Consider the following 115343-nt stretch of genomic DNA (forward strand, 5'->3'; position numbering starts at 1 on the left):
AAGTGGGAATGCTACAGCTAGGTGGCCATGCATTATTTTTGAGCAGTAATGACTTGCAAATCGGACGTGGAGAACCCATTTCCGATACGGCAAAAGTCCTTTCCGAGTACATTGATGGTATCATGATTCGTACTTTCGGGCATGAAAAAATCATGGAATTGGCTGATCATGCAACCATTCCCGTTATTAATGGGTTGACTGACCTTGCACATCCTAGCCAAGTGATGGCGGACTTCCTGACCATCATAGAATTGAAAGGGAAATTGAAAGGATTAAAAATGAGTTACATTGGCGACGGGAATAATGTAGCCAACTCATTGATGGTCGGTTGCGCTAAAATGGGCATGAATTTCTCGATTGGATGTCCGGAGGGGTATAAGCCTGACGAAGAAATCGTTGCCTACGCGAAGGAAGTAGCAGCTGAAAACAATTGTGAAGTAACTGTTACGACCTCAGCGGTTGAAGCCATTAAGGACGCAGATATCGTATATTCGGATGTATGGACCTCCATGGGGCAAGAAATTGAGAATAGCATCCGTTTAGAAGCGTTTAAGGGCTATCAAATCAACGGTGAACTTGTTAAACATGCAAAGAATGATTATCTATTCATGCATTGCTTACCTGCTCATAGAGAAGAAGAGGTGACTGCAGAAGTCATCGATGGGCCGAATTCGGTCGTATTCCATCAAGCGGGGAACCGTCTACATGCCCAAAAGGCGGTTCTCGTAGATTTACTATCATAATAAATTTAAGCGTCTGCTCTATAGCAGGCGCTTTTTACTTTTGCCACCATCCTCTTTTCCCCTTTGAAATTTTCGGTCATGAAAGAAAAAAAGGTGGCAATAATAATAGGGAAAGCATGTAAAGGGGTGAAATACATGGGGCAAAATCGTCAATTTAAGCCAGGGCAAAAAGCACCTAATAATGGGGCATACGTAGAAATCGGTGAAACAGGAAGTATGGTAGTCAATCCGAAAATGGTCAAGCTCGAAGCAGGGGACACCTTTCCTGAGACTTCGAATCATAACCGGCTATGGACCTATCAAAGAAAGCCATAATGAAATGGAAAAGCAGGAAAAGGATGATCATTCCCTTTCCTGCTTTTTTTGTAGAAAAGAAAACCCTAGGCTAGGCCTACGGTTCTAAAAAGCTTTCAGCGTGGTATTAAAAAAACTCTCCCATGGTGCTAAAATATTTTTGGTTCGCCAACCAAAATATCAGCATCACGGAGGAGTTTTATGTCAAAAGACACTAATAGTTTAGCACACACTACCTGGAATTGTAAGTATCATATCGTATTTGCACCGAAGTACAGAAGACAAGTGATTTACAAGAAAGATAAAAAAGGATATCGGTCGGCGCACGCTATGTGAAAGGAAAGGAGTGGAAATCATTGAAGCAACGGCATGTAAAGACCATGTACATATGCTCGTGAGCATCCCACCAAAAATAAGTGTAACTTCATTTGTGGGTTATTTAAAGGGAAAAGTAGTTTGAATATATTTGACCGTCATACGAATTTGAAATACAGGTATGGAAACCGAAAGTTTTGGTGTACGGGATTGTAGATACAGTTGGACGAAACAAAAAGGTATAGAAGAATACATACGGAACCAGATACAAGATGATATAGTCGCAGATCCGTTCACAGGTGAAGAGATACAGAAAAAGAAAAGGAAGTGAGTGGAAGGCCTTTTAAGGTCTGGCCAGTAAAAGTAGTACGATCAGGGGCCCTTTAGGGCCTGGTCAGTAATAAAGGCTTTCAGCCGCAGAGAAAACCACCCATTATCACGGGTGGACGTTATTATTGGAACATTATTCTTGAGTATATCCGAAAATATTCGAGATTTCTAAAAAACTCTTCCGCAAATATTTACTTAAAGGCTTTTCGGGATGATTTGGCCTTTCTTCTTGATTGAAGAGAGGTTTTTTGCTTTTAACTTTTAACTTTTAGAGTAAGCAGATTGTATAAACCCTCTGGTAGGATGGGTTGTAAAGGGTTAATAGCAGAAATTATCAATGTCCCATATAACTTTTCTTTACAAGGGAATAATAAGCAGTATAATTAAAATATAAAGGTCAAAGTTGGTCAAACATCATAAGCATTCTTTTGGAAACAATGAATGGGAGGTTTTAAGATGGATTTTAATACGATGACGGAAAGAACCCAGCAGGCATTTATAAGTGGGCAGGAGCTGGCCAAGGATAGGGAAAACCCGGAACTTACCGAGCTTCATCTATTAAAAGCCCTGATGACACAAGATGAAAGCCTACTCATTAGAATTTTGTCGGAAACGAATCAATCGCTCAGTCATTTCGATACGGAGCTGAATAAAGAAATAAATAAGTTGCCTCAAGTGAGCGGAAGCACCTCTCAAGTTTATATGTCGAATTCCCTTCAGAATGTGCTGTCGGCAGCTGAAAAGGAAATGAAGAGCTGGGAGGATGAGTATCTATCAGTTGAGCATATTTTGCTTGCTTTGTTAAAAGAAGATAAACCGAACATAAGAAAGCTATTTGCGGACTATGGGATTGACTATGGGAAAGCAAAGCAAATTATCCAAACGATAAGGGGGAATCAGAGAGTGACTAGTCAAAATCCGGAAAACACATATGAAGTTTTAAAAAAATATGGAAGAGATCTTGTTGCTGAAGTGAAGGCGGGGAATGTGGATCCTGTCATTGGCCGTGATACGGAGATCCGGAATGTCATCCGTATTTTGTCACGTAAGACAAAAAATAACCCCGTATTGATTGGGGAACCTGGTGTTGGTAAAACGGCCATTGTCGAAGGCCTGGCCCAACGAATTGTCCGAAAAGATGTACCGGAAGGGCTTAAAGATAAAACGGTGTTTTCGCTTGATATGAGTGCGTTGGTTGCCGGGGCTAAGTTTCGCGGTGAATTTGAGGAACGACTGAAAGCGGTTCTGAATGAAGTGAAAAAGAGCGATGGGAACATCCTATTATTCATCGATGAATTGCATACCATTGTCGGTGCTGGTAAAACGGAAGGGGCAATGGATGCCGGAAATATGCTGAAGCCAATGTTAGCGCGTGGTGAATTGCATTGCATTGGTGCAACCACACTTGACGAATATCGTAAGTATATTGAGAAGGATCCCGCTCTTGAACGGCGTTTCCAGCAAGTGCTCGTTCCAGAGCCAGACGTAGAAGATACCATTTCCATTTTGCGTGGTCTGAAGGAAAGGTTCGAGGTCCATCATGGGGTCAGAATACATGATCGATCCATTGTGGCAGCAGCTGTTCTATCAAATCGCTATATCACGGAACGCTTCTTACCGGATAAAGCAATAGACCTTGTGGATGAGGCTTGTGCAATGATCCGGATGGAAATCGACTCGATGCCAGCGGAACTTGATGCGATTACGCGGAAAGTCATGACGTTGGAGATAGAGGAAGCCGCCCTTAAAAACGAAGAGGATGCTCAAAGCAAAGCAAGATTCGAGGTACTCCAAAAAGAACTTTCGGAATTGCAGGATCAGGCTACCAGTATGAAAGCCAAATGGCAAATGGAGAAATCGTCCCTTCAAAAAGTCCAGGATCAGAGGGAAGAACTTGAAAAGTTAAAGCATGAGCTGGAACAGGCGGAAAATGACTATGACCTGAACCGTGCAGCTGAACTTCGACATGGGAAGATTCCACAGCTTCAAAAGGATTTGGAGGCCATGGAAGAAGAGGTGGAAAATGGGAAGCAGGAATCCCGTTTGCTCCGCCAAGAAGTGACCGAGGAAGAAATTGCCTCAATCGTTGCTAGATGGACGGGTATTCCGGTAAGTAAGTTAGTGGAAAGCGAAAGGGATAAATTGCTTCGTCTTTCGGATATTCTTCATGAACGGGTAATCGGTCAAGGGGAAGCGGTGGAACTTGTATCGGATGCTGTTTTACGGGCTAGAGCCGGGATCAAGGATCCAAACAGACCAATAGGTTCCTTTATTTTCCTTGGACCGACAGGGGTCGGTAAAACAGAATTGGTCAAAGCGTTGGCAGAGACGCTATTCGATAGTGATGAACATATGATACGGATTGATATGTCTGAGTACATGGAGAAACATTCCGTTTCCCGTTTGGTCGGGGCGCCTCCCGGATATGTAGGGTTTGAGGAAGGCGGTCAGTTGACGGAAGCGATTAGGCGAAATCCGTACTCGGTCGTGTTACTTGATGAAATCGAAAAGGCTCACCCGGAAGTCTTCAATATTTTATTGCAAATGCTCGACGATGGCAGGATCACGGACTCTCAAGGTAGAACGATCAACTGTAAAAACACGGTGATCATTATGACTTCCAATATCGGTTCACATTTCTTGCTTCAGTCCAATCGAGAAGATGGAGCCATTGAAGAAGGAATAAAAGAGCAGGTCTTCACGGAGTTAAGAGGACATTTCCGTCCTGAATTTCTAAATCGTGTGGATGATATCGTTCTGTTCAAGCCACTCACAAAACAAGAGATTGTCGGTATTGTTGAAAAGATGATTCAACAGTTGCAAGTAAGGTTGACTGAACAAGATATCACGCTTGGTGTGACGGATGCCGCTAAGGAATTTATTGCTGAACAAGGGTATGACCCAGTATACGGAGCAAGGCCATTGAAACGTTTTATCCAAAAGCATCTGGAAACGATGATTGCCCGTAAAATTATATCGGGTACGATTGGTGATCATGGAAGTATGACGATAGATTATGACCAAGAGGGATTGGTTTTGAGGTAAATGTAAGCAGTTAGTTTAGAAAATAGCTGAAAACGGTATATGAAAGAGGACATCCTAAAAGGATGTCCTCTTTTGCTTCTTAATGTTGATGTGAGTCTTTTGATGGCCCTTCAGGCATAACAGCAGGGATGATACAAACTAGAACAGCCGTAATAAGTCCTAAAATTGTTCCCTGTGTAGCATCGTATGAAACTCCGATCATGGAAGAAACAACATATACAAGCATATGCACTAATACGAATGTCCAAAGAATTGTCCAAGCATAACGCATCGAATTTCACCTCATTCCACTACAGTCTTTTTTATCTTACCATAATTAATATACAGTTAAAACGGCTTTTTCATAATAACTGATAAATAATTCATCGTTGCCCTTTCATGTCTTTTGAACGACGGGCGATATCAGTCACGAATCCAGCAGGCATGATTCCTGAAAATTAATGGAGAAAAGTAATTTAAGACTCGAAGATAGGCGTCCCCCCTTACCCTTTTGATATCTCGACATAAATTAACTAATAGTAATATTCCTAAAAGGAGTTAGTTTAGATGGAACAGAGAACTTTTCAAATCGAAGACCAATGGAATATCGTCTATTATCCAGAACAACCCAGTGGATTTTCCGTCATGGTAATTGGGGACCGAAGTTCTTTTGTAGATAAGGACAGTAGCTTTTGGCTTCAGCATCCGGGTAGGTTACGTATATTAGAATATTTGAAACAAACCGGTTACACCCTTTTTTCCTCGAATTTTTACGGGGCGAACTGGGGGAGCCCCAAAGCTCTTGATCTTTCGTTGAAGTTATATATCCTCTTTATGAAAAATGAAATAGTCAATCGGAAAATCCATGTTCTTGCAGAGGGGACAGGAGCCCTGCTGGCATTGAGACTAATGAAAGAGATGGGAAGCCAAATCCGTTCGGTTGTCCTCATTGACCCGATTTTATCTTTGAAGGTTCAAATGGAAAAAGAAAAGGATAATAAGTTCTTTTATAAAAAGTGGCTATCGGAAATAGCCGCAGCATATGAGGTAGATCCAGCTGATATGGAGAAAGAAATTTTGGATTCCAATGTGCAGGCATTCACGGAGCATATACCGGTGAAGGTGATTCTTGTTTTCGGCAGTTTTCGAAAAGAACAAGCCTCATTTTATCGGAGGATTCAGAGAACCAGGAAAGACCATTTGCAGTTAACCTATTTGCTAGCAGAAAAACGGTATAAAATCCCTTATCAAATCCAGAAGTTTTTTCATGAAAATGAAGAGTCTTTATGAGAATGGATATATTTTCTCGGTACTTTGCATACGATACAGCATCCGAAAAAACTTGCGGTGACGGATAAGCGAGCCATTGCATAAGGGGAGGCTGTATTTATGGGGACATATATTGTTGTTGGGGCTTATCAATTTGTAGGTTTTCATGTGACACAATATTTGTTGGGGCAGGGGGAAGAGGTAATCGGAATTGATTGGGAGGATACAAAGACCAATCAATATATTATAGAAGAAAAGGAGCTAGAAATAGGGCGTAACGCCAACTTTACTTATCTGCCAATTAATAAACTTCGGTTATTGGATGTTTCCGAGCCATTCACCATTCTATTATCTTTTTATGATAGTAGAAGAGGGAAAACGGCTTTAAAGGATCTTCATATAAATGATATTGTTTCTTTTCTTGAAAAATGCAAGAAAAACGGTCATGGTAATAGCCTGAAAATTGTGGTGCTCCTTCCAATCGATGCTGATACGGAAGGATTTCAGACTGTATTAAACGCTTGTGAAGGCTTCTATTCAGTCAAAACAGTATATTTACCGACGATATATGGTCCTTGGCAACCAGCAACCATGGGATTTGAAGCGGGTATCAGCCAACTAGAGCAATCAACTATCCAAGCTACACTCGCTTCAGAATACAGGGAGGATGCGCTTTTTATAGCCGATTTCATCGAGGGTCTTGAACAGCTCCTTTCTTCCACTGATAGAAGCCTTCACCTCAAAAGCAGCATTGACGACCACTGGAATACATGTGCCAAGCTCATTTTTAAACAAGAGGTGATCGACTCACTTCCCCCACAATCTCCAATCAAGGCAACGAAAGGAACCGTATATGAAGTGCCTAATAAAACGAGTCCAGAGGAAGGCATCACCTTGCAAATCGAGCAAAATAAACGGTTAAACCTCCTTACAAAGTGGAGGATGCGCGATAAGAAGGACTAAACATTATCCAGGAGTGCCCAATGTGTGGAATTAATCAAGAAAGTCATAAAGTGAAGGGGGAACTCATACCTTAGTACCTGGGAATTGTTCTGTACTTTCAAGATGGCATATAGCATGAAGAATATTCATTCAGGCAAGTTTCGGCTTTACGAATGGACTTTGGGGAATTATGATAAGAATGAACCTGATTTTTGGTTTATGGGATACCCATTTGTAGAATCATGTTCCAAGTGTCATCAAAGGATACTAATGGTGCATTCAAAATGACCAAGTATGGTAAGGAGGCAAAAAAATGAGTTCAGATAAAACCCTTGAATTTATGGGGATTGCTATGAAGTACTTCCCGGAAGCAAAAGCAAAGTTAGAGGCAAGCGGGATTCCATTTTCAATGGACATGGCAGAGCCATTCATGGATTTATTTAAGAAAGTGATGCAAGAAGCTTATGACCTTGGCAAACAAGATGCCCAACGTTAAGTAAGAGAAGGCTGTCCGGATAATCGGGCAGCCTTCTGTTTATTCTTCTTTTTTCAGCATCTTTGAAATGATGGGGTTCACTTTCTGGATGGTAGGCTTAAATTGATCGTACAAACCCACTAATGTCTCTACGCTTGCCATCAATTGCATATAATCAATCTGGGTCTCTTCTTTCTCAGGTTCTTCTTCGGGCTCGTTGTTACGCGTGCCAAACATCATTTTGGAAAAGGGATCGTCCTGGTTCCTTCGATTGTTGCGATTAAAAATATCCATTGTGATTCCTCCCTTCTTTTACTATAATGTATGCACGCTTGCGTCCTTGGATTAGGCCCTTGTCCGACTTAAGATGCAGATTAATTAGACTTTCAAACTGATAGCTCTTGCAAGAAAGCGTATTTTTCTATAAAATTAGTACCAGGTAATAATAGATGATAATAATAACTCATAAAAATATAAGGGGTTGGCTGAAATGAATGCTGGTATATTAGGGCTTGGTCGTTACTTACCCGAGAAAATCGTCACAAATGCGGACTTAGAGAAAGTCATGGATACGTCGGACGAGTGGATTCGTACTCGGACAGGTATCGAACAAAGAAGAATAGCCAATGATGAAACAGAAACTTCCGATATGGCTTATGGCGCAGCAAAAGCTGCTTTAGATAATGCAGGCATTTCAGCTGAGGATATAGATTTAATCCTTGTCGCAACTGTTACACCCGATCGGCCTTTTCCTTCCATCGCTTGTATGATCCAGGAAATGTTGGGTGCGAAGAAAGCAGCTGCAATGGATGTTAGTGCAGCATGTGCTGGCTTCATGTATGCTATGATTACGGCGCAGCAATTTATTAAGACAGGTGCTTACAAGCATGTATTGATTGTTGGGGTTGAGAAACTATCCAAGATCACTAACTGGGATGATCGCAATACCGCTGTCCTTTTTGGGGATGGAGCTGGGGCTGCTGTCGTGGGACCTGTATCAGAAGGCAGGGGAATTCTTTCTTTTGAATTAGGTGCAGATGGATCTGGTGCTAAGCATCTATTCCAAGATGGGGAATTCATCACGATGAATGGACGAGAAGTATTTAAATTTGCTGTCCGTCAAATGGGAGAATCCAGCCTGAATGTATTGGATAAAGCAGGATTGACCAAAGAGGATGTGGATTTACTAATCCCACATCAAGCCAATATTCGAATTATGGAGGCTTCAAGAGAACGTTTGGGCCTACCCGTTGAAAAAATGACAAAGACCGTTCATAAATATGGGAATACTTCATCAGCTTCCATACCAATTGCTCTTGTGGAAGAAATGGAAGCAGGTAGAATCAAAGAAGATGACTTGCTCGTCATGGTTGGTTTTGGTGGAGGACTCACGTGGGGAGCTATTGCCCTTAGATGGGGAAAATGAAAATAAAAGAAATATTTGAGTAAAGGAAGGAGCCATTGTAATGACGAATCGTCGTGTTGTTGTAACAGGGATTGGAGCTATTTCTCCAGTTGGAAATGATGCAGAAACTGGATGGAAGAATATAATTGAGGGGAAATCAGGGATTGGGCCATTAACTCGTCTTAATGCTGATGATTTTCCTGCTAAAGTGGCTGCAGAAATAAAGGACTTTGATATCGAAACATATATTAATCGTAAAGAAGCACGCAAAATGGATCGTTTTACGCATTATGCGATTGCAGCTTCAGTCATGGCTTTAAATGACAGTAAATTAGAAATAACGGATGAAAATGCAACGCGGGTAGGAGTCTGGATCGGTTCTGGAATCGGTGGGCTTGAGACACTTGAAACCCAGCACGAAAATTTCTTGAACAGGGGCTATAAGCGGGTTAGTCCATTTTTCGTACCCATGATGATACCAGATATGGCAGCGGGCCAGGTATCCATTTTACTGGGCGCTAAAGGGATCAACTCTTGCACCGTGACGGCTTGTGCAACGGGAACGAATTCCATCGGTGATGCATTTAAGGCCATTCAGCGTGGAGATGCCGATGCCATGATTACTGGTGGTGCAGAAGCGCCGATTACAAAAATGGCAGTTGCAGGATTCTGTGCGAACACAGCTCTATCCACCAATCCAGATCCTAATACGGCGAGCCGCCCATTTGATGCTAACCGTGATGGATTTGTCATCGGGGAAGGAGCAGGCGTGATCATTCTTGAGGAGTTAGAACATGCGTTAAACCGCGGAGCGTATATTTATGCTGAAATAGCTGGATACGGAACGACCGGAGATGCTTTTCATATTACGGCTCCAGCGCCTGGTGGAGAAGGTGGGGCAAGGGCAATGAAAATTGCGATTGAAGATGCAGGGTTAACACCGGAAGACATCCAATATGTTAATGCCCATGGTACAAGCACACCTTACAATGATAAATATGAAACGATGGCGGTCAAAGAAGTATTTGGGGAGCATGCTTCTAAACTAGCATTAAGCTCTACCAAATCAATGACAGGCCATATGCTGGGTGCAGCAGGTGGTATAGAGGCCATCTTTACGATTCAAGCAATCAGGGATAGCATCTTGCCCCCTACCATCAATATAGAAACACCGGATCCTGAGTGTGACTTGGACTATGTGCCAAATCAAGCAAGGGAATGTGAAATTAAGGCAGCTATCAGTAATTCATTAGGATTTGGCGGTCATAACGCCACTATCCTATTCAAGAAATATCAATAATCAAGAGTAATGAAGAGGAAGAGCAAATCTTGGGATTTGCTCTTTTTATGTTGGGAATAAGTAATGGGAATGATGTATCACTAAGCATTTTTGGAACATACAATAAAAGAGGATGAAGTAGTGGGGGCGAAACGGATGGGAGTTATTTCAACTAATGAGTGGATGGAAAAGGATTTTGACCATCCGGTTAAGATGATGGAGAAGTTGAAAGGGGAATTCTATGAACAGGTTAAAGAAGACATGATCTACCGCCATTTACAAAACCATGGAATGTACCTGCCCAATCCAAAAACGAAAAAAACCTTCGATGAACTGAAACAAAAAAATGTATGGGTCAAAACACAAAGTTTATTTACAACTTATAAGAAATTATGGGGGGGACCCGATATCCCCATTTATATCTTTCCTCTCGTAGCCTCTGGAAGGAAGCAACCGAATGAGAGTAAATCAGGATTGGCCTTTAAAGATAAATTATTTCTTTTTTACGATATCGATATAACCGAAAAAGAGATGGAAGCAGTGCTGATTCACGAATACCATCACGTCTGCCGTTTGCACCATTTAAAAAAGGCGGAAGAAAACTATACCCTACTCGATACAATGATCATGGAAGGACTCGCCGAGAGGACAGTCGGTAAGTATTTAGGAACGAAATACCTGGCAAAATGGACACAATTATATTCAGAAGAAAAGCTTCAGCATTTTTGGGACAGCTATCTAGTAGAAAACCTGAACAAGAAACGCACGGATCCGCTACATGATGCCCTTCTTCTGGGAAAAAAAGGGTATCCGGAGATGTTGGGGTATTGCAGTGGTTTTCATTTAGTGAAACAATTCAAAAATTTCTCCGTCAAAAAATCCTTTGCTATCCAATCTGAAGAATTCATAACAGAAAAGAGTTAATTTATACGTGGTTTATTTCAAAATCTGTTTTCTGAAATAGGAATAAATTGTATGGTTCCTGCCTATACTGATTGACAAACAGAAATTTGTTTAAGTGAGGGATGGATAATGTTATATCTTCATGATGTATGGGTTAACTGGTTTGAAGGAGAGGAAAATGGTTATAATATTTGTCATTTTCATGAATGGAGGAAGGATGATGGCATTGAACTGCTAGATCAAGTTCCTCTGATGAAAGTTTCAACAACTTTGTTTCACTACATAGAAAATGACCTATCTGAATTACCGAAGGCATTACTGAACGATGTCTACCAAAAAGCATATGCAAGGAAAAATCATGAACGCATTCAGCTTGACTACTGTTTTGTCGTGACCGATGGACATGGAATACTTGCTGTGGATACAATAGGCTACCATATTCCCATCCGGAAAAGCAGAATTATTCCTCGGCAGGAACAAATTGTTTATGACATGATCGAAAATCACGAAGAGATGGATTATACTTTTACGGAAAATCCTGAAAGCGAGAAAGAATATCATATTCTGTCTCCATCGCCCTTATTTATGAATGGATTGACAAGAAAAGAAAGGCAATTGAAACAGCTCCTTTTCATGGCCATGGATCAGTTATTCACAGCAAAGAATACGGCTGAAATTCGATACTGGTATACTGAATGGGCTCCTGAGAAATATGAGAGCATTCAGGATATGGACTTTCAGATAGCGTGGCTTGAGTTATATGAGGAAATGAAAACAGGTTGGTCTGAAAAACACCTTCAGCTATGTGAAAATTTAGTGAAAGGGCAACCCTTTTTCGAAAAACTTTGGCAAGTAGAAGCCGGCGATAGTCCATCCATATTATAGGTTCACAAAAAAAGACGATCCGTTGCGGATCGTCTTTTTCCATTATCTTTTTCTTCCAAGTCCCATGCCGTTGTACATTTTTCTAATCATCTTATTGGCTTCGATATTCGCCTTCTCTGCCCCACGATCTAAAATTTCATCAAGTTCAGGGGAATCGATCAAGCTATAGTAACGCTCTTGAATGGGTAGAATCTCTCCTAGTACCACTTGAGCTAAATCACCTTTAAAGTCGCCATATCCTTTTCCTGCATACATCTCTTCAATTTCAGCGTATGTTTTTCCACTGAAGATGGAGTAGATGGACATTAAGTTCGATACGCCCGCTTTATTTTCTTTATCATAACGAACGATGCCTTCAGAATCAGTTACTGCACTCTTAATGTTTTTCTCGATTTGTTTAGGATCGTCAAGTAGAGCAATCGTAGCTTTTTTATTAGGGTCGGATTTACTCATTTTCTTAGTCGGTTCTTGAAGCGACATTATTCGCGCTCCTGCCTTTGGAAGGCTGATTTCTGGTATTTTAAAGATATCGTTGTACCTATTATTGAATCGCTCAGCTAAATCTCGCGTTAATTCCAAGTGTTGTCTTTGATCTTCCCCAACAGGAACAACATCTGTATTGTACAGGAGAATATCTGCAGCCATCAGTGGCGGGTAGGTAAGAAGTGCAGAAGAAACGCCTTCCTTGCCGGCTGATTTATCTTTAAATTGGGTCATTCTCTCAAGTTCGCCAATATAAGCGATGCTTTGCAAAATCCAGCCTGCCTGGGCATGCGCGGGAACCTCTGATTGAATGAAGATCGTATTCTTTTCAGGGTCAATGCCGATTGCCAAATATAAGGCAGCGAGTGTTTTAATGTTTTTTCTTAATTTAAGTCGATCCTGCGGAACTGTAATTGCATGTTGGTCAACGATACAAAAGAAACAGTCATATTCATCCTGTAAGTTAACAAATTGCTTCATTGCTCCGATATAATTTCCTAATGTAACAGAACCAGATGGCTGAATGCCAGAGAAAATCCTTTTCAACTGCTAGTCACTCCTCTAAATACGTTTAATTAACTAATTGGATATTCGCTCTTCATTATTGTAAGGATAAATAGGGAAGTAATCCACTTCCTGTACAGCAAGTGTAAGAGAGCTCATTTATGTCTTGCAAGGCAGTACTCGCCAGGGAATGTCTACCTAGAGATACGAATTTTCCATTATACCTGTATTTTAGCATTTATTCTTAAGAAATGTAATCCAAACAGCATGCCCTTATTACAACTAATATATACGATGGGGTAAAAAAAGAAGGATTCGTAACTTATTGATTTTTAACCATCAATGGGGAATCGATTTTAGGGTAGGATAATGATATAGGAGATTGTTACACACCATTTTTTTTAAAAAAGTTTATTTTATAGGAATAAAGTTTTGCTGTTGTGGTATTAAACAAAAGAGTCTGTTGTAGATTTGAAGGGCGAATGAGGTGAAGATGTGAAATCGTTAAGTAAATGTATAGTGGCAGGAATGTGTTTGTTTTTGGTTCAGCAACCGGTCCATGCTGAGGATTTGGAACAAGCAAGAACTGTGGCGCTTGAGCAGAAAGAACTACCAAAGTTGGCCCCTAGATTCGTATATGATTCTGGATTGAAGTTTGATTATCCTGATGCAGTACGAGGGCTTTATGTTACAGGGCATGTAGCTGGTGGAAACAAGTTAAATGAACTCATACAATATGTAGACGAAACCGATTTGAATGCAATGGTCATCGATATTAAGGATGACAGGGGGAATGTTACCTATAAACCGGAAGACAAGGATTCCCCTTATTCGAATATTGGAAAGGATTACATAAGGAAACCGGTGGACATGTTAAAAAAGCTTGAGGATAAGAAGATTTATCCGATTGCCCGTGTCGTCGTTTTCAAGGATACCCTTCTTGCAAAGGAAAAACCACAATGGTCGTTTAAAGATGGCGATAAGGTCTGGAAGAATGGACGTGGTGAATCTTTCGTGAATCCATTCCTGAAAGAGGTATGGGATTATAACGTGGGGATTGCCATAGAAGCTGCGAAGATGGGATTCAAAGAAATTCAATTCGACTATGTCCGTTTTCCTGAAGGGTTCGAGAATAAAGAGGATGACCTAAAATATGATATGGGAGAGTATGAAAAAGGCAATAAGACCCATACTGAAAAACGGGTACAGGCCGTAACCGACTTTGTGGCCTACGCAAAAAAACAATTAGAGCCATATGGTGTGGAAGTATCAGTCGATATTTTCGGCTATGCCGCTACATTACCTGAAGCTCCTGGTATTGGGCAAAATTTCTCCAAGATTTCTGAAAATGTAGATGTCATCTCTTCGATGATTTATCCAAGTCACTGGACATCCTATTTCGGAATCGAAAAGCCGGATTTAAAACCGTATGAACTTGTTCGGGAATATGCAAAATTGGAGAACAAGAAATTGAAGGAACTAGAAACGCCGCCTACCTCTAGACCGTGGATTCAGGACTTCACTGCTTCATACTTGGGTGAGGGGAATTATCAAAAGTATGGTAAGGAACAAGTGGAAGCCCAAATTAAAGCGTTAAATGATAACGGAATTGATGAATATCTATTATGGAATGCTGCAAACCGCTATACAAAAGGGGTAGACTACACCCCATAAACCATCAGATGACCGATATGTACACAAGCGGTCATCTGGACTCCCGAAGAATCATCGCTTATGTTTCTTCCCGCCGACTTGATTCCATCCCGACTGAATTCGTTTCGATTGATTGAAAATGTGGGAATGAGTTTTACCACCAAACCACTTTTCCCCAATGGCATTCGTCAGGACACCATTTATGGCTGTGATCCCAATTACGCAGACAGCAACTAAAATTAAATCTATAAGGTAAGTAAGCATGGATACCCCCTCAATAATTTCAATTTATTTACAGTCTATTGTAAACGATAAGCAAAAGCGTGGAAAGATAAAATTTGAAGAGGAGATGAAATCGTGAATTGGTATGATAAACTAAATCAATATTTTCCAATTGAAGAAATGAAGTCAAAAGAACATATAGAAATTTTATTGAAGGATAAACAAGACATCTATAAAAAGGATGAAGGGCCTGACCATGTTCTACTATATGTGGAAGGTAAGGAATTTATTTTCGTCGATTATTTATTCGTCGGCAAAAATGCCCGGGGTCAAGGCCTTGGAAAGAAATTGATTCATCAATTGCAAGAAAAACAAAAGACCATTTTCCTTGAAGTCGAGCCAGTGCAGGAAAATGACGTGGACACGTCAAAACGATTAAGATTTTATCAAAGAGAAGGCTTTTTACATGCTTCTTCTATCGCCTATAATAGAAAATCGTTGGCTACTGAAGAAGATACGCCGATGGAAATCCTTTATTGGCCGGCACATGATGCTGTTAAAGAAGAAGATGTATTCAATTATATGAAAAAGATTTACTCTGAAATTCATACGCATAAAGATAAGCATCTATATGGAAAATCGTATCAATCAGTAGACGAAGTATTGAATATAGAAACAGAAGTGGAAAGTGATAGGGTTTAAAAAGATATGAAATGACACAGGAGCCGACTAAATTCGTCGGCTCTTTTATATCGTGGTGCGGAATGCATATTTATTTTCCGTCCCTGTAAATGATGATTTGTATGGAGCATGCATTTAATTTAATTGATTTAAGCAGTCAAAAGGAGGGTTTTTAAGAAGGAAGAAGGAATTAAAGGATACTTAAAGAAATTATAAATGATAATCACTAGTTTATAGCTAAAAAAAGGGGGTAAATAAAAAGTAATGAGCAAATGAAAAAAATAAAGGGAAAATGAGGGGCAATTTGCAACTTAAATGAGAATAATAGGTGCATATTTTCAATTAGAAAATAGCGTTGTAATGTATTACATAAAAAAACGAAGTGCCTATAGTACAGATGAAATAGGAAGTTATAAAGGATAGTTTCAATTTTGAAAAAGGGTATTCATTTTAAATGAATTAGTGTATAATTAATTAAAAGAAATGCTTATTTAAAATTATTTCAAATTAGAATCGTAGTTGTGAATGATAATAGATTTCCCCTCATAGATCACCGATTCTATATTTAGGGAGTGTGGGTAAACATGGTAACATTATATACATCCCCAAGTTGTACGTCATGCAGAAAAGCAAAAGCATGGTTAGAGGAACATGAGATTGGTTATACAGAAAGAAATATTTTCTCGGAACCTCTTTCAATAGAGGAAATCAAAGAAATTCTACGTATGACGGAAGATGGTACGGATGAAATCATCTCAACCAGATCAAAAACGTTTCAAAAGTTAAATGTTAACTTAGAGAGCTTGCCTCTACAAGAGTTATATAAATTGATTAAAGAAAACCCTGGTTTGCTAAGACGCCCGATTATCCTTGATGAGAAGCGTCTTCAAGTTGGGTATAACGAAGATGAGATTCGTCGTTTCTTACCACGGAAAGTACGTACGTTCCAATTGCTAGAAGCACAACGTATGGTAAATTAATGAATAAGTGTTTTCCAAGCTCTGCTGAGAATAGTGCAGAGCTTTTTGTTTATACATATATCTTTTTCTTGGGGCGACAAGGCTCTTGTGACAATGGTCAGGGCGGGATTGGATAAATAAAGCATGTAAATAACCATTAACTGTATACAATATAGAATATGAATGAAATACGGCACCGTCTTCGTGAAAGTTGCATATGAACGATTTTTTTTATAAAATGAATGGAATATTAGGCAAACAATTGTTTTTATGATATTGATGTTTTTTATTTCCCTTCTTCAAGGTTTTGTCATAAAATGAGGTAAAATAGTCTGTTTTAATGTAGCATGATTTACAGTATGAACTTTTGGGTAAAGAGCTTTTAAGAGCAATTTTCGCTTGGGGGTTATTATCCCTTCAAAATGAGAAAGGAAGGGAGAGGGGAATCATGGAAATCGAACGTATTAATGATGATACAGTAAAATTTTATATATCCTATATAGATATCGAGGAAAGAGGCTTCGACCGGGAAGAAATTTGGTATAGCCGTGAGAGAAGTGAAGAACTTTTTTGGGAAATGATGGATGAAGTGCATCAGGAAGAGGAATTCATGATTGAAGGTCCGTTATGGATTCAAGTTCAAGCATTGGAAAAAGGCTTGGAAGTCTTGGTCACAAAAGCCCAACTTGCCAAAGATGGTCAGAAACTTGAGTTGCCTCTATCGGATGATAAGTTAAAAGAGTTAAGTGTAACAGACAAAGTAGATACGCTTCTTGATCAACACTTTGAAGGTAAAGATGAAGAGAGCACCATGACATTTGAAGATGGGATGATTGAATTCATCACAATATTCGAGGATTTTGAAGATGTCATTTCTTTAAGCAAGCGTTCTGGTTTGGATACCTGGACAACGAAGCTTTATGCTTATCAAAATAAATATTATCTATATATTGAATTTTCCGAAGCTGAAATTGACGAGGAAGAAATTGATAATGTCTTAAGTCTATTGTTGGAATACAGCGAGGAATCCCCAATAACGGTACACATGCTTGATGAATACGGAAAAGTAGTCATAGAAAATGATGTACTCTCCACAGTAGATAAATATTTCGCATAATATTTTTAGGCCGATTTCTTAGAAATCGGTTTTTTTTACCCTTGATAAGTCATGCACCTCAACAGAAGCTTTTACGTGCACCTGCGTTTTGTAATTGGAGGTAGTCATAAATGAACGGGAAGGTTGGTTTAAGTTTTCTAGTACTTGTACTCATGTTAGGTAGCCCATGGTATCTCCTACTGGAAGAAGTGGGGGTTAGGGGGTATCTAAGTCTGTTGTTGGCCCTTTCGTTGGTGATCATTGGATTTAATATTTTTATCGAAAATCGTCATCCCATTCAAACGATCACATGGATCATTGCATTTGGGGCTTTTCCTGTTATCGGGTTCATCTTTTATTTGTTGTTTGGCGGGAATTTTCGAAAAGAGAGAAAGTTTCGTAGGAAGTATTTTTTGGATAAGCATGAGTTCCTTAAACGCGGCACGGAAGTAGATACCTGGGAAAAACGGGGAGTGAAGTTGCGTCATCGAAGGTTATTTTCCCTCGCTGAAAAGCTTGGAAACAGTTCCATTTCGTTTGCATCGAAAACCCGAATACTAACAAATGGAAAAGAGACGTATGCTAGTATCCTGAAGCAACTGAGGAAAGCTAAACACCATATTCATTTGGAATATTATATTGTACGGGATGATGACAGTGGTTGCACTTTGAAGGATATCTTGATCCAAAAGGCAAAAGAAGGGGTGCGGGTACGCTTTTTATATGATGCGGTGGGATGTTGGTCCCTGGCCCGCCCTTATATTGATGAAATGAGGGATTCAGGCGTAGAGATTGTTCCCTTTGGACCCATCCATCTTCCTTTCATAAATAGTACGTTCAATTTTCGGAATCATCGAAAAATGATTATTGTCGATGGGACCATTGGTTTTATCGGTGGCCTTAATATTGGCGATGAATATTTGGGGCTAAATGTGAATTACGGGGCTTGGCGTGATACTCACCTTTTGGTAGAAGGTGAAGCGGTCCGAACGCTACAGCTCATCTTTTCACAGGATTGGTACTATAGTACAAACCAAAGCTATTTGTCGGATGCCTATATTGGTACAAGTCAGCCAGTTTTGCAGGACCTTGGTGGCGTACAAATGATAGCCGGTGGTCCTGATTGTGAATGGACGGTTATTAAGAACCTTTTTTTCAGCATGATAAATTCGGCGGAAAAGTCCATCTGGATTGCATCTCCCTATTTCGTCCCTGATGAGGATATTTTTCAGGCATTGAAGGTGGCGGGCCTGAGTGGATTGGATGTGCGAATACTGGTCCCGAGGAACCCAGATAAGTGGATTGTATTCCATGCTTCAAGAACGTACTTTTCTGAGCTCTTGGAAGCAGGGGTCAGGATATTTCAATATAATGAGGGCTTCATGCATAGCAAGATTGTCATAGTGGATAACGAATTGGCTTCAATTGGCAGCGCTAATATCGATATGAGGAGCTTCCATTTGAATTTCGAAGTCAATGCCTTCCTTTACCGTACAGAGAGTACACAGACGCTAGTAGATGATTATTTGAAGGATCTAAAGGTATCACAGGAAATACAGTTGAAAGTATTTTCCAATCGTAACTTTGGTCTGAAAGTTTTGGAATCCACTTGCAGATTATTGTCACCGCTCCTATGATGATCCATTTATGCCATCACGGCATTTTTTTTATTTTAAAGGAATTTTCCAGGCCAAGGGAGAATGGATATAGTAGGAGGGGAGGAGAAATATGCTTAGTGCAATGAAAGAGGATGGGACATGGATCACCCTTCCTGAAAAACTGACGGGAAACCAGCTCCTGGCAATGAAGGCATCAACAGGATATTTCTGTCCCTGCTGTAAAACAGAAGTGATGATCAAAGCCGGAATGATAAAAATCCCTCATTTTGCCCACAAGAATAATACTTCGTGCCATGCTTCATCGGAACCTGAATCCACTTATCATTTAATGGGGAAAAGAAACCTGTATCAATGGTTGGTATCACATAAGTTTCATGCGAAGTTAGAAGCCTATATTCCCGCAATCAAGAGAAGGACGGATATATTGTTGACAATCGATGATCAGCGCTACGCGATAGAATTCCAGTGCTCCATCATTTCCGAGGCTGACTTCCATGAACGGACAAGAGCCTATCAAAGTGTGAAAGTCATACCCATTTGGATCATGGGCGCCAAGCAATTGAAACGAAAGAGTAAATATGAATTCAGTCTATCTGCCTTTCAGTGGCTATTTGTCAGTGGTACGTATCAGCATCCATTTCTGTGGATGTATTGTCCTGAATCTCATCAACTATCCGCATTGAAAAACATGACCCCTTTCTCAAAAAGAAGCGTTTTGGCAGAACTGACCACAGCCCCTTTAAATCTTCTATCCCCCAATCAAATGACACCTCGATATTGTGATGCCTTTCCTTTTTTGATGGCTTGGAGAAAGAAACGGAAAAGCTGGTGCCTCCACCGGGTAAGAACAGCAAAAAGGAGCGATCCTATCTTTTATGGCCTCTATACCCATCACCTTTCTCCTGCAACGATTCCCATAGAAATCGGTGTTCCAATTCAAGGCATGCACCTAATCGAGACACCGGCAATCGAATGGCAAGCTTGGCTATACATGGATGTGTTTCAAAAGAAAAAAATCGGGGAAAAAATTGAAATGAATGAAGTGCTCGGTCATTTCAATAGACGAATCAAGCTGGGGAATATCAGGCAGCGCCCTTTACCTCTTATCAAAGAGAAAGATGTGGGAAACCCTGTAAGAAAGTATATTCAGTTATTAGAAAAGCTGGGATATTTAAAAGAGTGGAAAGAAGGAATCTTTACGGTTACCACTCCGTTTACTGTGCCGATTACAAGTGATCAAAGTGAGGCTTTAGAAAGAATTTTCTATCAACAGAGCAAGATTATGATAGAAAAGGCATATATCCATTATAATGAGTTATAACCACTCTATTCCTTTTGACTGGGTTGTAGCAGGATTATGATGGTGAACGCAGAATAGTATGGAGTAAGAGAAGTATCGTATTGCATGGGAAATGCAAATGGCTCAGGAAGTAAATAAGTCGTACATGCCCTGGTAAAGATAAGGGTAATAAGGGTAAGTTTTATTAGAATGGAGAGGAATTTATTATGACACAGGAAACTAAAGTGAACACATTACCTTCAAGAAGTGAGATTCCGGCTAAAGATACATGGAGACTTGAGGATATATATGCGACGGAGGAAGATTGGGAAGCAGCCTTCAAAGATGTAAAAGAACAGCTGTTGAAAGCGGAAGCATATAAAGGAACATTGGGTGAAAGCGCTGAAAAGCTATTTGCGGCACTTCAATTCCAAGATGAAGTATTTGAAAAGATGGGTAAAGTGTATGCGTATTCACATATGCGTAACGACCAGGATACAACGAATCCCTTTTATCAAGGAATGGAAGACAGGGCGAAGGCACTGTATGCTCAGGCTGCCGCAGCCTTCTCATATATCGTTCCAGAACTGTTAAGCATTGATGAAAACAAAGTCCAGGAATTTTTGGAGGAAAAAGAAGAACTAAAGTTATATAAACATTCTTTGGAGGAAATCAACCTACAGAGACCGCATATTTTAAATGCAGAACAGGAGTCATTACTGGCTCAGGCCTCCGAAGTACTCGATAATTCCGGCAATATCTTCAGCATGTTGAATAATGCGGATTTGAAGTTCCCCGTTATTAAAGATGAAGAGGGCAATGAAGTGGAAATCACTCATGGAAGGTATATTCGTTTCCTTGAGAGCGAAGACCGCCGTGTCCGTCAAGACGCATTTAAGGGCATATACAGCAAGTATGGAGAGTTCCGTAATACATTTGCTTCTACCTTATCAGGTGAAGTGAAGAATCATAACTTCAACGCAACAGTACGTAAATATGAATCCGCGCGCCAGGCGGCATTAAGTAATAATAATATTCCAGAAAGTGTATACGATAACCTCGTTCAAACGGTCAATGACAATTTGCCATTGTTACATCGTTATCTCGACTTACGCAAAAAGGTTCTCGAGTTAGACGAGCTTCATATGTATGATTTATTCGCTCCGCTCGTAAAAGAAGTGAAGATGGAAGTGACGTATGATGAGGCGAAGGAATATGTACTTAAAGGACTTGCCCCACTTGGAGAAGACTATATAAATGTCTTAAAGGAAGGGTTTGAGAATCGCTGGGTGGATGTACAAGAGAATGTAGGGAAAAGAAGCGGGGCCTATTCCTCTGGAACATATGGAACCAATCCGTATATTTTAATGAATTGGCAGAATAACGTGAATAACCTATTCACCCTTGTTCATGAATTTGGTCATTCGGTCCATAGCTACTATACCCGTAAACACCAACCGTATCCTTATGGGAATTATTCGATTTTTGTAGCGGAGGTTGCTTCTACTTGTAACGAAAACCTGTTGAACGATTACTTGCTGAATACGATAGATGATGAAAAGAAACGTATCTATTTATTGAATCATTACTTAGAAGGCTTCCGTGGTACACTGTTCCGTCAAACGATGTTTGCCGAGTTCGAACATACCATCCATAAAAAGGCACAGAATGGGGAAGCGTTAACCGCTGATATGTTGACGAAGGAATATTATGAACTTAACAAGAAATATTTTGGAGAGAATGTAGTGATTGATGAGGAAATCGGTCTTGAATGGGCACGTATTCCACACTTCTACTATAATTACTATGTTTATCAATATGCGACAGGAATTAGTGCAGCTACTGCTCTAAGTAAACAGATTCTCACAGAAGGAGAACCAGCTGTCAAACGATATTTGGAATTCTTGAAATCAGGAAGTTCAGATTATCCGATTGAGGTATTAAAAAAGGCGGGCGTCGACATGACGAAGACTGAACCTGTACAAGAAGCGTTGAACGTATTCGAAGAAAAGTTAAATGAATTGGAACAGCTTTTAACAAAATAAATGGCAAAAGAGCCAACCGCCTACAGAAAAAGTCGGTTGGCTCTTTTATGTATGTTGCTATAGACCTTTAAATCGATTTCTCTGATTGAAGCTATGAAGAATAATGAAAAAAACAAAAAACAAGATGGGGGAAGTGACATACAAAGGAATGAGCTGCATGATTCCAAGTAGTTGGATGAATAAGGAGCTGATCAGGAGGATAAGTAAAATCGTACTTCTCAAAACTAGCACCTCCGCTAAATGGAATGGAAAGATGTCGGTACACTTTCTTTAAATAATATGTTTTGAAGAAAGAGGTTATTCGGAGAATATGACAATAATGTGAAATGAAGCACAATCTACTTGCACTGTTTAGATGAAATCTGATATAGTACAGATATAGAAGTTATCACATCCAACTTATACCCCTTTGTTGATTCGTGAAATTTCTCCCATCCCCTTATTCGTATAAATAGATAAAGGCCCGGCAAATTTCGCGATTTGCCGGGCTTTTATCTATTTATCAAACTCTAGAAAAGTGAGTAAGGAAAAATAAAAGAAAATGAACTTGGCTATAGAATGAAACGAGATTCATTCTCGAAAAATTTGAATTATTCACTTGTGAACAATTTGTGAAATAAGACACAAAGTAGTTGAAAGTGGGTCGCTCACCTGGTATATTACTGACATGAAGTAATTCACATCTAAACTTATACCCCTTTGTTTGATCGTGAAGATTTCTCCCATCCCCTATTGTTCGTATTAATAGATAAGAAAACCCGGTAAATTCCCCAATTTACCGGGTTTTCTTGTTGTTGGATGTCTTCATTCAGTAATTTGCGAAAATGGTGGATGAAAGACCAACGGAAAAAAAGTGAACAAAATGTGAAATTATGCACAAAGTGATTGAAATATGGTCTAGCTATCTGTTATATTACTAACATGAAGTAATCACACCAAACTTATACCCCTTTGTTTGATCGTGAAATTTCTCCATCCCCTTTGTTCGTATAAATATACAGAAAACCGGTGAATTCCCCAATTCACCGGTTTTCTTGTATTTAAATGGAGGAAGAAGCTATTTCTTCCGAATTCATAAAAGAAAAAGTGAACATATTGTGAACTTATACACAAATCAGTTGATGAAATGATGGAAAATCTGTTATAGTACTAAATGAAGTGAATCACATCTAAACTTATACCCCTTTGTTTGATCGTGTAAATTTCCCATCCCCTTTTGTTCAAATATATGAATAAAAAGACAAAGCCCGGCAAATTCCCCAATTTGCCGGGCTTTTTGTGTAGATGAGAGGGGGCGTTCGATAAGACCGTCATTTCGTCGGCTTTTCGGTGTACCTCCAAAATGTTCCGTACTTAGCAGGTATTTTTTCTGCCACTTGTTTTAAAACGAGCTTTTTCATTTCCAGCTCCACGGTACTTTTACTCATATTATAGACCGTTTCAATTTCTTTGGTGGCCACTAGTTTAAAACAACGTATAAACTCCTCAAGAGAAGGTGGCTCAGCTGGGTCTGGGAGACCATTTAAGATGTCCCTCAATATCTGAACGTATACCTCATAGGAATATACCCCAGAAACCTTAATTCCTTCTTCCTCAATATTTTGATTGAAGAATACGAGTGAAGGAATTTCAGTGACCTCCATTTCACTTGTGATTTTCAAGTCACATTGAAAGCCTTTGGATGCACTGGAGGAGTTTATGTCATGAAGAAATTCTTCTACATCCAACCCTACGCTTTGAGCACATTCGGTCAGTACCTTGATATTGGAAATATCCTTTTTTCCAATGAATACGTATTCTTGAAGCTGCCTTAAGAAACGAATGGCTAGTTTTCTACCCTGTAATTCGGCTGCTTTAATGGCTATGGATGCAGCGTAGGGAGAGGAAATGGGATTTTCGGTCCATAAGCTTCCATCACAAGACATTCCAGAACGGCTGGCTGTCTTTTCCCAAACTTGGGCGATGTTTTCGAAGTTTTTATGATTGCCGATATTTAGTGAATTAATCTTTCCGCTTAAAACATGACGTAGGCTGAATAACTGGCCATATTCCACCTGCAATTTTCTTATGATTGGTTCAAGGCCCCAGCATTCAGGGCAAAGTGGATCAACAAAAACATAGATTTCTAATGGTTTCTTTCCTACATCATAACAATGTTGTGTTTTTATCCAATCGGAAATATTGAAAACTGGTTTTTGTGTGCTCAACTGTCTTCTCCTTTCCCGTCTATACCGGATGTATTGATCATATGCTGTGCTGTCAAATAGAGGCGATGGTAGAAAAATTCGCGAATTTCACCTTCAAGACCAATTTCGTCCATAGCGTGATACATGCAGGAAAGCCATGCTTTTGTACGATCTGGTGTAATTTCAAAAGGTATATGTCGAGCCCGCAACATAGGGTGACCGTGTTCCGAGGTGTATAAGGAAGGCCCCCCTAAATATTGCGTCATGAATTGTTTTTGTTTACGGACTGTCTCTGATAAATCGTCAGGAAAAATCGGTTTCAGTTCCGGATGTTGACTAACGTTGGAGTAAAATGCATCAATTAACTTGTGTAATTGTCCCTCTCCAATTAATTCATATGGTGTAGGGTTCTCTTTCGTCATGTTGATTACTCCTTTAAAAGAAAGATGTTTGATATTTAATCATATTTTAACAATCGCTTACTCATATAACAAATATCTAGCTTCAATAATACTTCCCCATAATGTTTTTTCACAAATGGAGGAGGGGAATTTTGCAGTTGTTCAAGCTGTTTTCGAAAAAATATCAACGATAAAAATAGCCGACCCAGAAGAAGGGTCGGCTAATGATTTCAGCTCATAAAGTTATTGAACACTTTCTGAACATAATTTTGCGTTTCGGAAAAAGGCGGTATGCCGTTGTATTTATCGACGTTACCCGGTCCGGCATTATAGGCTGCAAGGGCCATTTGGACATCCCCGTTATAACGGGAGAGCATCTGGCTTAAGTATTTACTCCCACCCATGATATTTTGCTTGGGATCGGTTATGTCTTCTACTCCCAGACTTCTTGCGGTCGCAGGCATCAACTGCATGAGCCCTGCTGCCCCAGCGTAGCTTGTCGCTGATGGGTTAAAATTGGATTCCTGTTTAATCACTGACTTAATCAATTTTTCCGGAAGGTTATATAGAGTCGCGGCCTCGCTGATCATATCATCAAAGTTCGTGACCGTCTCGCTTGTCTTTTTTTCTGGGAGAGCGGTTGTCAACGGGTTGTTGAGTGAATGTATCGTGTTGGATTGAAGGATGGACTTTGCCTCAGTTTCTACGTTAGACAGAAGGGACCCCAATGATTGCGATGTGTTTTCCAAAGTATCGCTTGACATGAGTCCCGTCAGCATTTCCTGAAACATTGATCGCGACGAGGATGTATTCGTGATAGTGCCTGTCGAGAATTGTTGTATGGCTTGTAAATCCATCAATGTCCTAAAGTCCTGAACTTTCAAATGTACCACCTCCATATCTATTTTTGGTCGGATTTAATCACTGAATTTCGCCCGATAGAATCTCTTTACTTTATTTTCGGTTTTCCGTACCGGAATTTGAAGTGATTCTAGAAGTTTAAAAAACTTTTTTTGCCCATCGGCCCGATCCGTCACTTCATATTCGAGCTCGTAATCCTCATGTCCCAAATATGAGCTATGATCTAAAACAAGCAAACCTCCCTGGAATGGGAATTCTGAACGGTCCGTTTGTAAAGTGCCAAAACATGTGAAATCCTCTGGAATTAGATTATTTTCTATAATCAGGTCATGAACAGGGCCTTCAGGGAAAATTCCTTCTTTTAAGAAGGAATTTGCGATATCCTTCGTGATCGCTTGATTGGTTTCCAATAGACCCTCGCTTGCGGGTTGCTTCAAGGTTAACTCGTACTGGCCATTTTTCTCCCGTATACGGAGGGCTGAGTTCTGACCTTTCAACTGAAATTTTGCTGTATCAAAATAGTGATTTTGCTGAGTTTTGAAGGTTGATGAATGTACTTGAAAGTGGTCCAAAAGCTGTTTGAATTCTTTTTCATTCAAAAGGTTCTTAAATTCAATTTCGATATGTTGATCCATGATTTATCCCTCTCCAAGCTGTTATTTTAGTTTAATCATATAAGAACCATTCGAGCTGTCAAATCGAATGAATATTTTTTCATTATCATACTTGAATATTTAGGAATCAATTGCCGAATATGATAAAATATAAACATTGAGCATATAAATTAGTTCAGTATACAGCAACATCAAAATTATACATATTTTTCACTATACATATCCTTGGGGAGAAGCAGTGGTAAGAACTGCTGGAGGAACTCATACAGATGATTCGAATCGTTCTGCCCATACCAGATTTGAACAGGCGTTTCGAAAGAAGTGGGTGGTGTGGCAATGGAAAGTTGGGATGATTTCTTAGCGCCTTATATACAGGCCGTTGAGGAATTAAAAGTTAAATTAAAAGGCTTAAGAAAACAATTTGAGAGAGAGAATATTCATTCTCCCATAGAGTTCGTAACGGGTAGGGTGAAGCCGATTGACAGCATCTTGAACAAGGCTAGTCAGAAGGGTATTCCCATCGATAAGTTTGGGGCTGAGATACAAGATATCGCCGGACTTCGGATGATGTGTCAGTTCGTCGATGATATTGAACAGGTCGTAGGACTCCTGAGGAGCCGGAATGATTTTGAGATTGTAGAGGAAAGAAATTATATTTCCCATAAAAAAGCAAGTGGCTACCGTTCCTATCATGTTGTCATTCGCTATCCTGTCCAGACCATTCATGGTGAGAAAAACATATTGGCCGAGATTCAAATCAGAACCTTGGCTATGAACTTTTGGGCAACCATTGAACACTCTTTAAATTATAAATATCAAGGGGCTTTCCCCGAAGATATCCAATTACGATTGAAACGTGCTGCAGAGGCTGCGTTCCTGCTTGATGCGGAAATGTCACAAATCCGTACTGAAATACAGGAGGCACAGCGTCTTTTTTCAAGGAAAAAGGATTCCTGAAAGTGGTAAAGATAAAGACGGAAGAATTCAAACAGAGTTAGGTGGTATTGTATGAAATTTGCGATTACTTCAAAGGGAGATGCAAAATCTAATACGTTAATGCAAAGGATGAGGACGTATCTCCAAGACTTTCAATTGGAATATGATGAAGATCAGCCGGATATCGTCATTTCGGTCGGCGGTGACGGTACGCTGTTATATGCTTTTCATCGATATAAGAATCGGCTCGATAAGACGGCCTTTGTCGGTGTGCATACGGGGCACCTCGGATTTTATGCGGATTGGACTCCCGATGAAATAGAGAAACTAGTGATTGCTTTAGCAAAGACTCCTTTTCAAGTCGTCGAATATCCTCTGTTGGAAACGATTGTGCGCTATCAGCATGGTGGACGGGAAGCAAGATTCTTATCATTAAATGAATCAACGGTCAAAAGCGTCGAAGGGACATTGGTCATGGATGTAGAGATACGTGGTCAGCACTTCGAAACATTCCGTGGGGATGGACTATGCATTGCCACTCCTTCTGGAAGCACCGCTTATAATAAAGCGCTGGGAGGGGCCATCGTCCACCCTTCGATAGATGCAATTCAAATAACGGAATTGGCGTCGATTAATAACCGGGTGTTCAGGACGGTTGGATCTCCACTTTTACTGCCTGCGCATCATACGTGCATGTTCAGGCCAGTCAATGCTGTCAATTTTCAAATCACGATCGATCATCTGACTCTACTACAAGAAGATGTGAAATCCATTCAATGTCGGGTGGCGGATGAAAAGATCCGTTTTGCAAGATTCCGGCCGTTTCCTTTCTGGAAAAGGGTCCATGATTCATTCATTGCCAATTAAGGAGATTATATTACCTCATGTCAAATCAAAAATTTTCTTTAAGTTGGGCGGTTTCTGAAGAGGATTCTGGCTCTTTATTGAGAGATTTTCTCGGCAAATGCGATATCTCAAAACGGGCGTTAACGGATATTAAATTTAAAGGCGGTTCCATCATGGTCAATGGTCTTGAGGTGACAGTGAGGGAGCGCATAAAAACTGGTGATGGCATCACCGTCATTTTTCCACCGGAAGAGGGAAGCGAGGGGCTATTACCTGAAGATATTCCCCTTCAAATCCGTTATGAAGACGATTATGTATTAGTCGTAGTCAAGCCTCAATCCATGAACACCATCCCTTCCCGTGAACATCCGAATGGGAGCCTTGCAAATGGATTAGCTGGTTACTATAAAAAGAGGGATATACAGGCAACGATCCATATCGTTACTAGACTTGACCGCGATACCTCGGGATTGGTCTTGATTGCGAAGCATAGGCATATCCACCATCTTTTAAGTGAACAGCAAAAGTTGGGGCAAGTTAAACGGCGCTATCAAGCGGTAGCTGAGGGTCAAATCGAGGGCCCCGTTGGAAAAGTAGAGGTACCCATCGGTCGGAAATCGACAAGTATTATTGAACGTGAAGTACGGGAAGACGGCCGTTATGCTTGTACACTCTTTGAAGTACAAGCCCACACAGAAGATCATACGTTCCTTAAGCTGGAACTTCTGACAGGCAGGACACATCAAATAAGGGTGCACATGGCCCATATTGGACACCCGCTTGCAGGCGATGATCTGTATGGCGGCCACAGGGATAGGATTGACCGTCAGGCTCTTCATTGCTATGAATTGAAGTTCCTGCATCCCTTTACAAAAAAGGTGTTGAAGTTCCAGGAAAACCCACCCCTGGATATGTTGGTTCTTCTAGAAAAGAATTAGTATGAAAAAACTCAAACCCAAAAAAACTCACCAAAACCGGCGAGTTTTTTTGGTTATTTAGAAGAGGACCTGAATTTATCTGCTACATAGGGTAAAGAAGAGGGAACGCTCTGCAATTCCATTTCCGGGTAGCGAAGGGCAGTGAGCTTCCCACCGAAAACGCACCCGGTATCAATGTTGTAGGTGCGATTGACACAGATGGCTTCAGGAACGGGAGTATGGCCATACACAATCCACGCTTTCCCTTTATAGGATTGGGCCCAGTCCCTTCTGACAGGGGAACCGTCAGGATGCTTGGCCCCATTGATATCGCCATAAAGGACAAAGGTTTTTACCTTGCTGCCAGATTGACCGATTAAATCGTGACGGATGCCTGCATGAGCTATAATTAAACGGCCTTCATCGATTAATTGATATAGGGGAGATTGTTCATATAAATCCATGAACTGTTTACGGATTTTCTTCTGTTCACGGTTATTCAACGCCTGGTACTCCGCTACAGTTGTCTCCAGTCCGTGAGATACCTGTACCTTATTTCCTGAAAAATACCGATACAGTTTATTACAGTGATTTCCTGGTGCATAAAGCGCAATTTTTTTATTGATGACCAATTCGTAAACGACTTCAATAACACGGAGTGATTCAGGACCACGGTCAGTCAAATCACCCACAAATCCTAATATTCTCCCGTGGGGATGGACTGGAATTCCGCTTTCCCAGCCATAGCCCATATTCAACGTCAATTCCTTAAATTCAGTGAAGCAACCGTGTATGTCTCCGATGATATCAATCTTCATACTACACGTCCTTTGTTTGTTTTATTTATATTTATGGTATTAGTATAGTATTATTTCAAAAAATAATATATTAAGTACAAAATAAAAAAATGTTTGGGAGGTGTAACCTTGGAAGAGAAGATGGAAAGAGAAATTAATAAACAGAATAGAGACCTTTTGGTTAACGCACTTAAACATGAAAATCTGGATCAGTTCCGTATAGAGTTCCTTGATATGCATCCTTATGATCAGGCCCAATTTTATACGAGTTTAAAGGAAGAGTACCGGCCAGTATTGTATCGCTACTTATCACCGGAAGAAATGGCGGACCTTTTTGAAAATATAGAAATAGATGAAGAAGAATACGAAAACCTTCTAGCTGAAATGGATCCTTCCTATGCAGCCGATATGCTTTCCCATATGTACGCAGATGATGCGGCCGATGTCCTGAACGAAATCAACGATGAGCAAGCCGTTAGCTATTTGACGATCATGGATGATGAAGCGGCTAGTGAGATTCAAGAACTGCTGCATTATGAAGAGTCGACTGCCGGAAGTATAATGACCACCGAGTTCATTGCAATTGAAGCAAACGAAACGGCGCGTTCGGCCATGCAGATTTTAAAACGGGAAGCCCCGCAAGCAGAGACGATTTATTATGTGTTTGTTACGGACCAAGATAAAAAGTTACTTGGCGTGTTATCACTGCGGACATTAATCATTGCGGATGAAGATGCTTTGATTGGTGATTTGATGGATGAACGGGTCGTTTCCGTCCCTGTCTCAGAGGACCAGGAAGAAGTGGCGCGTAAAATTAGGGATTATAATTTTCTAGCCGTGCCGGTTGTGGATTTTCAGAACCATCTATTAGGAATTATAACCGTCGATGATATCATTGATGTCATGGACGAAGAAGCATCGGATGATTACTCCAAATTAGCAGGTGTATCCGACCTTGACCATGTAGATAAAAGTGCTTTTTCAGCTGCGAAAAAGCGATTGCCGTGGTTGGTCATCCTTTTATTTCTAGGTTTATTGACTGCGAGTCTGATCGGGAGGTTTGAAGAGACGCTTAGCCAAAAAGCCATCCTTGCCGTTTTCATCCCCTTGATTGGCGGGATGGCCGGAAATACGGGGACACAGGCTCTTGCTGTCGCGATTCGAGGAATTGCGACAGGTGATTTGGAAGAGGAAAGTAAATGGAAACTGATCATCCGAGAGGCTGGGACGGGGTTTATTACCGGTTTGACTTGTGGAATCGTTATAACGGGTATTGTCTACTTTTGGAAACACGATTTCATGTTAGGGTTATTGGTCGGCATTTCGATCTTCATTACCTTGATTGTGGCGACGCTAGCCGGATCGTTGGTCCCGTTGCTCATGCATAAAATGAAAATTGACCCTGCCGTTGCATCTGGTCCTTTCATTACAACCATTAATGATATCATCAGTATTCTCATCTATTTCGGATTGGCCACTTTATTGATGGGGTATTTATTGTAAGCGAAGGATTCGACTTTCGCTTACATTTTCAGTAGGTTAGAAAACGGTATTTTTCTTTCTTATTATTTGTTATAATGGAAATTAGTATCAGGTACTAATAACTTGTATTAATTTTAGGAGGATCATATACACATGACTTTTTCATTAGAAGGAAAAACGTTCGTCATCATGGGTGTCGCCAACAAAAGAAGCATCGCTTGGGGAGTGGCCCGTTCCTTACATAAAGCGGGTGCCAAGCTGATTTTTACATATGGGAAAGAACGTACAGAAAAAAGTGTCAAGGAGTTGTCTTCCACTTTGGAGGGCGAACCTTCAATCATCCTGCAATGCGATGTAACAAAGGATGAAGATATCGAGAAGTGCTTTGCTTCCATTAAGGAGAAGGTGGGAGTCATTCATGGTGTCGCTCATTGTGTGGCATTTGCTAATAAAGAAGAGCTAGATGGTGATTTTGTCAATACTAGCCGTGAAGGATTCTTGCTTGCACACAATATTAGTTCCTTCTCGTTAACGGCTGTGGCTAAGGCGGCGAAAGAAATCATGCCAGAAGGTGGAAGCATTGTCACCATGACCTATCTTGGTGGCGAAAGAGTCATGCCGAATTATAATGTGATGGGTGTGGCTAAGGCGTCACTTGAAGCCAACGTACGGTATTTATCAAGTGATCTTGGTAAGGATAATATTCGTGTCAATGCCATATCTGCAGGGCCAATTCGCACCCTTTCCGCCAAAGGCGTTCGTGACTTCAACACCATCTTGAAGAAAATCGAAGAAGAAGCACCGCTCCGTCGTACAACTACTCCGGAGGAAGTCGGGGACACTGCCGTTTTCCTATTCAGTGACATGTCACGCGGAATCACAGGGGAAAATATCCATGTGGATTCAGGTTACCATATTATTGGATGAGGAATAGGGGGCCTCAATAGACAATCTCGTCATTGATGCCCCCATATTGCCAGGATGCTTTCATGTATAAGCATTCTGGCTTTTTATTTTCTTATGTTTTCGACAACGATAACCTTTTATCGGTCCATATGCCCCTTATCCTTTTGGTCTTCAAAAATTGGAGTCAATTTATCCTTCCCGGTATTTTGTAGGTTCACTTCGATCTTTATCGATTTAATCGTGTCATCTTCTAATGGAATTTCTCCGTCTTTTTGAATTTCCTTCCACTTTTTAATGTCTTTTCGATAAAGGGTTTCAGAAAGTCTGAATAGATCGACTTTCTTTTCTTTTGCATATTTATAGGTGTATTTGATTTCCTTTTTGAGAATACGCTTTAATTCTCTTTCATATTCCTTAGGTGATGAATCCACCTTCATCGTCTCGATGCTCGATTTAAGTTTCATCTTGATGTGAAACCGTACCTTTCCATCCTTCTCTATAACCGGTTTCATTTTAACCTTTTTTTCGTAAACAATGACAGAAGTGTCCTGCCTGGTCCCCGGGAAAAGTGTAACACTATCGCGAACAAAGTTCTTATTTACCAGTCTTGCCCCTTTCATTGCACGAGTAGGAAAAATGGTTTTAATCTTATTTTCTGAAATGACTGCAATGCTATCCAACAGCAAGTCTTTCTTTTTTTCTTTCTGGCCGCTCCATTGTTTTGTCACTTTCATTCGGGGAATGGAAACAAAATAAGCTGGTTCGTCCATTTCAATGATAAGTTCCCTCAAGTTTATGGGTGGTATAAATGAGCTTTGCTTATAGTTCCCCTCGGGATCGCTTAATTTAGAAAAAGCCAGGGAAATATTTTCGATAGGAGCAACCAGCATTGCTTCTTTAACTGATTCCTTGGTCATATAAAAGAAAATGCGGTAACGCGTTTCACGATAGCGGTCCAGAAAATCCACTGTCTTTTTGAATCCCCCTGCATTAAGGGCTTCATCAGAAAAAATGACAAACGAAAGATGACCCCAATAAATGCGACGATCTGACGTATGATATAAATCGAAAATGGCTTCTTCCAGTGTATCCCCGGTTCCAGTTCCAACATCACTCGCATTTTGTGAACTTGGATCGCCACCCGCTTCGGTTTTAGCCAATCCCTGTAAGTTGATGATTTGAAGGTAAACGACGACCTTGCCGTCCTTATAATCGACTCCAACCCCATGGGCATATACAAGCCGTTCCGGTTCATTCGAATCCCAACACCCAGAAAGAAAGATGATAAGCACCAGTAATGGGATGAACTTGTACTTCATTTTTTTTCATCATCCCCTTTCCTCGTGGAGTCTTTTGGCGCAATGACGGTAGGCCTTCTTTTATCGAAAGTGGGGGGAACTCTAAAAAGGGTTTTAAATATATTGGTTGGACTTAAGTTAGCGGTCACTTCCAAGTAAGGGACCCCTAATATTCGGATATTACTCACGTATGCACATAAAAATAGAGCAAGAAGGAAAAAAGCGAACAGACCTAAAAAGGACGCAGAAGCAATCGAGAGAAGCCGGACCAAACTGATGACCCCTATGATGGATTGGTTAACGAGCGTGAAGGTGGCTACCGCTGAGCCTGCAATCACGACCAGCATGGCGGGGCTTGTCAATCCAGATCGGATTGCAGCATCTCCGATAATTAAGGCGCCGAGGACACTTAATGTTGGACCAATCGAACTTGGAAGGCGCATGCCGGCTTCCTTGAAGATTTCAAATACGATGACCATGGTTATGGCTTCGAGTGCAGTGGGAAGCGGTAATCCCCGCCTCGATTCAACGACAGTGGCAAGAAGGATCAAGGGAAGCTGATCTTGATGAAACGTAGTTAAGGCAACCCAAAAACCCGGTAAAAGCGCAGCAACAAAGATTCCGAAGATACGAAGTCCTCTTTCAAAGGTGGCGTAGGTTGATGTATATTCATTATCTTCTGAGGTCTTTAAGATAATAAAAAGGTTGATAGGAGTGATCATGGTATAAGCAATCCCATCGATGAGCAACAATATCCTCCCTTTTAATAGGCACTGTACCGCAAAATCAGGCTTTCCTGAATAGTGATGCCTCGGAAAAAGGATAGCAGGTTTTTCCTCGATCAATTCCATGAATTGATTCCCACTATAAATTCCGTCGACATCAAGTGATTCGATTTTCTTGGAAAGTTGATCCACCATCTCGGGATTGGAAATATCATCCATATATAAAAGAGCTACTTTGGTCAAGGTACGTCTGCCTACTTCAAAATGCTTCACACTTAAGGAATTGGTGCGCATCCGCTTCCTGATCAAAGCGACATTGACTGATAAATCCTCTATGAAATTATCCCGAGGTCCTTTAATGGTAACTTCAGCTGATGTCTCCTCGGGACTACGTTGTGGACGGTTCGCTATATTGGAAGATAATAATCGATTCGTACCTAATACATGGATGATCAATTTTCCCGAGTATATCTCGGCAAATAGTTGTTCAGTTGTCGTCAATTCTGTTAACTGTGGGAGGTGAAGGGAGGATTTTAAGTCCTCGACCGTAATCTTTCCTTTTTTATATTTCTGGAAAAAAAGAGTCAACCTCTCGAACACAAGATTATTCAATAATTCATTGTCGATCAACCCTTCACAGCCAATTAATGTGACTTTAACAGGGGCATCATCACGATAGAAAGCGTTTTGAAAAAAAACATCCTCAGAATTTCGGAAAACCTCTTTCAAATATTCTTCATCTGTACGAAGAGGCTCTTTGGTAACCGAGTCTTGCTTAATCGGTTTGGATGCTTGCTTTTCCTTTTTGTTGAACATCGGATTTGGTCCTCCTTTTTCGGCGATTTTTGAAAAAAACGAAAAGGCTCAATAGAATGGACACCGCTAAAAAGTAATAGAAAGTTCCAGGCATGATAAATGTTTTAATGATGAAATATAAATCGATATCACTGATTCTATATAAATTAGAAATGATCAAGACCAGGGAAAAAATGATGAGTAAAATCGTTTTATTCCGCTTCTTTTTAATGGAAAGGACTTCGATGGATAGAAATAGTAAAAAGGAGACCCTTATAAAAGCACCGGTTAACCATTGATAAATCGACAGAAAGTCAAGGTGCTCGATGAAGCGGCCCAATGTGACCAACCCCCATTGCTCAAATGCAGGATATTTTTGTCTGGCAGCTTCCTTCGGTCCAAACTCGGTAATCGATCCGATAAGCGGTCCCAGTATGAGTAAAGTAAGGATTAAGGCATTGAAGAAAAACACCTTATATTTTAACGGTCCATGAACTTTTTGCTGCATGAACAGAAGCGCCATCAATTCTATCAATCCGGATAAAGGATAGATGATACCGGAAAAAACGGGTTTCCACCCATGTTCCAGCACCGGTCTCAAAAGTGTATAGTCCTTGAATTGAATATTGGTGAAGGCGACAAACAATCCGAATGCAATGACTGCAGTCAATACGAAGGTATTCACAATGGCGATCGTTTGTATGTTTGTATTTGCGAGAAAAAAACATAATCCCGTGAATAGGATGATTTCAATAAAGGGAGGGGTAACCGGTAAGTAGGATACCTTGGTCCATACCACCATCTCTTTCAATGAGACTGCCGCTAATATGACGAAGAGCATGCTTAGGGAAATCGCTAGTACCTTCCCAGGCAGCTTGCCAATGTTCATTTCGACCCATTTGAAAACATTTTCATGTGCCGTGGCTTTGTGAATAAAGTACAAAAGCACACACCAACCCACAATGAGAAAAAAGGAAATAAGGACAGTGATCCACCCATCCCGTTTTGCAGCGGGTAATAAATGAGGGAGGATCGTCACATGATTCTTTAAACCGACAGCAGTCATTATGATCAAAGATAGTTGTACAGTTGAAATTTTCCCGTTTTTTCTCATCTTTGTTTACTCCTTTACTATCATTCTTCGTTTAGTTATCTCCATTTCATTCCGGAATATCCAGTAGTGGACGATTCTCCTTTTTTGGAAGAAGGTTACTTACCGAGCATAAAAAACGGAGTGCTTCATATAGATGATACATAGAGCAGATAAAAGCCTGTAGTGTGAAAAATCGGCGGGAACCCCTTTGAAATCCATTGTTGAATGAGTGAAGGAGGGAAAGTTATGGACGTGAAAAAGCGTCTGTCTTTTACCGATGGGGTCCAAACAGTATGTGAGCCTCCGGTCAAACAGATAAACCCTACCAGTAAGAGACTAGATGGTTCCTATAATTCGGAGGAATTGCTGGAGTTATTGGGGAGACTGCCTGCTTTTGCGCCTAAACCTGTTTGTAAGTTCACCATTAATGGCCGCACTCTATTCGGAAAGTTGGAAAAAAAACAGGAATCCAGTCTTTTTATCAGGCATCATTTTGGTAAAGAGGTCGTCAAATACCATATAGAGCAGCTTCAATCCGTGGTTATCTTGAAATATTAGGAGGATTTGCATGTCAGAAAATAAAAATGATAAAAAATCGAAACCTTTATTATATGTCGATCAAGTAGAAGTGAAGGCCCAAAGAGGGAACATGCAAAGTGATTACCGGACAAAAAGAAAAATGAAAGAAGTGTCAGAAGAGCCTGAAGTAGTCGAAGATGACCGAAAGAATCAAAAAATAGAAAAGATAAAACAGGAGTTCGGTGTATACGAGGCAATGAAGGAAATTGAATCGGAACTGAGCGAAATAAAAAAAATAACGGACCAATACGTACCTGAACCAGAACAAGAACATGCGCCCGTGGAAACTACCGAGGAAATTCCTATAGATCTTGAACCAGAAAAGAAAAAAACCAAAAGGAAGAAAAAGGTGGAGAAGGTTTCGACAACTGACATCATAACACGCCTTTCCCAACATAAAGGATACCCAAAACCAGTTTGTGAAGCAGTTATCCATGGTGAAACGGTTAGGTTTCAAGTCATGGGGATGAGGGGGGAGTCGGTAAAAATCAAAAGGGGGAACCATATCCGGTTCGTCAGATTGCCGGATATAATGAATGCTACTATTATCGAAGAGTCCAATTAGTGAAGGAGCAAAATATACATGTTTCTCTCGCAGTCTGATTTGACAATCGTGCTTCTATTAGGTCTGGCTTCATTTAGGCTTACTCGATTAATCGTTTTTGATAAAATAACCGAACCTTTGCGTCGTCCATTCTTTAAAGAAATTGAAGAAAAAGGTGAAGATGGGACGGCTGAAGTTTACCTAGTTCCAAAAGAAAAGGGATTGAGTGGTTGGATTGGCCAATTGCTTAGTTGTTTTTGGTGTGTAGGTGTGTGGTCCAGCCTCTTTCTGGTCATCCTTTATCTTGAGCATGTGTTCATGGGGCAAGTATTGATCTTGGTCCTTGCCGTTGCTGCAGTCGGTTCCATAATTGAAGTGATTATCAGTAAAATTATGGATATTTGACGGAGTACAACTTGTCTTTTTTATCATATAGTATGGTATAGATGATAAAGGAGGGTCACAAATGAATTATAAACAGAATCCTTGGCAGTATGCTGCGAAACCAATCAAAAAAGATCAGCCTGTCAAAATTAAAAAAGATTGTGGCTGTAATAAAAGCAAAAAAAACAAAGCCTATTAAATAAACGGAACCCTTCCTCTTTGGAAGGGTTTCTTTTATTTCCTAATCCTACCATTCATAAAAAATGGGATAAACAAGAAGATAATAATAGAACGTTAAATTAGGATGTGATTCTATGTTCAGAAAACGGAGAATTTTATATGTTAGCTGGATGTCTCTAGCAGTCATTATGCTCCTATTAACTGGCTGCAGCAGTAAAGATGATGGGAAAACAGAAGGATTGGCTTTAATCAAGCGAACGAATCCGGAACCGATGGATATCATTCACGGAGAAGATGAAGAAGATGAAAAAGGACTCATTACGAAAGTTAAGGAGATGGTAAGTGATGAAGACGAAATTTATGATGTGATCGTTGTCAAAAATGGTAAGAAAATCCTCGTGGCTTATAAAGTTAAGCATCTACAGCGTTTTCATATGAAAAAAATCGATAAAAACGTGACAAAAAAATTGGAAGACAAGTATCCAAAGTATAAATTTATCATTTCCAGCGATTATAAAATCTTTTTGGAGTCAGTAAGGTTGGATGAATTGCTTAAGGAAAAAGATGTACCAGAAAAGAAAGCGAAAAAGAAATTCAAAGAAATAGTTGAGCTTCATAAGGAATTAATATAAGAAGGCGAGGTTTCAAAGTATGAGCGGAAAGGAAAAGACGACCCCACAGCAAGATGAATATAAACAGCTTCAAGGCAAGCACGAGATTAAAAGGCCTGTCTTGACCAATTGTCTAAAAGCTTTTTTGGTAGGCGGTATTTTCTGCATAGTGGGACAAGCCATTTCTTATTTCTATATTTACTTCTTTAATTTCACGGAGCAGACGGCCGGGAGCCCAACCACTGCAACCATGGTATTTCTTGCTCTTTTAATGACGGGCTTCGGATTTTATGACCGGATTGGGCAATTTGCTGGAGCTGGTAGTGCCGTACCTGTTACTGGCTTCGGTAACGCGGTCATCTCAGCGGCCATCGAGCATCGTACGGAAGGATTCGTCCTTGGTGTGGGTTCCAATATGTTTAAATTGGCGGGATCGGTCATTCTATTTGGTGTATTTTCCGCTTTCGTCGTGGCTTTAATCAAAACGATTATTCAGATGATAGGGGGTTAATCGATGCTAAAGGGGAGACAAACTTGGACGTTCGCTAATAAACCAATCATTTTAAGTACGGGTGTAACGGGCGGACCTTTTGAAGCAAATGGTGAAATTCCGGGTGACTTTGACATTCTGTACAGCGACCTGTGGATGGAGCAGGATTCGTATGAAAAGGCCCATCGTCATTTGATGGAAAAATCAGTGGAGATTGCCCTGCAAAAAGGGGGAATTGAAAAGGAACAAGTGCAATTTTTTCTGGCAGGGGATTTAATCAACCAGATTACACCCACCAGTCTGGCAGCTAGAACCAATGGGATTCCGTACTTCGGTTTGTTCGGTGCTTGTTCTACATCGATGGAAGGTCTTGCCCTGGCAGCCTTCATCACCAATTACGGTGGGGCTAACTATGTGCTGACAGGGGCGTCTAGTCATAATGCAGCCGTCGAAAAACAATTCCGTTATCCAACAGAGTATGGGGGACAGAAACCACCTACTGCTCAGTGGACGATAACCGGTGCGGGGGTAGCTTTGGTGACTCCAAATGGTACGAGGCAGGAGGCATACCCTCATGTTGTTTCCGCTACCATTGGAAGAGTCATTGACATGGGGTTGAAGGATCCTTTCAATATGGGGGGGGCAATGGCACCCGCTGCCGTAGATACGATTATCGCTCATTTCAGAGACACGGGTCTTACCCCTGACCATTATGACTTGATTGTCACTGGTGATTTAGGGCAGATAGGAAGGTCCACGGCGTTGGATCTTTTGAAGGAAAAAGGATGTAGGATCAACCAGGAAAAATTCAAAGACTGTGGATTGATCATTTATAAAAAGGATCAGCCTGTTTTAGCTGGTGGAAGTGGTGCCGGTTGTTCCGCAGCCGTGTTATACGGTCATTTATTAAATGAAATGAGTCAGGGGAAATATAAACGGATATTATTGATTGCAACAGGGGCATTATTGTCACCGTTAACGTATCAGCAAAAAGAATCGATTCCGTGTATTGCCCATGCGGTGGCCATTGAGTATGGGACAAATACATGAAAAAGGAGAGATTAGGATGTTAGCAATGTTTTTTTGGGCCTTTGTCATCGGAGGCTTGATTTGTGTAATCGGCCAGCTTTTATTCGATTTGGCTAAGCTAACCCCGGCACATACACTAAGCTTATTCGTTGTAATAGGAGCCATACTGGGAGGCTTCGAGTTATATGAACCGCTTGTAGACTTTGCAGGGGCAGGGGCGACTATTCCCATTGTTTCCTTTGGGAATTCCCTGGTGAACGGAGCCATGTTGGAAGCAGAAAAACATGGAATCGTCGGTGTCCTTACAGGAATGTTTGAAATCACAAGTTCGGGTATCTCAGCAGCTATCATCTTTGGATTTATCGGTGCTTTGGTGTTTAAACCGAAAGGATGAACCATTCATAAGAAATAGGCATGACGATTAGGACATGGCCTATACATATTGTCCCACCTTACATATATTATCAGTGAGCTCAATTTGAGAGCGAGGTGATTGTAATATGTTTGGTTATGGTGGCTACGGATGTGGTGGTTGCAATGAAGGCTATGGCTATGGATATGGAGGCGAAGCATACGGTGGCGGCGGATTTGGCGCTGGATCCACGTTCGTTTTGATCGTAGTATTGTTTATCCTATTAGTTATTGTCGGGGCTTCTTTCTGTTAGTGTAATTGGAATAGGCTGTATTTGCCTATTCCTTTTTTTATTGATTTTTATGGACCTTGCACATATCCCTCATCCTTCCATAAGATAGATACAGAAAAGGAGGGGCTTAGGCATGGATAATAATTTGTTTAAAAACATAGAAGGAAAAACGGGTGTAAACATGAAGGATGTTATGGAATTGGCAAACTCACTACAGGGTGCCAATTTTAAAGATGAAACGACTGTCAGGAATGTAATTAAAAGGGTATCTCAAATAGCCAATAAACCAGTCAACAAGGAAATGGAAGACAAAATCGTACATTCTATCGTTGCTGAGGGAAATAAACTGGATTTCGGGACAATTTCCAATATGATGAATAAAAAATAGTAAGCGAAACAGGAGCCTGCAGTATTGCAGGCTCCTGTCTGTTTCCCTGGATATCTTTAAAGATTCAAGAACCTGGATGGGTGGGCCGTCCTTCCACGTCTCGTTTGCGGGACAGAGATATAAAGATTCTTTTTGGCCCGGGTCGCCGCCACATAAAGCAATCTCCTTTCCTCTTCAAGAGGACCAAGTTCACCCTTACGATACGAATCCAATGCAAAGTCATGGGGAAGGCTGCCATCAACCGCAGCCAGAATATAAACAGATTGATATTCAAGGCCTTTAGAGCGGTGAATCGTCGTGAGCTGAATGGCATCTTTAAAGTGCTTGGATAGCTGTTTCACTTCCTGAACCATGGCAGTCATATGATCGACATGGTCGAGGAAGGAAGCGACTGTGGGAAACCGATTAGCAGCCACTTTCAAATCACGAATATCATCCGAACCTTTTTCCAAGTGGGCTTCATTTCCCCTTTTCTTTACATACTCCTGATAGCCCAAATCCTTCTCGATGACTTCTAAAGCCACGAGCGGGGACATGGTCTTTATAGAACGGATTTGTGCCGGTATTGCTTTTAACTTACGTTCTTGAAAGGCATGTCCCGTTTTTACAAAAGCAAAAGCATCGATAAAGTCACAATCTTGCAAGATCGTCTGGGCTTTTAGCTCCTGTAGGACACTCTGCTTTAAAAACAAGGAAGAAAGGACGTCAGAAGCGGCCTTGCTATCCTGAGGGTGCAGGCTTAAGCGCATGAATGCAAGCATGCCATGGATGACCCGCCGTTGATAAAAAGAATCCGCATCCTTTTCGATCACGAAGGGAAGGTTGGAAGATGCCAGTCTTTCAAAAATGGCACGCGACATCGTATGGGTCCTGTAAAGGATGGCGAAGTCACCAGGATTGGCACCTTTGGATATCTTTTCTTGTATGTCGGTCACGATCATCGTCGCTTCGAGCTCTTCATCATGCGGATAGAATAACACAGCTGGATTCCCTTGATTATGTTGTGCCCGCATCGTTTTATCCATCCGATGCTGATTTCGTTTTATCATTCTATTTGCCGTAGCAACAATCTCATGGGAAGAACGGTAATTTTCGGTCAACTTCACGACTTGGGAACCAGGGAAATCATGGTTGAAATTCAGGATATATTTTGGATCACTCCCACGGAATGAATAGATGGCTTGATCGTCATCACCAACTGCACAAACATTTTTTGTTTCCGCTGAAAGGAGTTTTATCAACTCATATTGAACTTTATTAATATCCTGAAACTCGTCCACTAAAAAATAGCGGAACCGTTGTTGATATTTCAATAACAATTCAGGATGGCTTTTCAAAAATACGTAGCAACCTACCAGCATATCATCGAAATCATATTTACTTGTTTGTTCTTTATACGCTTCATACTTTTTATATAGGAATAGACAGGATTTCTCCCAATCATCATTCGGTTTGACATCGTCAGGAAAAATCAACGAGTTTTTCCAGAGGCCGATTTGCTGAAGTGCCTGATCATAGGCAAATTCCTTTTCATCAAGCTCCAACTCCCGACCGGCCTGCTTCAATATTTTTTCTTTTTCCCAATTCCACTTCAACAGGAAGTCCCGTTGCCATTTTGCAGGCTCATGAAAGATCAAGATTTTATAAAAGATGCTGTGGAAGGTGCCACTAACAATTTGAGAGACGAGGGAAGGGGACATATAAGGGTAGCTGATTAGCCGCTGCTGCATCTCCTTTGCAGATTTCGCTGTAAAGGTTACAAGCATAATGCTTTTAGGATTTATTTTTTCTACAGTTAGCATATAGGCAGTCCTTACCGTCAATACTCTGGTTTTACCGCTTCCAGCCCCGGATAAAACAAGGACGGGACCTTCTATCGTTTTTACTGCTTTTAACTGTTCGGCATCAAGCATGATCCCTTTTTCAGATAGTTCCTGAAAGTAAGGATCCAAAAGTTCAGTGCGGACGGATGGTTTATCCAAATAGGGAGGATTGCCTGTAATGGTCCGACTTTTCAAAAACGGTTCGATAACAGTCTTCGTTTCAGTAATGGTGCGTGATTTAGGAATTCTGAATCCGTTTTGTTCCATGTATTCTAAAGGTTTAGTTTCAGGTTTTGATATAGGATTTGGCATTTCACAAGCAGGTCGTGAAGGGTCACTGTGATAAAAATAAGGTGTTTCATGAATGCCAATGAATAATTTCACTGGCTTATCACATATGACACAAGAGAGCTGATCACGTTTTCCTTTTTCAAAGAGTGTCTGCAGCTCACTAGCCGAAACAGTAAGTAGATGTATGATTTCATTTCCCGATTTTGCTTGATTCATATAAATGGATACCTCAAATCTATTAAAAATATCGGCAATCTCCATTTTACCAGAGAAATAGAAAAAAAGAATCCGGAAAAGATGTTTCGTTTCATTCTGGAGTGGGTATGTAAATGACAAGAGAACCTATATAGTGAGGAGGGTTAATGATGGGATACATAGCGCCAGTAACGCAATTCGAATACATTCAATACGCAAACCGGACAGTAGAAGCGGAGAGAAAGCCAAGAATCGTTGATGGAACGACACCCATTCAGCCAATTCGTTTTGACCAAGTGTTGGAAGACGAAACGAAGCGGTCGGAAAAATTTGACCATGTCACGAATATGAATCAGGACAGATCACCTGGAGCAGGTGCGTATAAGAACCATTTACTAATGAGGGCTCAAGAGGAAATCACGGCTGAAATGACAGGAAAAGGAGGATATGTAAACGAAATGGTTTGAAACTTCGATAGAAATACAAAAGGACACATTTATGTGTCCTTTTTGTGTTCACTCTTAAAGAACGTCTAATTCTACAATTAGAGCTAACAATAATTGTAGTAACAATTGAATGTTAACGGCGATTTGAGCATCGGTTGTAGTGATTTCGATATCACGGCTGTTTTCAACAATTGTTTTTTGACGTGTAATTTGTTTAACATTAGAAGATTGAATCAATTCTTGAGTAATGCGGTCCGCTTGGTCAGTGTCTGCAATGGAAATGCTGACGATGACAGCGATGGCTGCTTGGATTGCCGTCTGTAAAGAAAGGGCCGCTTTAACATCTGTAGAGATTACTCTTACATTACAAGAATCTTTAATGTAAACAAGCTCTTCAGATAGTTGGAGTTGCGAATTATCCTGTTTAGCTTCTTGTTCAATTTCGTTTGCGGATTCTTCACAGAATGATGTTAGGGGATGGTTGGTGTTATTGTCTAGAGCCGACCATGATCTTTCAGAATGTTTTGTTGTATTGCAATTGTTGCTATGATATACATTTTGGTTCATGTCGTTTTTTCCTCCTTAGGGTTTAATTCCCTATTAAAATATGCTATGCATGTAAATTTGGTTGGACGAATAAATCAATTCATTCGTTTATTTTCAAATATTTTTTTGAAGAGTTTGTGCGAACGGATGAAGCATCATGGAATGAAGTGTTCAGAATGAATGGTAAAGAAGCAAGGTCCAGTCTGCGCTTCATACCGAAAAGAGCGTAATTGAATAGGAGGAATGTTAGTTATTTGTCTTTGGTATCGGAATAACTAGTGTGGTGAGAATTTGTGACGGGATTCACATCATTTTCTGTAATGCTTTTCTCTTGATTGATAAGCATTTCAGATTGTTTCTGTAAAAACTGTATGGTCTCTTTTAAGTGACTTCTTTCTTTATCACTCAAATCAACTTTATCCTTTTTGACACCATGCTTTCTCAAAGTCCTTGAAACGAGTAGTTCCATTAACCTTTTTTGAGATTCATCCATGTTGAATCCATTGTTACTCATAAAATTTCCCTCCTTCTTGCTTTCTATATATAGACTATGTTTATTTGTGAATATTGACATAGAATGGGAAGGGATTTTTACGAGAATGGTATATATAAAAAAACGCTGTCCCCTGTGGAAATTCCAAGGGAACAGCGTTTTTATTAGGAAATCTTTTTTTTCATCGTTTTATGGGGAATCCCTGCATCCATAAATTCCTCGGAAATGATTTCATACCCTAATTTCGAGTAAAAGGGGATGGCATGTAATTGAGCATCGAGCTTCAATTGAGAGATGTCATGAGAAATCGCAAATTCTTCAATGGCATTCATGATCAGGGCACCAGCCCCAGTTTTACGGGAGTTAGAGAGTACACAGATGCGCTGGACCTTACCAATCCCGTCAATGATTCGAAATCTCCCCGCACCAATAGGCTGCTCTTCCTCGTTATATAAAACGAAGTGGGTGGAGTCTTCTTCATATTGGTCAATCTCTTCTTCAAGTGGGACATGTTGTTCCTCTACAAACACTCTTTTTCTTATGGTGTAAGCATATCCACGTTCTTGCTCGTTTTCAACAATTTTTACAAACACGAAATTATTCAGCTCCTAAACGAAATGTTTCATATACAGTCCATGTTCCATCTTCCAATTGATACAATAAATGAATTCTTTTGACATCTTCTTCATGGCTTACATCAAGCATGCTTAATTGACCTAAAACATCCGAATGTTCGTTATCAGATAGATCTTGTGCAATCGTTATATGTGGAACGAAAGCATGTTCTGTTTCATTTTTGAAGAAATTCTCATCATGAAGCATTTCGTGTAAGTCTTCAAGTTCCTTTGACAGCTCCACTTTAAAATAAATGGTGTTGCTGACGGGTTGGAAGGATTTCGCTTTCGTCACATTTAAGGAGAAAGGCTGGAACTTCCGTGCAATGTCTTTCAAGCGTTCTGCGATTGCTGAAATTTCCGTTTCAGTCGCTTCAAACGGTTGTTTAAGTGTGAGATGTGGTGGAATGAATGCGTACTTTGTGTCATACCGTTTCCGGTAGGAGTTTGCTAAATCTTGAAGTTTTTTTGAAGGGAAAATTGCAACACCATATTTCATATTGTTACCTCCTAAGATTATAATTTAATTTTTCGAAAACTCTAGTCCAAATGCATTTTTTTACCATTCTAACCGAGGTTAAAACATTTCTAGAAGGGCCCTTTTTAAATCTGCCTGCCAAAACTTCCACGTATGATTCCCTTCAAATTCTTCATAGAAGCAAGGGAATCCTTTTTGTTTTAACAATTGATGCAGTTCCCGGTTGGGTTCTATGAAATTTGCCCGGTTCCCATCTGTAGTGGGAACGTCAGTCTCTTCGGTTCCAATCACATGATACAGTTCGAGGAGATGAGGATTCTCAAAACTACGGACAGCATTCATCACTTCTTCATTGGCAAGCGGAGACTGCATGATGCATTTACCGAATGTATGTGGATATTTAAGTGCAGCGAGCAGGGAAACCGTGCCACCAAGAGAATCCCCCATTAATGCCCGGCCATGTCCCATTTGATAGGTTGGGAATTCCTCATCTAAAAATGGAACAAGTTCATGGGCCAGAAATCGTATGTAGGCTTCGTGCTGTTCACCATCAGGATGATATTTCCGTCTACGGTCAAACCGATCTTTATAGGGAATGCCGACGATTATAATATTCTCAATCTCGCCATTTCCTAAAAGTTCATCAGTCACACGACCTATTCGACCCATTTGAAAATAATCTCGACCATCTTGAGCTATGACAAGCGTATATTTATAAAGTGGTGAAAAATTAGCCGGTAAATATACAAGTAGCTCTAATTCCTCAGATAACGCCTCACTTCTAAACATATATTCTTTTATCGTGCCTTTGCGTAAACTCATTTACCGCACCTCTATGAATTTATAATGAAAATAATGTTCTTAGTTATTTTAGCATAGCCATCCTTCTTTTTCCTGTCTGAAGGATATAGAAAAGTGATTTTTCTTTTATTTTCCAAATATTTAGAATATTTAATGGTATAATGGAAAGATATCAAAAAAAGGGGAGGCAGATAAAATGGCAGATGTACGCGTCCATAGCAGGGAAGTTACAAGAGCGGCTAAACAAACATTACTAGATCGTGGTGTAAGTGTGGAGGCTATTGCAGAGATTGTCTTTGAACTACAATTCCCTTATAAAGCTGATTTGAAATTAGAGGAATGTATTAGAAGTGTTGAAAGGGTGCTTTTAAAGAGAGAAATTCAACATGCCATTTTAGTTGGTGTTGAACTTGATCGACTGGCAGAACAAAAGAAGCTATCGGAACCGCTTCAATCCATTGTCGAATCGGATGAAGGTCTGTTTGGAGTGGATGAAACGATTGCCTTTGGTGCCGTACTTGGTTATGGAAGCATTGCCGTGACAACCTTTGGACATTTGGATAAGAATAAAATAGGCGTCATTCACGAATTGGATAAGAAGCAAGAGGGAGTCGTGCATACCTTCCTCGATGATATTGTTGCAAGCATTGCAGCAAGCGCTGCCTCAAGATTGGCACACCGTCTAAGAGATGATGAAGAATCTTTAACTGAACAAGAAAAGGATATACAGGAAGAAGAGGAATTAATCGGATAAGTTTGGAACAATCAATGATGCGTTAGGTAGTAATCGGGATTATCCTGACCTATCATACCTGGACTTAATAAGGCGGGCAGAGAGGATGTTTTCTATTTTAAACGTTCGTTTTGTCCGCCGAAGAAAGCAAAAGGCACGGATATAACCTGAATATACTTCAAGAACTTCAATTCTGCGCTGTGTAATCTTTCCATTTTCAGATAGGTAAATGATTTCTAAAGGAACCTTTTCATCCATATGTTTCCGAATGATATATTTCATTCCGCTGGCCTCCGTTTCTATCTTTCTTGTTTATATTATATGCGAACATACGTTTGTTATGCAAGGAAATAAAGAACATTTGTTCTTGTCTTGTTCCATATCTTTTATTTAAAGGCAAACGCTAAACTTTTTTTAAATAATTCGTTGACTTTTGTCGAAAAGAACTTATAATAAATTATGTACTTAAGTAACAGAGCAAGCCAACTATTACATACGACTTGTTAGCTCAGTGGGAGAGCACTTCCTTGACAGGGAAGGGGTCGTGGGTTCGAATCCCTCACAGGTCATCCAACGGCGTAAGCATTGTACAATCAATGTTTTCGCCGTTTTTTATTATGGTTTTACTGGATGATCCTGAGAAACATATAGGATTCTTTTTAGAGTTCTACTGGTGGGGATGAGCTCCTCTTTCCTTCATTCATTAATGGTGAACCGGGGAATGTAGCCATAACTAAATATTGAAAAGTGTGGTTATTGGAATAAATGGCAGGTTATAAATAAGTGTAAATCGTTGTTTTTCGCTTATATGAAGCATAGAATGAAATATCTAACGATTAATGTGTACAAAAAGAAATGAAATGTTTGTTCTTTTTTCTAAAATTTTTAATGGGAGTTTGTATAAATGAGTAAACAAATTTTTTTAGATCTTCAGGGAATTGTACATCCAAGTAATGTGAGAATGAATGAACCGCTACATCAATATACGTTTACAAAAACAGGTGGCAAGGCAGATTTCTTCGTAATGCCTACAAACTATCAAGAAGTCCAAGCGATATATGTTTATGCGCTTAACAACCATTTACCCTTAACCATCGTGGGGAATGGTTCTAATATGATTATTAAAGATGGGGGCATACGAGGTATCGTCATGACCCTTATTGATATAGCAAGCATGGAATTGGAGGGTAATAAGCTCACCGTTCAAAGTGGTGCTGCTATCATTCAAGCCTCTCGATACGCGTTACAAAATAGTCTAACTGGTTTAGAGTTTGCTTGCGGGATCCCCGGTTCTGTTGGAGGGGCTTTATATATGAATGCAGGGGCATATGGTGGAGAAGTTTCAGATGTACTACAGGAAGCCCTGGTCATCACCCGTTCTGGAGATTTGCAGACTTTGAAAAAGGATGAATTAGAACTGGGCTATCGTTCTAGCCGCTTTTCAAAAGAAAAACTACTGGTATTAGAAGCTACCTTCTTATTAAGAAAGGGAGAATACGAAGACATTAAAAGTAAAATGGATGATTTTACTTTCCAGAGGGAATCTAAACAACCGCTTGAATTTCCGTCTTGTGGAAGTGTCTTCAAACGTCCGCCTGGACACTTTGCAGGTAAATTAATCCAGGATAGCGGTTTGCAAGGAAAGCAAATCGGTGGAGCTCAAGTTTCCACTAAACATGCTGGATTTATCGTAAATGTTGGTTCCGCAACAGCCACCGATTATTTGGAACTCATTCAATATGTTCAAGACACCGTTAAAAGGAAATTCGACGTGGAGCTTGAAACCGAAGTGAAAATAATTGGAGAAGACTAATATCCTAAAAAAGACTTTCGTTCATTAGAAAGTCTTTTTTTCTTTTTATCAGATCCCAGGATGAAATTTAAAAAGGCACTTAAAGATAAAAGTGTACGAGTTACCAAAAGGGGGAAGTATACCTTTAAGTTAAGGGGAACAAGTTATAGAAGGAGAGGGATATATGCGCTTAGAAGGAAAGAAAGTAATCAGTCTTGTGCATCATGATTTCGAGGATTTGGAGCTTTGGTATCCGATTTTAAGATTGAGGGAAGAAGGGGCCATCGTCCATCTTGCCGGAGAAAAGGCAAATGAGACGTATATTGGTAAATATGGTGTGCCAGCCGATTCAGATTTTGATTATGGCAGCATCAAAGCGGAAGACTATGATGCGATTCTTGTTCCAGGAGGCTGGGCACCTGATAAGATTCGTCGGTTTCCTGAAGTAATTTCTCTGATTCAGAGTATGGAAGAAAGCAAGAAGCCGATTGGCCAAATATGCCATGCGGGTTGGGTCTTGGTTTCGGCAGGAATTTTGCAAGGGAAGAAGGTGACAAGTACGCCCGGAATCAAAGATGATATGGAGAATGCCGGGGCACATTGGATGGACGAACCTGTTGTGGTGGACGGAAACCTGGTATCGAGCAGACGTCCACCGGATCTTCCCGATTATTTACGGGAATTGATTCGGGTAATTGAAGAGAAATGAAACAAAAAAGTGGTTTTTCCTGAGGGAGAAATCACTTTTTGTTTCATATAAACTTATTAATTTATGTGATTCAAATTTGTTTTCAAGAAATTTTCGATTACATGGGCCGATACCCCTAATGAAGGGGAATAGGAAGATAAATCAGAAAAGCTGATATGCAATTTTTCTTGATTGAACTGGAGGGCATGGCTTTCAACTACCTTCACTATGGAATCCCTTAACCAGTCCTTGGCCATAGCTAGGCGGTTTCCGATAATAATCTGCTGAGGGTTGAAGGTATTGGAAATATTGCTAATGCCAATCCCAAGATATTGTCCAATTTCTTTGAAAAGGTCACGGATTCCTTCATTATGGCTTGCCTGATCAACCAATGATTCAAGCGTGGTTTCTTCCAACTGGAAAAGTGATGATGCCCGTTCAATCAATGCTTTTTCGGATGCGTATAATTCCCAGCAACCCTTGCTTCCACATTTGCAGGGCTTTCCATGAACGTCAATGATCATGTGGCCCATTTCTCCGGAAAATCCATTCGCTCCGCGGTACAGTTCATTTTGGAGGATAATGCCGACCCCAATGCCCATACCCGCGCTTACGTAAACAAGATGTTCATGGCCTTTGCCGGCGCCAAATTTCTTTTCTCCATAGGCCCCGGCATTTGCTTCGTTTTCTATGATGACAGGGAGACCAAACTCTTCTTCCATGTCTTTTTTTAGGTCAACATTCTTCCAACCTAAGTTCGGAGCAAGTAAAATTTCCCCTTTGTTATTAACGATTCCAGGAATACCAATTCCGATTCCTACCACTCCGTAATAGCTTTCGGGGGCAGTTTTTATTAAAGATTGAATCATTTCTTTCATACGATCAAAAGTTTCTTGGTAGTTTGCATTATTCGTATTCCTACTAATTTCCCCTATAATGTCACCATTGAGATCAGTAAGTATACCTAACATATAATTTACTCCAAGATCTATTCCAATCGAGTAGCCGGCCTTTTCTTGAAACAACAACAGGACTGGACGTCTTCCACCGCTAGACTCTCCTGGCCCTGATTCAATGCAAAGATTAGCTTCCAATAATTCATTGACGAGAGAAGAAACAGTCCCCTTCGTGAGTCCGAGATGCTGAGAGATATCTGCCCGAGATATCGGTGCACATTCCAGGATGGTTTCTAAAATGGCCTGCTTGTTATTCACTTTCATTAGTTGCTGGCTCCAGGTCATCTTTCTATCTCCTTTTAATAATAATGGATTTTAGGTAAGTTTTATTATAACAAAAATATTCAAAAAAACTTAGTATATTCATTAGACAAACTAAGTTTTTGCTGGTATTATATTTTTATAAATAATGGAAGCGATTCCAATTCGATTCTATTTAAGGAGGAAATACAACTATGGGTTATTTTGAAACAATCAGTCAAGTAAAGTTCGAAGGTTCAGAATCTTCAAATCAATTTGCCTTTAAATATTACAACCCGGAAGAAATGATTAACGGAAAGACGATGGAAGAGTTTTTACGCTTTGCCGTTTCGTACTGGCATACATTCACTGCAGATGGTACAGATCCATTTGGACAACCAACAATGCTCCGTCCATATAATAAATTTACGGGAATGGACCTAGCAAAGGCACGTGTGGAAGCTTCCTTTGAATTTTTTGAAAAAATGGACGTTCCATTCTTCTGTTTCCATGATGTCGACGTCGCTCCTGAAGGAGACACATTGAGGGAGACAAATAAGAACATGGATGAAATTGTGGCCATGATCAAGGAATACTTGAAGACTAGCAAGACGAAATTACTTTGGAATACGGCGAATATGTTCTCTAATCCTCGCTGGGTTCACGGTGCAGCAACTTCGCCGAATGCGGATGTATTTGCCTATGCGGCTGCGAAAGTGAAGAAAGGATTGGAAGTAGGGAAGGAGTTAGGTTCAGAAAATTATGTATTCTGGGGCGGACGTGAAGGCTACGATACGCTTCTTAATACGAATATGAAGTTAGAACTGGATAACTTGGCCCGCTTCTTCCATATGGCCCTGGATTACTCCAAAGAGATTGGTTTCGATGCCCAGTTCTTGATTGAACCAAAACCAAAGGAACCGACGAAGCACCAATATGACTTCGATGTCGCAACGGGTCTTGCTTTTCTACAGACGTATGGCTTGAAGGATCATTTCAAATTTAATATCGAGGCAAACCATGCAATATTGGCAGGCCATACATTCGAACATGAATTGCATGTTGCCCGTACTCACGGGATGCTTGGTTCCGTCGATGCAAACCAAGGGGATACGTTGCTTGGATGGGATACGGATGAATTCCCGACTGACTTGTATTCAACGACGTTGGCGATGTACGAAATCCTTAAAAACGAGGGTCTTGGAACAGGCGGTCTGAATTTTGATGCGAAAGTAAGACGGGGATCTTTCGATTACGAAGATTTATTCCATGCGCATATTGCTGGAATGGATAGCTTTGCGATTGGTACTAAGGTTGCGAAAAAGTTACTTGAAGACAAAGTGTTGGAAGATTTCATTGCGGATCGTTACAGCAGTTACACCGCCGGAATCGGCTTGGAAATTGTTGAAGGGAAAACAGATTTTCGTAAATTGGAAGACTATGCACTTGGTCTTGGTGAAATCCAAAATAAATCGGGCAGACAAGAATACTTAAAAGGCATATTGAACAAATACATTCTTAAGGCAATTGCAGAATAAAAGGTGAATGGAGGGAGGAACTAGCATACGATTTATGATTGGATTCACGTATAGTCATATCTTCTAATTCAAGTAGAGGGGGTTATGGAGAAAGAGTTTAATTGGTGAAAGAAAAGAAACTGCTGGAATTACCTTGGCTTTTTTCTTTTACGGGTTTATTCTAACTCTATGAAACTATGAAAAAAAATCGTAACTCACTTTATATTTTTTCACTTACACTAGTAGCGGCACTTGGTGGATTGCTATTTGGATATGATACGGCTGTAATATCCGGGGCGGAAAAATCCCTTGAAACCTACTTCATTACGAGTTTAGGTCTCGGGTCTTTAGCCCACGGGGCAACGACCTCAAGTGCATTGATTGGGTGTATCATCGGAGGTTTGCTGTCCGGGATGATCTCAAGTAGACTCGGGCGTAAGAATTCATTAATCCTAGCTTCTCTGTTATTCTTTTTTTCTGCTTTAGGGTCCGCTTATCCGGAGTTTTTATTTTTCACAAAAGGCGAACCGACGATAGCGTTATTGCTCACGTTTAACGTATATCGGATTATAGGCGGCATTGGAGTGGGTTTGGCTTCAGCAATCGTCCCTATGTATATAGGGGAGATTGCTCCTGCTGATATCCGAGGTAAATTGGTATCCTTTAATCAATTTGCCATCATTCTTGGGATGTTAGTCGTGTACTTCGTTAACTGGGCCATCGCTTATGGGCAAACAGTAGAATGGATCAATGACATCGGTTGGAGATACATGTTCGCTTCGGAAGCAATTCCGGCTCTATTGTTTGGTCTGCTCCTGATATTTGTTCCAGAAACACCACGATATCTTGCGTTGAAACATCAAAATGATAAAGCACTGGCAATATTAACAAAGATTAATGGAGCTGTTGAGGCAAAGTCCATTTTTAATGATATTAAACAAACGGTGAATGTATCCAGTGGGAAATTATTATCTTACGGTAAACTAGTAATCGTCATAGGCATTCTCCTATCTGTTTTCCAACAATTTGTCGGCATTAATGTTGCTTTGTATTATGCTCCGCGCATTTTTGAAAGCATGGGAGCAGGAAAAGATGCTTCGATGATGCAAACCATCATTATGGGAATTGTAAACGTTATCTTTACTGTTATTGCCATCATGAACGTGGATAAATGGGGACGAAAACCATTACTCGTAGTCGGTTCCATAGGAATGGCCATAGGAATGTTTGGAGTAGCAGGAATGGCGTACGCCAATGTGATTGGGATTAGCACGTTAGTATTCATTATTGTATATACGGCTTCATTCATGATGTCGTGGGGACCTATTTGCTGGGTATTGATTTCAGAAATATTCCCGAACAAAATTCGAGGCCAGGCCGTTGCCATCGCTGTTGCAGCCCAATGGATCGCCAATTACTTAATATCTGCCACATATCCTATGATGATGGAGTACAGTGGTGCTTTAACATATGGGTTCTATGGTTTAATGAGTGTTCTTTCGGCCATTTTCGTATGGAAGTTCATACCGGAAACGAAAGGAAAGACGTTGGAGGATATGGAAAATATCTGGACGAAATCGGCTTGACAATAAAGAATACGTTTCATTATGATGTGCTGGGTCCCAAAAGGATTTCCAGCACATTTTTCTAAATTGAATAGAGGATGGTGGAACATGAAATATGTCATCGGCGTGGATTTAGGGACGAGTGCGGTAAAGGTTTTATTGATGAATCAACAAGGAAAGGTGTGCGACGAGATTTCAAAGTCATACCCCCTCATACAGGTACAACCAGGGTTCAATGAACAAGATCCCAAGGGATGGGTTGATAAGACGACAGAAGCGCTCAGTGAGTTAGTCAGGAAATTCGATGGGGACACAAATGACATTGAAGGAATTAGTTTTTCCGGGCAAATGCACGGTCTTGTTTTATTGGACCAAGAAGGGAATGTCCTTCGAAATGCGATTCTATGGAATGATACAAGAACAACGGAACAATGCCGTCAAATTTATGAATGTATTGGCGAGAAAAGGCTATTGGAAATCACAAAAAATCAGGCGCTTGAAGGATTTACCCTACCGAAATTGCTTTGGGTCAAGCAATATGAACCGGAAATCTATCATCAAGCAGATGTCTTCCTGCTGCCAAAAGACTATGTTCGTTATGCGATGACAGGAAAAATACATAGTGAATATTCCGATGCTGCCGGAACTCTTCTAATGGATGTGGCAAAAAAACAATGGAGCGGTGAAATGTGTGAACTTGTCGGTGTCGACGTAACACTATGTCCGCCTTTGGTAGAATCGAGTGAGTGTGTCGGAGAAATCACAGCAGACTTTTCAGTCCAAACGGGTTTGGCGAAAAAAACAAAAGTGTTTGCCGGAGGGGCCGACAATGCATGTGGTGCAATCGGGTCGGGCATCCTTTCCGAGGGGAAAACGCTTTGCAGTATCGGTACTTCTGGTGTGGTTCTCTCCTATGAAGAAAAGAATGACCGTGATTTTGGAGGAAAAGTTCATTATTTTAATCATGGTGAAGAAAATACTTTTTACACAATGGGTGTGACCTTATCTGCAGGGCATAGCTTAAGCTGGTTTAAGGATACTTTTGCAAGTGGGGAAGAATTCGATACGGTTCTGAAGGGTGTTGCTAACGTTCCAATAGGGGCAAATGGTCTATTATTTACCCCATATATATCTGGCGAGAGGACACCATATCCCGATGCGACCATTCGTGGAAGCTTTATTGGCATGGATTCTTCTCATAAGCGAATTGATTTTGCTAGGGCTGTCCTTGAAGGCATTACTTTCTCTTTGAATGAATCCATCGACATATTCAGAAAAAACGGGAAGTTGATCGATACGGTCATATCCATTGGTGGAGGAGCAAAAAATGAAACGTGGCTACAAATGCAGGCTGATGTTTTCAATGCGACGATCGTTAAATTATCAAGTGAACAGGGCCCAGCAGTTGGTGCTGCAATGCTTGCTGCATATGGTAGCGGCTGGTATGATTCGTTGCAAGCATGTGCAGAGGTATTCATTTCAGAAGAAAAGTCCTATAAGCCGATAACGGCTAATGTCGAAAAGTATGCCTTGCTATTTGATGTGTACAAAAAGGTATATAATCAGACAAAGGAACTGAATGCAGAGCTGAAGATTTTCCGCAATCATTAGTCCAGAATGAGCGAACGAGGTCAATTCTTCCAGGAAGAGATATTCTTTCGCTTTATATAGAAGAAAAAATGAATAATCCTGAAAGAAGTAGCTGTCATTTGATAGCTACTTCTTTTTATGTGAAAGGATGGATATGTTTACATGGTATTGAAGCATCTTCCTACCCCCATACTACTATGGAAAATGAATACCGGAGGTCTGTCTTGAGAAAGATTTGGGGAATTTTCATAGATGATATAAAAAGTATTTATAAAAATTTATTTGTGTGTATCGTTATCATTTTTCTTATGTTGATTCCTTCCATTTACGCTTGGTTTAATATTGTTGCTTCTTGGGACCCATACGCAAATACGGGAGGAATCCTCGTAGGGGTTGCCAATAACGATAGGGGAGCGGAGTTGAATGGTGAATCGATAAATATAGGAGAAGAAGTGGTGCAAGGGTTAAAGGGAAATTCAGACCTTGGCTGGAGATTCACGACGGAGGAGGAAGCAATTTCAAAAGTGAAGAATGGGGATTACTACGCATCTATCATCATTCCAGAAAACTTCTCTGAGCATATAGCGACCATCATGACGGAGGATCCCATCAAGGCCGAAATCGATTATTACGTAAACGAAAAAATCAATAGCATCGCACCGAAAATGACGGCGGCAGGAGCCAATAGCATTGTGGACAATGTCAGCAAAAGCTTCGTTAAAACGGCCAGTGGAAGTATACTCTCCATTTTTAATGAACTGGGAATCACGTTGCAAAACGAGCTTCCGACGATCCAAAAAATGAAGAATATGGTGTACGTTTTAGAAGGGGAGTTGCCCGACCTTGAACAAAGTATTAACACAGTCCATAAGCATGTGACTAAAGCTGAGGACATAATTGTAAAGGTCAACGATAGTCTGAAAGCGGTAGAAAATATTACATCACAAAAAGAACAAATGGTATCCAATGTTTCCGTTTATGTTGATTCAGCTCAAGCGGCTTTTCATGCCATTAATCCACTCCTAGAAGATGACCTTGCAATAGTAAGGAGTGATAATGAATCGGTTATAGGAATAGCCGACCGATTGAAGGAGCAAGGTTTAACCGACGATGAAGTATATGAACTGACAGAAGAAGGAAGAAGTAGACTGAAAAAGGATAGGTACTTATTAGAAAGTATCTATAATCTATTGGTGAGGGTCAATCAGTTCAATGGGAAAAACGTGTTACAACCAGAGATATATTCCGTAAATGAGTTGCGCGAAAATACGTCAAACCAACTGCAGGCATTGAATGAACAAGCCTTTGATTCACTTACTGGTCATGGGGAAAGCAACCTTAGTGTATTGAACGAACTGCAAACCGATTATCAAGACGATACAGGGGTGAAATTTGAAAAGCTAGGGAATGAAGCACATGCACTTTTAGAAAAAGTGGAAATGACACTGGAGGAAGGGGGACAAGCCCTTCCTGAGGTTAAAGCACTATTGGGAGAGAGCAATCAAACCTTATTATCACGGATAGAGGAAATCGATAGGTTACAGAATAACTTTCCAGAGGTTGAGAACAAAATCCGAGGGCTTGCTAATAAAATGAGAGAGATAGACAAGAGTTATAATATCGAGGATGTCATTCGTTTTTTGCGAAATGATATTGAGAAAGAAAGTGACTTTTTTTCAGAACCCGTCCTTCTTAATCAACATAGTCTTTTCCCAATTCCTAACTACGGTTCGGCGATGTCGCCATTCTTCACAGCTCTTTCGCTTTGGGTAGGGGGGACAGTATTAATCTCGATACTGAGCGTGGATATTTCTCAACAAGTGTATAGTCCATATCAGATATATATAGGAAGGTACCTAATTTTCTTAATTATTGGATGCATGCAGGCATTAATCGTATCCATAGGGAATCTTCTTCTTCTCGAGGTATATGTTGCAGATAAATGGGAGTTTGTCTTGTTTTCTGTATTGATTAGTGCAGTATTTACACTACTTGTATACACATTTGTATCCGTTCTTGGAAATGTAGGCAAGGGGATCAGCGTGATTTTGATGGTCCTTCAAATTTCAAGTTCCGGTGGGACCTTCCCCATTCAAGTGACGCCGCCTTTTTTTCAACATATCAATCCTTTCTTGCCATTTACCTATGCCGTTAGCTTACTTCGTGAAGCTGTCGGTGGAATCACTTGGACTACTGCTACAAAAGATATTCTGGTGTTGTTACTCTTTATATTGGTAACCCTTTTATTGGGTGTGATCCTGAAGAAGCCTTTTCACCGTCGAACACAAAAAATGAAAGATAAATTATATCGAAGCAGACTTTTTTAAATCAGACTTTGCAAATGAAATAAAGAAAAGGTTTCTGGACGCAGGAACCTTTTTTTGTATACATAGGCAGTGGATTATTATTTTAAAATAGTCGATTTACCTATAGGGGAAGTTGTTTTTCCTTGCTCATCATATTAAAAAATAGATTTTACTAAAATATGTAGTATTGTAGTATATATCCATAATTTGGTGGGTGGCAACAAAATACAAAAAAGTTAGAATTCTTGCATTTTTATAGTTGACAAAAACGATTGGATTAATCATTATTAAGGAATAATGTATAGTCAATTAGTGTGATTTAAAAGTGGGGTGTCTTCAGTGTATTTAACAGTAGACGGAATTCAAAAAAGCTTTATGAATGAAAAGAAAGAAAGTATAAAGGTACTCGATGATATCAATATAGAGGTTGAAAAGGGAAGCTTTGTTTCAATCGTTGGGCCGTCAGGTTGTGGCAAATCGACTCTTCTTTATTTAATAGCCGGTCTCGATAAAGCAGATTCAGGCGACATCCGGGTGGCTGGAAAAAAGGTTTCGAAGCCGGGACCCGAACGAGTGGTTGTATTTCAAGAAGCAGGGTTATTTCCCTGGTTGACGGTGCTTGAAAATGTCACGTACGGGTTGAAGTTGAAGAAAATGCCTAAAGAAAAAGCGAAAGAAAAGGCGTTGGATATTTTAAAAATGGTTCATCTTAGTCGCTATGTAGACTCCTATCCACATCAGCTTTCAGGTGGAATGAAGCAGAGAGTCGCCATCGCCAGAGCACTTGTGATGGAACCGGATATTCTATTGATGGATGAGCCATTTTCTGCACTTGATGAGCAGACGAGAATGGTATTGCATAAAGAGTTACTTGAAATCTGGAGAAAAACAAAAGTGACGATCTTTTTTGTCACGCATAATATTCGTGAAGCAGTTCAGCTTTCGGAGAAAATCGTAGTTTTTGCAACCCGCCCGGGAAAAATCAAAGAGACGATTTCCGTTCCTTCCATGAAAGATGGGGTCATGCCGGATAGTGTGACGTTGAACACCGAACAAAGGGTATTATCGATTTTACAGGAGGAAATTGAAAAAGTGCTGAAGGAGGAAATGGGGAATGATTACAGCTTTAAGACGAATCATATTCATCGCGATGATAGCGGGGATATGGGAAGTCACATCTAGATTATCAAGCCTTCCGGATTTCATGTTTCCTAGCCTGACTCAGGTCCTTGAAACCCTGTTTAATGGAATAGTGAGTGGACAAATCACCGAAGCTGTCGGAAAGAGCATGGGACGCATCTTGATTGGGTTCACCATCGCCATCATTATCGGTCTAATTTTAGGATACTTCATTTGGCGTTATAAGCTTGTAGAAGATACGCTTGGTTTTGTTGTAACAGCCTTACAATCGATACCAAGTATCGTATGGTTCCCGTTAGCAATCATCTGGTTTGGCTTGAATGATTTTTCCATCCTTTTTATCGTTACCATCGGCGCGACCTGGACGATGACAGTCAATGCAACAAGCGGGTTCAAAAATGTGCCCCAGCTATATCAAAGAGTGGCTAAAACTTATGGTTCAAGCGGATTTCATTTCTTGAGAACCGTGATTCTGCCCGCATCTGTCCCACAAATCATTTCTGGTCTTCGAATCGCTTGGGCATTCTCTTGGCGTGCATTAATGGCAGGTGAGTTACTCGGAGGAGGCGGAGGTCTCGGGCAGCTTCTGGAAATGGGAAGATCGCTCGGTCAAATGGACCTGGTTATTTCCGTCATGATCATCATTGCGATTATTGGAACCATTGTAGATAACGTTGTTTTCTCCCGCTTGGAACGTAATGTTCAAGTTAAATGGGGAGTTAATCAAAGGTAGGTTAATAAAATAATAGGTTAAGAGGAGAGAGACAGATGCTGAAAAAATCATTATTTACTCTTATTATGTCCGTATTGTTAATTGGGATAGTAAGTGGTTGCACAGAATCTTCGAATAACGAAGAAGGAAAAGATTCAGAAAAACAAACCGTGAATATCGGGTATTTCCCTAACCTGACTCATAGTGCAACAATCATTGCGCTTGAAAAGGGCTACTTTAAAGAAGAATTCGGTGAAGATGTAACCATTAAAACGAAAACAGTGGCCAACGGTGGGCTATTTATGGAAGCGATGGCTACGAAAGCTATCGATGTCGGAACAACCGGTCCTGGTCCGTTACTTAACTTTTACGTGAAAAATCCGGAATACCACTTAATTTCCGGGGCTGTAAACGGTGGAGCAGTTCTTGTGTCAGGTGAAAGCAGTAAAATTTCGGATTTAAAAGATCTGGACGGTAAAAAAGTTGCGATTCCTGTCATCGGAAGCACACAGGATGTCATGCTTAGAAAGGCCCTTAAAGATGTTGGCCTTAAACCGACTACAAATGGTGGTACAGTGGAGTTATTTGCATCAGCACCTGCTGACACAGCAGCACTTTTTGTCCAAAAAACAGTGGATGCAGCTGCTACTCAGGAACCTTGGGGATACGTTTTGGAAAATCAAGCAAACGGGAAGCTATTGCTTAACTGGGATGAATTTGCTTGGGGCAAAGATTCACCAAACACAGTGGTGGCTGCAAGCCAGAAGTTCTTAGATAAAAAAGGTCTTTCCACTGCCTATTTGAAAGCCCACAAAAAAGCGGTTGATTTCATCCAAAACAATCCGGAAGAAAGCCAAGAGCTAGTCATTAAGCATCTTAAGGACTTGACTGGAAAAGAATTAAGCAAGGAAGAGGTGGCCGCTGCCTTTTCACGCTTGGAAGTGACAACGAATGTTAATGAGGACGTCATTCAGGAAATGGCTGATATTAGTAAAGAGGCTGGATACATTCCTAGCGCCGATATTAAAGGGATGATCGATTTATCGACTCTTGAAGAAGTATCGAAATAAAAACATAACGCCCGGGCCATATGGCTCGGGCGTTTCTCTTACGCTTCTTTCACCAACCAACTCAGGGACAAACTTGGTTCAAAGCGTGTATGACCTGATCAACTGTCTCCCAAGTAGGGATGTTCGCTCCGGACGCAAAGGGATGCCCTCCCCCATTAAACATGCGTGCAACTGAATCAATCGGGGTGTTTCGTGAACGGATCCTGACCCGGATTTCTTCGGGATATTCTATGAAGAACACCCAAATCCTCACTCCTTTTAACCCGGAAAGAGTATTAATTAAATTCGAGGCTTCGGTCCGGTCTATATCATACTTGCTTAACATCTCCTCAGTCATGACGAAGTAGGCTACCCCTTTATCGGTCCTCTTATAGCTCATCATAATATCCCTTTGAAGATGGGAAGAATGCTTGGTTTTTATATTCAAGAAGTTGTGGATTCTTTCTGGCTGAAAATTATACGACCGTAATATCGATGCGATTTCTAAAGTCCCGGGAGATATTTTGCCTTTTTGAAAATTACCGGTATCACCAATGATGCCGGTATAAAAGGCACGGGCAGCTTCTTTGTTTAATTTAAGGTCATCAGGGAAACCCAAACATAGGTCAACAAGCATCTCACTTGCTGAGCTGAAAGAAGGATCCACCCACGAAAGATCGCCGAAGGACTCTTGATCGGGATGATGATCGATCTTAATCAACCTTTTCCCCATTTTGTATCGTGAATCACTAATGCGTGAAAGATTAGCGGTATCGCACACAACCACTAATGCATCTCTATAAACATCATCGGGTATAACATCCATCCTTCCAATGAATTGGAGCCGACCTACTTCTTCTCCCACTGCATGAACAACCTTGGATGGATATGAGTGCTTTATCACGTGTAGAAGTCCGATTTGAGACCCCAGTGCATCCGGGTCTGGATTAAGATGGCGGTGAATGATGATCGTTGAATATTGCTTGATGGCTTCAACGATTTCTTTCTTTATATCGTCCACTGTCAAATCCCCCCTTACCATTAATGGACTTGTCGAACTAAGCGTTTATATCTTTAAATTTTATAGACAGAAGGGGAAAGAAGCAAGGCGAGAGCTTCATTCTCCATACCTTTAGTGTAAAGGGGGAGGAGAACAACGATCATGATAAATTTGCGAACGATCAATATCCATAATCTGAATATAATTATTGCAAAATTCAAATAACTATCTTATACTTAATTTACCAAACCGATGACAGTGACTTACCTTGCTGCATGGCCGGCTTGTTTTAAAAGAGTATTTATAAAATTGACTTTGTTCACTTGATCTTCCTTTGTCGGAAGACAAGCCATGGATAAGAGTCAGTGAAACGTACAATGTAATCACATTGTTTGTTTTACTGGCTCTTTTTGTATATTTCAACAATCGGAAAGGGGTGAGGTGATGAAAGGGGCCTTGGAAGGAATAAGGATCATTGACGTCTCTCGTGTATTGGCGGGACCGTTCTGCTCGATGATTCTTGGTGATTTGGGAGCGGAAGTTATCAAAGTGGAACATCATGAATCAGGAGATGAAACGAGAGGATGGGGTCCACCTTTCGCCGGGGGAGAAAGCGCTTACTATTTATGTGCCAATCGCAACAAAGAAAGTATGACATTGAATTTAAAGTCTGAACAGGGGAAAGAAATATTTCGTAAGCTAGTATCGACAGGGGATATTGTCGTTCAAAACTTCAAGGCAGGCACACTGGAAAAAATGGGTGTGGGATATGAACAATTAAAAGAAGTGAATCCTCATTTGATTATGGCGTCAATCACAGGATTCGGATTAACCGGTCCTTATAAAGATTTACCAGGCTATGATTATATCATTCAAGCAATGAGCGGCCTGATGAGCATCACGGGCGAGAGTGATGGAAGCCCCATGAAAGTGGGGGTGGCGATAGCCGATGTATTGACCGGATTATATACTTGCATTGGAATTTTATCAGCCTTGCATCATCGGAACAATACGGGGGAAGGTCAGGAGATCGACATTGCATTGATGGATTGTCAAGTAGCTTCCTTAGTGAATGTCGCCAGCAATTATTTGTTCAGCGGGGTAGCTCCTAAGCGGATGGGAAACCAACATCCGAATATCGTCCCCTATCAAGTTTTCCATGCAAGTGATGGAGAGCTGGTCGTGGCAGTAGGGAATGATGAGCAATTTAAGAGATTCACGGCGGTTTTGGGAAGGCCGGAATTGGCGGATCATGAACCTTTTATGCACAATAAAGATCGTTTGCAGAATAAAGAGGAATTAATACCGATTATAGAAGCTTTATTAAAAAGCAAGACGAAGAATGAGTGGAAAATACAATTGGATGTAGCGGGAATCCCTAATGGTCCTATTCAAACCATTGCCGAAATGTTCGAGGATCCTCAAATACAGGCAAGGGAAATGTTAGTGAAAATGGAACACCCAAAAGTTGAAAACCTTAGAATGACTGGGTCGCCTTTAAAACTCTCAAAAACACCGGTCACGATGAGAAAGCATCCACCGCTGTATGGGGAGCATACAGAATCCATTTTAGCCGAATTGGGGTATAACCCGGAAGACATAACCAAATTCAAACAAAATAAAATTATTTAGGAGGAATTTAGATGATGCATTTCGAATTAACAGAAGAACAGAAAAGTGTAAAAAAAGTGGTAAGGAAATTTGTTGATAAGGAAATCATTCCATATATTCAAGAATGGGACCGACAAGGAGAGTTTCAACCACATATTTTAAAGAGATTGGCTGAATTGCAATTGATGGGTGTGTGCATTCCTGAAGAATATGGCGGAGTCGGCATGGATTATAATACACTCGCCATCGTGTGTGAGGAATTGGAGCGTGGCGACACGGCTTACCGGACTGCGGTGTCCGTACATACCGGGTTAAATAGCATGACACTGTTGCAGTGGGGAACCGAAGAACAAAAACAGAAGTATTTAGTGCCACAAGCAAAAGGCACGAAGATTGGTGCTTTCGGCCTCACTGAGCCTAATGCTGGGTCAGACGTTGCAGCCATGAAATCAACGGCTAAACGAGATGGTGATTATTACATTTTAAATGGATCAAAAACATGGATTTCTCTTTGCGATTATGCGGACCATTTCCTCATTTTTGCGAAAACGGATCATGACCTAGGGTCCAAAGGAATTACGGCGTTTATCGTTGAGCGTACGTTTGATGGCGTTGAATCGAAAGCGATCAAAGGAAAGTTAGGGATTCGTGCCGGTAATACAGGTGAAGTCTTTTTAACGGATGTCAAGGTTCCGGTTGCCAATAGGTTGGGCGAAGAAGGGGAAGGGTTTAAAATTTCCATGTCTGCCTTGGACAATGGACGGTTTACGGTAGCTGCCGGCGCAGTAGGCCTGATTGGCGCAAGTTTGGAAGCGAGCTTAAAGTATTGCCATGAGCGCAGTACATTTGGTAAAGAGATTGGCAGGCATCAGCTTGTACAACAGATGATAGCCAAAATGTCGGCGAATTTAGAGATTGCAAGATTGTTGGTCTTTAAAGCGGGGACTTTAAAAAATCAAGGAAAACGAAATACACAAGAAACGTCACTTGCTAAATGGATTTCATGTGATGCAGCAAATGAAGCGGCGAATGATGCGGTGCAGATCCATGGAGCCTATGGTTATTCAGATGAATATCCAGTGGAACGGTTCCTAAGGAATTCAAAAGCTCCGGTCATTTATGAAGGAACACGAGAAATCCATACGGTCATGCAAGGAGAATATGCATTGGGATACAGACAGGATAAAGAACTTCGCAAGCAATTGCCTGCATGGCCATTTGAGCAGGTTTCTGTCCATTAATTACAAATAAGGAGATCAGATGATGAACACATATTTTATTGCAGGGCATGCTAAACTCCCACAAGGTATGGCGGCAAGAAATCTCTATGACTCCATCACGATTACGGTAGAACTGGACCTTAAATATGGCGTAATTGTCGATGCCTCCTGTACGCTTGCTACAGAACATGGCAGGGAATTCATCCGCCAGTTACTTCGTGGTTATTGTTTAAATGATGGAATTGATGAATTGATTGAACGCGTGCAATTGTATTATCGGGGGAAGGCAGGTCAAGCCATTCAAGCAGGTCTGAAAGATGTTTATGTTCAGTTCGAATTGATCTCCGTTAAATAAGGAATGAGATGGGTTTTCCAGGTTAGTAATCTGGTGAATCCATCTTTTTTAATGTAAGGGTATGGCACATTCAATGTTTAGGTTCATGCTTTCACTCAGCTACATATAAAACATTCATGGAGCTGTATGACTATGTAAAAAGAGGTGATAAAAAATCTATCACCTTTCAAAAATGGGTCTCAATGATCTATATTACTTCTGATTAATTGCCTGTAATCAGAATTTCCATTTCCAGTTCTTGTGGAAATCGAAAGAACCTTTGCCATGGAATCTGCGGTTCCTAGTGGAACGACGATTTCTGCTAGAACGACGGTTAGAGCGGCAAGTAGAACGGTTCCGGCTAGAACGACGGTTAGAGCGGCAAGTAGAACGGTTCCGGCTAGAACGACGGTTAGAGCGGCAAGTAGAACGATTTCTGCTAGAACGACGTGTAGAGCGGCAAGTAGAACGATTCCGGCTAGTGCGACGTTGAGTGCTGCAAGTAGAGCGATTCCGGCTAGTGCGACGTTGAGTGCTGCAAGTAGAGCGATTCCGGCTAGTGCGACGTTGAGTGCTGCAAGTAGAGCGATTCCGGCTAGTACGACGACGAGTACCACAAGTAGAGCGGTTCCGGCTAGTGCGGCGTTGGGTACCACGAGTTGAACGTCTAGTACTACGCTTTTTATTATTTTTCTTGTTTTTCTTATTCTTCTTCCGTGATGACCGGTTTTTTGAACGTGGGTCTTGGAATAGGAATTCATCTAACCCAAACGAATTCACCATTTCCACCGCTTTTTGAATTTCTTTAAATTTAGTTGACATACATTCATTCCCCCTTTTCACTAGCTAAAATATGCGGCTTGTACGAAAAGTGCTTATGGTAAACACACATATTTCCAAAATAAATTGATGGCTTTAGTGGCATCCTTCGTTTTTTTTCATAAAGTAAAATGAAAATGAAAGGGAAGGTTTTAATGAATACTGACAAGAATCTACCGGTTTACCATCTTTTTATTCCCCCTGTAAACTTAATCGAGCTTCGTAGGGATATTTGGAGTAATGACCCCGTCCCTGCAAAATTATCGATAGAAAAGAAAAAATTGGATGTCGATATCGTTTATCGTGGCTCCCACATCCGGGGTTTCCGGAAGAAGTCCTATCATGTGGCTTTTTATAAACCGAGTATGTACCGAAAGGCTAAAGAAGTTCATCTGAATGCTGAATATAAGGATAAATCTCTGCTGAGGAATAAACTATCTTTAGACTTTTTCGCAGATATCGGAACTTTATCACCGAGGTCCCAATTCGTTTTCCTTAATCTTAATGGAAAGGATGAAGGGATTTATTTAGAATTGGAATCTGTGGATGAACATTACTTGAGGAACAGCAATTTGCCTGAAGGATCCATTTTTTATGCAGTGGATGGCGATGCCAATTTTTCATTGATGAGTGATTTGGATAAGGAAGTTAAGAAATCCCTGGATATCGGGTATGAAAGAAAATGTGGGACAGCTCAGGATGATTTGTACTTACACGAGCTAATCATAAAAATCAATACGATACCAAGAGCGGATTTTGAGAAGGAAATTGGAAAGTACGTCAATGTAGAAAAGTATCTCCGCTGGTTGGCAGGTGTCGTTTTTACACAGAATTACGATGGATTTGTCCATAATTATGCTTTATACCGGAATGGAGAAACGGGACTTTTCGAAATCATCCCTTGGGATTACGATGCGACATGGGGCAGGGATGTAAATGGTAAAGTGATGGAAGAAGATTATGTTGGAATCAGAGGCTTCAATACATTGACCGCAAGAATTCTTGATATAGCTGCATTCCGTAAACGGTATCAAAGTCTTCTAAAAGAGATTATGAATAACCAGTTTAACGTGAGGTATATGGAACCCATCATTCATGAAATGCATAGCCTGATCAAACCGTATATGCCAAGAGATAGATATGTCCGGGACAATATCGAGGCATTTGAGAATGAACCTAATTTTATTTTAAAATATATAGAGGCTCGGGCAAAATATATTCGTAGTCAATTGCATAAGTTAGATTAAATGAATAGTGTGAATTCGTTGGGGTTAGGCAAGGTTATTTTCCACCTTCCATTCTTACAGCAAGTGGAATGGTAACGTATTTATTAAAATAGCAGGAACACTGAAAAATCAGTATTCCTGCTATTTTTTTCATTTGCATTTCTATCCACTTACGGCTATGTTTGATAGAAAGATATAATCTTAAGTGATGAAGGATGGGAATAGTTTGAACAATGAAAGCCGTATACCGGCGTATATATATACTTTTACGTGCACTCCAGACGAACGTTCATTATGTAATATGGAAACGCGTTCGCTCTTTGGTTGTAAGACCGAAGTCAATATTTTAAAAAGTGACATCAAAATTGATCCGAGCAGAAGTCCTTTTATCAAGGGACGTGTCGATATTATGTACGAAGGGGAAAGCATATCTGAAATCGTTGAACAGGTAAAGCAACTTCCAATTACCGATTCAACATTTAAAGTCCTATTTATTAAAATAAATGATTTGAATATAGAAGACAAAATTGATTATGATGGACAACGTGCCATTGAGAGGGAAATTGGCTGGCATATCCAGAGTAAGGCAGATGTGCGCAATCCAGATCAAACTTATGGGATTGTGCCATTCGAAGGACGTTGGTACTTTGGGGAATTCGTCAAACCCGAACCGGTTTGGTTACACCATTTGAAGAAACCCCGTGAGTATTCAACGGCACTTAGTACCCGGGTCGCAAGAGCGATTGCCAATATTGCGGTACCACATCCAGAGGGGGTAAAAGCCATTGATCCATGTTGCGGAATCGGGACGGTATTGGTGGAGGCATTATCCATGGGAATCAATATCGTTGGCCGTGACATCAACCCTCTAGTCACGGATGGGTCAAGGGAAAATATTGCTTTCTTCGGACTGGAAGGCGATGTTACAACAGGACCGATTTCAGAGGTTATGGAGCACTATGACGTGGCCATTATAGATATGCCGTATAATCTTTATACACATGCAACGCCGGAAGACCAACTTTCGATTCTAAAACATGCTCGTCGTTTTGCGGACAAGGTGGTTGTAGTAACCATCGATACGATGGATGATATGATTCATGAAGCGGGCTTTGAAATTGCGGATCGTTGTCTAGCGAAAAAAGGTGTATTTTCTAGGCAAATTGTGGTGTGTGTATAAAAGCCTCGTTGGATATGTAGAAGTATCCCTAATCAAGTTGTCTATTAAAGTTAATAGATAAGAAAGGAAGAGTGGTGCATACTCTTCCTTTTTTATATGTCTGTTATTCCTTAGCCATCAATCGAAAACGACCGAAATCATCGTGCTTATCGGCTGTTTTGTGTGAAGCAAATCCTTGCGTTCGATGGCATAGCCTCTAGGTTGCCAAGACCGGATGACCAGGATATTACCCTTATCTAGCGGTATAGTGAATCACATTTCCACTAGAGTATTTGTCGATTTTTCCTTGGTACTCCAAGTAATCTAAATGTCCGATGATCTCCGACATGACAAGTGGGAACTCTTTTAAATATTTTTCTTTGTAATAGTTTTTTGCTAACTCATTCCCTGTTGTTATTCCAGCTTCAATTAAAGCGAGGATTTTCTTGGATTTTGTTTCAATGTTACGGAGCCTTTTTTCTATTAATGGACCTGCTTGATAGATGATGTTTCCGTGTCCAGGGTAAAGGATATCCACCCCTAATGCCAAACAGCGCTCCAACGATTCAATATGGTCTACTAGAGTCCGCATCCTTTGGCCGTTTTCATCGGGCTCCACCAATGCATTACTAGAGATATGTTCAATTAATAAGTCTCCAGCAAGAAGTCGGTTCTCGCTTTTATCAAGAAAGGCAATTTGGTCTGGTGCATGACCGGGAAAATGAATCACTTCAAAATTTAATAATTGGTTTTCCTTAATCTCGATGATTTCACTATTGATTTTTTGATCTTTGTTATTATTGACGGCATTGAATAAATAGGCCACTTGTTTATCTCCAAGTTCCCCACAGCCCATCTGAACGTAAAGTCGTTTATAGAACTCAATCCTCATGCTAAGAAAATCCGGATCTCGCTTTAACCTTGGTATGGATTTAGAGTGAGCATAAACAGGAATCGGGTGAGGCTCAGTGATACGGTTAACGAGTCCCACGTGATCCCCGTGATGATGGGTCAGGAGAATCTCTGTAATATCTTCAAGCTTTAGGCTATTTTCCTCTAATGTGTGTTGTAAAGCGTCCCAACAAACATCATCATTCATGCCAGCATCCACCAGCGTAAGGGACTCATTCTGTTCCACTAAATAAAAGTTTATACTTTTCAATGCGAGTGCACTTGGCGCTATAACTGGGTGAATCTTAAGTGTTGACCGGTTTTTCATGAGCATCCCTTGTTCCCCCTGAAATGAATGAACTTTTGGAAGGAAGGTTTATTCATTTATGCTGTATCAATGAATCACTCAAGCTTATAAATGAATGAACGATCCTTAAAGTTCAATTTATTAATAAACGATAGTTATACCTTTAGCTTACTATTTGTTTTATTTAAAGTAAATTCTGAAAAATGAAACATTTATATTATAATAGCAAGATAATTTTCCTGAATCGCTTATCGTACTGGTGGATTTTTTTCTATAACTAAATTTACCTTTTTTATATTTTTATGTAAATTAATCTTCTCGCCATGCAAGTTTTAGTATATGGTTAATTTAACAGATTGGATGGGCATTATTCCATGTAAACTAAAAGGTGATAATCGGAATGACAGAAGAAATGAGGGCATGTATGGATCAAGATAAACAAAGGCTCAGTATTGCGGCTGCAAGACTATACTATGAATCGGATTATAGTCAACAAGAGATTTGTGCACGCCTTGGCGTGTCGCGACCAACGGTTTCTAGGTTGTTGCAATATGCGAAGGAGCAGGGCTACGTAAGTATACACATTAAAGACCCGTTAGAAGATGTGGACGAACTCTCAAAACAGTTAAAGGAACGGTATGGATTGGATCATGTAAGCGTTTCATATTCCCCACTTAATGAGTATGAGGAGATAACTAAGCATATCGGGCGGACTGCCGCCGAATTTTTACACAAAATCGTAAAAGACGGAGATATCATCGGCATTACCTGGGGTACCACATTGTTTTCAGTGGCCTCACAACTTAAAAGCAAGCGAGTGAAAGGTGTAGAAGTAGTTCAGCTAAAAGGCGGTGTAAGCCATTCGTATAGCCTTACTTACGCGGCTGAAGTTGCCAATCTATTTGCCGAAGCTTATTATACGGTCACCCGCTATTTACCTTTACCTGTTATTTTCGATAAGCCAGAACTTAAGCAGATGGTTGAGGAAGATCGGCATATAGAACGGATCATCGAAATGGGTAGACAAGCGAATATTGCATTATTTACGGTCGGTACGGTCAGAGATGATGCTTTACTTTTTAAACTTGGTTATTTAAGTGAAGGGGAGAAAGCTGATCTCCAACGTACGGCTGTAGGTGATATTTGTTCTCGTTTTTTTGATGAAGAGGGGAACATCTGTAATGAAGTTATTAATAGCCGCACGGTGGGCATTGATTTAGAAGAATTGCAAAAGAAAGAAAGAAGCATTTTAGTTGCTGGAGGCGAAGATAAGATCAAAGCCATCCAGGCAGCGTTAGTGGGAAAATATGCTAATACCCTCATTACAGATCAATTCACGGCTAAAGCTCTATTAGAGTGTTAAAAGAAAGAATATATGGTTGGCGCCTAAAAAGCGCTGACCTTATTTTTTTATGTCTATAAACATTTAGTTGAATAGGTTGTAAAAATATTTGAACAAAATTTCAAATTAAAATTTACATATGTTCCACACCGTGGTATTATTTGGTTGTGAAAGCGCTTTTCTTATTGAAAAATCAAAAAAGATAAAAAATTATAGTGAAAAATAATAGGATAAGGGGCCGTTAAAAATGAATAAGGCTAAATTAATTGACCATACACTACTGAAAGCTGACGCAACTGAAAAGGAGATTGTTAGATTAGCAGAAGAAGCCAAGGAATACGGTTTTGCTTCCGTTTGCGTGAATCCACAATGGGTGTCACTTGCAGCGAAAGAATTAAAGGGAAGTGACGTAAAAGTTTGTACAGTCATTGGATTTCCTTTAGGCGCGTCTACTACAGCAGTAAAAGTATTCGAAACGCAAGACGCTATTTCAAACGGCGCAGAAGAAGTAGATATGGTAATCAATATTGGCCTCTTGAAAGCTGGTAATGATGATGCAGTTGAAGCTGATATGAGAGCGGTTGCTAATGCTGCACATGGAAAAGCTCTTCTGAAAGTGATTATTGAAACATGCTTATTGACAGAAGAGGAAAAGGTCCGTGCATGTCAGCTGGTCGTTAATGCTGGAGCTGATTATGTTAAAACATCCACCGGATTTTCTACGGGAGGTGCCAATGTCGAAGATGTAATGTTAATGAGAAAGGTCGTTGGACCGAATTTAGGTGTAAAGGCATCTGGAGGAATTCGGGATAAAAACGATTTAGAAAAGATGGCTAAGGCGGGAGCTACTCGTATTGGCGCGAGCTCAGGTGTCAAAATCATGCAGGGGGAAGCCGTTAATGGAGGCTATTAATTTAGATAGCTAGTCCCTCGTTTGAAAACCGAATGCAATTGGACTCATTAGTGGGTAAATATCAGTAGGGGTTCTTACTTGAATAAGGAGATTACAAAAATGGCAAAGACAAAAATAATTCAACTGTCGGATGGATACCTTAATCGGACTCCTATTCTACAATTCATTCTCTTATCCACATTATTTTCCATGTGGGCAGTGGCAGCTAGTTTGAATGATATATTAATTACTCAGTTCAAAAGTGTGTTCGAATTAAGTGATTTCGCTAGTGCTTTAGTACAGAGTGCTTTTTATGGAGGCTATTTCTTGGTAGCCATTCCAGCTTCGATGGTTATTAAGAAGACGAACTATAAGTTTGCCATCATAACAGGATTATGCTTCTATATCATTGGATGTTCTTTATTCTTCCCAGCGTCACACTTGGCGACATATACTATGTTCTTGTTTGCACTTTTTGCTATTGCAATCGGTTTAGGTTTCCTTGAAACGGCAGCCAATACCTATAGTTCCATGATAGGTCCCAAGCAATATGCGACGCTCCGCCTGAATATTAGCCAAACGTTTTATCCCGTTGGATCTATTTTAGGGATTTTGCTAGGAAAATATCTAGTTTTCCAGGAAGGCGAAAGTCTTCATGTTCAAATGTCCAAAATGTCTCCTGCAGAAGCACAGGCTTTTGGAATCGAGATGTTACAGCATACACTAGAACCATATAAATATATGATTTTCATACTAATCGGAGTGCTGGTGATATTCCTCTTCACTAAATTTCCAACATGCAAACCGGAAAAAGTCGAACAAAATGGCACTAAACCGGCTCCAAATATCCTAAAAGCGTTGAAGCACCTGGCTGGAAATAAACGATTCCGAAATGGAATCATCGCAGAATTTTTATATGTGGGAATGCAAACCACGGTTTGGGCTTTCACGATCAGGTTAGCCTTACATCTAAATCCACATATCAATGAAAGAACTGCTTCAAACTTTATGATTTATAGTTTTATAGGATTTTTCATTGGGAAATTCATTGCAAACTTTTTGATTGCTAGATTTTCGTCTTCTAAAATCTTGGTCATTTATGCAGTTTTCGGATCAGCTTTATTGGCTTACGTGGCAGTCGTGCCGAATATGACTGCTGTATATGCGGCAATCGTTGTTAGTATGCTTTTTGGGCCATGTTGGGCCACGATTTATGCAGAAACTCTAGCTGTAGTTGATAAGCAATATACTGAAGTGGCGGGTGCCATCTTAGTAATGTCCATTGTAGGGGGAGCCGTTATACCGGCTCTTCAAGGGTTAGTGTCAGACACTTTGGGATCAATGCAATATGCGTTTGTCGTATCCATGCTATGTTTTGTGTATATAGGCATTTACTTTTATCGAGAAATGAAAAGGTCTGCAAACATGAAAAAGGATGCAGAACAAACAAGCGAATTAATTTCTTGAAAATTAGGTTCGAGCTTTGCTTATGTCCTCAATTATATCGGCAATCATTTTTGACAAACTCAGTAAGCATAATAAGAAAAGAGGCAGGGGGCCCTTAAATGAACTCTGGATGTAACAGGGTTTCCTAAGGGGACCCTGTTAGCTGTTATTCGAAGGAAGGAAGGAAGGATAAGTATGGTAGGAACGATTGAACTACAAAGAGGATTCTTCAAAGAAAACCCTACAGTATTTTTTAGAAGTACCGAGTTTACTGTTACTTTATTTCGTTATCCATCTGGAGTTGAAGCGATAGAAGTGACAAATTCACGTGGGAAAATGGTGGTTCTTCCTTATTTAGGTCAAATTGTTTGGGACTTAGTTTTTGATGGAATTGAACTGAAGATGAAAAATATGTTCACTCAACCGAAACAAGTAGATGAAATTGTCGATACATATGGATGTTTTGCTTTTCATTCCGGTTTGATTAGCAATGGCTGTCCAGGACCTGAGGATGATCATGTCTTACATGGTGAGATGGCCTGCGCGAATATGGACCATGCCTGGCTGGAGGTTACGGAAAATAGTGTGAAAATTGGTGGATCGACAGAATACATAAAAGGGTTTGGCCATCATTATATCGCTAAGCCAAGCGTCAAGATGATTGCTGGGGAAGCCAACATCGAAATGGGCATGTACGTGAAAAACTTATCTGGCACAGACATGCCTCTACAATACATGTGCCATACCAACTACGCCTACCTGGATCATGCAGTAATGAAGCAAAACATTCCTAATAGTGCGTTTGAGTTACGTGCCTCCATCCCTGACCATGTGAAACCTACTGAAAAGTGGTTGGACTTTAATAAAGAAATCCGTGTAGGCAAGGAACCTATATCGATTTTGGACCGTCCAGATATGTATGACCCGGAAATTGTTTTCTTTATGGATGGATTGAGTAAGCATCAGAAAGAAGCAAGTTTTGAAATGACTTCGCCGGAAGGAACTACTTTTTTCACCACGTTCTCTACGGATGAATTTAATTATGCGACAAGATGGTTACTGTTTAATGAGGACCAGCAGGTTGGAGCATTTGTATTGCCCGCTACATGCCGGCCTGAAGGGTTTTTGGCAGCCCAAGATTCAGGAAGCTTAATTAAGTTGGCCTCAGGTGAGGAAAGATCATTTACAATTGTAACTGGAAAGAAATAAGGAGGAAATAGAATATGGATATAGCAGTTATCGGATCCAATATGGTGGATTTAATTTCATACATTGACCAAATGCCAAAAGAAGGGGAAACCCTCGAGGCACCAAGTTTCGAAATTGGGTGTGGTGGAAAAGGAGCCAACCAGGCAGTGGCCGCAGCCAAAATGGGCTCTAAGGTCATGATGCTTACTAAAGTCGGAGATGATCTATTTGCAGATAATACGATTAGCAATCTAGAACGTTATGGAATAGATACTGAATTTACAAGTAAGGTCCCGGGAACATCAAGTGGTGTGGCACCGATATTTGTGGACCCACAATCGAGGAACCGGATATTAATCATCAAAGGAGCAAATGAATATCTTGTACCCGAGGATATCGACAACGCGGGGGAAAAGCTGAAAAAGTGTTCCTTAATCATTCTTCAATTGGAGATCCCCTTACCAGCTGTTTATCGTGCCATTGACTTCGGTAAGGAGAATAATATACCGGTTATATTGAATCCTGCTCCTGCCTCAAAAGAGTTGAATTTTGATTACGTTTGCAAGTGCGATTTCTTCATTCCTAATGAAACGGAACTGGAGATTTTAACCCAGATGCCAGTAGAAACGGATCAACAAGTGCAGGAGGCAGCTTTAACCCTTATCGAGCAAGGGGTGAAAAATGTTATTGTGACACTTGGAAGCCGTGGGGTGATGTGGGTTACAAAAGAAAAAGTGGAACGGATCGATGCATATGAAGTCGCCGCCATTGACACTACTGGAGCCGGAGATTCATTCATCGGATGCTTCGCCCACTTCTTTGTCAAAAATGGAGATATCCTTCACGCCATCAAGATGGCCACTGGATTTTCTGCCTTGAGCGTAACAAAACGCGGAACGCAATCCTCTTATCCAGATCAAGACCAGTTAAAGGGATTTTTTGAGAAACAGGTTTGAATATCATAGTATTAGGGGTGCTTCCACAATTGTTGGAACACCCCTTTTTACGTTCGTGTGGAACGAGATGGGTAGAGATAAGATAAGTATAAATGAATAGGTAGAGAAGGAGATTAATGTTCAATTATCGAAATTGTAGATATGTACGTAAAAAGTACATAACTATCAATCTGTAAGTAGGAGGGCTATTTGTGAAACCTAAAGTGTATATAACGAGAAAAATGCCAGACCAAATCGTGAATGGCCTAAGTGAAAAGTTTGAGGTAACGATGTGGCAAGATGAAACGACTCCGGTTCCTAGGGAGGTCCTGGAAAAAGAGATAGTGGAGGTTGACGGTCTATTTTGCTTGTTGACGGAACAAATCGATGAATCCTTGATGGAGAAGGCGACTAACCTAAAAATCATTGCGAACATGGCTGTGGGGTATAACAATATTGATTTACAAAGCGCGACAGATAAAGGAATCATGGTGACGAATACACCGGGGGTTCTGACGGAAACGACAGCGGACTTAACTTTTGCCTTGCTGCTTGCAACGGCCAGAAGATTGGTAGAGGCGACAGGTTATCTCAAAAGTGGTCAATGGAAAACATGGTCCCCGATGCAGTTGACTGGACAGGATGTACATGGCGCAACGATAGGAATCATCGGATTGGGAAGGATCGGTAAAGCCCTGGCGAAAAGGGCAAAAGGATTTGATATGAATCTTGTATACTATAATCGTAGCCGTAAACTTGAAGAAGAAAAAGAGTTGGGAATCGAGTTTGTATCACTTGAAGAGCTCCTTAAGATTTCGGATTTTGTCTGTGTCATGGTGCCACTCACTTCCCAAACTAGCTATATGATCGGTGCCGAGCAATTAGCCTTAATGAAAAAGACGGCCGTACTCATCAACACGGCAAGGGGCGATATCGTCGATGAAAGGGCATTGTACCAGGCTTTGGTAAACCAAGAAATTTGGGCTGCCGGCTTGGATGTATTTGAAGAAGAACCGGTTCCTTTAGATCACCCTCTCTTGACCCTACCTAATGTGGTGACACTCCCACATATCGGCAGCGCCAGCATCGCCACGAGAATGAAAATGGCAAGCCTTGCTGCAGAAAACTTGATGGCAGGCCTGACGGGCGCCCTTCCTGGCAATCTAGTGAATCCAGAACTAACAAGTGTGCAAAAAGGGAGAGGACATTCATAATGGAATTGAAAGAAACCATATATACTAGCAATAAAATGCCGACAACAAAAAAACTATGGATGGCACTTATGCTCGGTTCTTTTGCGGCAATCGGGCCTCTGTCACTTGATATGTATTTGCCTGGTCTACCAACACTTGCAGATGATCTGCAAAGCAGTACGTCTTTGGCTCAGCTCAGTTTGACCGCTTGTTTACTAGGATTGGCATTAGGACAAATATATTTAGGCCCCCTGAGTGATGCGAAGGGGAGACGGACCCCGTTAATCATCTCTTTGTCGATTTATAGTGTGTCTTCTCTGCTATGCGCCTTTGCTCCCTCCATTGAAATGCTTTTATTATTACGGTTCATCCAGGGAGCTGCAGGTGCTGGGGGAATTGTCATTTCCCGGGCCATTGTCCGCGATCTTTTTTCTGGTACGGATTTGACCAAATTCTTTTCCATGTTAATGCTTGTGAATGGGGCGGCACCGATTTTGGCACCGGTTTTAGGAGGGCAACTGCTACAATTTACATCTTGGCGGGGAGTTTTCATCGTCATTTTTGCTCTAAGTGTTATTATGGTTGCCGCTGCTTTTTGGGGGATAGAGGAAACACTCACACCAGACCTACGAAGTACAGGGGGCATAACCAATACAATACGTACATTCGGTGATTTACTGAAAAATCGTGTGTTTATGGGATATGCACTTTCTCAAGGGTTTGTAACGGCGGCTATGTTTGCTTATATCTCAGGTTCACCTTTTGTACTTCAAAATATCTATGGTATTTCTCCGCAAACATTCAGCCTGATCTTTGCGATGAATGGGATAGGGATCATTATTGCATCCCAGACAACTGGCAGACTGGCTGGGAAGATAAAAGAAGAAAAACTCCTACAAATAGGGTTGGGCCTTGCGTTATTTGGCGGGATTATTCTGCTCATGTCCATCATTCTGGGAGTTGGAATTGCGGGAATTTTAATTGCTTTATTTCTATCTGTCTCGAGTGTCGGGATCGTGGGAACGACAAGTTTCGCATTAGCTATGCAGGACCAGGGGAAAACGGCAGGGAGTGCCTCGGCTTTAATCGGTCTTCTGCCTTTCGTACTAGGTTCGCTCATGGCCCCTTTGGTGGGGATTGGTGGAGGTGATTCACCTCTGCCGATGGGAATCGTGATGGTAAGCTGTCATGTTATTGCCATGTCCTCTTATCTATTTATCGCCCGAGGCGGTTTGAGAAAAGCTGTTGCATAAGGAAAGTGGCCAACCCATTATAGGAAAAGTTCAAAGTAAGAGGGGTGGCTCTTTAAGAAAACAGGAAAAGCAATCCCACTCTCTTATGTATAATTTCTATTGGCAGGGAACAAAAAAGTTCAACTGAAAACTTTGCCCAATCCTTTTTTTATTTAGTAAGAAGAGGCAGAAGTGTGGTCAAATCATACACTTCTGCCTCTTCTCAAGTCTTTAGATTCTTATAAGAGCGATTCAGCTCCGTCAATATACACTTCAGTCCCGGTAACGTGGGAGGACATGTCCGATGCAAGGAACAAAACAAGGTCTCCTGCTTGTTCAATCGTTCCGGCTTTCTTTGCAAGTGGTTGAGAACCTTCGGGATACTCAATCGGTATTTTGATTTTTTCCAAGTTTTCATCTTCAGGATAGGTATTGTCGTCGATGTTGGTGTCTATGGAGCCTGGGCAGATGATATTCACGCGTATTTTGTACTTGGCCAATTCAAGTGCAGCCATCTTGCCGAAAGCGACCTGACCGGCTTTTGATGAGCTGTATGCGGAAAAACCAAAGTTCTTGAAAAAACGGTTTCCGTTAATGGAACTGTTAATGGTGATGCTGCCGCCTGTTTCCTTCATATAGGGAATGGCGTATTTTATGGTTAGGAAGGTTCCTTTCAAGTTGATGTTGAGTGTTTGGTCCCAATCTTCCGGCTTAATATCTTCAATGGGGGCAATTACCCCGTTAATACCAGCATTGGCAAACACAAAATCAATTTTTCCAAAATGCTCGAAGGCGGCCTGGAAAGCCTTCTCAACCTGTTCGGGTTGGGAAACATCCGTTTTGATGATTAAAGCTTCTCGTCCGAGGTTTTCGACTTCTTCCTTGACCTTTTCGGCATTTTCAACTGTGCGGTCAAAAAAAACGATGTTTGCACCGTTTTCCGCAAGTTTAATGGCGGCACCCCGGCCAATTCCGGATCCTCCGCCGGTAATGATGGCGACTTTATTCTTCATCAATTCTGTCATTGATTTCACACGCTCCTTTTTAATGTACTTCCCATGAGGGAGTATGTAGAAACATCAAGTCAGTAGTAATAGGAAAAGTATAAAGGAAAATAGATTGGAAAATCCAATATAAACCAAATTTTTTAGCGTTTTTCTTTATTTTTTTGCAAAGTCTGGTTATATTGAGGACAAAGTCTGTTAATTAAAAGGAGAATCTAACGAATGATACGTTATGGGATTATTGGTACAAATTGGATTACAGAGCGTTTTTTGAATGCGGCAAAACACGTGGAAGGCTTTTCATTAAATGCGGTCTATTCGCGCACAGAAGAAAAGGCCAGGGATTTTGCAGATAAGTATGGAGTTAAACATACATTTACAGACTTGGAGGAGATGGCGAGCAGTTCCGAGATTGATGCGGTCTATATAGCCAGTCCCAATTCTCACCATAGTCGCCAGGCAGTCATGTTTTTACAGCAAAAGAAACATGTCTTATGTGAAAAACCATTGGCTTCGAACGCCGAAGAAGTGAGGGAAATGATACAAGCGGCACAGCAAAACGAAGTGCTGCTCATGGAAGCGATGAAATCAACGATCATGCCAAGTTTTGAAAGCCTAAAGGAAAACATCCATAAAATTGGTGAGGTTCGTCGTTACCAAGGAAGTTACTGTCAATATTCTTCCCGGTACGATTCGTATAAATCAGGTACCATATTGAATGCATTCAACCCTGAGTTTTCAAGCGGCTCTTTAATGGATTTAGGTATTTATGCCGTTTATCCGCTTGTCGTTCTATTCGGTAAACCGAATAAGATCCAGGCATCTGGAACACTACTAGAGTCAGGAGTTGACGGTCAGGGTACCATCCTCCTTTCATATAATGACATGGAAGCCATCGTGATGTTTTCCAAGATCACTGAATCGACTCAACCTTCAGAAATACAGGGAGAAGCAGGTACCATCCTCATCGACAAAATTTCCAGTCCGAACGAAGTGGATATTTGCTACCGTGATGGAACAAGGGAGAGTCTTTCGGTTAAACAAGAGTTTCCTCCGATGTATTATGAAGCGAAGGAGTTTGTAAAATTGATCCAGCAGGGGAAAACGGAATCGGATAAGAATACATTTGCCCATTCATTATGGTCGATGGAAATCATGGATGAAGCTAGAAAACAGATAGGTGTCGTTTTTCCCGCAGACCGAAGATAAGCATTTTATTAGACATGATTCGGCAAAAAGCGTATAAATGGATGTTACAGAATGCCTATTTTTGGGTAGATTTTTAGTACATAGAAATTTCAGATGTTGGAGGAATTAATATGAAATGCAAGATTAATCGAAATGCAGCAAAGGTATTACAAAAGATGTTGAGTAGCGAAGAAGCGGAAGGGAAAATGATTCGGGTGTATATCACGCATATGCACGGCGATCATGCCCACTATGAGATGAAGCTTGATGTTCCGACGGAGCATGATGAAATTGTCAAGACGGATAAGGATATCGATATACTGCTGGATTCACGTGAAGAATTCTTGGACGGAGTATGGATTAAATATTTTTATGTGCCAGAAGAAGGTTTCGAAATAACCAATCCTTCGAAAGAGCCTCACGGCCATCACCATCATTAAAAATTAGGGGGAATTAGGCATGACAGAATTATACGAAAAGCTTTTTCAACCATATAAATTCTCTTCTGGGGTCGAAGTGAAAAACCGTATCATGTTGGCACCGATGACGCATTATTCTTCAGATGACCAAGGATACGTGACGGAAGAGGAATTAGCTTATTATGCAGAGCGTTCGGCAGGAGTGGGTACGGTAATCACAGCGTGTGCCTATGTAATTGCAGGTGGAAAAGGATTCCCTGGCCAATTCAGTGCTGATGATGATGCATTCATTCCATCACTCCGAAAAGTGGCAGAAACCATTCAAGGCAAAGGGGCCAAAGCCATTTTACAAATTTATCATGGAGGTCGCCAAAGTCCGCCGGATTTATTACCAGATAATCAACCTGTTTCTGCAAGCAGCGTTGCTTCAAGCGAGGGTGCACCTGTTCCTCGTGAAATGACGGAAGATGAAATTCAAGAAGTGATTAAAGCGTTTGGAGAGGCAACGAGAAGAGCCATCGAAGCAGGATTTGATGGTGTCGAGATTCATGGGGCGAATACATATTTACTTCAGCAGTTCTTCTCTCCTCATTCCAACCGTCGCACAGATAAATGGGGGGGAACGCTTGGAAAACGTATGATTTTCCCACTTTCCATTGTTAATGAAGTAGAAAAGACTGTGGAAGAGCATGCGAAAAATCCGTTTGTCATCGGCTACCGCATTTCTCCGGAAGAGGGTAGCGAGCCTGGCATCACTTTGGATGATACGCTTCAATTCGTAGACCGGCTTGCGAATCAAAACCTGGACTACATCCATGTATCGGTAGGCCATTTCTGGAACGGCTCATTCCGTGAGAGTGATAGAACGGAATCGAGAATCGTTAAAATATATGAAAAAGTGGGCAATCGAATTCCAGTAATCGGAGTAGGGGCCCTTCATACACCTGAAGAAGTGGCAGAGGCCATGGAAACGGGCGTTCCTTTTATTGCACTTGGCAGGGAGCTGCTTATGGAACCGTACTGGATTGAAAAAATCAAGGCCGGTAAAGAAAAGGAAATACGCACGACACTTTCGAAGAAGGATCAAGATGAATTGGTCATTCCAGATCCCCTTTGGGAAAAATTAATCAATGTAAAAGGCTGGCTTCCAGTCGTGGATTGAGTATGAATAATAAATGATCCCGTCCTTTGTTAAGGACGGGTATTTTTTTGGATGAAATTTATCTATCGATTGTAACCGATGAATGAGAATGAGAGCTTCTCTTCTTTTTTCTAAACATAAGCAAACCAATGATATAAATGATGAGAAAAGCTATTAAAATAATATCCGTCATTCGTATCGTGGCAACATCTGAAACAATTCGACCGGTATATTGCAAAAGGTTATGGAGGAAGTGAAAGATGATCGGAATGATGACCGATTGAGTTTGAATGACGAGTAAAGCTAAGACGAGACCTATTAGTAATGCATAGAACACTTGTATGAAAATAGAAAAGGATGGATTTTGAAATGCCTGGGCAAAGTGCCCAATCCCGAAGAATAAGCTTGAAATGATGATGGCCTTGATCTCTCCCTTTGGTAGGAGGATCTTCAGCATCAAGCCACGAAATACGGATTCTTCGACAAAGGCATTTGTCATAATCCCCAAACTTAATAAGACTAGATAAGAAAAGGATTGAATGGACACTCCTTCGTTGAAGATGACAAGAAGGATTAAAAAGAAGAGCAAGGGCGTATATAAAACCCATTCCCGGACGGATAGCTTCCGGATTGAATGAAAATAAAAGGTGCCCCATCGATTCTTTATAGTAAAATAAAAAATCAAGAGGAGTGCTAGCGGAATGAAGCCCATAAAAGGCGCAATGGGGTTACTCATCTTTGTTATTTCAGTGATGGCAGCCCCTGTTGAAACGAAAAGCAAAGTGATGATTTCAAGTCCGATAAGAGTTAAATAAGGTCGTTTGAACGTCATTTCATTTTTCATTATATAAGTCATCATCTCCCCTGGTTTGTGTTAAATATTCGTTGCTCGATTGGATTAATCCTGCTACCTTTCAGGCTGAAGATTAACATACAAGGCGCAGAAAGAAATCAGCTTATTTCTTTTGCGCCTCTTTTATTCGCATCTCTACCATCGTTACTCAATACGAAGACGACAAGCCCTTTCATTTGTCCAATTTTTGTTTCAGGTATATGGACTCGCATTCTATGTTCCTAAAACTCATTAATAGGTCGGGCACCTAATTTACTAGTGTAGAGGGATGGTCCTATTTTGTAATCAAAACGTAATGAATTGTAAAGAATTGTTTACAATGTAAGTAATGTACAGTTTTACGTTTTACTATATAATATGGGAACATGGTTCGAAACCATGAATAAACCCGACAAAGGAGATTACATATGAGAGTTACTTCTTACAATCTATCAAATCCTCAAAGGTTTACCGTGAAAAGAAAACTCCCCTTACACTTTTTCTTTTTCTAAGATGTAAGGCGACTACGTCGCTACCCCAAAATATGTACACCTACTTTTTTTCAATAACCGTTTTCAATAGAGTGGACTAAAAAAATGAAGGATGTGAGGGTGAATTTATGATGAAGGATAGTAGATTCCAAGGATACAACATGAAAGGATTTCAAAAAGACCTGACAGCAGGCCTGGTAGTGGGAGTGGTAGCCATTCCCCTTGGACTAGCTTTTTCCATTGCATCCGGAGTGGAACCCATATATGGCTTGTATACGACGATCATTGCAGGAATTCTCATTTCGCTTTTGGGTGGGTCTAAGTACCAAATTGGTGGGCCGACTGGAGCCTTTGTTCCATTACTATTTGGAATCGTCATGCAATACGGTTACGAAAGTCTTCTCATTGCCGGGTTTTTAGCCGGGATTATGTTGGTGGTGATGGGACTGCTTAAATTAGGGAATATGATGAAATTCATTCCCCGCCCCGTTATCATTGGTTTTACGACAGGCATTGCGATCATCATCTTTTCCGGCCAAATTGCTAACTTCTTAGGCATGAAGGTGGAAAAGCATGAAACGTTTTTAGCTAATATGAAAGAATTGGTGGTTAAAGCAGATACGATAAATGTCTATAGCATAGGTGTGGCACTAATATGCTTTATTGTGATCCTGTTAGCACCGAAAGTACTTCCACGAGTACCAGGACCTCTTCTTGGATTACTTGTTTCCACAGTGGTAGCCTTCTATTTCTTCCCTAGTAAGGTGGCTACGATTGGATCTACATATGGAGCGATTCCAAGAGGTTTCCCTGAATTTAAAGTGCCAGAGCTTTCGGTGGAAATCATTATCAACCTTCTCCCAGTGGCGATTACAATCGCATTATTAGGTGGAATTGAATCATTGTTATCGGCAACCGTGGCAGATAACATGGGTGGATCAAAACACGATAGCAATAAGGAATTAGTCGGTCAAGGCATAGCCAACATCGCTACACCATTCTTTGGCGGAATCCCGGCTACAGGTGCTATTGCCAGAACGGCCACGAATATTAAGACTGGGGCCGTGTCACCAATGTCAGGGATTATCCATGGAATCGTGGTCTTGATGGTCCTGCTCGTCTTATCTCCTTATGCCACACATATTCCTTTAGCCAGCATGGCGCCAATCCTCATGTTTGTCGCTTGGAACATGAGTGAACGGAAGGAATTTGCCCATGTCTTAAAAACAAGGTCGGCTGATTCTGTTGTACTGTTTGTGACATTTCTTGTCACTGTTTTAACGGATTTAATCATGGGTGTCGGTATCGGTTTATTGATTGCCTTCATCACCTTTATCATTAAGATGAGCCACTCATTAAAAATCAGGGAAAGAAGTCACGAAGTTTATCCGGAAATTATTCCAACGACTGCAAGCTCGGATTCAAGAATCGATGTTTACAATTTGGAAGGTCCCTTATTCTTTGGATCCATTGATGTACTGGAATCTAATATTTTGGAAAATTTGGATAATAAGACGGGCGTTTTAGTATTGAGCATGCGAAGGGTATCCTATATGGATACGTCAGCCGAGGCCGCTCTGCTGGCTATTGTCAATCGAATAAGGAAATATAAAGGGAAATTAGTCATCTCCGGAATTCAGCAACAACCTAAGGAGTTGCTAATAAGTACCGGGTTATATCATAAAATAGAAAAACAGCATTTCTTTAAATCCAAGGAAGAAGCTTTATATTTTGCCAAGCAATATGTAAATGTCAAATCAGATCAAGTAGTCTTATAGATGTAACCCTAAAGTCATCCTTTCGGCTTTTTATGGTATAGTTACCGTAATGAGAGATTATAAAAGAAGGTGACTGTCTGGATGGATTTATATCGGATTGGCCAGCTTGCTGAACTAGCTAATGTATCAAGGAGAACCATAGACTATTATACACAATTGGGATTGCTCACCTATGAGAAGACTGGATCGAGGTATCGATATTATACGAAGGATGCGCTCAATCGACTTAGTATGATCGATCGATATAAAGAGCAAAACATGCCGTTGACCGAAATCAAGGAGCGGCTGCAGATCTGGTCCGACAAACCTGTGGATTCGGGAGAGGTACTAGCAAAAGTCGATAAGATTTCTTTAAACCTGAAAGAACTGGAGCGGGAAGTTCTTGAATTAAAGCCACTCTTGGAAAAGCTGGATGAACAGCAACTGAAGTTTGCTGTTCATCAGCTCTCCCTAAGAGGCGGATCTTTGATTAGTATCATGAACGCGCTTACATGAACAAGAGTTTTTCCTCATTCAAAAAAGACCACTTTGGTCTTTTTTTTATTTTTTCCGTAGCTTGTAAGAGTAATAAAAACTTTTTTTCGGCAAAGGGGAAGGAGATAGGGGAATGGGAAAAGAAGAACTATAATATATAGATTTAGAAAGGGTGAGTGGATGATTGGTTCAATTGTAACGACGGCAAAAGGGCATCTTCAAGGAACTGTAGAAAATGGTGTAGGCGTTTGGAAAGGCGTCAGGTATGCGAGAGCTCCAATCGACGAATTGCGTTTTCGCTCCCCGGAGCCTGTTGAAAGATGGAACGGTGTCCTGGATGCAGTCAATTTCGGCGCTGTGCCACCACAACCTTTGGAAAGGGCAGCCAGGATGGGGATGACAGGCAGTGAAGAAATGGATGAGGATTGTTTATTCCTGAATATCTGGTCTCCTAATGCTGATGATCGGAAGCGCCCGGTCATGGTTTGGATTCCAGGTGGAGCATATATTACGGGATCGGGTTCGATTGATATGTACAACGGTCATGTGTTAGCCAAAACAGGAGATGTAGTGGTTGTAAGCATCAATTATCGGTTAGGTGCTTTAGGATATTTGGATTTTACGGAGTGGAATCATGAGGAGGAACTCTTTGATTCCAACCTAGGTTTACGTGACCAAGTCGCTGCGTTGAAATGGATAAAAGAGAATATTGTAGCATTTGGAGGAGACCCGGAGAATGTTACGGTATTTGGTGAATCAGCTGGTGGTAATGCCGTTACGACTTTACTCACAGTACCTTCTGCAAGAGGGCTTTTTAAACAGGCCATTGCCCAAAGTCCTGCTCCTACTTCAGTTTACGGAAAAGGTTTTGCACGACAGTTCAGTAAGAAATTTCTCGATATTCTCGGGATTGAAGAGAATGAAGTCGATGTGTTAAAAACACTTCCCGTCCAGAAAATCGTTACAGCTTCATATGAATTATTACAGCAAAACTCTCAAGATCTCCCTGGTTCGCTTTCTTTTGGTCCAGTCGTTGATGGTGACTTTTTACCTGACTATCCATTGGAAGCCATTCGTTCAGGAGCCACTGCTGGAATTCCCCTTCTTATTGGTACAAATAAAGATGAAGCGACTTTATTTGACCAAATGGATCCCCCGTTAATTCCGACAACCGAAGAAATGATTCATAAGATGTTCGAAAATACAGATCCTGAAGCGGAGGAGCGAATCACCAACGCTTACCTAACCTTCCCTAATAAAGAGGCTACCCTAGGCTTGGGGCGTGATGCGACTTTTCATATGCCTTCGGTTTGGTATGCAGAGGCATACAGCCATCAGGAGAAAACATGGATGTACCGCTTCGATTACCAAACCCCCTCTTTAAAGTTTAGCAAACTAGGGGCGACGCATGGGATGGAGATTTTATATGTTTTCCAGACTTTCGATTCTATAGTTGGAAAACGGATTACTGCCTTTGGCGCTAAGCGTGCTGCCTTGAAATTATCTCGACGGATGCAAGGTCACTGGATTAACTTTGCGAAATATGGGAATCCCAATCCGCCGGAAGGAGAAGTCTGGCCGAAGTATGACGAAACGAATCACTATACGATGATTTTTGATAAAAGGGATTATATAGAAAAGGATCCCAATAGGGTTCACCGGTTGGTTTGGGAGGGTGTAAGAATATATAAATGAAAGAAAACCAGCATGGAAGAAACGGAGGAAAATAAACATGGATACATATCATTTTCAGCCAACGAAAGAGTTTGCAGGAAAATTGGACCAATGTGATGCCTTAGCCATTTATCGGAAGGAATTTTACTTGACTCCCGGGACCATCTATATGGACGGAAATTCATTGGGACTATTATCGAAGCGGGCGGAAAAAAGTCTTTTGAATTCATTGGAAGACTGGAAGAGATATGGAATCGAGGGATGGACGGAAGGTGATAACCCTTGGTTTTATTTCTCTGAGAGATTGGGAGAGTTGAGTGCCCCTTTGGTGGGGGCGTCAGGTGATGAAGTAATTATGAGTGGCTCGACGACAGGGAACCTTCATCAGCTGGTGGCAACTTTCTTTGAACCGAAGGAAGGACGGAACAAGATATTGGCCGATGAGCTGACGTTTCCGAGTGATATTTATGCGCTTCAAAGCCAGCTTTTGCTACACGGGCTTGATCCGGAAACACATTTAGTGCAGGTGAAAAGCCGTGATGGTAAACTTCTTATGGAAGACGATATCATTGCCGCGATGTCAGAGGAAGTAGCCTTGGTCGTGTTGCCAACGGTTTTGTACCGCAGCGGACAGATTCTGGATATGAAACGATTAACAAAGGAAGCGCACACTAGAGGAATCATCATTGGGTTTGATGGGTGTCATTCAGTGGGTGCTGTTCCACACCAATTTGACGAGTGGGAGGTCGACTTTGCATTTTGGTGTAATTATAAACATTTGAATGGAGGACCGGGAAGTGTTGCAGGCTTATATGTCAATCGAAAACATTTCGATAAAAGGCCAGGGTTGACTGGATGGTTCGGGTCAAAAAAGGATGAACAGTTCGACATGAAACACTCATTCTCCAAGTCTGATTCAGCAGGGGCCTTTCAGATCGGAACGCCACATATATTAAGTATGGCTCCACTAGTCGGTTCGCTTGAAATGTTTGCCGAAGTGGGTATCGAACAGATTCGTACAAAATCTTTGCTTTTGACACAATATTTTATGGACTTGATTGACTCTGAACTTATGGAGTATGGGTTTTCATTCGGGAACCCTCGAGATGATTTTCGAAGGGGGGCTCATATTATCCTTGAGCACCCAGAAGCAGCACGGATATGTAAAGCGTTGAAGAATGAGGGCGTCATTCCGGATTACCGCGAACCGGATATGATCCGGGTTGCACCTGTCTCCCTCTATACCTCCTATCAGGAAGTATGGGAAACGGTCCAGGCACTAAAAAAAATCATGCAAGGGAAGTTATATGAGAGTTATGAAAATATACGGGGAATCATTGCCTAGTTTGGAAAAGAAACATGGAAAATAATAAATTGAAAAGAGAGTTATCAACCAATCAAATCACGATGATCGCAATGGGATGTGCGATTGGGACCGGCTTGTTTTTAGGGAGCGGTCTAGCGATATCGATAGCCGGTCCAAGCGTATTGATTAGCTATGCTGTCGGTGCGTTCGTTGTTTTGTTATTAATGGGATGCTTGGCGGAAATAACGGTCGCTTATCCAACTTCCGGATCCTTTGGGACGATTGCCGAGAAGTACATCAGTCCACTTGCAGGCTTTCTTGTCCGATATTCCTACTGGATAGCCAATGTCCTTGCCATTGGGGTCGAAGTCAGTGCAATCGCTGTTTATATGAAATACTGGTTTCCTGATGTACCAGGGAGTGTGTGGATTTTTCTTTTTGCCGCCTTACTCATCTATGTAAATGCAACCAGTGTCAATACTTTCGGGAATTTTGAATATGTATTTTCCTTGATTAAAGTCAGCGCCATCGTCATTTTCATCTTACTGGGAGCTTATGTTTTGATTGGTGCCGAACCAGCCTCGGGAATGGGGATGGAGAACTATGTGAATGCAGGGGGGTTCATGCCTTTTGGTTTTTGGGGATTATGGGTGGCTGTTTTCATTTCTCTCTTCAGCTTTTTAGGGACAGAAATGATTGCAGTGACTGCAGGAGAAGCCAAAGATCCGGATATCGCTGTACCACGAGCCTTGAAGGCAACCGTTTTCAGGCTGTCGACTTTTTACGTACTGACAATCGGCATCATGTTGATGATCGTTCCATGGCAGGAAGCGGGCGTTGAAGTGAGCCCATTCGTGAAGGTCATGGAAATATTAAATATCCCGGGAGCCTCCGGAATCATGAATTTTATCATTTTGACGGCAGCTTTATCAGCAATGAATAGTCAGCTTTATGCTTCCACAAGAATGATCTTTTCACTATCCGAACAAAGGCAGGCACCGCCTTTCTTTATGAAAGTGAGTCGAAAAGGAGTACCGGTCCGCGCCTTGCTCATCTCCACATTGGGTATTTTTCTGGCTGCGGGGATAAAGGTCATTCTTCCCGATACATCTTATGCATTCATGATGGGGATATCGATGTTCGGGGCCATTTTCACTTGGTTCATGGTGTTCATCTCCCATCTGTTTTTCAGGCGAAACTGGGAAAGAACAGGGGGGCGGAAATTACCTGTCAAAATGTACGGTTATCCTTATTTAACGATACTTGGAGCGGTTTTTCTATTGGCCTTAACGGTAACAACCTGGTTTACCGAACCCTTTAAAATCGTTTTGCAGTTCGGTATTCCTTGGTTGATCTTTCTATGGCTCACATACATGTTGATGATGAGAGTAAAAAGAAGATAAAGGGAGTGACGCATGCATGGATAAGGAATCAATCGAAGAAAGTCGCTTGGAAGAAGGAATGGTAACGAATTTTGAAAAAGAGATGTCCTACGGTGACTATCTGAATTTGGACCAAGTATTATCGAGTCAGAGGTTGCTTTCCGGTCATCATGACGAAATGCTATTTATCGTTATCCATCAAACCAGCGAGTTATGGATGAAATTGATTCTTCATGAATTGACTGCGGCTACGGAGCATATCACGGAAGGAAGATTGGAACCTTCCTTCAAGATGCTATCACGGATTTCGAGAATTCAACAGCAGCTCGTTCAGTCATGGAATGTGCTCTCGACCTTGACCCCATCCGACTATATGGAGTTCCGGGATAAACTCGGAAACTCATCGGGCTTCCAATCCTTTCAAAACCGAATGATTGAAAGTGCAATGGGACAAAAAAACAAGCCAATCTTGGCCGTGTTTCGTCATCAGCCTGACCTTTATGAATCCCTGGTGTCCGAGTTGAATAAGCCCAGTATTTACGATGCGGCAATTGGAGCCTTGGCCGCGAGGGGGTTTTCTATTGAAGAATCGATGTTGAACAGAGATTGGTCAGAACCTTATGTGGAAAACGAGAGTGTCGAGAAAGCCTGGCTCGCGGTGTACAGGGATGTACAGCAATATTGGGATCTATATGAATTGGCTGAAAAACTGGTGGATATCGGCAGTCAACAGCAGTTCTGGAGATTCAATCATATGAGCACGGTGGAGCGGATTATAGGACAGAGAATGGGAACTGGAGGTTCTACTGGCGTGAACTATTTAAAGAAGGTAGTGAATCAGCCATTTTTCCCCGAACTTTGGACACTTCGGACAAAATTGTGAACGGAATGATTGGAGAGGTAACGATGCATAAATGGAAAGATATTTCTCAGCCGCTTAAAGAAAATACGCCATATTGGCCAGGAGATACACCATATTCCTATCGCTTGAATGCTGAGATAGCCAGGGGATCTTCCGTAAATGTTGGCGAAATTCGCATGAGCACACATTTAGGTACACATATTGACGCACCTTTTCATTTTGATGAAGAAGGAAAGAAAATCCTGGAGCTGGACTTGGATTTATATATCGGGGAAGCACTTGTCGTCCAGGTCGATGTCGATAGAAGTATTGGGATAGAAGCTTTAGTTGACATCGAATTGAATGGGATCGAGAGATTATTGCTGGCAACGGGGAAGTGGAAGGACCTCAGCCAATTCCCTGATGCAATTCCGGCAATCGAACCGGACTTAGCCTCCTTCTTAGCTGAAAAAGGGGTGAAATTGCTCGGATTGGATTTGCCTTCCGTCGATTATCTAGACAGTAAAGAATTACCTGCTCACCATGCCCTGGCAAGTTGCGGGATTCACATTCTTGAAGGCCTTGTTCTTCAAGGCGTAGAACCGGGTCTGTATGATTTGGCCGCACTGCCACTCGCTTTGGAGAAGGGGGATGGCAGTCCGGTCAGAGCGGTGTTGAAACGAAAGGATTAGGTGAGGAGAGATAACGATGAGCAAAATCGGTATTTATGGATCTTCCTTCGATCCTATTACGAATGTACACTTATGGACGGCATCGACCATTGCGCATCGAGCCAAGCTTGATAAAGTCATTTTTTTACCATGTGCCAATAATCGGATTGATAAACAGATGAAAACAAGCAATGAGCACCGCTGGAATATGCTAAGTCTCGCCATCAAGGAAAATCCGTTATTTGAAGTGAGTGATTATGAAATATATGAACGAGCAGGAATCAGCAAACAGTATACATGGTATACGATGGAGTACTTTAAAGCGCAGTATCCGAAGGATGAGGTATATTTCATCATGGGGGCCGATTTGCTTCAAGATATGGATAATCAGGAATTACCGGTGCATCTTCGCTGGAAATTCAGAGAAAAATTGATTGCGAATCATAAATTCATTATCATGGCCCGAGAAGGAATAGATATGCTCAAGGTCATCTCCAAAAGCCCTTTACTGAGAAATTATGATAATGGCAATACATTTCACCTAATTGATAAAGGTCTTTCCATGGAAATCAGTTCAACATATATAAGAGACGAGTTCAGCATGGGCGGAGAGCCAAGATATTTACTGCCAGATGTTTGTTATCAGTATATTGTAGATCATGGACTCTATAAAACAACTCAAAATGTTTAAGGAAGGGGCCCAATCACTTAGGTGATGTGGGCTCTTTCCTTTTTTATTTAACTCGTGTGATTTAGATTGAAAATGAAATTTAATCAGAATATTATAAAAAGTTGAAGCGGTGCTAAACGTAATAGTATAGGGCATTTGGAAGGGAGCATTCTTAACGGGAATGCTTAAAACGGTCTGGAAGACAAAAAACACAGTTGACAACTTGGGATACTTTGCTTTAAGGTAGGGATACGTAAAAAAGAAAACAGAATATTTGCTGATCAGAAAACTGAAGGCATACTATTTCCTAACTTTAAATGAGGAAGTAGTATGCCTATTTTGTTTAAAGAAAGTTAAAAATAGGGGGAAAGATTATGAAAAGGTTATTGGCGTTTTCAAGTTTGGTTTTAGCATTTGGGGTGCTAGCTGGTTGTAGTTCCGAAAAGACTGAAGGAAAAGAAGGAAAGCCTAAATCCGTAGAATTACTGAACGTGTCCTATGACCCGACCCGTGAGTTGTACCAAGAATATAATAAAGCCTTCGCGAAACATTGGAAGGAAGAAACAGGTCAAGATGTTACGATTCAGCAATCGCACGGAGGCTCTGGTAAGCAAGGAAGAGCGGTCATTGACGGATTGGAAGCGGATGTCGTGACGCTTGCATTGGCTTATGACATCGATGCCATCAATGAAGCGAGTAACCTTTTGGAAAAAGATTGGCAAACGCGCCTGCCGGAAAATTCAACACCTTACACGTCGACCATTGTATTCCTAGTAAAAAAGGATAATCCGAAAGGCATCAAAGATTGGGATGACTTAATCAAAAAGGATGTTTCCGTCATTACTCCAAACCCAAAAACAAGCGGGGGGGCAAGGTGGAATTATTTGGCCGCATGGGCATTTGCCGAGAAGAAGTTCAATGATGATGAAGCAAAAGTAAAAGAGTTCATGAAAAAACTTTATCAAAATGTGGAAGTGTTGGACTCCGGTGCTAGGGGTGCCACGACTACATTTGTGGAAAGAGAAATCGGTGACGTACTAATTGCTTGGGAAAACGAAGCGTATTTAACGCTTGAGGAATTCGGCGATGATAAATATGAAATCGTCAATCCTTCCATAAGTATTTTAGCCGAACCTCCAGTGGCGGTAGTCGACAAAGTGGTTGAGAAAAAGGGAACGAAGGAAGTGGCGGAAGCATATCTAGAGTATTTGTATACGGATGAGGGGCAAGAAATTGCGGCTAAGAACTTCTATCGACCAAGGGATGAAAAGGTTCTGGCAAACCATAAAGAACAGTTTGCCGACATTGACATGGTAACGGTTGATGAGAAATTCGGCGGCTGGAATGAAGCCCAGAAGACCCACTTCAATGATGGTGGTACATTCGACGAAATATATCAACCAAAATAAGTGTTAGAGGGGAAGAGGGATGTTTGATTCTTCTTCTCCTTCACTAATTAAGTAGAAAGAGCTGGGGAGATACCATGAATATTGTGACTGAAGTCAAGCGGAAGAGAAAAAGGACGATACCTGGTTTTGGGTTGGCGATGGGATTGACATTACTGTATTTATCCATCATCGTCTTGATTCCCCTATCCATGGTTTTTTTAAATACATTTTCAATGGGAATGAAGGATTTTTGGGAGACCATCACTGAACCAAGAGTTGTTGCTTCCTATAGATTAAGTTTTCTGACGGCTTTAACTGCGGCATTTGTGAACGCAGTTTTTGGCGTTTTAATTGCCTGGGTTCTGACACGTTATGAGTTTCCAGGGAAACGGATCATCGATGGCCTGGTCGACTTGCCTTTTGCCCTTCCAACGGCAGTTGCCGGCATTACGTTAACCACTTTATACTCACCGAACGGGTGGATTGGACAGTTTTTTGGATTCAAGATTGCCTTTACCCCTATCGGGATTATCATTGCCCTCATTTTTATTGGTCTTCCCTTCGTTGTACGAATGGTTCAACCCGTGCTTGAAAATATAGAAAAGGGGATGGAAGAAGCATCTGCTTCACTAGGGGCAAACCGAATGCAGACATTTATTAAAATTATTTTTCCAGAATTGATTCCCGCAATCTTGACGGGGTTTGCCCTATCATTTGCGAGGGCACTTGGCGAATACGGATCCGTCGTGTTCATTGCCGGCAATATGCCTTTTAAGACAGAAATTTCCCCTCTTATCATCATGACGAAGCTTGAACAGTATGATTACCAAGGGGCAACTGCCGTGGCGACGGTTATGCTTGTCATTACATTTCTGATTTTGCTCACCATTAATATCTTGCAATGGTGGACTAGTAGAAGATATTCCGCAAAATAGGAGGGGACCTTGTTGGCCAATCATCATCCTGTGGCTACAGAGCCAAATAAACCAGTCATCTTAACAAGAAACGCTACGAAGGAGCCAAAACTTATCCAATGGACCCTTATTTCCATTGTATTGCTATTCTTGACGCTTTTTTTGGTCGTTCCGTTGATTGCTATCTTTGTAAAAGCCTTTGAAAAGGGAGCGGAAGCGTATGTTGCTGCGATTGCTCACCCAGATTCTTTGGCTGCCATTAAATTAACGTTGATCGTTGTCCTGATCACTCTACCTTTGAATGCCATATTCGGGGTAGTGGCGGCATGGACGATTACAAAATATGAATTTAAAGGGAAGAACTTTTTAGTTACGTTGATCGATCTTCCATTTTCCGTGTCACCGGTCATTGCCGGTTTGATATTCGTCCTATTATTTGGTCTGAATGGAGCGCTTGGTCCATTTTTACAGGCGTACGATATAAAAGTGATATTTTCCATACCGGGCATTGTCATTGCTTCCCTATTCATTACCTTCCCTTTTATAGCACGGGAATTGATTCCACTTATGCAAAGCCAGGGAACCTCTGAAGAAGAAGCCTCCCTTACCCTTGGTGCTGGCGGGTTCAAGACTTTTTGGTATGTAACGTTGCCCAATATTAAATGGGGCTTATTATACGGAATCATTTTGTGCAATGCGAGGACGATCGGGGAATTTGGAGCCGTATCGGTTGTATCAGGCCATATACGCGGCATGACGAACACGATGCCACTTCATATTGAAATCCTATACAATGAATATCAATTTTCAGCGGCATTCGCCGTGGCATCGTTAATGTCCATTTTTGCAATTATAACGTTGGTTTTAAAGAGTCTAATAGAATGGAAAACGGACCTGAAATCTACAAAAGCTAGGTAGGGGGATGTACAATGAGCATCATCATCGAAAACGTTACAAAATATTATGGGTCGTTTCAAGCCCTACAAGATATCAATCTAGAAATAAAAAGTGGGGAGCTTGTTGCGTTACTGGGTCCCTCGGGTTCGGGGAAAACTTCTTTACTCCGCATCATAGCTGGTCTTGAACAGTCAGAAAACGGACATATATTATTTAATGAAGAGGATTACACAAACAAGCACGTGAAGGATAGGAATGTCGGTTTTGTCTTCCAGCATTATGCCCTTTTCCGCAACATGACCATTTTTGATAATGTTGCATACGGTTTAAAGGTACGGCCTAGAAAAACAAGACCTAGCAAAAAAGCAATTGAAGAAAAAGTTACGGAACTGCTCCAACTGGTTAAACTGGAAGGATATAAAGATCGCTATCCCTCTCAATTATCCGGGGGCCAGCGACAGCGCGTGGCTTTAGCCAGGGCACTGGCCGTAGAGCCAAATATTTTGTTGCTCGATGAACCATTTGGGGCACTGGACGCCAAAGTCCGTAAAGAACTTAGGCGTTGGTTAAGAAAGCTGCATGACGAGTTCAATGTCACGAGTGTCTTTGTAACACATGATCAGGAAGAAGCGATGGATGTCGCCGATCGGGTCGTCATCATGAATGAGGGGAAAATCGAACAGATTGGAACACCAGATGAAGTATACGAACATCCAAAGAATCCATTTGTTTATGACTTTCTCGGCAGTGTTAACCTATTCAAGGGAAAGGTACATCAAGGAAAGCTTGCAACCGGGAATGTGGAAATTCACGTACCGGATAGTGAGGACGGAGATAGCACAGGATATGTAAGATCTCATAACTTCATTATCGAAAAAGGACCATCCAATGTCGATTCTATTGAATCCATCATCGATCATATTCATGCAATCGGACCGATTGTCCGTATTGAAGTGATTCGTCAGGACATTCAGGAACCGCTCGAAATCGAACTTACAAAAGACCAATTTAATCAGCTTTCTTTAAAAAAGGGAGATATTGTGTTTGTTCGTCCAAAAGAGTTGAAAGTTTTTGTTGACTATATGGCTGGAATCTGAAAAATGTAAGGGAATCATACTAATAAGAACTCTCTAATGAAAGCGAAAAAATGTAAAAAATATGGTCCGGAACCGAATCAAGGTTTCGGACCATATTCTTTTTAAAAAGTAATAAGTGCCTTTTTTTGACAACACCAAAGCTATTGACTATCATAAGTTGTGGTTCTTCTATACTAATAATTGGATAGATTATCATGTGGGAGTTTGTCGTTTTACTAGAAGAAACTTGTCAAATATTGGTCTATATATCTCGTCTGAATGTCGAAAAAATATGTTTAATGTTAAAAATGAAATATAAATGTAATATTGCTATTACGTATTTGACAAAAAGCAGTGATATACTACGTATTAGGTAATGAGCTCAAAGAAATTCTGTATTTTATGTAATATGAAATCAATCCTAGAAAAGTACATAATGCTTTTAAAAAATAGAGAAGAGATTCCTGTGGTTCAATTTGATTGCTATTTTCTTAGATAGAAAGAAGTGGGTCAATTGAATTGCTAGGGAAGAAAGTAGGGGAAATGAGTTTGAAGAAAAAGTTAATCGTATTAAATACCACTATTATGCTCGGTTTAGGAAGCATTTTTGCTGCACCGATGGTCAATGCGGAATCTGTTTCAGATATTCAATCAGAACGTGCCGGAATTCAATCCGATATTTCAGATGCTGAAAAAGTCATTCAGGACTTACAGAAAGAGCAAGCGAAAATGGATTCCCGGATTAAAGAAATCGTTAATGCAATGGAAGAAAACGATAAAAAAATCAAGAAAACCAATATAGAAGTAACTGAAACGGAAAAAGATATTGATTCATTGAAAAAAGAAATAACTGCTTTAGAGGAAAGAATTGAAAAACGCGAAGAAATCCTAAAGGAGCGTGCCCTTTCTTTCCAAGAGAGCGGCGGTGACGTTAATTACCTTGAAGTAGTTTTAGGATCTACTAGTTTCCGTGATCTTGTTGACCGTGTAGGAGCAGTTGCGGCTATCGTTGAAGCAGATCAGGAGATTCTTACTCAGCAAGAAGCGGATAAAGCTGAGCTAGAAGCAAAACATGAAGAAGTAGAGAAGAAATTACAAAGCCTTAAAGAGATGCAAGTTGACCTAAAAGGTATGAAATCTCAAATTAAGGAACAAAAAGCAGCTAGTGTAAAAATGAAATCTAAACTTGAAAAGAAACAGTCTGAAACAGAAGCTCTTAAAAAGGCCCTACAAAATGAAGATGCAGATTTAGCGGGCAAATTAGCAACGATTCGTGAAAACATTAAAAAAGAAGAAGAACGTAAAGCGGCTGAAAAGGCCGAACTAAACCGTGTGGCGGAAGAAGTTCAGAAAACTTCTACTAACCATGTAGATGATCATGTAGATGATCATGTAGATAGCAATGTAGCGCCTTCTACTAGTTCTTCTAAAAATGAATCTTCATCAAGTTCACCAAAAAGTTCACCAAAAAATAATGTTTCAACAACTCCAAAGAGTGAAAGCAAGGCTACAGCAGCGCCAAGCACAGCTAACGTAGGTTCTGCAATCACAGCAGGTTATAAATACATCGGTAATTCAACATATGTTTTCGGTGGCGGAAGAACGGCATCCGACATTGCTAACGGCCGATTCGATTGTTCAGCATTTGTTGCATGGGCTTACAAACAAGCGGGTGTTAATCTACCACCAAGCACTGGTGCCTTGACAGGTGCAGGAAAGCAAGTTTCAAAAAGCCAGATGCAACCGGGAGATTTAGTATTCTTCAACACGTATAAAACTGATGGACACGTTGGTATTTACGTTGGAGGAGGCAAGTTCATTGGCTCTCAAAGTTCAACAGGAGTGGCTGTTGCTAACATGAGTAGCGGATATTGGGCAAGTAAATTCAATGGCCGTGTAGTTCGGGTGAAATAATAGTGTCTTAATGGGCAGGGTGATGATCACCCTGCCCATTTTTTATAAAAAATACGGATAAAAACAAAAAAAGTGAAACTTATTTTGATTAATATCGTAAATACTATTAAGATGAAATAAGGATAGGTGATGTGGATTTAACTTGTAAACTTACTGACATTTAATGAAACAACATTCCTACTACTAAAAAATGGAGGCAAAAAACACATGATGAAAAAAATTATGGCTGCTTTACTAACTATCACATTAGCTTTCTCGCCAGTTGGTGCGTATGTATTCCAGGACCATTCACAATCCGCCGATGCAAGGGGTTATAAATCCGGGAAAAGAAGCTTCAACAATAATAACTCGAATAACAATACGAATAACAACTCGAATTTCCAAAATAAACAAACGAATAAATCCGATGCAAATACAAACAAAGCGAAAACCGATACAAAAAGCGGCAACTCATTTACTAAGGGCGGCTTAATGAAAGGAATCATGCTTGGAGGGCTTGCAGGTTTACTTTTTGGTAGCCTATTTGCCAATATGGGAGCTCTTGGTTCCATTCTTGGACTATTAGTCAACGTTATTGCGATCGTTGCCATCGTGGTCATTATCCGCAAGATTTTCGTTTACTTCCAAGATAAGAAGAAAAAAGAGGATCCAAACCCATGGAGAGGCTAAGAATTTCCGAACAAGATATCATTAATGCAGTATGTGTATACATTGCTCGTAAAAAGCAGGTCGAGCCCAATGAAGTGGAAGTTGAATTGATGTATGATGATGATTATGGCTTCTCAGCTGAAACGTTCGTTGATGGCAGGAAGCAAGTATTGATCACGATCAACTTGATCGAAGCGCTTCGATTATGGCTGGATGAATACTTAAATATCGACCCATATTCAGGCATTGAGCTTGTCTTGGATGACGAAGAAGGCATAGTCGCCTTAATAAGCGAAAGCAATAACTAAGCAAAAAAAGGATGTTCCTAGGGGAGCATCCTTTTTTTCTATTTTAGAGGCCAAGTTATATTGGAAAGAATCAGATTATGGAAAAGTGGTGAGCGTCAGTTGTCAAAAGGGTACTAGACTAGTAGGATGAGTGTAAGTATATGGAATCTAAGAGGAGGAAAGAAGATGGAATCCTATATAAAAGACCAGATGTTTTTAAATGAAGAGGCTATAATCTTTGGCAATGATATCATTGAAGCAATGATCGTTCCAGCTTTGGGAAGTAATCTACTATCGCTAAAATCCAAGAAAAAAGATGTAGATATATTGAGGACTCCAAAGTCGTTGGATGACTACAAAAAAGTGCCGATCCTATACGGCATGCCAATCCTGTTCCCACCTAACCGCATAGAAGATGGGACCTTTACATATAAGGAAACAACCTATACATTTCCGGTAAATGAATGGGAGAAGCATAATCACATTCATGGTTTTTTGCATGATAAGCCTTGGAAGGTCCTAAAAAGAGAGGCAGGCAAGGAGGGAGTCATAATCGTTACGGAATTTATGAGCAGTGATTTTCCTTCCATGTATCCGCATTTTCCTCATGAGTTCAAAGTGAACATGACGTATATAGTAAAGGAAGAGAGACTGGATATCCAAATGAACATTCACAATATCGGTCGCGAGTCATTTCCGTGGGGTGCAGGGTATCATACGATCTTCAATTTTCCGTTAATATCAAGAAATGACTATTCGGATTGCGAGATTTCCTTGCCCGTAAATAAACAGTGGGAGCTGAATGGAAGGTCATTGCCGACTGGAAAATACATCACGTTGCCAAATAAGGATGAAATTCAAAGGAGGATAATAGGAGAGGGACGGGAATATGATGACATTTTTAGCTATGATGAGGAAAAAAACCGAACAAATGAAGCTATTTTAACCGATCCGAAAGCTGGTATACAAGTGCGTTATCAAGCGGATTGCCGTTTTAAATATTGGGTAGTGTTCAATGAGGACGGGTTCTTGTGTCCCGAGCCTTACACATGGATCACGAATGCCCCCAATCTGAAATTACCAGTGGAAGTAACGGGTTTGCAGGAGTTGCAACCAGGAGAATCCATACATCTGGATACAAAAATAATTCTGGATGAAATATAGAAAACGCCCTGGCATATTAATTAATGCCAGGGCGTTTTCCTGTTAAGCTCTCTTCCGCATCCAAAGCGGGTATAGAACAAAGCCTAGAACATATAAATAGATACCTAACATGAACGTTTCCATGTCGGCTGTGCCTGTCTTGATGACCCATATGGAGTATATCAATGCCAGGAAGGTGATGATGCCGTCGCGAGTCCTGGATCCCTTCATGATATCGTACGTTTCTCCAGTCAAAACTAACTTTAATTGATACAAAGTTGATACGAGATAAGGGACCAAATAAGCAAGAGTTGCAACGATCATGGAAAATTTGTATGCGACTAAGATGGTTCCTGAAATAGTGGAAAACAAGAACAGCTGCGTCATTAAATTCGTTATCGTCATGGAGCGTACCGGCGTTCCATTTTTATTTGCCTTTGCAAAGTAAGCTGGGAATATATCCGATTTCGCTGCTTGATAAGGAACTTCCGATGCAACGACGACCCACCCTATCGTTGAACCTAATAAGCAAATGACAGCTAGTGCTCCCATAAGATATGTGCCGCTGGAACCGGCCACAGTCTGTAAAGCATCGACTAGTGGTTTCTGAGATGCCCTCAATTCCTCTTGCGATAAAGCACCCATCGTCAAGATGGTAATCCCTATATAAATGGCAACAGCGATAAGCAAGCCAATGATCGTCGCCTTTTTGACATCATTCTGTGATTTCGCACGGTTTGAAAGCATAACGGCTGCCTCGATGCCGATGAATGCCCATAAGGTAGAAATCGCTGCATTGTTAATTTGGGAACCTAAGGAAAATGATGTACCCGCTTCGTTATAAAATTTAGCGCCGTCTCCCAGGTTAGAAGAATCAAAGATGAAAATAGTAACGATGATGAAAAATAAGAAGCCAATCACTTTTGTGACTGTTGCGACAAGGTTAAGTTTACCAGCACCATTAAAACTTCTGACTAAAATGAAGTGTATGCCCCAAAGTGCCAAGCTACAAACACCAAATGTTAGTGCCTTACCAAGTTCAAGGTCAAATGATCCTGCTGTATAGAGCACTTTCGTACTGTGCATGACTGGGAAAAACGTCGATAAATAACCTGCGAATGATATGATGACGGAGGCCGTAGCCGCCCAGTTAGCCGCCCAATAACCCCAGGCCATGCTATATCCAGCAAATCTGCCTTTTACAGGTGATTTAAATAATGATTGTGCATAACTTTGTGGTCCGGCTTTCAAATCTGGTTTTCTCACAGCCAAGTTACCGAAAACGAGTGCTATTAAAAATACTCCCAAGCCCGTGACAACCCACGCCATCGTGGCTCCCAACGGACTTGATACTTGCGCCAATTGGGCGGGAAGCATGAAGATACCGCCGCCCACCATATTGCCAACTACAAATGTGGTTAGGATCAGCAATCCCCATTTATTATTTTTCATATTTATAATCGAACCTTTCTATAGGACAATGATTGTAATGTTCAATGAAAAACTTATTTTAAAATAGTATATCGTAAATAGTTTAGTTTGGTAAAGTGCTAAATAGGCAGAATAAAATATACGAATTAGTCGGAATATTATAAAACGTCATTGACAAATAATGAAAGACGGATTATAGTAATAATACCAAGTTTATAGGTAAGGATAATAAAGTATAGTTTAGCGTGTATTAAGCCATCGTCTTTTCCTTAGTATGTTCGATTACCAGCCATAACGACAAGCAACTCTCATAATGCCGATTAGTCAACTAAAGGCACCTTTCCATCTAATAATAGATAAAAGGTGCCTTTATCTTTTGGAAAAGAAGAGAAGGATGGAATGATTTGACCGCTAGTACAGAAAGCGTTAGAGGTAGATCGTTCCTTTATCATGGGTTTTCTTCATAAACATTATTCAAGGGGGCCACTATGGAAAAAAAAGAGGAGTTAAAAATCAAACATATCATTTCCAGTTTGGAAGAACTGCAATATGGGTCAGTTATCATAACCGTGCATGATGGGGAAATCACCCAGGTTGACACCACCGAAAAGAAGCGGTTTCCAATAGTGAAAGGAAGACCGATGAAAGCAAGATAAGATTATAATGTACCTGAAAAGGAGCTTTCTCATCGAATGCTCTTTTTTGTTTGGAAATTTTAATGCCTTTTTACGTTCTATTTTGAAAATAAATCAATAAAGCATATATAGAAGATAGTGATGCTTTTACATGGTAGAATTAGTAAGGTGTTACATAATTAATGAATCGTTAGAAGGGAAGGGTTAACCATGTCTTTACAAACCATTGAACACAAGATTTTGGATGCAGTGGGATCATTTGATGGACGCATTGCTTATAAAATTGAAAATAGTGATGGGGAATCCATCGCATATCATGAGGATGAATCTTTCCAATCAGCTAGTTTGATTAAAATTCCGATGATTATTGAAGGATATCGTCAGAGCGAAGAAAAGAAGATTTATTTGAATCAGCCGGTGACGATCCCGCCTGAAGAAGTAACGGGTGGATCAGGGGTTCTGCATGTTCTATCGAATAAAGTTTTTTTAACGGTTGAAGATCTTTTGTCATTGATGATTACAGTGTCCGATAACACGTCCACCAATATGATGATGACCTTGCTTGGCCAAGATGAAATTAATCAGTGTATAAAGGATCTTGGACTTAAACAGACTATTCTTCAACGGAAAATGCAGGATTTTAAAGCATTGAAAGAAGGCCGGGATAATACCATCTCCGCAGCGGATACCATTACCTGTCTAAAGGCGATATATACTGGAGACTTTTTAAAGAAAGAGAACCAGGAAAAAATATTGCGTATAATGGATAATCAACAGTTAAGGGATAAGCTTCCGTCACAAATGGGTAAGGGTGTGAAAGTGGCAAGTAAAACGGGGGGGATTCGTGGTGTCGCCCATGATTGTGCGATCATCCGTTCAGACAAACAAACCGTCTACGCGGCAGTCCTGACTGAGGACATGAAAACCGAGGAAGAAAGCCGTCAAGTCATTAGTCTAATAGGAAAGTGGATTTACGAAGACATGATGGGGGAAGCTTAAAACTTCTATTACACTTTTAATTTCACCTTTTTGTCAGATTAATAATTTCATTGATTGCTCCACTTTTGTAATGCAGTTTGGAACAAAAAGGGAAAATGGTAAGCGAAATAGAAACGGAGCGGTACTATGAAAAAGGGGATAAAGCTTGGCGGTATGGGTATGGTCGTGCTGCTCGTATACTTTGGAATCTTACATATGAAGATCATGGAAAGCAGCCATCAGCCAATCCCTGAAGATGCGGGATACCTTATCGTTTTAGGAGCAAGAGTAAAAGGGAATGTTCCATCTTTATCATTACAATACCGGATTGATAAGGCAGCAGACTATTTAAAATCGAATGGAAGTACGGTAGCCATCGTTTCTGGTGGCAGAGGTCCAGGAGAAGACATTTCAGAAGCTGAGGCAATGAAACAAGGGCTTATCAACCAGGGAATTGAAGAAGGAAGAATCATCATGGAGGACGAATCTACATCAACCAGTGAAAATATTGCTTTCTCGAAAGAGTTCATTCCGGATCCTTCATCGATTGGATTGATTGTGTCGAATGATTTTCATCTTTATCGAGCCGTGAAAATGGCTGAAAGAGAAGGATTGAAAGTGACAGGGGTTCCTGCAAAGACGCCGCGAATCGCTTTAGTGAAATCATATATCCGTGAATACTTGGCCATAACAAAGTACTATTTGACCCAACTGTTTTGAGACGTTCATTCAATATTTATGAAATGCCCCCTCGTGAAAAGGTGGGCATTTCAAATTCACTCGACTTCCACTACTATATTAGGCACCTCCCAAAACTCATTCTCTTGATAGATTTGTTCAATCGTCTTATAAACAGGGTATCCAATATAGGAAACCTCAACTTTTTCTTCAGCATCGACTTCTTCTATATCTATATCATCAACAAAACCAAGTTGATCATCGATCTCCATTAAATAAAAGCCAAGCGCTTCATAATCGCTACTGGCGGCAATGACCTTACTATCGAATCCTCTATTCGAGACCTTATAATATTTCATTAATAAACCTCCTATGTTGTTTAATCTGTACGAAAGTAAAAGAACGGTTTCTTATACTCTGATATACCCCTAATTAAAAATCTAAATCATATAATTGGAAAAATTATGAAAAGCAAAAGAGCGGGCAATCTCTTCATAATTATTTGCTAGTGGCCTTTTATGAAATAACCAATTTAATTTCTCTGCAGCGTAGTTGCTATTTTTATCATTTCGTGTTATTCTAATAAAGAATTGTTTTTGGTAATGAAAAAAGGTATTAGTATCTTCTTGAAAAATCAAAAATAGTAATACAATGTGTGTTATGCACTAGGAGGCAACAAAAATGGAACAAGGTACAGTTAAATGGTTTAATGCAGAAAAAGGTTTTGGATTTATCGAACGTGAAAACGGAGACGACGTATTCGTACATTTCTCAGCTATCCAAAGCGAAGGTTTCAAATCTTTAGACGAAGGTCAAAAAGTAACTTTTGACGTTGAGCAAGGTGCTCGTGGAGCTCAAGCAGCTAACGTTCAAAAAGCTTAATTTTAAAACTAAATCGTAACCTATATGAACAGACTCCCCTAGGGGAGTCTGTTCTTTGTCGTCGCCGTTTATACATAAAAAAAACCTTACTCCATTGAAGAGTAAGGAAATCATTGCATACAAAAAAAGTGAAAGCTTATGCTTTCTCCAGTTCTTCTTCAAAGAAGAATGTTGTTGGATGTTCTTTGACTGTATAAGAATATCTTTTCATGTTTTTCACATATGCCCATTTACTAATTGTAACTAATTCATCAGTTTCAAGGATCGTTACGGTTTCGCCACTATTGTATTTATTACTTTTCAATTTATGCACCCTCTTTACTAATAGTATAACATATTTCACGATAAAAAATGTGTCCAAGATATTCCAAAGGGGCCATTAATGGAAAGAATCCTTATATTCATGTAGATTATGAAGAACTTTACTATTTTATTCGAAGTAATTCATTCATCCAAAAGTCATATAATTATGCTGTAATAATAGATCTTCGCCGCGATGATGAAGGAAATGAGATGTGAGAAGAATCCCTCTTGTATAGTCTAAATATTTAAATAATGATTGACCTATAAGAATTATCGTACTATAATCTTGTTAATTAACATATCGAGCGAGCGACGAAAAGAAACCCATTAAGCCGGTCTCCCTGTTATATAGAGAATCAGTGGTTGGTGAAAACTGATACAAAGACTAGGTGAATTTCATTCTTGGAGCTTTTTTATACTGCAAAAGAGAAAGTGGTATAAAACGGGTTAAACCGTTATTTTAACAAGTGGGAAACAAGTGTTGTTTCCAATTAGGGTGGTACCGCGTGAAGCCACGTCCCTATCGTTACAGATAGAGACGTGGCTTTTTTTGTCTTTGAATTGTTGATTAGGGAACCATAATAAAAAGGGATAGGTAGGGTTAGCATGCAAACAACAGAGCAATGGTCATCGAAGATTGGTTTTATTTTATCCGCAGCTGGATCAGCGATAGGGGTAGGTGCCATATGGAAGCTCCCATATGTTACTGGGATGAGCGGAGGAGGGGCATTCTTTCTTCTTTTTATTCTCTTTTCATTGTTTATGGGTTTTCCCTTATTATTGGCTGAATTTATTATAGGCAGGAGTACACAAAAGGAAGCCATCAGTGCGTATCGTAGTTTAGCTCCTCATAGCAACTGGCATTGGATTGGAAGATTAGGGGTATTCACCTGTTTTCTTCTCTTGTCTTTCTATAGCGTAATTGGTGGATGGATTGTCATCTATTTCGTCAAAGGTCTGTTCGGTGGAATAATTAGTGAGGGTGCAGATTATGGTTCTGTATTTAACGGGACAATCGGCAATCCGTTGTTGGTCCTTGTAGCTCAGTTTGTCTTCCTAGCCATTACCGTATTGGTTGTAGCGAAAGGGATTCAAAATGGAATCGAAAAAGTGAGTAAAATATTGATGCCTGCTTTATTTTTGCTTTTTATTGTTCTGATCATTCGTTCGCTTACATTAGATAACGCTCTAGAAGGCGTCAAATTCTTTCTAGCACCTGATTTTTCTAGCATGACTTCTCAAAGTGTGCTATTTGCGATGGGGCAGGCTTTCTTCTCCTTAAGTGTAGGAGTGTCGGTGATGGTTACTTATAGTTCCTACCTTTCAAAAAAGGAAAGCTTAATCCAACCGGCCATATCCATCGTCGCGATGAATCTATTGATTGCCTTATTAGCAGGATTGGCCATTTTCCCAGCTGTTTTTTCATTAGGGTTAGAGCCAGCTGAAGGTCCGGGTTTGCTGTTCGTTGTATTGCCGGCGGTGTTTGACCAAATCGTGTTTGGAGAAGTTTTCTTATTAGGGTTTTTAGCCTTATTCCTATTTGCCACATTAACGTCGGCCTTCTCCATGTTGGAAATCATCGTGGCAGCCATCGTTAAAGGAAAAGAGGAGAAGAGAACCAAATATGCCTATATCATCGGAATCTTAATCTTTGCAGTAGGCATTCCCTCTGCATTATCCTATAGTACTTTTTCTGATCTCTTAATCTTCTCGAAGAACTTGTTTGATTCAGCGGATTATTTAGTCAGCAACATATTAATGCCGCTCGGAGTGCTTTTAATCTCGATCTTCGTTTCATATAAGATCAAGAAAAGCTCCTTGAGAGAGGAACTATTACAGCATTCTCGCCTTGGTGCCCAAGCATTCAATATATGGTTCTTTATCATGAGGTTCATCATTCCTCTGGTTATTATCATCGTGTTCCTTGATGTGACTGGGATACTTGATAGGGTAGTGGGGCTCTTCTAATGGGATTGAGGTTATAGAAAGCCACCTATTGGACAGTAAATGGATTTGCGTAAATGATTAAGGTAGTATTTTACGTATAAAATAATAGCCACGTGCATCTTAGCACGTGGCTATTAAGCTTGATGTTTAAAATTTATAGGCAATAAATTTTTGTTATTATAGCTAAACGCAAAATAAAAGTACTATTAAGCCGATTAGATAGCCGATTAGACTTTTAAAACTCTAAAAATTATCCTTGCCTTTCTAGCGATTAAATTACATGCTCTAGGTACTTATGTTGTATATCCAAAATTCTTAATACAAGATTCTATTCAAATTTAACATATAGTCACTTTTTCTAAGATGAGAGATACATATATTTTTTTACAGATTAGTATAATATTGTTTTATATAAGCATATTATATTAAAAATGCGGGTACGAATATAGAAACCTTTTATAAATGGGGGGTAGGAATATGGAAACCTTTATACAACAAATTAAAGCGCTATCAACTAGGATAGAACGAATAAAGGATAACATTCAAACTGAGGAAGCAACTAAAACCTCGTTAATTATGCCGTTAATACAAGCATTAGGATATGATATTTTTAACCCCGAGGAATTAGTACCAGAATTCATAGCTGATGTTGGAATAAAAAAAGGTGAAAAAATTGATTATGCCATAATGGAAAACGGACACCCTGTTATTTTAATTGAAGCAAAATGTGTGCATGAAAAACTACATAAACATGATTCGCAATTATTTAGGTATTTTGGAACTACCAAAGCTAAGTTTGCAATCTTGACCAATGGTATTGAATATAAGTTCTTCACCGATTTAGAAGAACCTAATAAAATGGATGACAAACCATTCTTTATATTTAATTTACATGAAATAAGAGAAAATCACCTTCTGGAGTTAGCCAAATTTAGAAAAAACTTTTTCAATGTAGAAAATGTATTAACTACTGCCTCCGAATTAAAATATACAAATGAAATTAAGAATTTTTTAACTCAACAATGGGAGGAACCAAATGAAGAGTTTATCAAATTCGTATTAAATGATGTTTATCAAGGTGTAAAGACAAAAAAAGTAATCGATAATTTTCGGGAAATAGTAAAAAAATCCCTTAATCAATTCGTCAATGATAAAGTAAATGATAAGCTTCAAAAAGCTTTAAGTTCAACTGATGGAAATGAGTTGAATACGACGGAAAAAATAAATGACGATATAGCACCAACAAACGAAGAAGAGCTAATTGATGAACTGGAAAAAGTAGTAGATGGACCTGTGATTGTGACAACCGAAGAAGAAATAGAGGGATATGTTTTAATAAAACTTATGCTTAAGGAAAACCTAGATGCAAATAGAGTTTACTATAGAGATAATAAAAGTTATTTTAATGTTTTACTGGATGATAATATCCGTAAATGGATTTGTAGATTAGGTTTTAATACTAGTAATAAGTATATCCAATTAAATGATGAATTAAAAACTACACATAAATTAGATAGTGTAAACGACATTTTATTATACAAAGATGAAATATTAAGGGTTACCGAACAATTCAACTAAAAATAGTTGATGATTGGACACCTTATAATTAGACAAATATAGCCACGTGACTATAAACACGTGGCTAATGAATGTTCTAAAAACATGTGAAATCCAAAGTTATAAACCTTCAAAACCCACTATATCAATACTCCAATTAAAACGCCCAATCCCCATTACGGAAGACAGCTTCTGAAGTGCCGTCAGGAAGGATGCCGTCGATGTTCATTTTATCCGAACCAATCATGAAATCAACATGGGTTAGACTTTCGTTCAGACCATGTTCCGCCAGTTCTTCGGGGCTCATGTTTTTTCCACCTTCAAGACAGAATGCATAAGAGCTTCCGATTGCTAAGTGGTTGGATGCATTTTCATCGAATAATGTATTGAAGAATAATACGTTTGATTGGGAAATGGGCGAATTGAATGGGACTAGTGCCACTTCTCCTAGATAGTGTGATCCTTCATCCGTATCGACCAATTGTTTCAAGATTTCTTCGCCTTTTTCAGCCTTCACTTCTGTGATCCGGCCTTCCTTGAATGTCACGGAGAAATTATCGATAATATTGCCGCCGTAACTAAGTGGCTTTGTGCTTGAAACCGTTCCATTGACACCATTTTTCAGTGGAACCGTGAACACTTCTTCCGTTGGCATGTTAGCCATGAATTCATGTCCTTGCTCATTGATGCTGCCAGCTCCGCACCAAAGATGTTTCTCAGGCAATTCGATGGTTAAATCCGTACCTGGTGCCGTGTAGTGCAATTTCTGGTAGTGCTTTTCATTTAAATAATCGACTTTTTCATGAAGTGTGTCGTCGTGTTTCTTCCAGGCCTCGACAGGTTCTTTTACATCAACCCGGACTGCTTTAAAGATCGCTTCCCAAAGTGCATCGATGCGTTTCTCTTCAGCTACTTCAGGGAAGACTTTATCAGCCCATGCTTGTGAAGGGACTGCGACAATGGACCAACTCACTTTATCGGACTGCATATATTGACGCCATTTTTTCAGTGCGGTACCCGATGCCTTTTGGAAGTTGGCGATCCGTTCAGGTTGAACATTTTTCAAAAGGTCAGGACTTGAGGAGATGACCGATAGAAAAGCTGCGCCATTTTCAGCAAGCTCGATCGTTTCTTTTGCCCGCCACTCTGGATACTCGTTAAATACTTCAGCGGGTGCCATTTCATATTTTGTACGCCCGACAATATCGTCATTCCAGTTAACGATGACATTACGTGCGCCGTTTTCATAAGCCTTTTTAACGATGAGGCGAACAAGTTCAGCGCCTTCTAAGGTTGTGTTTACAACGAGGTTTTGTCCCTTCTGGATATTGACCCCGACTTTAACGGCCAGTTCTGCGTATTTTTCTAAATTGGTTTGAAATTCATTCATCTTTTAAAACTTCCTTTCTCTTATCTCCAGTTTAATTGTATCGATAGTTTCTGAAAAAAGAAACTTTTTACACATATGTATCATAAAACGTGGGGGTTCAAATAAATCCGATAAAAAAATAGAGGAGGATGGAAAAGCTGAGTGCAGGGACTCAGCTTCTGTGAACACTCTCATTATTTTTTCAGTACATCATGGTCTACATAACGTTCCCCGTTGATTTCACTTAGCAGATTAATGGCCACTCTGGCTCCGTCACCGGCCGTAACGATGGTATGTACGCTCACGCCTGCACCAGCGCCAGCAGCCCAAATTCCCTCTACGGATGTTTTCCCTAGTGAATCCACGTCATACACTTTTTTAGTGCGCGGCTCTATGCCGTCTTTTGTCGCGACTCCCGCTTCTTCGGCTAGATTAGTGATCATTCCCGTCGCGAGGATGATGTAAGTAGCTTCAATAAGGCCGTTTTCCGTTTCGATTGTAAATCCTTGTTCCGTTTTTTCGATGCCTGTAACTTTTGTTTCGATATGTTCAGCACCGAATTTCTTTGCCTGTTGAATTCCGATATGGACTAAGTCAGGTCCAGAGATTTCATCCACACCATAATGGTTTTCCATCCAGGCTCTTTTTGTGATACTTGCATTGCTATCGAGAAGGACTGTCTTTTTTCCTGCCTTGGCCGTGAAGATGGCGGCACTTCCGCCAGCGGGTCCGGCACCGATAATGGCAATTTCATACATAGGAATATTCCTCCTTTTTCTCTACCTTGATTCTATCAAACGTACATAGGAAAAGGCTATTGAAATGATTGAAGAATAATCGCAATAATAAAATATATTAAAAGGATGCAAAAAGCATGGAAAAGAGGGTCCCGGAAGACCCTCTCTTTAAAAAGAATTATTTGTCTAGGTTAATCCAGACGCTTTTAACTTCAGTATAATTTTCAAGGGCATAGGAACCCATTTCCCGTCCGATTCCGGATTGCTTATAACCACCGAATGGGGAGGCGGCATCAAATGCATTATAGCAGTTTACCCAAACAGTACCGGCACGTAACTTTCCTGCTACATAATGGGCGTTAGCTAGATCGCTTGTCCATAAACCGGCAGCCAACCCATATTCACTTGCATTTGCCCGGTTGATTACATCGTCTATATTCTCATACGGCATGGCAGCAATGACTGGACCAAATATTTCTTCTTTGGCAATGGTCATTTCCTCTTCTACACCGGCAAAGATCGTTGGTGAAACAAAGTAGCCTTCATCGCTAGGATTGTTTCCTCCTACCAATATTTCTGCACCCTCTTTTTTTCCTTTTTCAATGTAACCAAGAACTCGATTCTGCTGTTCTTGGGAAACGAGTGGCCCAATTTGTGTATTAGGATCCAATCCGGCTCCTTGTTTGATCTTTTTAGCGTGACTAGTCATATCAGCCACGACATTATCATAGTGTTTCTTTTGTATATAAACCCGGGAGCCGGCACAGCATACCTGACCCTGATTAAACATGACGCCATTTAAAGCTCCAGGAATGGCTTTGGAGAAGTCGGCATCTGGAAGGATGATGTTAGGTGATTTTCCTCCGAGTTCCAGTGTCACGCGCTTCAATGAATAGGAAGCAGAACGCATGATCATTTTCCCTACTTCAGTAGAACCGGTGAAGGCAATCTTATCAACTTCAGGATGATCGACAAGGGCTTGACCAGCAGTTTCACCGAATCCAGGGACGATATTGACGACACCGTCAGGGAAGCCGGCTTCCGCGATTAGCTCTGCTAAATAAAGGGCAGATAATGGTGTTTGCTCGGCAGGTTTCAAAATGACCGTGCAGCCAGTCGCAAGAGCGGCTCCCAGTTTCCACATCGCCATAAGAAGCGGGAAGTTCCAAGGGATGATTTGACCGACGACGCCTACAGCCTCATGTTTTGTATAGTTGAAGTAATTTCCATTTACCGGAATGGTCTGTCCGACGATTTTAGTCGACCAGCCAGCAAAATATCTCATATGCTCAATGGCTAGAGGGATATCCGCATTTGTAGTTTCACTGATGGGCTTTCCATTGTCCAGTGTTTCTAATTGCGCTAATTCTGTTTTATTTTCTTCCATTAAATCTGCTAGTTTATACATCAACCTGCTACGGTTAGCGGCGCTCATCTTGGACCATGGGCCTTCATCGAATGCTTTTCTTGCGGCTTTAACGGCTAAATTGATATCTTCTTTATCCGCTTCATATACATCTGCGAGTTTCTTGCCTGTTGCGGGGTTGGGAGTGGTAAAGGTCTTCTTCGAGGCACTTTCTACGAATTTTCCATTGATATAGAGCTTTTTAGGACCTTTTAAAAACTTGTCCAGCTTTCCACTTACTTCTAACGTTAGATTGGTCATTGTTTCCCTCCTGAATATAATGATTATATTGGGCAAAACATGATGACTTAATTGATAACGCTTTCATATGCCAATATTTATCATAAAATAAATAGGTGAAATATTCAATCATTACTATTCGACATTTTATTCTTAAATGGAAAAAGGCTTGAAATCAACGTTTTTTCTATTTGAGTAAAGAAAAGTGTCAAGACAGTTGTAAATACTATAGCGAAAAGGAAAATTAATAGGTAATATTAAATAGGAGAATATATTGGTAAGCGATCAGATTTTAGGAGGTTTATATGGAAAACAATGCGAAAGTGATATCGCAGCGTAAACTGCTGGGTGTCGCTGGTTTTGGATGGATGTTTGATGCACTGGATGTCGGGATGCTTTCTTTTATCATCGTTGCATTGAAACAGGATTGGAATTTAACGAGCCAACAGGTCGGTTGGATCGGAAGTATCAATTCTATCGGGATGGCAGTAGGGGCGATTCTCTTTGGAGCGATGGCAGACCGGGTTGGCAGAAAGAATGTCTTTATCATAACCTTATTATTATTTTCGATTGCGAGCGGTCTGTCTGCAGCCGTCAGTACGCTTAGTTTATTCCTGATTTTGCGTTTCTTGATAGGGATGGGGCTCGGGGGAGAGCTACCCGTTGCTTCAACACTCGTTTCTGAAAGCGTCGAGGCAAGTAAAAGGGGACGTGTTGTGGTACTCCTTGAAAGTTTCTGGGCGGTCGGCTGGTTGTTGGCGGCGCTCATCTCTTATTTCATCATTCCTGTATACGGATGGCGTGTGGCTTTGTTATTAAGTGCGGTTCCGGCATTATATGCTCTATATCTACGTTTGAAATTACCCGATTCTCCTAAATATACGGAGCTTGAAAAGAAACAGAGACCGTCTGTGCTGAACAACATGAAAATGGTCTGGCAAAAAGGGCACGCACGTCAGACACTTGTTTTATGGATTCTTTGGTTTTGTGTGGTCTTTTCCTATTACGGCATGTTTTTATGGTTACCAAGTGTCATGGTCATGAAGGGCTTCAGCATGATTCAGAGTTTTGAATATGTATTGATCATGACGTTAGCCCAATTGCCTGGTTATTTCTCTGCTGCGTGGTTGATAGAGAAGATGGGGCGTAAGTTCGTATTGATTACATATTTAATAGGAACGGCAGGTAGTGCATTTTTCTTTGGCTCCGCTGAAGGCTTATCACTCTTGATCGTATCCGGCATGTTCCTATCGTTTTTCAACTTAGGTGCATGGGGGGCGCTTTATGCGTATACACCTGAACAGTATCCAACCGTCATTCGTGGAACCGGGACGGGGTTAGCAGCTGGAGTCGGACGCGTCGGGGGCATTTTGGGGCCGTTGCTTGTCGGGTATCTAGTTGCTGGAGATACAGCGATATCGACCATCTTCACGATTTTTACAATCGCAATTTTAATTGGTGCTGTTGCTGTGGCATTTGGAAAAGAAACGAAGAATACCATTCTTTCATAAAGGAAGGAGGATGACTCGAAATGAGCATCCTCCTTCTATTAATTAGTGAATCTTTTTATAGTGTATGAAAGGAGTGTAGCCACGTCCATTGGATTTTTTGCCTGTGTAATGGCAGAGACGACCGCAGCACCGGCAATTCCACTTTTAGAAAGCCTGTTGATATTATCCGCTGTAATCCCACCGATCGCAACGGCAGGAATCGAGGTACTGTGACAAATTCTCTCCAGTTCCCCTTTTTTCAAAGCAGTTGCGTCTTGTTTCGTTTTTGTCGGGAATACAGAGCCAACACCAATATAGTCAGCGCCATTGTTTTCAGCTTCAAGGGCCTCCTCCAAGGTAGAGACGGATACTCCAATGATCATATTGTCAGGAACAAGGGTCTTGATGATGGGAAGAGGAAGGTCATCCTGCCCAACATGAATTCCATCCGCTCCTACAGCAAGCGCAATATCCACGCGGTCATTAATGATTAACGGAATCGAAAGTTCATCAAGGACCCCTTTTAATAGAGAAGCTTTTTGATAAAAAGTAAGGGAAGATGCCTGCTTTTCTCTAAGTTGGACGGCCGTAACTCCGCCTGAAACCGCCTCGGTGATGATAGTGGTCATGTCCTCGACGGCTAATGATTCTTCCGTGACTAAATAAAGGCTCAAATCAAATGGCACTTTCTTCATGCATTTTCACCTCGTATTTCCATATGGAATCATTCATTCCTGAGATGGCATCGATAATCCGTGTCCGGTATGTCCCTGTGCCATCATTTTTTTCAAGGGTTCTGGCAGCAAGCTCACCAGAGATGCTCATGGTTGAAATTCCTGCGATAGCAGCTGAATAGTAATCCTCCGTAATTCCGCAGAAGACCCCAATCAAGGCCGTCGACATACAGCCGGTGCCGGTCACCTTTGTTAAAAGAGGGCTTCCATTATCGATGATGGACGTACGTGAAGAGTCACTAACGGCATCCTTGGCTCCACTCACGACGACAACACTCTTCAGTTTTCTAGCAGCACGTAGGGATAGTTCTGCATTGCTCATGGAAAGGGGTCCTGAATCGACCCCTCGCGTGACGATATCGCCTCCCATTAGCCGATGGACTTCACTTGCATTGCCGCGAATAATCTGGACAGTGATTGAATCGAGCAGTTCCATCGCTTTCTCTGTTCGGTAAGGGGTGGAACCGACGCCCACAGGATCTAAAATTACGGGTATATGGCAATCGTTCGCTGTTTTCCCGGCAATCGCCATCGCCTCCAAGGGAACATCATCCAGTGTACCTAAGTTAATCACCAGTGCTTGTGCCAGTTTGACCATGTCCGCCACTTCTTTTGGATTGGAAGTCATAACGGGAGAACCACCAATTGCCAGGGTAGCATTGGCACAATCATTTGCAGTAACAAAGTTGGTGATTTGGTGGACGAGTGGTTGTTTCTTTCTCACTCTGCCAAATAAGTCTGCAACGGATGTATTCATGTGAAATCACTCCGTTCCTTTTTATAAAATTGATGGAAATGGTGAACGGGTCCGTGTCCCTTACCGAGTTCTAAGCTATTTCGTATCGCTTCTGAAATATAGATTTTCGCTTGTTCAATGGACGTCGCTAAAGGAAGTCCATTAGCAAGATTAGATGCAATGGCAGAGGAAAGGGTACAGC

The 115343-nt window shown here is 40.7% G+C and carries 114 protein-coding genes, 1 tRNA gene, 2 pseudogenes and 1 other annotated feature (2 of these 118 cut by a window edge); of the genes and pseudogenes, 82 read left to right on the plus strand and 35 right to left on the minus strand.

The genetic code is table 11. The features are described 5' to 3' along the window. The 4 genes and pseudogenes from argF to clpB form a co-directional block, all read left to right on the plus strand. A protein-coding gene (gene argF, locus ACQKL6_RS09765) for an ornithine carbamoyltransferase (protein ID WP_402867777.1) crosses the window boundary here: on the plus strand, window positions 1-743 show its 3' portion. The gene continues 217 nt to the left of window position 1, outside the view; only the last 743 of its 960 coding nucleotides appear in the window; its start codon lies off the left edge, out of view; its stop codon occupies window positions 741-743. A 135-nt stretch (window positions 744-878) separates the two neighbouring features. After that, complete coding sequence (locus ACQKL6_RS09770) at window positions 879-1058, plus strand: YjzC family protein (RefSeq protein ID WP_402867778.1); 180 nt, start codon at window positions 879-881, stop codon at window positions 1056-1058. 180 nt (window positions 1059-1238) lie between these two features. After that, window positions 1239-1683 (plus strand): annotated as a pseudogene (gene tnpA, locus ACQKL6_RS09775) (IS200/IS605 family transposase). 455 nt (window positions 1684-2138) lie between these two features. Further along, window positions 2139-4727 (plus strand): ATP-dependent chaperone ClpB, encoded by a 2589-nt coding sequence (clpB, locus tag ACQKL6_RS09780; protein ID WP_427651016.1) that lies wholly within the window; start codon window positions 2139-2141, stop codon window positions 4725-4727. A 79-nt stretch (window positions 4728-4806) separates the two neighbouring features. Here the strand turns inward: clpB and ACQKL6_RS09785 are convergent, their stop codons facing one another. Beyond that, window positions 4807-4998, minus strand: a complete 192-nt coding sequence (locus ACQKL6_RS09785; protein WP_402867780.1) for a YjzD family protein — start codon at window positions 4996-4998, stop codon at window positions 4807-4809. Between the two features lie 275 nt (window positions 4999-5273). On the opposite strand from ACQKL6_RS09785, the gene ACQKL6_RS09790 reads away from it, so the two are divergent. The 3 genes from ACQKL6_RS09790 to ACQKL6_RS09800 all read left to right on the plus strand — a co-directional run bounded on the left by ACQKL6_RS09790 (window position 5274) and on the right by ACQKL6_RS09800 (window position 7413). Beyond that, on the plus strand, window positions 5274-5996 hold the full coding sequence (locus ACQKL6_RS09790) for a hydrolase (protein WP_402867781.1): 723 nt from the start codon (window positions 5274-5276) through the stop codon (window positions 5994-5996). Between the two features lie 99 nt (window positions 5997-6095). Further along, window positions 6096-6938 (plus strand): hypothetical protein, encoded by an 843-nt coding sequence (locus tag ACQKL6_RS09795; protein WP_427651017.1) that lies wholly within the window; start codon window positions 6096-6098, stop codon window positions 6936-6938. Window positions 6939-7230: 292 nt separating this feature from the next. Then, window positions 7231-7413 carry a ComZ family protein gene (locus tag ACQKL6_RS09800; RefSeq protein WP_402867783.1) on the plus strand — a complete coding sequence of 61 codons (183 nt, stop codon included), beginning with the start codon at window positions 7231-7233 and terminating at the stop codon, window positions 7411-7413. Window positions 7414-7452: 39 nt separating this feature from the next. Here ACQKL6_RS09800 and ACQKL6_RS09805 read toward each other — a convergent pair whose 3' ends face one another. After that, window positions 7453-7686 (minus strand): hypothetical protein, encoded by a 234-nt coding sequence (locus ACQKL6_RS09805; protein ID WP_402867784.1) that lies wholly within the window; start codon window positions 7684-7686, stop codon window positions 7453-7455. 196 nt (window positions 7687-7882) lie between these two features. Here ACQKL6_RS09805 and ACQKL6_RS09810 point away from each other — a divergent pair, with 196 nt between their 5' ends. The 4 genes from ACQKL6_RS09810 to ACQKL6_RS09825 all read left to right on the plus strand — a co-directional run bounded on the left by ACQKL6_RS09810 (window position 7883) and on the right by ACQKL6_RS09825 (window position 11864). After that, window positions 7883-8818: a beta-ketoacyl-ACP synthase III gene (locus ACQKL6_RS09810; RefSeq protein ID WP_402867785.1), complete on the plus strand. Its 936-nt coding sequence runs from the start codon at window positions 7883-7885 to the stop codon at window positions 8816-8818. A 40-nt stretch (window positions 8819-8858) separates the two neighbouring features. Beyond that, window positions 8859-10097 carry a beta-ketoacyl-ACP synthase II gene (gene fabF, locus ACQKL6_RS09815; protein WP_402867786.1) on the plus strand — a complete coding sequence of 413 codons (1239 nt, stop codon included), beginning with the start codon at window positions 8859-8861 and terminating at the stop codon, window positions 10095-10097. Between the two features lie 90 nt (window positions 10098-10187). Continuing rightward, window positions 10188-11000 carry a DUF2268 domain-containing protein gene (locus tag ACQKL6_RS09820; protein WP_427651018.1) on the plus strand — a complete coding sequence of 271 codons (813 nt, stop codon included), beginning with the start codon at window positions 10188-10190 and terminating at the stop codon, window positions 10998-11000. A gap of 108 nt (window positions 11001-11108) precedes the next feature. Further along, on the plus strand, window positions 11109-11864 hold the full coding sequence (locus tag ACQKL6_RS09825) for a YjbA family protein (protein ID WP_402867788.1): 756 nt from the start codon (window positions 11109-11111) through the stop codon (window positions 11862-11864). Between the two features lie 42 nt (window positions 11865-11906). Here the strand turns inward: ACQKL6_RS09825 and trpS are convergent, their stop codons facing one another. Further along, window positions 11907-12893 (minus strand): tryptophan--tRNA ligase, encoded by a 987-nt coding sequence (gene trpS, locus ACQKL6_RS09830; RefSeq protein WP_402867789.1) that lies wholly within the window; start codon window positions 12891-12893, stop codon window positions 11907-11909. 453 nt (window positions 12894-13346) lie between these two features. Between trpS and ACQKL6_RS09835 the strand changes: the two genes are divergently transcribed. Then, window positions 13347-14525: a putative glycoside hydrolase gene (locus tag ACQKL6_RS09835; protein ID WP_402867790.1), complete on the plus strand. Its 1179-nt coding sequence runs from the start codon at window positions 13347-13349 to the stop codon at window positions 14523-14525. Window positions 14526-14576: 51 nt separating this feature from the next. Here the strand turns inward: ACQKL6_RS09835 and ACQKL6_RS09840 are convergent, their stop codons facing one another. Beyond that, entirely contained in the window at window positions 14577-14768 is a 192-nt protein-coding gene (locus ACQKL6_RS09840; protein ID WP_402955871.1) for a hypothetical protein, read from the minus strand. 93 nt (window positions 14769-14861) lie between these two features. Between ACQKL6_RS09840 and ACQKL6_RS09845 the strand changes: the two genes are divergently transcribed. From ACQKL6_RS09845 to pepF, 6 genes are all read left to right on the plus strand, one after another. After that, window positions 14862-15428 carry a GNAT family N-acetyltransferase gene (locus ACQKL6_RS09845; protein ID WP_402867792.1) on the plus strand — a complete coding sequence of 189 codons (567 nt, stop codon included), beginning with the start codon at window positions 14862-14864 and terminating at the stop codon, window positions 15426-15428. A gap of 563 nt (window positions 15429-15991) precedes the next feature. Beyond that, complete coding sequence (gene spxA, locus ACQKL6_RS09850) at window positions 15992-16387, plus strand: transcriptional regulator SpxA (protein WP_402867793.1); 396 nt, start codon at window positions 15992-15994, stop codon at window positions 16385-16387. Window positions 16388-16814: 427 nt separating this feature from the next. Next, complete coding sequence (gene mecA, locus ACQKL6_RS09855) at window positions 16815-17483, plus strand: adaptor protein MecA (protein ID WP_402867794.1); 669 nt, start codon at window positions 16815-16817, stop codon at window positions 17481-17483. Window positions 17484-17593: 110 nt separating this feature from the next. After that, on the plus strand, window positions 17594-19099 hold the full coding sequence (gene cls, locus ACQKL6_RS09860) for a cardiolipin synthase (RefSeq protein ID WP_427651019.1): 1506 nt from the start codon (window positions 17594-17596) through the stop codon (window positions 19097-19099). 91 nt (window positions 19100-19190) lie between these two features. Next, window positions 19191-20402, plus strand: a complete 1212-nt coding sequence (locus tag ACQKL6_RS09865) for a competence protein CoiA (protein WP_407408649.1) — start codon at window positions 19191-19193, stop codon at window positions 20400-20402. A 185-nt stretch (window positions 20403-20587) separates the two neighbouring features. Then, complete coding sequence (pepF, locus tag ACQKL6_RS09870) at window positions 20588-22405, plus strand: oligoendopeptidase F (RefSeq protein ID WP_427651020.1); 1818 nt, start codon at window positions 20588-20590, stop codon at window positions 22403-22405. A 1310-nt stretch (window positions 22406-23715) separates the two neighbouring features. Here the strand turns inward: pepF and ACQKL6_RS09875 are convergent. The 4 genes from ACQKL6_RS09875 to ACQKL6_RS09890 form a co-directional block, all read right to left on the minus strand. After that, entirely contained in the window at window positions 23716-24612 is an 897-nt protein-coding gene (locus ACQKL6_RS09875; RefSeq protein ID WP_402867798.1) for a ClpXP adapter SpxH family protein, read from the minus strand. Then, entirely contained in the window at window positions 24609-25013 is a 405-nt protein-coding gene (locus tag ACQKL6_RS09880) for a globin (protein ID WP_427651021.1), read from the minus strand. The genes ACQKL6_RS09875 and ACQKL6_RS09880 overlap by 4 nt, the downstream gene beginning before the upstream one ends. Window positions 25014-25222: 209 nt before the next feature. After that, window positions 25223-25885 carry a lytic transglycosylase domain-containing protein gene (locus tag ACQKL6_RS09885; RefSeq protein ID WP_402987452.1) on the minus strand — a complete coding sequence of 221 codons (663 nt, stop codon included), beginning with the start codon at window positions 25883-25885 and terminating at the stop codon, window positions 25223-25225. A 24-nt stretch (window positions 25886-25909) separates the two neighbouring features. Then, entirely contained in the window at window positions 25910-26488 is a 579-nt protein-coding gene (locus tag ACQKL6_RS09890) for a CYTH domain-containing protein (RefSeq protein ID WP_402867800.1), read from the minus strand. Between the two features lie 315 nt (window positions 26489-26803). On the opposite strand from ACQKL6_RS09890, the gene ACQKL6_RS09895 reads away from it, so the two are divergent. Genes ACQKL6_RS09895 through ACQKL6_RS09905 form a run of 3 tightly spaced genes read left to right on the plus strand, consistent with a single transcriptional unit; the run spans window position 26804 to window position 29187 of the window. Continuing rightward, window positions 26804-27424, plus strand: a complete 621-nt coding sequence (locus ACQKL6_RS09895) for a GTP pyrophosphokinase (protein ID WP_402867801.1) — start codon at window positions 26804-26806, stop codon at window positions 27422-27424. A 51-nt stretch (window positions 27425-27475) separates the two neighbouring features. Continuing rightward, window positions 27476-28270: an NAD kinase gene (locus ACQKL6_RS09900; RefSeq protein ID WP_402867802.1), complete on the plus strand. Its 795-nt coding sequence runs from the start codon at window positions 27476-27478 to the stop codon at window positions 28268-28270. Window positions 28271-28287: 17 nt separating this feature from the next. Further along, window positions 28288-29187 carry an RluA family pseudouridine synthase gene (locus ACQKL6_RS09905; protein WP_402987455.1) on the plus strand — a complete coding sequence of 300 codons (900 nt, stop codon included), beginning with the start codon at window positions 28288-28290 and terminating at the stop codon, window positions 29185-29187. A gap of 53 nt (window positions 29188-29240) precedes the next feature. Here ACQKL6_RS09905 and prpE read toward each other — a convergent pair whose 3' ends face one another. Continuing rightward, on the minus strand, window positions 29241-29984 hold the full coding sequence (gene prpE, locus ACQKL6_RS09910) for a bis(5'-nucleosyl)-tetraphosphatase PrpE (protein ID WP_402867804.1): 744 nt from the start codon (window positions 29982-29984) through the stop codon (window positions 29241-29243). 120 nt (window positions 29985-30104) lie between these two features. Between prpE and mgtE the strand changes: the two genes are divergently transcribed. Further along, a complete protein-coding gene (gene mgtE / locus ACQKL6_RS09915) occupies window positions 30105-31466 on the plus strand; it encodes a magnesium transporter (RefSeq protein ID WP_402868540.1) in 1362 nt (453 codons plus the stop codon). A gap of 132 nt (window positions 31467-31598) precedes the next feature. Beyond that, on the plus strand, window positions 31599-32372 hold the full coding sequence (gene fabI / locus ACQKL6_RS09920) for an enoyl-ACP reductase FabI (protein ID WP_402867805.1): 774 nt from the start codon (window positions 31599-31601) through the stop codon (window positions 32370-32372). Window positions 32373-32488: 116 nt separating this feature from the next. Here the strand turns inward: fabI and ACQKL6_RS09925 are convergent, their stop codons facing one another. Genes ACQKL6_RS09925 through ACQKL6_RS09935 form a run of 3 tightly spaced genes read right to left on the minus strand, consistent with a single transcriptional unit; the run spans window position 32489 to window position 36283 of the window. Continuing rightward, complete coding sequence (locus ACQKL6_RS09925) at window positions 32489-33670, minus strand: Ger(x)C family spore germination protein (protein ID WP_402867806.1); 1182 nt, start codon at window positions 33668-33670, stop codon at window positions 32489-32491. Then, complete coding sequence (locus tag ACQKL6_RS09930; protein WP_402955896.1) at window positions 33667-35190, minus strand: spore germination protein; 1524 nt, start codon at window positions 35188-35190, stop codon at window positions 33667-33669. Before ACQKL6_RS09930 ends, ACQKL6_RS09925 begins: the two co-directional genes overlap by 4 nt. Continuing rightward, window positions 35150-36283, minus strand: coding sequence for a GerAB/ArcD/ProY family transporter (locus ACQKL6_RS09935; protein WP_402955898.1), 1134 nt, complete (start codon window positions 36281-36283; stop codon window positions 35150-35152). The genes ACQKL6_RS09930 and ACQKL6_RS09935 overlap by 41 nt, the downstream gene beginning before the upstream one ends. A gap of 225 nt (window positions 36284-36508) precedes the next feature. On the opposite strand from ACQKL6_RS09935, the gene ACQKL6_RS09940 reads away from it, so the two are divergent. The 9 genes from ACQKL6_RS09940 (at window position 36509) to ACQKL6_RS09980 (ending at window position 41111) form a co-directional block, all read left to right on the plus strand. After that, window positions 36509-36820 (plus strand): hypothetical protein, encoded by a 312-nt coding sequence (locus tag ACQKL6_RS09940; RefSeq protein WP_402867809.1) that lies wholly within the window; start codon window positions 36509-36511, stop codon window positions 36818-36820. A 10-nt stretch (window positions 36821-36830) separates the two neighbouring features. After that, window positions 36831-37406 (plus strand): hypothetical protein, encoded by a 576-nt coding sequence (locus ACQKL6_RS09945; protein WP_402867810.1) that lies wholly within the window; start codon window positions 36831-36833, stop codon window positions 37404-37406. An 18-nt stretch (window positions 37407-37424) separates the two neighbouring features. Continuing rightward, complete coding sequence (locus tag ACQKL6_RS09950) at window positions 37425-37790, plus strand: DUF1360 domain-containing protein (RefSeq protein WP_402867811.1); 366 nt, start codon at window positions 37425-37427, stop codon at window positions 37788-37790. Window positions 37791-38083: 293 nt separating this feature from the next. Next, the gene (locus tag ACQKL6_RS09955; RefSeq protein ID WP_402867812.1) at window positions 38084-38581 is read left to right on the plus strand and encodes a YhcN/YlaJ family sporulation lipoprotein; all 498 of its coding nucleotides are present in this window, start codon (window positions 38084-38086) and stop codon (window positions 38579-38581) included. Between the two features lie 19 nt (window positions 38582-38600). Further along, window positions 38601-39071 carry a stage V sporulation protein AC gene (gene spoVAC, locus ACQKL6_RS09960; protein WP_402867813.1) on the plus strand — a complete coding sequence of 157 codons (471 nt, stop codon included), beginning with the start codon at window positions 38601-38603 and terminating at the stop codon, window positions 39069-39071. Between the two features lie 3 nt (window positions 39072-39074). Further along, window positions 39075-40100, plus strand: coding sequence for a stage V sporulation protein AD (spoVAD, locus tag ACQKL6_RS09965; RefSeq protein ID WP_402867814.1), 1026 nt, complete (start codon window positions 39075-39077; stop codon window positions 40098-40100). Between the two features lie 16 nt (window positions 40101-40116). Continuing rightward, on the plus strand, window positions 40117-40473 hold the full coding sequence (gene spoVAE / locus ACQKL6_RS09970; RefSeq protein WP_402867815.1) for a stage V sporulation protein AE: 357 nt from the start codon (window positions 40117-40119) through the stop codon (window positions 40471-40473). Window positions 40474-40579: 106 nt separating this feature from the next. Next, window positions 40580-40744, plus strand: a complete 165-nt coding sequence (locus tag ACQKL6_RS09975; RefSeq protein WP_402867816.1) for a YjcZ family sporulation protein — start codon at window positions 40580-40582, stop codon at window positions 40742-40744. A 112-nt stretch (window positions 40745-40856) separates the two neighbouring features. After that, window positions 40857-41111, plus strand: coding sequence for a stage VI sporulation protein F (locus ACQKL6_RS09980; protein WP_402867817.1), 255 nt, complete (start codon window positions 40857-40859; stop codon window positions 41109-41111). Window positions 41112-41167: 56 nt separating this feature from the next. On the opposite strand, the gene ACQKL6_RS09985 is transcribed toward ACQKL6_RS09980, so the two are convergent. Beyond that, window positions 41168-43441: an ATP-dependent helicase gene (locus tag ACQKL6_RS09985; protein WP_402987479.1), complete on the minus strand. Its 2274-nt coding sequence runs from the start codon at window positions 43439-43441 to the stop codon at window positions 41168-41170. Window positions 43442-43590: 149 nt separating this feature from the next. On the opposite strand from ACQKL6_RS09985, the gene ACQKL6_RS09990 reads away from it, so the two are divergent. Then, the gene (locus tag ACQKL6_RS09990) at window positions 43591-43887 is read left to right on the plus strand and encodes a hypothetical protein (RefSeq protein ID WP_402955906.1); all 297 of its coding nucleotides are present in this window, start codon (window positions 43591-43593) and stop codon (window positions 43885-43887) included. Between the two features lie 54 nt (window positions 43888-43941). Here the strand turns inward: ACQKL6_RS09990 and ACQKL6_RS09995 are convergent, their stop codons facing one another. The 5 genes from ACQKL6_RS09995 to ACQKL6_RS10015 all read right to left on the minus strand — a co-directional run bounded on the left by ACQKL6_RS09995 (window position 43942) and on the right by ACQKL6_RS10015 (window position 46819). After that, entirely contained in the window at window positions 43942-44433 is a 492-nt protein-coding gene (locus ACQKL6_RS09995) for a spore coat protein (protein WP_402867820.1), read from the minus strand. A 229-nt stretch (window positions 44434-44662) separates the two neighbouring features. Further along, window positions 44663-44926: a hypothetical protein gene (locus tag ACQKL6_RS10000; protein WP_402987482.1), complete on the minus strand. Its 264-nt coding sequence runs from the start codon at window positions 44924-44926 to the stop codon at window positions 44663-44665. Between the two features lie 143 nt (window positions 44927-45069). Continuing rightward, window positions 45070-45498, minus strand: a complete 429-nt coding sequence (locus ACQKL6_RS10005) for a GNAT family N-acetyltransferase (protein WP_402987485.1) — start codon at window positions 45496-45498, stop codon at window positions 45070-45072. Between the two features lie 4 nt (window positions 45499-45502). After that, window positions 45503-46018, minus strand: a complete 516-nt coding sequence (locus ACQKL6_RS10010; RefSeq protein ID WP_402867823.1) for a YjcG family protein — start codon at window positions 46016-46018, stop codon at window positions 45503-45505. A 78-nt stretch (window positions 46019-46096) separates the two neighbouring features. Beyond that, a complete protein-coding gene (locus ACQKL6_RS10015) occupies window positions 46097-46819 on the minus strand; it encodes an alpha/beta hydrolase (protein ID WP_402867824.1) in 723 nt (240 codons plus the stop codon). Between the two features lie 175 nt (window positions 46820-46994). On the opposite strand from ACQKL6_RS10015, the gene ACQKL6_RS10020 reads away from it, so the two are divergent. Beyond that, window positions 46995-47552, plus strand: a complete 558-nt coding sequence (locus ACQKL6_RS10020; protein WP_402867825.1) for a phosphatidylglycerophosphatase A family protein — start codon at window positions 46995-46997, stop codon at window positions 47550-47552. A gap of 39 nt (window positions 47553-47591) precedes the next feature. Here ACQKL6_RS10020 and ACQKL6_RS10025 read toward each other — a convergent pair whose 3' ends face one another. After that, on the minus strand, window positions 47592-47813 hold the full coding sequence (locus tag ACQKL6_RS10025) for a hypothetical protein (protein ID WP_402867826.1): 222 nt from the start codon (window positions 47811-47813) through the stop codon (window positions 47592-47594). 215 nt (window positions 47814-48028) lie between these two features. Between ACQKL6_RS10025 and ACQKL6_RS10030 the strand changes: the two genes are divergently transcribed. The 3 genes from ACQKL6_RS10030 to ACQKL6_RS10040 all read left to right on the plus strand — a co-directional run bounded on the left by ACQKL6_RS10030 (window position 48029) and on the right by ACQKL6_RS10040 (window position 50032). Further along, window positions 48029-48100 (plus strand) — tRNA-Val (locus ACQKL6_RS10030). Window positions 48101-48435: 335 nt separating this feature from the next. Continuing rightward, entirely contained in the window at window positions 48436-49344 is a 909-nt protein-coding gene (murB, locus tag ACQKL6_RS10035; protein ID WP_402867827.1) for a UDP-N-acetylmuramate dehydrogenase, read from the plus strand. A 163-nt stretch (window positions 49345-49507) separates the two neighbouring features. Beyond that, a complete protein-coding gene (locus tag ACQKL6_RS10040) occupies window positions 49508-50032 on the plus strand; it encodes a type 1 glutamine amidotransferase domain-containing protein (RefSeq protein WP_402867828.1) in 525 nt (174 codons plus the stop codon). A 56-nt stretch (window positions 50033-50088) separates the two neighbouring features. On the opposite strand, the gene ACQKL6_RS10045 is transcribed toward ACQKL6_RS10040, so the two are convergent. Further along, a complete protein-coding gene (locus tag ACQKL6_RS10045; protein WP_402987491.1) occupies window positions 50089-51252 on the minus strand; it encodes an ROK family transcriptional regulator in 1164 nt (387 codons plus the stop codon). 170 nt (window positions 51253-51422) lie between these two features. Here ACQKL6_RS10045 and xylA point away from each other — a divergent pair, with 170 nt between their 5' ends. From xylA to ACQKL6_RS10080, 7 genes are all read left to right on the plus strand, one after another. Beyond that, window positions 51423-52745, plus strand: a complete 1323-nt coding sequence (gene xylA / locus ACQKL6_RS10050) for a xylose isomerase (RefSeq protein ID WP_427651022.1) — start codon at window positions 51423-51425, stop codon at window positions 52743-52745. A 176-nt stretch (window positions 52746-52921) separates the two neighbouring features. Further along, window positions 52922-54310, plus strand: a complete 1389-nt coding sequence (xylE, locus tag ACQKL6_RS10055; RefSeq protein ID WP_403079829.1) for a D-xylose transporter XylE — start codon at window positions 52922-52924, stop codon at window positions 54308-54310. 87 nt (window positions 54311-54397) lie between these two features. After that, window positions 54398-55900, plus strand: coding sequence for a xylulokinase (gene xylB / locus ACQKL6_RS10060; RefSeq protein WP_427651023.1), 1503 nt, complete (start codon window positions 54398-54400; stop codon window positions 55898-55900). Between the two features lie 203 nt (window positions 55901-56103). Continuing rightward, window positions 56104-58206, plus strand: a complete 2103-nt coding sequence (locus tag ACQKL6_RS10065; RefSeq protein ID WP_427651024.1) for a YhgE/Pip family protein — start codon at window positions 56104-56106, stop codon at window positions 58204-58206. A gap of 318 nt (window positions 58207-58524) precedes the next feature. After that, window positions 58525-59367: an ABC transporter ATP-binding protein gene (locus ACQKL6_RS10070; RefSeq protein ID WP_427651025.1), complete on the plus strand. Its 843-nt coding sequence runs from the start codon at window positions 58525-58527 to the stop codon at window positions 59365-59367. Continuing rightward, window positions 59300-60058: an ABC transporter permease gene (locus tag ACQKL6_RS10075; RefSeq protein WP_402867835.1), complete on the plus strand. Its 759-nt coding sequence runs from the start codon at window positions 59300-59302 to the stop codon at window positions 60056-60058. Before ACQKL6_RS10070 ends, ACQKL6_RS10075 begins: the two co-directional genes overlap by 68 nt. A gap of 35 nt (window positions 60059-60093) precedes the next feature. Continuing rightward, window positions 60094-61107 (plus strand): aliphatic sulfonate ABC transporter substrate-binding protein, encoded by a 1014-nt coding sequence (locus ACQKL6_RS10080; protein WP_427651026.1) that lies wholly within the window; start codon window positions 60094-60096, stop codon window positions 61105-61107. 61 nt (window positions 61108-61168) lie between these two features. Here ACQKL6_RS10080 and ACQKL6_RS10085 read toward each other — a convergent pair whose 3' ends face one another. Continuing rightward, on the minus strand, window positions 61169-62107 hold the full coding sequence (locus ACQKL6_RS10085) for a DHH family phosphoesterase (RefSeq protein WP_427651027.1): 939 nt from the start codon (window positions 62105-62107) through the stop codon (window positions 61169-61171). Window positions 62108-62530: 423 nt separating this feature from the next. Here ACQKL6_RS10085 and ACQKL6_RS10090 point away from each other — a divergent pair, with 423 nt between their 5' ends. The 3 genes from ACQKL6_RS10090 to ACQKL6_RS10100 are packed head-to-tail and all read left to right on the plus strand — an operon-like array spanning window position 62531 to window position 65272. Beyond that, window positions 62531-63718: a CaiB/BaiF CoA transferase family protein gene (locus ACQKL6_RS10090; protein ID WP_427651028.1), complete on the plus strand. Its 1188-nt coding sequence runs from the start codon at window positions 62531-62533 to the stop codon at window positions 63716-63718. A 14-nt stretch (window positions 63719-63732) separates the two neighbouring features. Next, window positions 63733-64938, plus strand: a complete 1206-nt coding sequence (locus ACQKL6_RS10095; protein ID WP_402868543.1) for an acyl-CoA dehydrogenase family protein — start codon at window positions 63733-63735, stop codon at window positions 64936-64938. 22 nt (window positions 64939-64960) lie between these two features. After that, window positions 64961-65272, plus strand: a complete 312-nt coding sequence (locus ACQKL6_RS10100) for a DUF3870 domain-containing protein (protein WP_402987507.1) — start codon at window positions 64961-64963, stop codon at window positions 65270-65272. A 179-nt stretch (window positions 65273-65451) separates the two neighbouring features. Here the strand turns inward: ACQKL6_RS10100 and ACQKL6_RS10105 are convergent, their stop codons facing one another. Continuing rightward, window positions 65452-65907 (minus strand): hypothetical protein, encoded by a 456-nt coding sequence (locus ACQKL6_RS10105; RefSeq protein ID WP_427651057.1) that lies wholly within the window; start codon window positions 65905-65907, stop codon window positions 65452-65454. 88 nt (window positions 65908-65995) lie between these two features. After that, window positions 65996-66073 (minus strand): annotated as a pseudogene (locus ACQKL6_RS10110) (CotG/ExsB N-terminal domain-containing protein); the annotation flags it as partial. 152 nt (window positions 66074-66225) lie between these two features. Between ACQKL6_RS10110 and ACQKL6_RS10115 the strand changes: the two are divergent. Both ACQKL6_RS10115 and ACQKL6_RS10120 read left to right on the plus strand, forming a co-directional pair. Further along, a complete protein-coding gene (locus ACQKL6_RS10115; RefSeq protein WP_402867853.1) occupies window positions 66226-67317 on the plus strand; it encodes a CotH kinase family protein in 1092 nt (363 codons plus the stop codon). Window positions 67318-67522: 205 nt separating this feature from the next. Next, the gene (locus tag ACQKL6_RS10120; protein WP_427651029.1) at window positions 67523-68476 is read left to right on the plus strand and encodes a TRM11 family SAM-dependent methyltransferase; all 954 of its coding nucleotides are present in this window, start codon (window positions 67523-67525) and stop codon (window positions 68474-68476) included. A 232-nt stretch (window positions 68477-68708) separates the two neighbouring features. Here the strand turns inward: ACQKL6_RS10120 and ACQKL6_RS10125 are convergent, their stop codons facing one another. Beyond that, on the minus strand, window positions 68709-69680 hold the full coding sequence (locus tag ACQKL6_RS10125; protein WP_402987515.1) for an MBL fold metallo-hydrolase: 972 nt from the start codon (window positions 69678-69680) through the stop codon (window positions 68709-68711). Between the two features lie 397 nt (window positions 69681-70077). Here ACQKL6_RS10125 and ACQKL6_RS10130 point away from each other — a divergent pair, with 397 nt between their 5' ends. From ACQKL6_RS10130 to ACQKL6_RS10160, 7 genes are all read left to right on the plus strand, one after another. Next, on the plus strand, window positions 70078-71016 hold the full coding sequence (locus ACQKL6_RS10130) for a sugar-binding transcriptional regulator (protein ID WP_402868545.1): 939 nt from the start codon (window positions 70078-70080) through the stop codon (window positions 71014-71016). Between the two features lie 226 nt (window positions 71017-71242). Then, on the plus strand, window positions 71243-71908 hold the full coding sequence (gene deoC, locus ACQKL6_RS10135; RefSeq protein WP_427651030.1) for a deoxyribose-phosphate aldolase: 666 nt from the start codon (window positions 71243-71245) through the stop codon (window positions 71906-71908). Between the two features lie 99 nt (window positions 71909-72007). Next, entirely contained in the window at window positions 72008-73354 is a 1347-nt protein-coding gene (fucP, locus tag ACQKL6_RS10140; RefSeq protein ID WP_402867857.1) for an L-fucose:H+ symporter permease, read from the plus strand. A 174-nt stretch (window positions 73355-73528) separates the two neighbouring features. Continuing rightward, a complete protein-coding gene (locus ACQKL6_RS10145; RefSeq protein ID WP_402867858.1) occupies window positions 73529-74542 on the plus strand; it encodes an aldose 1-epimerase family protein in 1014 nt (337 codons plus the stop codon). Window positions 74543-74556: 14 nt separating this feature from the next. Next, on the plus strand, window positions 74557-75477 hold the full coding sequence (rbsK, locus tag ACQKL6_RS10150; RefSeq protein ID WP_402867859.1) for a ribokinase: 921 nt from the start codon (window positions 74557-74559) through the stop codon (window positions 75475-75477). A 191-nt stretch (window positions 75478-75668) separates the two neighbouring features. Then, window positions 75669-76670, plus strand: coding sequence for a 2-hydroxyacid dehydrogenase (locus ACQKL6_RS10155; protein ID WP_427651031.1), 1002 nt, complete (start codon window positions 75669-75671; stop codon window positions 76668-76670). Further along, window positions 76670-77902, plus strand: coding sequence for a multidrug effflux MFS transporter (locus ACQKL6_RS10160; protein ID WP_402867861.1), 1233 nt, complete (start codon window positions 76670-76672; stop codon window positions 77900-77902). The genes ACQKL6_RS10155 and ACQKL6_RS10160 overlap by 1 nt, the downstream gene beginning before the upstream one ends. A gap of 218 nt (window positions 77903-78120) precedes the next feature. Here the strand turns inward: ACQKL6_RS10160 and ACQKL6_RS10165 are convergent, their stop codons facing one another. Further along, complete coding sequence (locus ACQKL6_RS10165) at window positions 78121-78894, minus strand: SDR family oxidoreductase (RefSeq protein WP_427651032.1); 774 nt, start codon at window positions 78892-78894, stop codon at window positions 78121-78123. A 213-nt stretch (window positions 78895-79107) separates the two neighbouring features. Between ACQKL6_RS10165 and ACQKL6_RS10170 the strand changes: the two genes are divergently transcribed. The 3 genes from ACQKL6_RS10170 (at window position 79108) to ACQKL6_RS10180 (ending at window position 81654) form a co-directional block, all read left to right on the plus strand. Then, window positions 79108-80094 (plus strand): Gfo/Idh/MocA family protein, encoded by a 987-nt coding sequence (locus ACQKL6_RS10170; RefSeq protein WP_402987529.1) that lies wholly within the window; start codon window positions 79108-79110, stop codon window positions 80092-80094. A 110-nt stretch (window positions 80095-80204) separates the two neighbouring features. Then, on the plus strand, window positions 80205-80513 hold the full coding sequence (locus ACQKL6_RS10175) for an iron-sulfur cluster assembly accessory protein (RefSeq protein ID WP_402867864.1): 309 nt from the start codon (window positions 80205-80207) through the stop codon (window positions 80511-80513). A 19-nt stretch (window positions 80514-80532) separates the two neighbouring features. Further along, window positions 80533-81654 carry an NADH-dependent flavin oxidoreductase gene (locus ACQKL6_RS10180; RefSeq protein WP_403123671.1) on the plus strand — a complete coding sequence of 374 codons (1122 nt, stop codon included), beginning with the start codon at window positions 80533-80535 and terminating at the stop codon, window positions 81652-81654. A 58-nt stretch (window positions 81655-81712) separates the two neighbouring features. Here ACQKL6_RS10180 and ACQKL6_RS10185 read toward each other — a convergent pair whose 3' ends face one another. Continuing rightward, on the minus strand, window positions 81713-82465 hold the full coding sequence (locus ACQKL6_RS10185) for a CPBP family intramembrane glutamic endopeptidase (RefSeq protein WP_427651033.1): 753 nt from the start codon (window positions 82463-82465) through the stop codon (window positions 81713-81715). Window positions 82466-83084: 619 nt separating this feature from the next. Here ACQKL6_RS10185 and ACQKL6_RS10190 point away from each other — a divergent pair. From ACQKL6_RS10190 to ACQKL6_RS10265, 16 genes are all read left to right on the plus strand, one after another. Next, window positions 83085-84734, plus strand: coding sequence for a SulP family inorganic anion transporter (locus tag ACQKL6_RS10190; protein ID WP_402955938.1), 1650 nt, complete (start codon window positions 83085-83087; stop codon window positions 84732-84734). A gap of 81 nt (window positions 84735-84815) precedes the next feature. Further along, window positions 84816-85229, plus strand: a complete 414-nt coding sequence (locus ACQKL6_RS10195; RefSeq protein WP_402955940.1) for a MerR family transcriptional regulator — start codon at window positions 84816-84818, stop codon at window positions 85227-85229. Window positions 85230-85388: 159 nt separating this feature from the next. Continuing rightward, window positions 85389-86903 (plus strand): carboxylesterase/lipase family protein, encoded by a 1515-nt coding sequence (locus ACQKL6_RS10200; protein WP_427651034.1) that lies wholly within the window; start codon window positions 85389-85391, stop codon window positions 86901-86903. Between the two features lie 37 nt (window positions 86904-86940). Further along, on the plus strand, window positions 86941-88227 hold the full coding sequence (kynU, locus tag ACQKL6_RS10205; protein WP_427651035.1) for a kynureninase: 1287 nt from the start codon (window positions 86941-86943) through the stop codon (window positions 88225-88227). Between the two features lie 14 nt (window positions 88228-88241). Beyond that, window positions 88242-89591: an amino acid permease gene (locus ACQKL6_RS10210; protein ID WP_403123682.1), complete on the plus strand. Its 1350-nt coding sequence runs from the start codon at window positions 88242-88244 to the stop codon at window positions 89589-89591. Between the two features lie 16 nt (window positions 89592-89607). Further along, window positions 89608-90453, plus strand: coding sequence for a tryptophan 2,3-dioxygenase (gene kynA, locus ACQKL6_RS10215; protein WP_407407141.1), 846 nt, complete (start codon window positions 89608-89610; stop codon window positions 90451-90453). A 23-nt stretch (window positions 90454-90476) separates the two neighbouring features. After that, entirely contained in the window at window positions 90477-91103 is a 627-nt protein-coding gene (gene kynB / locus ACQKL6_RS10220; RefSeq protein ID WP_427651036.1) for an arylformamidase, read from the plus strand. A 16-nt stretch (window positions 91104-91119) separates the two neighbouring features. Then, on the plus strand, window positions 91120-91773 hold the full coding sequence (gene nadD / locus ACQKL6_RS10225; RefSeq protein WP_402867874.1) for a nicotinate (nicotinamide) nucleotide adenylyltransferase: 654 nt from the start codon (window positions 91120-91122) through the stop codon (window positions 91771-91773). A gap of 353 nt (window positions 91774-92126) precedes the next feature. Continuing rightward, window positions 92127-93161 (plus strand): sulfate ABC transporter substrate-binding protein, encoded by a 1035-nt coding sequence (locus tag ACQKL6_RS10230; protein WP_427591012.1) that lies wholly within the window; start codon window positions 92127-92129, stop codon window positions 93159-93161. 74 nt (window positions 93162-93235) lie between these two features. Beyond that, window positions 93236-94075 (plus strand): sulfate ABC transporter permease subunit CysT, encoded by an 840-nt coding sequence (gene cysT, locus ACQKL6_RS10235; RefSeq protein ID WP_402867876.1) that lies wholly within the window; start codon window positions 93236-93238, stop codon window positions 94073-94075. Window positions 94076-94132: 57 nt separating this feature from the next. Further along, a complete protein-coding gene (gene cysW, locus ACQKL6_RS10240) occupies window positions 94133-94972 on the plus strand; it encodes a sulfate ABC transporter permease subunit CysW (RefSeq protein WP_402868547.1) in 840 nt (279 codons plus the stop codon). 11 nt (window positions 94973-94983) lie between these two features. Then, window positions 94984-96048 (plus strand): sulfate/molybdate ABC transporter ATP-binding protein, encoded by a 1065-nt coding sequence (locus tag ACQKL6_RS10245; RefSeq protein ID WP_427591013.1) that lies wholly within the window; start codon window positions 94984-94986, stop codon window positions 96046-96048. Window positions 96049-96570: 522 nt separating this feature from the next. Further along, the gene (locus tag ACQKL6_RS10250; protein ID WP_427651037.1) at window positions 96571-97941 is read left to right on the plus strand and encodes a PcsB-like coiled-coil domain-containing protein; all 1371 of its coding nucleotides are present in this window, start codon (window positions 96571-96573) and stop codon (window positions 97939-97941) included. Window positions 97942-98151: 210 nt separating this feature from the next. Further along, window positions 98152-98610, plus strand: a complete 459-nt coding sequence (locus tag ACQKL6_RS10255) for a hypothetical protein (RefSeq protein ID WP_402956042.1) — start codon at window positions 98152-98154, stop codon at window positions 98608-98610. Continuing rightward, entirely contained in the window at window positions 98598-98897 is a 300-nt protein-coding gene (locus ACQKL6_RS10260; RefSeq protein WP_402867878.1) for a YxcD family protein, read from the plus strand. Before ACQKL6_RS10255 ends, ACQKL6_RS10260 begins: the two co-directional genes overlap by 13 nt. A gap of 165 nt (window positions 98898-99062) precedes the next feature. Next, window positions 99063-100040, plus strand: a complete 978-nt coding sequence (locus ACQKL6_RS10265) for an aldose 1-epimerase (RefSeq protein WP_427651038.1) — start codon at window positions 99063-99065, stop codon at window positions 100038-100040. A gap of 42 nt (window positions 100041-100082) precedes the next feature. Here ACQKL6_RS10265 and ACQKL6_RS10270 read toward each other — a convergent pair whose 3' ends face one another. Beyond that, the gene (locus ACQKL6_RS10270) at window positions 100083-101471 is read right to left on the minus strand and encodes an amino acid permease (protein WP_407407150.1); all 1389 of its coding nucleotides are present in this window, start codon (window positions 101469-101471) and stop codon (window positions 100083-100085) included. A gap of 467 nt (window positions 101472-101938) precedes the next feature. Between ACQKL6_RS10270 and ACQKL6_RS10275 the strand changes: the two genes are divergently transcribed. The 3 genes from ACQKL6_RS10275 (at window position 101939) to ACQKL6_RS10285 (ending at window position 103783) form a co-directional block, all read left to right on the plus strand. Then, window positions 101939-102106 carry a DUF2292 domain-containing protein gene (locus ACQKL6_RS10275; RefSeq protein ID WP_402867881.1) on the plus strand — a complete coding sequence of 56 codons (168 nt, stop codon included), beginning with the start codon at window positions 101939-101941 and terminating at the stop codon, window positions 102104-102106. Between the two features lie 189 nt (window positions 102107-102295). Beyond that, complete coding sequence (locus tag ACQKL6_RS10280) at window positions 102296-103084, plus strand: serine hydrolase (protein ID WP_427651039.1); 789 nt, start codon at window positions 102296-102298, stop codon at window positions 103082-103084. A 126-nt stretch (window positions 103085-103210) separates the two neighbouring features. Continuing rightward, window positions 103211-103783: a YdcF family protein gene (locus ACQKL6_RS10285; RefSeq protein WP_402987560.1), complete on the plus strand. Its 573-nt coding sequence runs from the start codon at window positions 103211-103213 to the stop codon at window positions 103781-103783. Window positions 103784-103839: 56 nt separating this feature from the next. Here ACQKL6_RS10285 and ACQKL6_RS10290 read toward each other — a convergent pair whose 3' ends face one another. Continuing rightward, the gene (locus ACQKL6_RS10290; RefSeq protein WP_402867884.1) at window positions 103840-104100 is read right to left on the minus strand and encodes a hypothetical protein; all 261 of its coding nucleotides are present in this window, start codon (window positions 104098-104100) and stop codon (window positions 103840-103842) included. 322 nt (window positions 104101-104422) lie between these two features. Between ACQKL6_RS10290 and cspC the strand changes: the two genes are divergently transcribed. Then, on the plus strand, window positions 104423-104623 hold the full coding sequence (cspC, locus tag ACQKL6_RS10295) for a cold shock protein CspC (protein ID WP_010331195.1): 201 nt from the start codon (window positions 104423-104425) through the stop codon (window positions 104621-104623). 136 nt (window positions 104624-104759) lie between these two features. Here the strand turns inward: cspC and ACQKL6_RS10300 are convergent, their stop codons facing one another. Then, a complete protein-coding gene (locus ACQKL6_RS10300) occupies window positions 104760-104936 on the minus strand; it encodes a hypothetical protein (RefSeq protein ID WP_402868582.1) in 177 nt (58 codons plus the stop codon). A gap of 293 nt (window positions 104937-105229) precedes the next feature. Continuing rightward, window positions 105230-105451: a binding site (T-box leader), on the plus strand. A gap of 81 nt (window positions 105452-105532) precedes the next feature. Here ACQKL6_RS10300 and ACQKL6_RS10305 point away from each other — a divergent pair. Together ACQKL6_RS10305 and ACQKL6_RS10310 are read left to right on the plus strand one after the other, a co-directional pair. After that, window positions 105533-106894 (plus strand): sodium-dependent transporter, encoded by a 1362-nt coding sequence (locus tag ACQKL6_RS10305; protein ID WP_427591018.1) that lies wholly within the window; start codon window positions 105533-105535, stop codon window positions 106892-106894. 456 nt (window positions 106895-107350) lie between these two features. Beyond that, the gene (locus ACQKL6_RS10310) at window positions 107351-108451 is read left to right on the plus strand and encodes a type I restriction endonuclease (protein ID WP_427591019.1); all 1101 of its coding nucleotides are present in this window, start codon (window positions 107351-107353) and stop codon (window positions 108449-108451) included. A gap of 136 nt (window positions 108452-108587) precedes the next feature. Here the strand turns inward: ACQKL6_RS10310 and ACQKL6_RS10315 are convergent, their stop codons facing one another. The 3 genes from ACQKL6_RS10315 to ACQKL6_RS10325 form a co-directional block, all read right to left on the minus strand. Further along, window positions 108588-109820, minus strand: a complete 1233-nt coding sequence (locus tag ACQKL6_RS10315; RefSeq protein WP_427591020.1) for an aminopeptidase — start codon at window positions 109818-109820, stop codon at window positions 108588-108590. A 173-nt stretch (window positions 109821-109993) separates the two neighbouring features. Continuing rightward, window positions 109994-110557 (minus strand): FAD-dependent oxidoreductase, encoded by a 564-nt coding sequence (locus tag ACQKL6_RS10320; protein ID WP_427591021.1) that lies wholly within the window; start codon window positions 110555-110557, stop codon window positions 109994-109996. 157 nt (window positions 110558-110714) lie between these two features. Then, on the minus strand, window positions 110715-112202 hold the full coding sequence (locus ACQKL6_RS10325; protein WP_407406317.1) for an aldehyde dehydrogenase family protein: 1488 nt from the start codon (window positions 112200-112202) through the stop codon (window positions 110715-110717). Between the two features lie 284 nt (window positions 112203-112486). Between ACQKL6_RS10325 and ACQKL6_RS10330 the strand changes: the two genes are divergently transcribed. Continuing rightward, on the plus strand, window positions 112487-113692 hold the full coding sequence (locus ACQKL6_RS10330) for an MFS transporter (RefSeq protein WP_427591022.1): 1206 nt from the start codon (window positions 112487-112489) through the stop codon (window positions 113690-113692). Window positions 113693-113730: 38 nt separating this feature from the next. Here the strand turns inward: ACQKL6_RS10330 and thiE are convergent, their stop codons facing one another. The 3 genes in view from thiE to thiD are tightly spaced (each overlapping or abutting the next) and all read right to left on the minus strand, a layout consistent with a single transcriptional unit that may run on beyond the window. Next, on the minus strand, window positions 113731-114366 hold the full coding sequence (thiE, locus tag ACQKL6_RS10335; RefSeq protein ID WP_403123700.1) for a thiamine phosphate synthase: 636 nt from the start codon (window positions 114364-114366) through the stop codon (window positions 113731-113733). Further along, a complete protein-coding gene (gene thiM / locus ACQKL6_RS10340; protein WP_427591023.1) occupies window positions 114347-115162 on the minus strand; it encodes a hydroxyethylthiazole kinase in 816 nt (271 codons plus the stop codon). The genes thiE and thiM overlap by 20 nt, the downstream gene beginning before the upstream one ends. Next, window positions 115159-115343 carry the 3' end of a bifunctional hydroxymethylpyrimidine kinase/phosphomethylpyrimidine kinase gene (thiD, locus tag ACQKL6_RS10345; RefSeq protein ID WP_407406313.1) on the minus strand. 622 nt of this gene lie beyond the right edge of the window, so 185 of the gene's 807 nt are visible here — the last part of the coding sequence; its start codon lies beyond the right edge, outside the window; it ends in the stop codon at window positions 115159-115161. Before thiD ends, thiM begins: the two co-directional genes overlap by 4 nt.

The organism is Peribacillus sp. NPDC097197, assembly GCF_050278025.1.
Lineage (GTDB): Bacteria > Bacillota > Bacilli > Bacillales > DSM-1321 > Peribacillus.

Excerpts from the sequence above, each read along its gene's own strand:
- ACQKL6_RS09770 (WP_402867778.1), top strand. The coding sequence starts at position 879 with ATGGGGCAAAATCGTCAATTTAAGCCAGGGCAAAAAGCACCTAATAAT.
- clpB (WP_427651016.1), top strand. The coding sequence starts at position 2,139 with ATGGATTTTAATACGATGACGGAAAGAACCCAGCAGGCATTTATAAGT.
- ACQKL6_RS09785 (WP_402867780.1), bottom strand. The coding sequence starts at position 4,998 with ATGCGTTATGCTTGGACAATTCTTTGGACATTCGTATTAGTGCATATG.
- ACQKL6_RS09790 (WP_402867781.1), top strand. The coding sequence starts at position 5,274 with ATGGAACAGAGAACTTTTCAAATCGAAGACCAATGGAATATCGTCTAT.
- ACQKL6_RS09795 (WP_427651017.1), top strand. The coding sequence starts at position 6,096 with ATGGGGACATATATTGTTGTTGGGGCTTATCAATTTGTAGGTTTTCAT.
- ACQKL6_RS09800 (WP_402867783.1), top strand. The coding sequence starts at position 7,231 with ATGAGTTCAGATAAAACCCTTGAATTTATGGGGATTGCTATGAAGTAC.
- ACQKL6_RS09805 (WP_402867784.1), bottom strand. The coding sequence starts at position 7,686 with ATGGATATTTTTAATCGCAACAATCGAAGGAACCAGGACGATCCCTTT.
- ACQKL6_RS09810 (WP_402867785.1), top strand. The coding sequence starts at position 7,883 with ATGAATGCTGGTATATTAGGGCTTGGTCGTTACTTACCCGAGAAAATC.
- fabF (WP_402867786.1), top strand. The coding sequence starts at position 8,859 with ATGACGAATCGTCGTGTTGTTGTAACAGGGATTGGAGCTATTTCTCCA.
- ACQKL6_RS09825 (WP_402867788.1), top strand. The coding sequence starts at position 11,109 with ATGTTATATCTTCATGATGTATGGGTTAACTGGTTTGAAGGAGAGGAA.
- ACQKL6_RS09840 (WP_402955871.1), bottom strand. The coding sequence starts at position 14,768 with ATGCTTACTTACCTTATAGATTTAATTTTAGTTGCTGTCTGCGTAATT.
- spxA (WP_402867793.1), top strand. The coding sequence starts at position 15,992 with ATGGTAACATTATATACATCCCCAAGTTGTACGTCATGCAGAAAAGCA.
- mecA (WP_402867794.1), top strand. The coding sequence starts at position 16,815 with ATGGAAATCGAACGTATTAATGATGATACAGTAAAATTTTATATATCC.
- cls (WP_427651019.1), top strand. The coding sequence starts at position 17,594 with ATGAACGGGAAGGTTGGTTTAAGTTTTCTAGTACTTGTACTCATGTTA.
- ACQKL6_RS09865 (WP_407408649.1), top strand. The coding sequence starts at position 19,191 with ATGCTTAGTGCAATGAAAGAGGATGGGACATGGATCACCCTTCCTGAA.
- pepF (WP_427651020.1), top strand. The coding sequence starts at position 20,588 with ATGACACAGGAAACTAAAGTGAACACATTACCTTCAAGAAGTGAGATT.
- ACQKL6_RS09880 (WP_427651021.1), bottom strand. The coding sequence starts at position 25,013 with ATGACGAAAGAGAACCCTACACCATATGAATTAATTGGAGAGGGACAA.
- ACQKL6_RS09890 (WP_402867800.1), bottom strand. The coding sequence starts at position 26,488 with ATGGATCAACATATCGAAATTGAATTTAAGAACCTTTTGAATGAAAAA.
- ACQKL6_RS09895 (WP_402867801.1), top strand. The coding sequence starts at position 26,804 with ATGGAAAGTTGGGATGATTTCTTAGCGCCTTATATACAGGCCGTTGAG.
- ACQKL6_RS09900 (WP_402867802.1), top strand. The coding sequence starts at position 27,476 with ATGAAATTTGCGATTACTTCAAAGGGAGATGCAAAATCTAATACGTTA.
- ACQKL6_RS09905 (WP_402987455.1), top strand. The coding sequence starts at position 28,288 with ATGTCAAATCAAAAATTTTCTTTAAGTTGGGCGGTTTCTGAAGAGGAT.
- prpE (WP_402867804.1), bottom strand. The coding sequence starts at position 29,984 with ATGAAGATTGATATCATCGGAGACATACACGGTTGCTTCACTGAATTT.
- mgtE (WP_402868540.1), top strand. The coding sequence starts at position 30,105 with ATGGAAAGAGAAATTAATAAACAGAATAGAGACCTTTTGGTTAACGCA.
- fabI (WP_402867805.1), top strand. The coding sequence starts at position 31,599 with ATGACTTTTTCATTAGAAGGAAAAACGTTCGTCATCATGGGTGTCGCC.
- ACQKL6_RS09925 (WP_402867806.1), bottom strand. The coding sequence starts at position 33,670 with ATGAAGTACAAGTTCATCCCATTACTGGTGCTTATCATCTTTCTTTCT.
- ACQKL6_RS09930 (WP_402955896.1), bottom strand. The coding sequence starts at position 35,190 with ATGTTCAACAAAAAGGAAAAGCAAGCATCCAAACCGATTAAGCAAGAC.
- ACQKL6_RS09935 (WP_402955898.1), bottom strand. The coding sequence starts at position 36,283 with ATGAGAAAAAACGGGAAAATTTCAACTGTACAACTATCTTTGATCATA.
- ACQKL6_RS09940 (WP_402867809.1), top strand. The coding sequence starts at position 36,509 with ATGGACGTGAAAAAGCGTCTGTCTTTTACCGATGGGGTCCAAACAGTA.
- ACQKL6_RS09945 (WP_402867810.1), top strand. The coding sequence starts at position 36,831 with ATGTCAGAAAATAAAAATGATAAAAAATCGAAACCTTTATTATATGTC.
- ACQKL6_RS09950 (WP_402867811.1), top strand. The coding sequence starts at position 37,425 with ATGTTTCTCTCGCAGTCTGATTTGACAATCGTGCTTCTATTAGGTCTG.
- ACQKL6_RS09955 (WP_402867812.1), top strand. The coding sequence starts at position 38,084 with ATGTTCAGAAAACGGAGAATTTTATATGTTAGCTGGATGTCTCTAGCA.
- spoVAC (WP_402867813.1), top strand. The coding sequence starts at position 38,601 with ATGAGCGGAAAGGAAAAGACGACCCCACAGCAAGATGAATATAAACAG.
- spoVAD (WP_402867814.1), top strand. The coding sequence starts at position 39,075 with ATGCTAAAGGGGAGACAAACTTGGACGTTCGCTAATAAACCAATCATT.
- spoVAE (WP_402867815.1), top strand. The coding sequence starts at position 40,117 with ATGTTAGCAATGTTTTTTTGGGCCTTTGTCATCGGAGGCTTGATTTGT.
- ACQKL6_RS09975 (WP_402867816.1), top strand. The coding sequence starts at position 40,580 with ATGTTTGGTTATGGTGGCTACGGATGTGGTGGTTGCAATGAAGGCTAT.
- ACQKL6_RS09980 (WP_402867817.1), top strand. The coding sequence starts at position 40,857 with ATGGATAATAATTTGTTTAAAAACATAGAAGGAAAAACGGGTGTAAAC.
- ACQKL6_RS09985 (WP_402987479.1), bottom strand. The coding sequence starts at position 43,441 with ATGAATCAAGCAAAATCGGGAAATGAAATCATACATCTACTTACTGTT.
- ACQKL6_RS09990 (WP_402955906.1), top strand. The coding sequence starts at position 43,591 with ATGGGATACATAGCGCCAGTAACGCAATTCGAATACATTCAATACGCA.
- ACQKL6_RS09995 (WP_402867820.1), bottom strand. The coding sequence starts at position 44,433 with ATGAACCAAAATGTATATCATAGCAACAATTGCAATACAACAAAACAT.
- ACQKL6_RS10000 (WP_402987482.1), bottom strand. The coding sequence starts at position 44,926 with ATGAGTAACAATGGATTCAACATGGATGAATCTCAAAAAAGGTTAATG.
- ACQKL6_RS10010 (WP_402867823.1), bottom strand. The coding sequence starts at position 46,018 with ATGAAATATGGTGTTGCAATTTTCCCTTCAAAAAAACTTCAAGATTTA.
- ACQKL6_RS10015 (WP_402867824.1), bottom strand. The coding sequence starts at position 46,819 with ATGAGTTTACGCAAAGGCACGATAAAAGAATATATGTTTAGAAGTGAG.
- ACQKL6_RS10020 (WP_402867825.1), top strand. The coding sequence starts at position 46,995 with ATGGCAGATGTACGCGTCCATAGCAGGGAAGTTACAAGAGCGGCTAAA.
- ACQKL6_RS10025 (WP_402867826.1), bottom strand. The coding sequence starts at position 47,813 with ATGAAATATATCATTCGGAAACATATGGATGAAAAGGTTCCTTTAGAA.
- murB (WP_402867827.1), top strand. The coding sequence starts at position 48,436 with ATGAGTAAACAAATTTTTTTAGATCTTCAGGGAATTGTACATCCAAGT.
- ACQKL6_RS10040 (WP_402867828.1), top strand. The coding sequence starts at position 49,508 with ATGCGCTTAGAAGGAAAGAAAGTAATCAGTCTTGTGCATCATGATTTC.
- ACQKL6_RS10045 (WP_402987491.1), bottom strand. The coding sequence starts at position 51,252 with ATGACCTGGAGCCAGCAACTAATGAAAGTGAATAACAAGCAGGCCATT.
- xylA (WP_427651022.1), top strand. The coding sequence starts at position 51,423 with ATGGGTTATTTTGAAACAATCAGTCAAGTAAAGTTCGAAGGTTCAGAA.
- xylE (WP_403079829.1), top strand. The coding sequence starts at position 52,922 with ATGAAAAAAAATCGTAACTCACTTTATATTTTTTCACTTACACTAGTA.
- xylB (WP_427651023.1), top strand. The coding sequence starts at position 54,398 with ATGAAATATGTCATCGGCGTGGATTTAGGGACGAGTGCGGTAAAGGTT.
- ACQKL6_RS10075 (WP_402867835.1), top strand. The coding sequence starts at position 59,300 with ATGATTACAGCTTTAAGACGAATCATATTCATCGCGATGATAGCGGGG.
- ACQKL6_RS10080 (WP_427651026.1), top strand. The coding sequence starts at position 60,094 with ATGCTGAAAAAATCATTATTTACTCTTATTATGTCCGTATTGTTAATT.
- ACQKL6_RS10090 (WP_427651028.1), top strand. The coding sequence starts at position 62,531 with ATGAAAGGGGCCTTGGAAGGAATAAGGATCATTGACGTCTCTCGTGTA.
- ACQKL6_RS10095 (WP_402868543.1), top strand. The coding sequence starts at position 63,733 with ATGCATTTCGAATTAACAGAAGAACAGAAAAGTGTAAAAAAAGTGGTA.
- ACQKL6_RS10100 (WP_402987507.1), top strand. The coding sequence starts at position 64,961 with ATGAACACATATTTTATTGCAGGGCATGCTAAACTCCCACAAGGTATG.
- ACQKL6_RS10115 (WP_402867853.1), top strand. The coding sequence starts at position 66,226 with ATGAATACTGACAAGAATCTACCGGTTTACCATCTTTTTATTCCCCCT.
- ACQKL6_RS10125 (WP_402987515.1), bottom strand. The coding sequence starts at position 69,680 with ATGCTCATGAAAAACCGGTCAACACTTAAGATTCACCCAGTTATAGCG.
- ACQKL6_RS10130 (WP_402868545.1), top strand. The coding sequence starts at position 70,078 with ATGGATCAAGATAAACAAAGGCTCAGTATTGCGGCTGCAAGACTATAC.
- deoC (WP_427651030.1), top strand. The coding sequence starts at position 71,243 with ATGAATAAGGCTAAATTAATTGACCATACACTACTGAAAGCTGACGCA.
- fucP (WP_402867857.1), top strand. The coding sequence starts at position 72,008 with ATGGCAAAGACAAAAATAATTCAACTGTCGGATGGATACCTTAATCGG.
- ACQKL6_RS10145 (WP_402867858.1), top strand. The coding sequence starts at position 73,529 with ATGGTAGGAACGATTGAACTACAAAGAGGATTCTTCAAAGAAAACCCT.
- rbsK (WP_402867859.1), top strand. The coding sequence starts at position 74,557 with ATGGATATAGCAGTTATCGGATCCAATATGGTGGATTTAATTTCATAC.
- ACQKL6_RS10160 (WP_402867861.1), top strand. The coding sequence starts at position 76,670 with ATGGAATTGAAAGAAACCATATATACTAGCAATAAAATGCCGACAACA.
- ACQKL6_RS10165 (WP_427651032.1), bottom strand. The coding sequence starts at position 78,894 with ATGAAGAATAAAGTCGCCATCATTACCGGCGGAGGATCCGGAATTGGC.
- ACQKL6_RS10170 (WP_402987529.1), top strand. The coding sequence starts at position 79,108 with ATGATACGTTATGGGATTATTGGTACAAATTGGATTACAGAGCGTTTT.
- ACQKL6_RS10175 (WP_402867864.1), top strand. The coding sequence starts at position 80,205 with ATGAAATGCAAGATTAATCGAAATGCAGCAAAGGTATTACAAAAGATG.
- ACQKL6_RS10180 (WP_403123671.1), top strand. The coding sequence starts at position 80,533 with ATGACAGAATTATACGAAAAGCTTTTTCAACCATATAAATTCTCTTCT.
- ACQKL6_RS10185 (WP_427651033.1), bottom strand. The coding sequence starts at position 82,465 with ATGACGTTCAAACGACCTTATTTAACTCTTATCGGACTTGAAATCATC.
- ACQKL6_RS10190 (WP_402955938.1), top strand. The coding sequence starts at position 83,085 with ATGATGAAGGATAGTAGATTCCAAGGATACAACATGAAAGGATTTCAA.
- ACQKL6_RS10195 (WP_402955940.1), top strand. The coding sequence starts at position 84,816 with ATGGATTTATATCGGATTGGCCAGCTTGCTGAACTAGCTAATGTATCA.
- ACQKL6_RS10200 (WP_427651034.1), top strand. The coding sequence starts at position 85,389 with ATGATTGGTTCAATTGTAACGACGGCAAAAGGGCATCTTCAAGGAACT.
- kynU (WP_427651035.1), top strand. The coding sequence starts at position 86,941 with ATGGATACATATCATTTTCAGCCAACGAAAGAGTTTGCAGGAAAATTG.
- ACQKL6_RS10210 (WP_403123682.1), top strand. The coding sequence starts at position 88,242 with ATGGAAAATAATAAATTGAAAAGAGAGTTATCAACCAATCAAATCACG.
- kynA (WP_407407141.1), top strand. The coding sequence starts at position 89,608 with ATGGATAAGGAATCAATCGAAGAAAGTCGCTTGGAAGAAGGAATGGTA.
- kynB (WP_427651036.1), top strand. The coding sequence starts at position 90,477 with ATGCATAAATGGAAAGATATTTCTCAGCCGCTTAAAGAAAATACGCCA.
- nadD (WP_402867874.1), top strand. The coding sequence starts at position 91,120 with ATGAGCAAAATCGGTATTTATGGATCTTCCTTCGATCCTATTACGAAT.
- ACQKL6_RS10230 (WP_427591012.1), top strand. The coding sequence starts at position 92,127 with ATGAAAAGGTTATTGGCGTTTTCAAGTTTGGTTTTAGCATTTGGGGTG.
- cysT (WP_402867876.1), top strand. The coding sequence starts at position 93,236 with ATGAATATTGTGACTGAAGTCAAGCGGAAGAGAAAAAGGACGATACCT.
- ACQKL6_RS10245 (WP_427591013.1), top strand. The coding sequence starts at position 94,984 with ATGAGCATCATCATCGAAAACGTTACAAAATATTATGGGTCGTTTCAA.
- ACQKL6_RS10250 (WP_427651037.1), top strand. The coding sequence starts at position 96,571 with ATGAGTTTGAAGAAAAAGTTAATCGTATTAAATACCACTATTATGCTC.
- ACQKL6_RS10255 (WP_402956042.1), top strand. The coding sequence starts at position 98,152 with ATGAAAAAAATTATGGCTGCTTTACTAACTATCACATTAGCTTTCTCG.
- ACQKL6_RS10260 (WP_402867878.1), top strand. The coding sequence starts at position 98,598 with ATGGAGAGGCTAAGAATTTCCGAACAAGATATCATTAATGCAGTATGT.
- ACQKL6_RS10265 (WP_427651038.1), top strand. The coding sequence starts at position 99,063 with ATGGAATCCTATATAAAAGACCAGATGTTTTTAAATGAAGAGGCTATA.
- ACQKL6_RS10270 (WP_407407150.1), bottom strand. The coding sequence starts at position 101,471 with ATGAAAAATAATAAATGGGGATTGCTGATCCTAACCACATTTGTAGTT.
- ACQKL6_RS10275 (WP_402867881.1), top strand. The coding sequence starts at position 101,939 with ATGGAAAAAAAAGAGGAGTTAAAAATCAAACATATCATTTCCAGTTTG.
- ACQKL6_RS10280 (WP_427651039.1), top strand. The coding sequence starts at position 102,296 with ATGTCTTTACAAACCATTGAACACAAGATTTTGGATGCAGTGGGATCA.
- ACQKL6_RS10285 (WP_402987560.1), top strand. The coding sequence starts at position 103,211 with ATGAAAAAGGGGATAAAGCTTGGCGGTATGGGTATGGTCGTGCTGCTC.
- ACQKL6_RS10290 (WP_402867884.1), bottom strand. The coding sequence starts at position 104,100 with ATGAAATATTATAAGGTCTCGAATAGAGGATTCGATAGTAAGGTCATT.
- cspC (WP_010331195.1), top strand. The coding sequence starts at position 104,423 with ATGGAACAAGGTACAGTTAAATGGTTTAATGCAGAAAAAGGTTTTGGA.
- ACQKL6_RS10305 (WP_427591018.1), top strand. The coding sequence starts at position 105,533 with ATGCAAACAACAGAGCAATGGTCATCGAAGATTGGTTTTATTTTATCC.
- ACQKL6_RS10310 (WP_427591019.1), top strand. The coding sequence starts at position 107,351 with ATGGAAACCTTTATACAACAAATTAAAGCGCTATCAACTAGGATAGAA.
- ACQKL6_RS10315 (WP_427591020.1), bottom strand. The coding sequence starts at position 109,820 with ATGAATGAATTTCAAACCAATTTAGAAAAATACGCAGAACTGGCCGTT.
- ACQKL6_RS10320 (WP_427591021.1), bottom strand. The coding sequence starts at position 110,557 with ATGTATGAAATTGCCATTATCGGTGCCGGACCCGCTGGCGGAAGTGCC.
- ACQKL6_RS10325 (WP_407406317.1), bottom strand. The coding sequence starts at position 112,202 with ATGACCAATCTAACGTTAGAAGTAAGTGGAAAGCTGGACAAGTTTTTA.
- ACQKL6_RS10330 (WP_427591022.1), top strand. The coding sequence starts at position 112,487 with ATGGAAAACAATGCGAAAGTGATATCGCAGCGTAAACTGCTGGGTGTC.
- thiE (WP_403123700.1), bottom strand. The coding sequence starts at position 114,366 with ATGAAGAAAGTGCCATTTGATTTGAGCCTTTATTTAGTCACGGAAGAA.
- thiM (WP_427591023.1), bottom strand. The coding sequence starts at position 115,162 with ATGAATACATCCGTTGCAGACTTATTTGGCAGAGTGAGAAAGAAACAA.